This is a genomic window from Pseudomonas caricapapayae (genome assembly GCF_001400735.1).
GTDB classification, from domain to species: domain Bacteria; phylum Pseudomonadota; class Gammaproteobacteria; order Pseudomonadales; family Pseudomonadaceae; genus Aquipseudomonas; species Aquipseudomonas caricapapayae.
Genome location: NZ_LJPW01000038.1, coordinates 1 through 115,343, shown reverse-complemented (window position 1 = coordinate 115,343; position 115,343 = coordinate 1). Strand labels below are relative to the sequence as shown.

The 115,343-nt window shown below is 58.3% G+C and carries 95 protein-coding genes, 7 pseudogenes and 2 riboswitches (1 of these 104 running past the window's edge); of the genes and pseudogenes, 53 read left to right on the top strand and 49 right to left on the bottom strand.

Going from position 1 to position 115,343, the window contains the following annotated elements:
- From ALO80_RS04920 to ALO80_RS04855, 15 genes and pseudogenes are all read left to right on the top strand, one after another.
- Positions 1–12,576, top strand: the 3' portion of a protein-coding gene (locus tag ALO80_RS04920) for a hemagglutinin repeat-containing protein (protein ID WP_083493144.1). The gene continues 5,904 nt to the left of window position 1, outside the view; only the last 12,576 of its 18,480 coding nucleotides appear in the window; its start codon lies beyond the left edge, outside the window; it ends in the stop codon at positions 12,574–12,576.
- Positions 12,573–13,046 (top strand): hypothetical protein, encoded by a 474-nt coding sequence (locus tag ALO80_RS04915; RefSeq protein ID WP_162839038.1) that lies wholly within the window; start codon positions 12,573–12,575, stop codon positions 13,044–13,046. Before ALO80_RS04920 ends, ALO80_RS04915 begins: the two co-directional genes overlap by 4 nt.
- Before the next feature lie 1,141 nt (positions 13,047–14,187).
- Positions 14,188–14,424: a hypothetical protein gene (locus ALO80_RS30470; protein WP_144434202.1), complete on the top strand. Its 237-nt coding sequence runs from the start codon at positions 14,188–14,190 to the stop codon at positions 14,422–14,424.
- A 184-nt stretch (positions 14,425–14,608) separates the two neighbouring features.
- A complete protein-coding gene (locus tag ALO80_RS04905; RefSeq protein ID WP_055008152.1) occupies positions 14,609–14,989 on the top strand; it encodes a hypothetical protein in 381 nt (126 codons plus the stop codon).
- Between the two features lie 218 nt (positions 14,990–15,207).
- Positions 15,208–15,567 (top strand): annotated as a pseudogene (gene tnpB / locus ALO80_RS31895) (IS66 family insertion sequence element accessory protein TnpB).
- A gap of 85 nt (positions 15,568–15,652) precedes the next feature.
- Positions 15,653–15,853: pseudogene (locus ALO80_RS29020) on the top strand (transposase domain-containing protein); the annotation flags it as partial.
- A gap of 367 nt (positions 15,854–16,220) precedes the next feature.
- The gene (locus ALO80_RS04895; protein WP_083493141.1) at positions 16,221–17,132 is read left to right on the top strand and encodes a LysR family transcriptional regulator; all 912 of its coding nucleotides are present in this window, start codon (positions 16,221–16,223) and stop codon (positions 17,130–17,132) included.
- A 278-nt stretch (positions 17,133–17,410) separates the two neighbouring features.
- Positions 17,411–18,439, top strand: coding sequence for a beta/alpha barrel domain-containing protein (locus tag ALO80_RS04890; protein WP_054987109.1), 1,029 nt, complete (start codon positions 17,411–17,413; stop codon positions 18,437–18,439).
- Positions 18,436–19,626 (top strand): isocitrate/isopropylmalate dehydrogenase family protein, encoded by a 1,191-nt coding sequence (locus ALO80_RS04885; protein ID WP_055008150.1) that lies wholly within the window; start codon positions 18,436–18,438, stop codon positions 19,624–19,626. Before ALO80_RS04890 ends, ALO80_RS04885 begins: the two co-directional genes overlap by 4 nt.
- Positions 19,610–20,323 (top strand): RraA family protein, encoded by a 714-nt coding sequence (locus tag ALO80_RS04880; protein WP_054987111.1) that lies wholly within the window; start codon positions 19,610–19,612, stop codon positions 20,321–20,323. The genes ALO80_RS04885 and ALO80_RS04880 overlap by 17 nt, the downstream gene beginning before the upstream one ends.
- Positions 20,320–20,883, top strand: a complete 564-nt coding sequence (locus ALO80_RS04875) for a flavin reductase family protein (RefSeq protein ID WP_223813527.1) — start codon at positions 20,320–20,322, stop codon at positions 20,881–20,883. The genes ALO80_RS04880 and ALO80_RS04875 overlap by 4 nt, the downstream gene beginning before the upstream one ends.
- A gap of 32 nt (positions 20,884–20,915) precedes the next feature.
- The gene (locus ALO80_RS04870) at positions 20,916–21,278 is read left to right on the top strand and encodes an antibiotic biosynthesis monooxygenase (RefSeq protein WP_054987112.1); all 363 of its coding nucleotides are present in this window, start codon (positions 20,916–20,918) and stop codon (positions 21,276–21,278) included.
- 79 nt (positions 21,279–21,357) lie between these two features.
- The gene (locus ALO80_RS04865) at positions 21,358–22,329 is read left to right on the top strand and encodes an NAD(P)H-dependent flavin oxidoreductase (protein WP_055008149.1); all 972 of its coding nucleotides are present in this window, start codon (positions 21,358–21,360) and stop codon (positions 22,327–22,329) included.
- 72 nt (positions 22,330–22,401) lie between these two features.
- On the top strand, positions 22,402–23,181 hold the full coding sequence (locus tag ALO80_RS04860) for a hypothetical protein (RefSeq protein WP_055008148.1): 780 nt from the start codon (positions 22,402–22,404) through the stop codon (positions 23,179–23,181).
- Positions 23,178–24,035 carry a DUF6282 family protein gene (locus tag ALO80_RS04855; RefSeq protein ID WP_054987115.1) on the top strand — a complete coding sequence of 286 codons (858 nt, stop codon included), beginning with the start codon at positions 23,178–23,180 and terminating at the stop codon, positions 24,033–24,035. The genes ALO80_RS04860 and ALO80_RS04855 overlap by 4 nt, the downstream gene beginning before the upstream one ends.
- Before the next feature lie 52 nt (positions 24,036–24,087).
- Here the strand turns inward: ALO80_RS04855 and ALO80_RS04850 are convergent, their stop codons facing one another.
- From ALO80_RS04850 to ALO80_RS04840, 3 genes and pseudogenes are all read right to left on the bottom strand, one after another.
- Positions 24,088–25,266: an LLM class flavin-dependent oxidoreductase gene (locus ALO80_RS04850; protein ID WP_055008147.1), complete on the bottom strand. Its 1,179-nt coding sequence runs from the start codon at positions 25,264–25,266 to the stop codon at positions 24,088–24,090.
- Positions 25,267–25,357: 91 nt separating this feature from the next.
- Positions 25,358–26,326 (bottom strand): annotated as a pseudogene (locus ALO80_RS04845) (LLM class oxidoreductase); the annotation flags it as partial.
- Positions 26,323–27,888 carry an MFS transporter gene (locus ALO80_RS04840; RefSeq protein WP_055008146.1) on the bottom strand — a complete coding sequence of 522 codons (1,566 nt, stop codon included), beginning with the start codon at positions 27,886–27,888 and terminating at the stop codon, positions 26,323–26,325. The pseudogene ALO80_RS04845 and the gene ALO80_RS04840, both read right to left, overlap by 4 nt.
- A gap of 158 nt (positions 27,889–28,046) precedes the next feature.
- Here ALO80_RS04840 and ALO80_RS04835 point away from each other — a divergent pair, with 158 nt between their 5' ends.
- Both ALO80_RS04835 and ALO80_RS04830 read left to right on the top strand, forming a co-directional pair.
- Positions 28,047–28,943, top strand: coding sequence for a LysR substrate-binding domain-containing protein (locus ALO80_RS04835; RefSeq protein WP_055008145.1), 897 nt, complete (start codon positions 28,047–28,049; stop codon positions 28,941–28,943).
- A gap of 42 nt (positions 28,944–28,985) precedes the next feature.
- Positions 28,986–29,630 carry a glutathione S-transferase N-terminal domain-containing protein gene (locus ALO80_RS04830; RefSeq protein WP_055008144.1) on the top strand — a complete coding sequence of 215 codons (645 nt, stop codon included), beginning with the start codon at positions 28,986–28,988 and terminating at the stop codon, positions 29,628–29,630.
- Positions 29,631–29,995: 365 nt separating this feature from the next.
- Here ALO80_RS04830 and ALO80_RS29015 read toward each other — a convergent pair whose 3' ends face one another.
- The 3 genes and pseudogenes from ALO80_RS29015 to ALO80_RS04820 form a co-directional block, all read right to left on the bottom strand.
- Complete coding sequence (locus ALO80_RS29015; RefSeq protein ID WP_223813526.1) at positions 29,996–30,169, bottom strand: hypothetical protein; 174 nt, start codon at positions 30,167–30,169, stop codon at positions 29,996–29,998.
- A gap of 11 nt (positions 30,170–30,180) precedes the next feature.
- Positions 30,181–30,762: pseudogene (locus ALO80_RS04825) on the bottom strand (pectate lyase family protein); the annotation flags it as partial.
- A gap of 267 nt (positions 30,763–31,029) precedes the next feature.
- Positions 31,030–32,334 carry a GAF domain-containing hybrid sensor histidine kinase/response regulator gene (locus ALO80_RS04820; RefSeq protein ID WP_055008142.1) on the bottom strand — a complete coding sequence of 435 codons (1,305 nt, stop codon included), beginning with the start codon at positions 32,332–32,334 and terminating at the stop codon, positions 31,030–31,032.
- Between the two features lie 441 nt (positions 32,335–32,775).
- Here ALO80_RS04820 and ALO80_RS04815 point away from each other — a divergent pair, with 441 nt between their 5' ends.
- From ALO80_RS04815 to ALO80_RS04780, 8 genes are all read left to right on the top strand, one after another.
- A complete protein-coding gene (locus tag ALO80_RS04815) occupies positions 32,776–34,383 on the top strand; it encodes a M10 family metallopeptidase (protein ID WP_055008141.1) in 1,608 nt (535 codons plus the stop codon).
- Between the two features lie 307 nt (positions 34,384–34,690).
- The gene (locus ALO80_RS04810) at positions 34,691–36,094 is read left to right on the top strand and encodes an amidase (RefSeq protein WP_055008140.1); all 1,404 of its coding nucleotides are present in this window, start codon (positions 34,691–34,693) and stop codon (positions 36,092–36,094) included.
- Between the two features lie 80 nt (positions 36,095–36,174).
- Positions 36,175–36,933, top strand: a complete 759-nt coding sequence (locus tag ALO80_RS04805) for a DeoR/GlpR family DNA-binding transcription regulator (protein WP_055008139.1) — start codon at positions 36,175–36,177, stop codon at positions 36,931–36,933.
- Positions 36,911–38,191, top strand: coding sequence for a M20 family metallo-hydrolase (locus ALO80_RS04800; RefSeq protein ID WP_055008138.1), 1,281 nt, complete (start codon positions 36,911–36,913; stop codon positions 38,189–38,191). The genes ALO80_RS04805 and ALO80_RS04800 overlap by 23 nt, the downstream gene beginning before the upstream one ends.
- A gap of 9 nt (positions 38,192–38,200) precedes the next feature.
- Positions 38,201–39,154, top strand: coding sequence for an aminoglycoside phosphotransferase family protein (locus ALO80_RS04795; RefSeq protein ID WP_055008137.1), 954 nt, complete (start codon positions 38,201–38,203; stop codon positions 39,152–39,154).
- Positions 39,151–40,086 carry a choline kinase family protein gene (locus ALO80_RS04790; RefSeq protein ID WP_055008136.1) on the top strand — a complete coding sequence of 312 codons (936 nt, stop codon included), beginning with the start codon at positions 39,151–39,153 and terminating at the stop codon, positions 40,084–40,086. Before ALO80_RS04795 ends, ALO80_RS04790 begins: the two co-directional genes overlap by 4 nt.
- Before the next feature lie 137 nt (positions 40,087–40,223).
- Positions 40,224–40,484 (top strand): hypothetical protein, encoded by a 261-nt coding sequence (locus ALO80_RS04785; protein ID WP_055008135.1) that lies wholly within the window; start codon positions 40,224–40,226, stop codon positions 40,482–40,484.
- Entirely contained in the window at positions 40,481–42,010 is a 1,530-nt protein-coding gene (locus ALO80_RS04780; RefSeq protein WP_055008134.1) for a sodium:solute symporter family protein, read from the top strand. The genes ALO80_RS04785 and ALO80_RS04780 overlap by 4 nt, the downstream gene beginning before the upstream one ends.
- On the opposite strand, the pseudogene ALO80_RS04775 reads toward ALO80_RS04780, so the two are convergent.
- Together ALO80_RS04775 and ALO80_RS04770 are read right to left on the bottom strand one after the other, a co-directional pair.
- Positions 42,008–42,358 (bottom strand): annotated as a pseudogene (locus ALO80_RS04775) (LysR family transcriptional regulator); the annotation flags it as partial. The gene ALO80_RS04780 and the pseudogene ALO80_RS04775 overlap by 3 nt on opposite strands.
- Before the next feature lie 16 nt (positions 42,359–42,374).
- Positions 42,375–43,094, bottom strand: coding sequence for a pirin family protein (locus ALO80_RS04770; RefSeq protein WP_055008133.1), 720 nt, complete (start codon positions 43,092–43,094; stop codon positions 42,375–42,377).
- A gap of 112 nt (positions 43,095–43,206) precedes the next feature.
- Here ALO80_RS04770 and ALO80_RS04765 point away from each other — a divergent pair, with 112 nt between their 5' ends.
- Positions 43,207–44,118: a LysR family transcriptional regulator gene (locus ALO80_RS04765; RefSeq protein WP_055008132.1), complete on the top strand. Its 912-nt coding sequence runs from the start codon at positions 43,207–43,209 to the stop codon at positions 44,116–44,118.
- Between the two features lie 30 nt (positions 44,119–44,148).
- On the opposite strand, the gene ALO80_RS04760 is transcribed toward ALO80_RS04765, so the two are convergent.
- From ALO80_RS04760 to ALO80_RS04730, 7 genes are all read right to left on the bottom strand, one after another.
- Positions 44,149–44,598, bottom strand: a complete 450-nt coding sequence (locus ALO80_RS04760) for a helix-turn-helix domain-containing protein (protein ID WP_055008131.1) — start codon at positions 44,596–44,598, stop codon at positions 44,149–44,151.
- 281 nt (positions 44,599–44,879) lie between these two features.
- On the bottom strand, positions 44,880–45,503 hold the full coding sequence (locus ALO80_RS04755; RefSeq protein WP_054988247.1) for a PqiC family protein: 624 nt from the start codon (positions 45,501–45,503) through the stop codon (positions 44,880–44,882).
- Positions 45,500–47,179: a PqiB family protein gene (locus ALO80_RS04750; RefSeq protein ID WP_055008130.1), complete on the bottom strand. Its 1,680-nt coding sequence runs from the start codon at positions 47,177–47,179 to the stop codon at positions 45,500–45,502. Before ALO80_RS04750 ends, ALO80_RS04755 begins: the two co-directional genes overlap by 4 nt.
- Entirely contained in the window at positions 47,172–47,786 is a 615-nt protein-coding gene (locus ALO80_RS04745) for a paraquat-inducible protein A (protein ID WP_054988249.1), read from the bottom strand. Before ALO80_RS04745 ends, ALO80_RS04750 begins: the two co-directional genes overlap by 8 nt.
- Positions 47,783–48,412 carry a paraquat-inducible protein A gene (locus tag ALO80_RS04740; protein WP_055008129.1) on the bottom strand — a complete coding sequence of 210 codons (630 nt, stop codon included), beginning with the start codon at positions 48,410–48,412 and terminating at the stop codon, positions 47,783–47,785. Before ALO80_RS04740 ends, ALO80_RS04745 begins: the two co-directional genes overlap by 4 nt.
- A 260-nt stretch (positions 48,413–48,672) precedes the next feature.
- Positions 48,673–48,972: a protealysin inhibitor emfourin gene (locus ALO80_RS04735; protein WP_054988251.1), complete on the bottom strand. Its 300-nt coding sequence runs from the start codon at positions 48,970–48,972 to the stop codon at positions 48,673–48,675.
- Positions 48,973–49,003: 31 nt separating this feature from the next.
- Positions 49,004–50,074, bottom strand: coding sequence for a M4 family metallopeptidase (locus ALO80_RS04730; protein ID WP_055008128.1), 1,071 nt, complete (start codon positions 50,072–50,074; stop codon positions 49,004–49,006).
- A 268-nt stretch (positions 50,075–50,342) separates the two neighbouring features.
- On the opposite strand from ALO80_RS04730, the gene ALO80_RS04725 reads away from it, so the two are divergent.
- Positions 50,343–50,693, top strand: a complete 351-nt coding sequence (locus ALO80_RS04725; protein WP_055008127.1) for a hypothetical protein — start codon at positions 50,343–50,345, stop codon at positions 50,691–50,693.
- 95 nt (positions 50,694–50,788) lie between these two features.
- On the opposite strand, the gene ALO80_RS04720 is transcribed toward ALO80_RS04725, so the two are convergent.
- Entirely contained in the window at positions 50,789–51,106 is a 318-nt protein-coding gene (locus ALO80_RS04720) for a DUF883 family protein (protein ID WP_003400563.1), read from the bottom strand.
- Positions 51,107–51,259: 153 nt separating this feature from the next.
- On the opposite strand from ALO80_RS04720, the gene ALO80_RS04715 reads away from it, so the two are divergent.
- The 3 genes from ALO80_RS04715 (at position 51,260) to ALO80_RS04705 (ending at position 53,652) form a co-directional block, all read left to right on the top strand.
- Positions 51,260–51,514 (top strand): hypothetical protein, encoded by a 255-nt coding sequence (locus ALO80_RS04715; RefSeq protein ID WP_054988254.1) that lies wholly within the window; start codon positions 51,260–51,262, stop codon positions 51,512–51,514.
- A gap of 103 nt (positions 51,515–51,617) precedes the next feature.
- On the top strand, positions 51,618–52,979 hold the full coding sequence (locus ALO80_RS04710) for an MATE family efflux transporter (protein WP_055008126.1): 1,362 nt from the start codon (positions 51,618–51,620) through the stop codon (positions 52,977–52,979).
- Positions 52,980–53,001: 22 nt separating this feature from the next.
- Positions 53,002–53,652 (top strand): TetR/AcrR family transcriptional regulator, encoded by a 651-nt coding sequence (locus tag ALO80_RS04705; protein ID WP_055007105.1) that lies wholly within the window; start codon positions 53,002–53,004, stop codon positions 53,650–53,652.
- 16 nt (positions 53,653–53,668) lie between these two features.
- Here ALO80_RS04705 and ALO80_RS04700 read toward each other — a convergent pair whose 3' ends face one another.
- Both ALO80_RS04700 and ALO80_RS04695 read right to left on the bottom strand, forming a co-directional pair.
- Entirely contained in the window at positions 53,669–56,410 is a 2,742-nt protein-coding gene (locus ALO80_RS04700) for a beta-glucosidase (protein WP_055008125.1), read from the bottom strand.
- Positions 56,407–56,649 carry a hypothetical protein gene (locus ALO80_RS04695; RefSeq protein WP_055008124.1) on the bottom strand — a complete coding sequence of 81 codons (243 nt, stop codon included), beginning with the start codon at positions 56,647–56,649 and terminating at the stop codon, positions 56,407–56,409. Before ALO80_RS04695 ends, ALO80_RS04700 begins: the two co-directional genes overlap by 4 nt.
- Before the next feature lie 569 nt (positions 56,650–57,218).
- Between ALO80_RS04695 and ALO80_RS32260 the strand changes: the two are divergent.
- Positions 57,219–57,533, top strand: a pseudogene (locus ALO80_RS32260) (hypothetical protein); the annotation flags it as partial.
- A 37-nt stretch (positions 57,534–57,570) separates the two neighbouring features.
- Here ALO80_RS32260 and ALO80_RS04690 read toward each other — a convergent pair.
- On the bottom strand, positions 57,571–58,452 hold the full coding sequence (locus ALO80_RS04690; RefSeq protein WP_055008123.1) for a glycoside hydrolase family protein: 882 nt from the start codon (positions 58,450–58,452) through the stop codon (positions 57,571–57,573).
- Positions 58,453–58,578: 126 nt separating this feature from the next.
- Complete coding sequence (locus ALO80_RS04685) at positions 58,579–59,058, bottom strand: LEA type 2 family protein (protein ID WP_054988259.1); 480 nt, start codon at positions 59,056–59,058, stop codon at positions 58,579–58,581.
- Positions 59,059–59,232: 174 nt separating this feature from the next.
- Between ALO80_RS04685 and ALO80_RS04680 the strand changes: the two are divergent.
- Positions 59,233–60,441: pseudogene (locus ALO80_RS04680) on the top strand (acetyl-CoA C-acyltransferase).
- 90 nt (positions 60,442–60,531) lie between these two features.
- Positions 60,532–61,305, top strand: coding sequence for an enoyl-CoA hydratase (locus ALO80_RS04675; protein ID WP_055008122.1), 774 nt, complete (start codon positions 60,532–60,534; stop codon positions 61,303–61,305).
- Here ALO80_RS04675 and ALO80_RS04670 read toward each other — a convergent pair.
- Positions 61,245–62,888 carry a type VI secretion system Vgr family protein gene (locus ALO80_RS04670; protein ID WP_055008121.1) on the bottom strand — a complete coding sequence of 548 codons (1,644 nt, stop codon included), beginning with the start codon at positions 62,886–62,888 and terminating at the stop codon, positions 61,245–61,247. The two genes, ALO80_RS04675 and ALO80_RS04670, sit on opposite strands and share 61 nt — an antisense overlap.
- Positions 62,889–63,214: 326 nt before the next feature.
- Between ALO80_RS04670 and ALO80_RS04665 the strand changes: the two genes are divergently transcribed.
- Complete coding sequence (locus ALO80_RS04665) at positions 63,215–63,919, top strand: YebC/PmpR family DNA-binding transcriptional regulator (RefSeq protein ID WP_054988263.1); 705 nt, start codon at positions 63,215–63,217, stop codon at positions 63,917–63,919.
- Between the two features lie 20 nt (positions 63,920–63,939).
- Here ALO80_RS04665 and ALO80_RS04660 read toward each other — a convergent pair whose 3' ends face one another.
- Both ALO80_RS04660 and ALO80_RS04655 read right to left on the bottom strand, forming a co-directional pair.
- The gene (locus tag ALO80_RS04660; protein ID WP_055008120.1) at positions 63,940–65,244 is read right to left on the bottom strand and encodes a leucine-rich repeat-containing protein kinase family protein; all 1,305 of its coding nucleotides are present in this window, start codon (positions 65,242–65,244) and stop codon (positions 63,940–63,942) included.
- A gap of 79 nt (positions 65,245–65,323) precedes the next feature.
- Entirely contained in the window at positions 65,324–65,869 is a 546-nt protein-coding gene (locus ALO80_RS04655; RefSeq protein WP_055007110.1) for a TetR/AcrR family transcriptional regulator, read from the bottom strand.
- A 106-nt stretch (positions 65,870–65,975) separates the two neighbouring features.
- Between ALO80_RS04655 and ALO80_RS04650 the strand changes: the two genes are divergently transcribed.
- A complete protein-coding gene (locus tag ALO80_RS04650) occupies positions 65,976–67,205 on the top strand; it encodes an MFS transporter (protein WP_055008119.1) in 1,230 nt (409 codons plus the stop codon).
- Positions 67,206–67,241: 36 nt separating this feature from the next.
- On the opposite strand, the gene ALO80_RS04645 is transcribed toward ALO80_RS04650, so the two are convergent.
- The 3 genes from ALO80_RS04645 to ALO80_RS04635 form a co-directional block, all read right to left on the bottom strand.
- Positions 67,242–68,378, bottom strand: coding sequence for a M14 family metallopeptidase (locus ALO80_RS04645; RefSeq protein ID WP_055008118.1), 1,137 nt, complete (start codon positions 68,376–68,378; stop codon positions 67,242–67,244).
- A 101-nt stretch (positions 68,379–68,479) separates the two neighbouring features.
- Positions 68,480–69,013: a sigma factor-like helix-turn-helix DNA-binding protein gene (locus ALO80_RS04640; protein ID WP_055008117.1), complete on the bottom strand. Its 534-nt coding sequence runs from the start codon at positions 69,011–69,013 to the stop codon at positions 68,480–68,482.
- Between the two features lie 493 nt (positions 69,014–69,506).
- Positions 69,507–69,974: an Lrp/AsnC family transcriptional regulator gene (locus ALO80_RS04635; RefSeq protein ID WP_002553253.1), complete on the bottom strand. Its 468-nt coding sequence runs from the start codon at positions 69,972–69,974 to the stop codon at positions 69,507–69,509.
- 173 nt (positions 69,975–70,147) lie between these two features.
- Between ALO80_RS04635 and ALO80_RS04630 the strand changes: the two genes are divergently transcribed.
- On the top strand, positions 70,148–73,630 hold the full coding sequence (locus tag ALO80_RS04630) for an indolepyruvate ferredoxin oxidoreductase family protein (protein WP_055008116.1): 3,483 nt from the start codon (positions 70,148–70,150) through the stop codon (positions 73,628–73,630).
- A 73-nt stretch (positions 73,631–73,703) separates the two neighbouring features.
- On the opposite strand, the gene cobM is transcribed toward ALO80_RS04630, so the two are convergent.
- From cobM to ALO80_RS04610, 4 genes are read right to left on the bottom strand one after another with little or no spacing between them, the layout of a single operon-like run.
- Complete coding sequence (cobM, locus tag ALO80_RS04625; RefSeq protein WP_055008115.1) at positions 73,704–74,453, bottom strand: precorrin-4 C(11)-methyltransferase; 750 nt, start codon at positions 74,451–74,453, stop codon at positions 73,704–73,706.
- A 32-nt stretch (positions 74,454–74,485) separates the two neighbouring features.
- Positions 74,486–74,935 (bottom strand): cobalamin biosynthesis protein, encoded by a 450-nt coding sequence (locus ALO80_RS04620; RefSeq protein WP_055008114.1) that lies wholly within the window; start codon positions 74,933–74,935, stop codon positions 74,486–74,488.
- The gene (locus tag ALO80_RS04615; protein ID WP_054988273.1) at positions 74,913–75,635 is read right to left on the bottom strand and encodes a CbtA family protein; all 723 of its coding nucleotides are present in this window, start codon (positions 75,633–75,635) and stop codon (positions 74,913–74,915) included. Before ALO80_RS04615 ends, ALO80_RS04620 begins: the two co-directional genes overlap by 23 nt.
- Positions 75,636–75,645: 10 nt before the next feature.
- Positions 75,646–75,831: a CbtB domain-containing protein gene (locus tag ALO80_RS04610; protein WP_054988274.1), complete on the bottom strand. Its 186-nt coding sequence runs from the start codon at positions 75,829–75,831 to the stop codon at positions 75,646–75,648.
- A gap of 96 nt (positions 75,832–75,927) precedes the next feature.
- A riboswitch (cobalamin riboswitch) is annotated at positions 75,928–76,145 on the bottom strand.
- A 58-nt stretch (positions 76,146–76,203) separates the two neighbouring features.
- Positions 76,204–76,423: riboswitch (cobalamin riboswitch) on the top strand.
- 110 nt (positions 76,424–76,533) lie between these two features.
- On the opposite strand from ALO80_RS04610, the gene cobW reads away from it, so the two are divergent.
- From cobW to ALO80_RS04590, 4 genes are read left to right on the top strand one after another with little or no spacing between them, the layout of a single operon-like run.
- Positions 76,534–77,598, top strand: a complete 1,065-nt coding sequence (gene cobW, locus ALO80_RS04605) for a cobalamin biosynthesis protein CobW (RefSeq protein WP_055008113.1) — start codon at positions 76,534–76,536, stop codon at positions 77,596–77,598.
- 3 nt (positions 77,599–77,601) lie between these two features.
- The gene (gene cobN, locus ALO80_RS04600; protein ID WP_055008112.1) at positions 77,602–81,366 is read left to right on the top strand and encodes a cobaltochelatase subunit CobN; all 3,765 of its coding nucleotides are present in this window, start codon (positions 77,602–77,604) and stop codon (positions 81,364–81,366) included.
- On the top strand, positions 81,366–82,394 hold the full coding sequence (locus ALO80_RS04595; protein ID WP_055008111.1) for an ATP-binding protein: 1,029 nt from the start codon (positions 81,366–81,368) through the stop codon (positions 82,392–82,394). Before cobN ends, ALO80_RS04595 begins: the two co-directional genes overlap by 1 nt.
- 53 nt (positions 82,395–82,447) lie before the next feature.
- Positions 82,448–83,059: a vWA domain-containing protein gene (locus ALO80_RS04590; protein WP_055008159.1), complete on the top strand. Its 612-nt coding sequence runs from the start codon at positions 82,448–82,450 to the stop codon at positions 83,057–83,059.
- A gap of 83 nt (positions 83,060–83,142) precedes the next feature.
- On the opposite strand, the gene ALO80_RS04585 is transcribed toward ALO80_RS04590, so the two are convergent.
- On the bottom strand, positions 83,143–83,409 hold the full coding sequence (locus tag ALO80_RS04585; RefSeq protein ID WP_003315350.1) for a hypothetical protein: 267 nt from the start codon (positions 83,407–83,409) through the stop codon (positions 83,143–83,145).
- 328 nt (positions 83,410–83,737) lie between these two features.
- On the opposite strand from ALO80_RS04585, the gene ALO80_RS04580 reads away from it, so the two are divergent.
- Entirely contained in the window at positions 83,738–85,063 is a 1,326-nt protein-coding gene (locus tag ALO80_RS04580; RefSeq protein WP_055008110.1) for a sigma-54 dependent transcriptional regulator, read from the top strand.
- Here the strand turns inward: ALO80_RS04580 and ALO80_RS04575 are convergent.
- A complete protein-coding gene (locus tag ALO80_RS04575; protein WP_055008109.1) occupies positions 85,040–85,585 on the bottom strand; it encodes an AAA family ATPase in 546 nt (181 codons plus the stop codon). The genes ALO80_RS04580 and ALO80_RS04575 overlap by 24 nt on opposite strands.
- On the bottom strand, positions 85,582–86,145 hold the full coding sequence (gene pnuC / locus ALO80_RS04570) for a nicotinamide riboside transporter PnuC (protein WP_055008108.1): 564 nt from the start codon (positions 86,143–86,145) through the stop codon (positions 85,582–85,584). The genes ALO80_RS04575 and pnuC overlap by 4 nt, the downstream gene beginning before the upstream one ends.
- Before the next feature lie 251 nt (positions 86,146–86,396).
- Here pnuC and ALO80_RS04565 point away from each other — a divergent pair, with 251 nt between their 5' ends.
- Both ALO80_RS04565 and ALO80_RS04560 read left to right on the top strand, forming a co-directional pair.
- Positions 86,397–87,227 (top strand): undecaprenyl-diphosphate phosphatase, encoded by an 831-nt coding sequence (locus tag ALO80_RS04565; RefSeq protein WP_055008107.1) that lies wholly within the window; start codon positions 86,397–86,399, stop codon positions 87,225–87,227.
- Positions 87,224–87,658: a DUF1294 domain-containing protein gene (locus tag ALO80_RS04560; RefSeq protein ID WP_055008106.1), complete on the top strand. Its 435-nt coding sequence runs from the start codon at positions 87,224–87,226 to the stop codon at positions 87,656–87,658. Before ALO80_RS04565 ends, ALO80_RS04560 begins: the two co-directional genes overlap by 4 nt.
- Here ALO80_RS04560 and ALO80_RS04555 read toward each other — a convergent pair.
- Complete coding sequence (locus ALO80_RS04555) at positions 87,653–88,009, bottom strand: MmcQ/YjbR family DNA-binding protein (protein WP_162491660.1); 357 nt, start codon at positions 88,007–88,009, stop codon at positions 87,653–87,655. The genes ALO80_RS04560 and ALO80_RS04555 overlap by 6 nt on opposite strands.
- Positions 88,010–88,147: 138 nt before the next feature.
- On the opposite strand from ALO80_RS04555, the gene pcaD reads away from it, so the two are divergent.
- The 4 genes from pcaD to ALO80_RS04535 all read left to right on the top strand — a co-directional run bounded on the left by pcaD (position 88,148) and on the right by ALO80_RS04535 (position 92,062).
- Entirely contained in the window at positions 88,148–88,939 is a 792-nt protein-coding gene (gene pcaD / locus ALO80_RS04550) for a 3-oxoadipate enol-lactonase (protein ID WP_055008104.1), read from the top strand.
- A 79-nt stretch (positions 88,940–89,018) separates the two neighbouring features.
- The gene (locus ALO80_RS04545) at positions 89,019–89,978 is read left to right on the top strand and encodes a LysR substrate-binding domain-containing protein (protein WP_055008103.1); all 960 of its coding nucleotides are present in this window, start codon (positions 89,019–89,021) and stop codon (positions 89,976–89,978) included.
- Between the two features lie 74 nt (positions 89,979–90,052).
- On the top strand, positions 90,053–90,661 hold the full coding sequence (locus ALO80_RS04540; protein WP_055008102.1) for an FMN-dependent NADH-azoreductase: 609 nt from the start codon (positions 90,053–90,055) through the stop codon (positions 90,659–90,661).
- A gap of 360 nt (positions 90,662–91,021) precedes the next feature.
- On the top strand, positions 91,022–92,062 hold the full coding sequence (locus tag ALO80_RS04535; protein WP_055008158.1) for an alpha/beta hydrolase family protein: 1,041 nt from the start codon (positions 91,022–91,024) through the stop codon (positions 92,060–92,062).
- Positions 92,063–92,069: 7 nt separating this feature from the next.
- Here the strand turns inward: ALO80_RS04535 and ALO80_RS04530 are convergent, their stop codons facing one another.
- The 10 genes from ALO80_RS04530 to glgA form a co-directional block, all read right to left on the bottom strand.
- The gene (locus tag ALO80_RS04530) at positions 92,070–92,723 is read right to left on the bottom strand and encodes a glycosyltransferase (protein ID WP_054988287.1); all 654 of its coding nucleotides are present in this window, start codon (positions 92,721–92,723) and stop codon (positions 92,070–92,072) included.
- Positions 92,692–93,318 (bottom strand): class I SAM-dependent methyltransferase, encoded by a 627-nt coding sequence (locus ALO80_RS04525; RefSeq protein WP_055008101.1) that lies wholly within the window; start codon positions 93,316–93,318, stop codon positions 92,692–92,694. The genes ALO80_RS04530 and ALO80_RS04525 overlap by 32 nt, the downstream gene beginning before the upstream one ends.
- Positions 93,315–94,088: a PIG-L deacetylase family protein gene (locus ALO80_RS04520; RefSeq protein ID WP_055008100.1), complete on the bottom strand. Its 774-nt coding sequence runs from the start codon at positions 94,086–94,088 to the stop codon at positions 93,315–93,317. Before ALO80_RS04520 ends, ALO80_RS04525 begins: the two co-directional genes overlap by 4 nt.
- A 12-nt stretch (positions 94,089–94,100) precedes the next feature.
- Positions 94,101–95,114, bottom strand: a complete 1,014-nt coding sequence (locus ALO80_RS04515) for an acyl-CoA dehydrogenase family protein (RefSeq protein WP_055008099.1) — start codon at positions 95,112–95,114, stop codon at positions 94,101–94,103.
- Positions 95,111–97,294, bottom strand: coding sequence for a glycogen debranching protein GlgX (gene glgX / locus ALO80_RS04510; protein ID WP_055007129.1), 2,184 nt, complete (start codon positions 97,292–97,294; stop codon positions 95,111–95,113). Before glgX ends, ALO80_RS04515 begins: the two co-directional genes overlap by 4 nt.
- A gap of 159 nt (positions 97,295–97,453) precedes the next feature.
- On the bottom strand, positions 97,454–97,852 hold the full coding sequence (locus tag ALO80_RS04505) for a DUF2934 domain-containing protein (RefSeq protein ID WP_054988292.1): 399 nt from the start codon (positions 97,850–97,852) through the stop codon (positions 97,454–97,456).
- 17 nt (positions 97,853–97,869) lie between these two features.
- Positions 97,870–100,653, bottom strand: a complete 2,784-nt coding sequence (locus ALO80_RS04500; protein ID WP_055008098.1) for a malto-oligosyltrehalose synthase — start codon at positions 100,651–100,653, stop codon at positions 97,870–97,872.
- The gene (gene malQ / locus ALO80_RS04495) at positions 100,650–102,728 is read right to left on the bottom strand and encodes a 4-alpha-glucanotransferase (RefSeq protein ID WP_055008097.1); all 2,079 of its coding nucleotides are present in this window, start codon (positions 102,726–102,728) and stop codon (positions 100,650–100,652) included. The genes ALO80_RS04500 and malQ overlap by 4 nt, the downstream gene beginning before the upstream one ends.
- Positions 102,718–104,532, bottom strand: a complete 1,815-nt coding sequence (treZ, locus tag ALO80_RS04490) for a malto-oligosyltrehalose trehalohydrolase (protein ID WP_055008096.1) — start codon at positions 104,530–104,532, stop codon at positions 102,718–102,720. The genes malQ and treZ overlap by 11 nt, the downstream gene beginning before the upstream one ends.
- Positions 104,533–104,547: 15 nt before the next feature.
- On the bottom strand, positions 104,548–106,146 hold the full coding sequence (glgA, locus tag ALO80_RS04485; protein WP_055008095.1) for a glycogen synthase GlgA: 1,599 nt from the start codon (positions 106,144–106,146) through the stop codon (positions 104,548–104,550).
- Positions 106,147–106,763: 617 nt separating this feature from the next.
- Between glgA and ALO80_RS04480 the strand changes: the two genes are divergently transcribed.
- Positions 106,764–107,255: a GNAT family N-acetyltransferase gene (locus tag ALO80_RS04480; protein WP_055008157.1), complete on the top strand. Its 492-nt coding sequence runs from the start codon at positions 106,764–106,766 to the stop codon at positions 107,253–107,255.
- A 165-nt stretch (positions 107,256–107,420) separates the two neighbouring features.
- On the opposite strand, the gene ALO80_RS31540 is transcribed toward ALO80_RS04480, so the two are convergent.
- The gene (locus tag ALO80_RS31540) at positions 107,421–107,594 is read right to left on the bottom strand and encodes a DUF6026 family protein (RefSeq protein WP_061447442.1); all 174 of its coding nucleotides are present in this window, start codon (positions 107,592–107,594) and stop codon (positions 107,421–107,423) included.
- A gap of 314 nt (positions 107,595–107,908) precedes the next feature.
- Between ALO80_RS31540 and gnd the strand changes: the two genes are divergently transcribed.
- From gnd to ALO80_RS04460, 4 genes are read left to right on the top strand one after another with little or no spacing between them, the layout of a single operon-like run.
- A complete protein-coding gene (gene gnd / locus ALO80_RS04475; protein ID WP_054988298.1) occupies positions 107,909–108,883 on the top strand; it encodes a phosphogluconate dehydrogenase (NAD(+)-dependent, decarboxylating) in 975 nt (324 codons plus the stop codon).
- Positions 108,883–110,415 (top strand): glucose-6-phosphate dehydrogenase, encoded by a 1,533-nt coding sequence (gene zwf, locus ALO80_RS04470; RefSeq protein WP_055008094.1) that lies wholly within the window; start codon positions 108,883–108,885, stop codon positions 110,413–110,415. The genes gnd and zwf overlap by 1 nt, the downstream gene beginning before the upstream one ends.
- The gene (locus ALO80_RS04465) at positions 110,408–111,217 is read left to right on the top strand and encodes a Cof-type HAD-IIB family hydrolase (protein ID WP_055008093.1); all 810 of its coding nucleotides are present in this window, start codon (positions 110,408–110,410) and stop codon (positions 111,215–111,217) included. Before zwf ends, ALO80_RS04465 begins: the two co-directional genes overlap by 8 nt.
- Before the next feature lie 54 nt (positions 111,218–111,271).
- Entirely contained in the window at positions 111,272–113,089 is a 1,818-nt protein-coding gene (locus ALO80_RS04460; RefSeq protein ID WP_055008092.1) for a glycoside hydrolase family 15 protein, read from the top strand.
- Here the strand turns inward: ALO80_RS04460 and alkB are convergent, their stop codons facing one another.
- The 3 genes from alkB to ALO80_RS04445 are packed head-to-tail and all read right to left on the bottom strand — an operon-like array spanning position 113,090 to position 114,301.
- Positions 113,090–113,776: a DNA oxidative demethylase AlkB gene (alkB, locus tag ALO80_RS04455; RefSeq protein WP_055008091.1), complete on the bottom strand. Its 687-nt coding sequence runs from the start codon at positions 113,774–113,776 to the stop codon at positions 113,090–113,092.
- 22 nt (positions 113,777–113,798) lie between these two features.
- Complete coding sequence (locus ALO80_RS04450; RefSeq protein WP_082427628.1) at positions 113,799–113,981, bottom strand: hypothetical protein; 183 nt, start codon at positions 113,979–113,981, stop codon at positions 113,799–113,801.
- 14 nt (positions 113,982–113,995) lie between these two features.
- A complete protein-coding gene (locus ALO80_RS04445) occupies positions 113,996–114,301 on the bottom strand; it encodes a DUF1883 domain-containing protein (protein WP_054988304.1) in 306 nt (101 codons plus the stop codon).
- A 167-nt stretch (positions 114,302–114,468) separates the two neighbouring features.
- Here ALO80_RS04445 and ALO80_RS04440 point away from each other — a divergent pair, with 167 nt between their 5' ends.
- On the top strand, positions 114,469–114,819 hold the full coding sequence (locus ALO80_RS04440) for a hypothetical protein (RefSeq protein ID WP_002553291.1): 351 nt from the start codon (positions 114,469–114,471) through the stop codon (positions 114,817–114,819).
- A gap of 55 nt (positions 114,820–114,874) precedes the next feature.
- Here the strand turns inward: ALO80_RS04440 and ALO80_RS04435 are convergent, their stop codons facing one another.
- Entirely contained in the window at positions 114,875–115,156 is a 282-nt protein-coding gene (locus ALO80_RS04435; RefSeq protein ID WP_054988313.1) for a hypothetical protein, read from the bottom strand.
- Between the last annotated feature and the right edge of the window lie 187 nt (positions 115,157–115,343).

Sequence of the window (115,343 nt, the reverse complement as noted above, 5' to 3'; positions counted from 1 at the left end):
ACCAACGACGGCCGACTGTACAGCAACAGCGATGTCAGTCTCGATTTGAGCAACGGCGCGCTGAACAACGACAGCGGTCTGATTACCGCACCGGGTCAGTTGCTGCTGAAAAATCTTAATGCAGTCAGCAACCGCAATGGCGAAATCTCCAGCGCCAACGGTTTTACTCTGGCCGCAGCTTCGCTGGACAACACCGGCGGTTCGGTGCTTGGCGATAAAGCGCTGGTCGTGCGTGTCGACCAGCTGTTGACCAACCTGCGTGGCCTGGTTTCCGCCAAGGGAATCGATCTGGCTGCTGGCGAGCTGAACAACGACAGTGGCAGCGTGAGTAGCGATGCTGATCTGCTGCTGACTATCGCCGACAAACTTTCGAACCAGAACGGCGAGCTGACCAGCGCCGGTAACACCACCCTCAACGCGCTGAGCCTGGGCAATGCCAACGGCCAGGTCATGGCCGACCGGTTTCTGAAGCTGGCGATTACCGATGCCATCGACAATCAGGCAGGGACATTGGGCGCAGGGAAGGGTGCCAACATTAGTGCGGCGAGTCTGGACAACCGGCAAGCCGGTGCACTGGTCACGGATGGTCAACTGGACCTCACGCTGACCGGCGCACTGGACAATCGCGCCAGTGGCAGCCTGCAAGCCAAAGGCCCGATGAACCTGACCAGCCAGGCGCTGGATAACCGTGGCGGCCGTGTCACCGCGCAGAACCTGTTGATGATACGCAGTGCCAGCCTGGACAACCGCGGCGGTGCGATTCGCGCCGAGAAAGGCCTGCAACTGTTCGTCGATGCACTCGACAATAGCCAGACCGGCTTGAGCACTGCCTCAAAAGGTCTGATCAACAGTAACGCGGGCCTTGAGCTGGTTGGCACGCGTCTGGACAACCAGAACGGTCTGCTCAACGCCGCTGGCCTGATGCAGTTGCAGGTCGACAGCGTTCTCAACGGCAACGGTCGTATCGCCAGTCAGGCTGACATGGTTGCCAACGTCGCCAGTCTGACCCAACAGGGCGGCGAGCTGGTTGCGCAGGGCACGCTGACCCTGACCGGCAAAACCCTCGACAACCGGTCGGGTGGCCTGGTGGGTTCCACAAAAGCGCTGAAAATCGATGTGGATGACATCGACAACAAGGCCGGTGAACTGTCCAGCCAGATCGGCGTGGACATTATCGCCAAAACGCTCGACAACAGTGATGGCGGCAAAGTCCTGGCAGGTACAGCGCTGGGCCTGACCGTGACGCGGGTGATCAACCTCAACAAGGGCTTGCTGTTTGGTAACACCCTGCGTCTCGACGGTACGCGGCTGGAGAACGCAGGCGGTACGCTGGCCAGCCAGCAGGACCTGAACATCAGTCTGTCCGATGAACTCGATAACAGCGGCGGCCTGCTCAGCAGTGAGTCGGCCATGACCGTCAGCGCGGCGTCCCTGCAAAACGCTGCCGGCAGCCTGTCCAGTGCTGATGCCTTGAAAGTCACCACCACTGGCGCGTTGAGCAACCAGGCGGGTGCCATTACGACTGATGCGGCGCTGACGCTGAGCAGCGCAAGTCTGGACAACAGCCAGGCCGGCAAACTGTCTGGCAAGGGCGCTACGCAGGTCACCACCGGTACGTTTGACAACAGTCAGGGTGGTCGCCTGACCAGCAGCGACACGCTGCAATTGACCGCAGGCAAGGTCATCAACCAGAACGCCGGGCGCATTGCCAGTGCGCTGGCTTTGACCGCCAGCGTCACCCGCCTCGATCAGCAAGCTGGCGAATTGTTCAGCAACACGTCGCTGAGCCTGGACCTCAACAAAGGCCAGTTGAATAATCAGGGCGGTTTGATCAACGCTCCTGGCGTATTGCTGCTGAAGAACCTTGACGGCGTCGCCAACCAGAACGGCGAAATCTCCAGCGCACAGGCGTTCAGCCTGAACGCCGGCAGCCTCGATAACAGCGGTGGCAAACTGCTCAGCAGTCAGGCCCTGACGCTGGTGGTGAACAAAGCCCTGAGCAACCTCAAAGGTAATATTTCCGGCGCTGCGCTGAGCATCAACAGCGACAGCCTGGATAACACCGAAGGCATGATCAGCAGCCGCGCAGACCTGGACGTAACGGTAAACACCGCCCTGACCAACGCCAAGGGCACGCTGATTGGCGACGGCAATGTGAATCTGAGCGCTGCAACGGCAGACAATAGCCTCGGGCAACTGGCGAGCAAGCAAAACCTAGACGCGCGGATCGGCAACCTTCAACAGCAGAACGGCCAGATGCTTGCCCAGGGCACATTGACCTTGCGCGGCGAGGCGCTGGATAACCGTCAGAACGGTTTCATCGGCGCGACCAAAGCCCTTGCTATCAGTGTCACCAGCATCGACAACCGCGGCGGTGAACTGTCCAGCCAGGACATGATGACCCTGACCAGCCAGCAACTGAACAACAGTGATAAAGGGCGGGTTCTGGCGCAGAAAGCGCTGAATCTGAACATCGCACAGACCACTAACCGTACTAACGGTTTGCTTTCCAGCCAGGCGGGCCTGACGCTGATCGGCAGCACGCTGGACAACACCGGCGGCGCACTGAGCGCCCTCAAGGCGCTGGGTATCGACCTGTCGGCAGCGCTCGATAACAGCCAGGGCCTGATCAGCGGTGAAGACATCCTGACAGTGAAGGCCGGCAGCCTGACCAACACCGCAGGCAGTGTTTCCAGTGCTGGAACACTGACCCTCGACAGCGCCGGTGCAATCGGCAATCAGGGCGGCAAGCTGGTGACCGATGGTGCGCTCGACCTCAAAAGCGCCAGCCTCGATAACCGTCAGCTCGGCAACATCAGCGGTAAAGGTTTGCTGACCCTGAGAACCGGTGATTTCGACAACAGCCAGAACGGTCGCGTTAGTAGCAGCGATCGACTGGAACTGACCAGCGCGCAATTGAACAACAGCAGCGGTGGCAGCATCGGCAGCAGCCAGGCACTGACCGCCAGCGTCAGCCGTCTCAGTCAGCAGGGCGGCAGGTTGTTCAGCAATACGTCCTTGAGCCTGGACCTGAACAATGGCCAGCTGGACAATCAGGGCGGTTTGATCAACGCGCCAGGCGCACTGGTGCTGAACAACGTCAATGAAGTTCTGAACCAGAACGGCGAAATCTCCAGCGCCCAGGCGTTCACTGTCAACGCTCAACAACTCAATAACAACGGCGGCAAATTGCTCAGCAATCAGGTGCTGACCCTGCGCATCGCCCGAGCACTGAACAACGTAAAAGGCATGATCGCCGCCGCTGGCGTCGACGTTGTCGTCAACACCCTCGATAACACGAGCGGTACACTGACCAGCCGCAACAACCTGGGCCTGACGGTCACCGGGCTGCTGACCAACCGTGACAACGGCCTGATCAATGCAACCCAGGCGCTCAAGGTGGGCGCGGCCAGCCTCGACAACCAGAACGGTCAGGTGCTGGGCGGCACCAGCCTGATCCTCGACGCAGCATCGATCAACAACACGGCAAAAGGGCTGATCAACAGCGCCGGCACCCTGAACCTGACGGCGGGCAGCCTGGATGCCGGCAACGGCGGCGAAGTGTCGGCAGCACGCGACATGACCCTGGTTCTCAACGCCCTGTCGCTCAATGGCGGACGCCTGATGAGTGATGCCGGGCTGTCCATCGACATGGCGGGCAACGACCTCGACAACCGTAGTGGCTTGATTACCGCTGATGGTTCGCTGAGCCTCAGCCGCCTGCGTGACCTGAACAACCAGTCTGGCGAAGTCTCCAGTGCACAGAGCTTTACCCTAAGCGGCCGCACGCTCGATAACACCAGCGGTAAACTGATCAGCAGTAATGTGCTGACGGTCAGCGCTACCGGTTTGCTCAATCAGAATGGCCTGATTTCCGGCTGGCAGGGCCTGAACGTCGCCGGTAACCGTCTCGACAACCGCAACAGCGGCACATTGTCCAGCCGCAGTGGCAACCTTGTGGCGAACCTGACCGGCGAGCTGCTCAACGGCGGCAATGGCGCGCTGGTCAGCCAGAACGCCATGAACGTAAGCGCTGACAGCCTCGACAACCGCGGCGGCATCCTGTCCAGCGGCACGGGCCAGACCCTGAACGTAGCGGGCCTGCTGAACAATAGCCAGAGCGGTCTGATCGACAGCGGCGCAGGGCTGGTCGTCAAAGCCAATGCCCTGAGCAACGCGGCCGGCAACCTGACGGCTCAGCAGGATTTGAGCTTTGAAGGCAGCAGCCTCGACAACAGCGCCGGCAACCTGAGCAGCAGGGGCGCAATGACCCTGGACCTGCTGGAAAGCCTGACCAACACCAGCGGCAAGCTGGCCAGTGGTGGCACCTTGCTTTTGCGGCGTAGTGCCGCGATCAACAACCAGGCCGTGCAACTGATCAGTCAGAGCCTGATGACCCTCAACACATCGGGGCAACTGGACAACCGTAACCGCGGCACCGTCGCGGCCAACAATACACTGGCAGTCGTCGCAAGCGGCAGCGTCCTCAACGACGCCGATGGCCTGATCTACAGCCAGAACGCCGATGCGCGAGTACAGGCAGCCAGCCTGTCCAACGTGCGCGGCACGGTACAGAGCGTCGGTGCTCTTCGCGTTGATGCCGCCAGCACCGTCGACAACCAGAACGGCCGGATCATCGCACAGAGCGGTGACCTGAACCTGAGCGCTGCCAACCTCTACAGCCAGGGCGGCGTGCTTTCCAGCCTGCAAGGGGCGTTTACAGCGAATGTAATCGGCGTCCTGAAAAACGGCTACGACACCAATCGCCAGGGCGGTGTCATCCAGGCACAGCGCCTCAACCTGACAGCGCTGGGCGGCTTCGACAACTACGGCGGACGAGTCTCGGCGCGCGCTGGTGAAGCGCTGATCACTACCCCCGGCTTCGACAACCGCAACGGCGGGCTGTACGCCAAAGGTCTGGTGCGGGTCACCGGTGTCAACTTCGACAACAGCGGCGACAACGACGGCCAGATTGCGGGCGGCCAGGTCGAACTGAACCTGAGCGGCGCACTGAACAACCGTCTGGGCATCATCGAAAGTGACAGTACCCTGGCCATCACGGCTGCCAGTCTGGACAACCAGACCGGGCAACTGCGTGCGCTGGGCGGTGGCGGTGCGACAAACTTTCAAATCGGCAACCTGTTCGACAACCGCAACGGTACGCTGGAGAGCGCCAACAGCGACCTGATTCTCAATGCTGGTGGGTTTCTGAATGGTGGCGGGTCGCTGTTGCATACGGGTAATGGCACGTTTGATATTTCTACAGCCAACCTGACCAATGCTGGCGGCAGCATTGTCACTCGTGGTGGATTGACACTGAGTGCCGATAGCTGGACTAACAGCAGCGTGATTCAGGCCGGGCGCCTCACCGTCAACGTCAATAACCTCAGCCAAACCGCTAGCGGCCAGTTGCTAGCATCGACCAGCCTTGTCGGTAACGGTGGAAATTGGAATAACGATGGACTGATCGCCAGTGACGGCTCGCTAAGTTTCAACCTTGGCGGTACATACGGCGGCAATGGACGTCTCAGCAGTCTCGGAACGCTCGGGCTGAGTGCTGCGCAAGTGAACCTTAACGCCGCTTCGACTATCGCTGGCGGTGGTGACACTTCGGTTTCGGTGGCGGGGCAGTTGAGCAATATAGGTCGCCTGACCTCGGCGACCAACCTTACCGTCAATGCGGGGAGCATCAACAACCAGGGCACGCTGGGCAGCGGTCAAGCGCTGACTGTGACCACCGGCTCGCTGGTCAATGATCGCGGGCTGGTCTTCAGCGGCAACAACATGAGCCTGCGGGTCGGTTCGCTGAACAACAGTTATGCCAATATCTACAGTCTGGGCAATCTTTCGGTTGACCGTAACGGGCAAGGCGCTCTGGCCGACAGCATCGTCAACAGTTCGGCGTCGATTCAAAGCGACGGCAGCATGAGCCTGGCGGCGAGCACGATACAGAACATCCGAGCGATTTTGACTACCAGCAACGGCGGTATCTACACCGCCATGATTGTAGAGGGTGCGTGCAACCGGGAATTCTACAACAACGACTGCAGCGGCAAGGCAACTCATACCTGGGACATCACCCAGCGTGAAAAACTGGAAGTGACCGCTGCCAGTGCAGCGTCCGGCATTATCGCTGGCGGTAATCTGAACATAAACGGCGGCGATCTGTTCAACCAGAGCAGCACCATCGTCACCAGCGGCAACCTCACCGCTACGCTGAACAATCTGAACAACACCGGCGTAGAGGCCAGCGATACCGAAACAATGCGTTCGTTCCGCAGCGCTCGTACCAGCAATGCCGGTTCCTGGACCAATGCCGCTCGCGACTTCACTGAGCAGTACTGGTTTACCAGCAGCGGTTATGACGCCAACAACATTGGCGGCCTTGAGGCGGCGATGGCTAAATTCATCGCCACTACCGAAACCGAAATGCCTGAGTTCCGCAAGGTTACCCAGTTGTCCAATGGCGATCAGAGCTATGCCGCCGTTATCCAGGCCGGCGGTGCGGTCAACGTCAACGCAAGTAACAACATCGGCAACAATGTCGTACGCGCTGGCTACAGCTACGTGAGCGGCGGTTCGCGCACTGACACCAATGCTCCGGGCAGCCAATTCTCCACCCGTATTACCGTCAATCAGCAATTGCCACCAGACCTGGCCCAGCAGCAAGTCAATCCTTTAAGCCTGCCAGGCTTCAGCCTGCCGACCGGCCAGAACGGCCTGTTCCGCCTGAGTGGCCAGACCGGCACCGCAGCCACTGTCGCTCAACCTGTCGGCCTGCCGCAAAGCTGGACAATGGGCAGCGCGGCGGTCTCCGTCGCGCAGCGCGAGCAAACCGTTTCTGATGCGCAGGCAAGCACCATCCAGATCGGCTCGGTTGGCCAGATAGCCAACGCCACCCGCCAGCTCGCTTCGGTCACACGGCAAAGCGCAGGCGTTAGCGCCAATGCAACTGCTTTTGATACCAGCGCTCCAGGTGCCGCACCTATTGGTGGGCTAGTGCTGCCAGGCCATAACTCTGATGCCGCAGGTGTCACCAGCGTCGACAGCGTCACCGGCATTGCGACGGGCAATCAGGGCAGCGGTGCGTTGCTGCCTGTCCAGAGCACAGGCTCGACATCGGGTGTTCCGGCTATCACCGCAATCTCTTCCGGTAACTCGGCCGCTGAAAACGCTGGACTGGTGCAGGGCATTCAAGTCAACAAAGCCGGCCAGGTTGTAAATGGTACGCAAGGTAGCTTGGTCAGCGTTTTCAATCAGGCTACGACCGGTGCCCAGTCGGGCGCGACTGCTGCAGTCACCCAAGTGGTTGTAAGTGCCCAAGGCGGAACGGTCATTGCACCAGTTCGCAGCTCTGTGGCTGCTCTGGTCAGTCCTGTCACTGCTGCTGTTCTAAACCCTGTCACAACCACGCCTGCTTCAACCGCCAGCACTCAGCCCGCTACAGTCGCGCAGGCCAGCGCTATTACGCCAGCCGTTTCGGCGGCAGCGCAAACGATTACCAGGGTAGAAGGGCTGCCAAGCAGCAGTTTCATCTCCAAACCGCAGAAATACCTGATCGAAACCAACCCGGTCCTCACCGAGCTCAAGCAATTCATGAGTTCGGATTACCTGCTCGCAGGTCTGGGTTACGACCCGGAAGTCAGCGCCAAGCGTCTGGGCGATGGTTTGTATGAGCAGCGCCTTGTGCAGCAGGCCGTCGTGGCCCGAACCGGCCAGGCGTTCATCGACGGCCAGACCTCCAACGAGGCCCAGTTCAAGTACCTGATGAACAACGCCATCGCCAGCAAACAGCAGTTGAACCTGGCTGTGGGCGTCTCGCTGAGTTCACAGCAAGTCGCAGCACTGACCCACGACATCGTCTGGCTCGAAGAGCACGAAGTGAATGGCGAAAAAGTGCTGGTGCCAGTGCTGTACCTGGCTCAGGCCGACAATCGCCTTGGCCCGACCGGAGCGTTGATTGCGGGTAACGATGTCTCGCTGATTGCTGGCCAGAACCTGGACAACGTGGGCACCTTGCGAGCGGCCAACAACCTGTCGGCTGCCGCTGGAAATGACTTGGTCAACTCCGGCCTGATAGAAGCTGGCAACCGTCTGGACTTGCTGGCAGGTAACGACCTGATCAACAAGGCGGGCGGCATCATCAGTGGTCGTGACGTGACACTGACCGCGCTGCGCGGCGACGTCATCAACGAGCGCACGGTGACCAGCCATCAAAGCGCCTCAGGCGACGCGACCTGGCGTCAAGACTTCGCTGACAGTGCGGCACGTATCGAAGCGGCCAATGACATGAGCCTGCAAGCGGGGCGGGACGTGAAAAACACCGGCAGCGTGTTGCAGGCCGGACGTGATTTGAGCATCTCAGCGGGCCGTGACGTCGCTATCGACTCGGCGCAAGCCGAGGACGGCCAGACACGCGGTGCGAACTCCAGTAACTCGAGCATCACGCAACTGAGCTCTACGGTCAGCGCCGGCCGCGACCTGACGGCCCAGGCAGGCCGCGACATCAACGTCATCGCCAGCAGCATCGACGCCAAGCGCGACATCGCCATGGCCGCGACGGAAAACCTGACCCTGTCCTCGGCGGCTGACGAGGAGCATTCCTACGGCAAAAGCAAGAAGGTAACCGAACAGGAAGATCACGTCAGCCAGGTGTCTGCGGAGCTGAAAGCGGGCGGCAGTGTGGCTTTGCAGGCTGGGCAGAATCTCGACATTATCGCCAGCCGCATCAATGCAGGCAGCAACATTGCGCTTGATGCTGCGCAAGATTTGACCATTGCATCAGCTCAGGACGAAAGCTCGTACTTCTATGCCAAAAAGAGCAAAGGTTCTTTCGGACGCAGTAGCAGCAAACAGCAGGAAAGCTACGACAGCACCAACGTTGCGTCGGTAATCAATGCAGGGCAAGACCTCACCATCAATACCACCAAAGCTGCTGACGGCAGCGTCAGCATCAACGGTGGGCATGATGTCAGTGTTATTGGCAGCCAGCTGTCGGCAGGCAATGACCTGATTCTCGGTGCCACCAATGACATCACTGTGCTTTCGGGTGTCGATGAGCAGGGTGCTTATAGCAAGAAAAGTAAATCCGGCGCTTTTGGCCTGTCCAAAAGCGGAAAAAGCGAGCTGAAGACCAGCTCTACTCAAGTCGCCAGTGAAATGAGTGCCGGCAACGACGTGGTAGTGGCCTCAGGCAAGGACATCACGCTGCGCGCCAGCAACATTGATGCAGGCAATGATGTGGACCTCAGAGCCGGGCTGGTGGATAAAACCGGCGACATCAATCTGCTCTCTGCCAACGACGAAGCCTCTAGCCAGAGCGATGAGTACAAGAATAAAACCGGTCTTTCAGCTTCTGGCGGATTTCTGTCCATCTCGTCAGCTAGAGAAGCTGGCGGCCAAGCGCAGAGCAGCACCAGCGTAGGGAGCCAGATCAATGCTGCAGGCGATGTAAGCCTGCAGACCGAGCGCGACATCAACATTGTCGGTAGCAGCGTCAACGCAGGCGCGAACGTCAGTTTGAACGCGGGTCAGGATGTCAACATTCTGGCCGCACAGAGCACCCAGTCCAATCAGGACTGGGAGAAGAACAGGCAGTCGGGTATCGGCGTGTCCTCTAACGCCAATGGCGTGACCTTCTTTGCAGGCGTTGATCGCAGCAAGGAGAAGAACCGCCTTGAGCAACACAGCGCTGCCGCCAGCCAGGTACGCGCAGGCGAAGATCTTGCAGTCAATGCCGAGCGCGACATCAATCAGATAGGTTCTGACCTGCAGGCGCTCAATGACATCAATCTGACTGCAGGGCGCAACATCAAGATTGATGCTGCGCGTGAATCTCAGACGGTCGAGCAACAGCGCGAAAACTCGCGTAATGGTCTGAGTGCGAGCATCGATCACAACTATGGCAGCACCAAGGACGCCATCAGCGGCGCAGGCAAGGGCGAGGACGCCACGAGCAAGGGATCGAGCACACTCAAGGCAGTAGACAGTACCTCGCAGTTCCTGTCCGGCCCGACGGGCGATGGCAAGTTTGGTAACAGCAAGCAGGGCACCAGCCAGCAAGTGGTCGAAACGACCAACCGCGCCTCGACGCTGGACGCAGGCAACAACCTGAACATCTCTGCGAGCAACGATGTTCAAATCAGTGGTGGCCAATTGCAGGCAGGCCGCGATATCAACATCAAAGGCCGGGACGTTACGCTTGATGCCGCCAAAGGCAGCTACAGCCAGGAAACCAGCGAGCAGAAAAGCTGGAGTGGCATTCATGGCAGCAGCAGTGGCGGGTTCAAACTCGGCGTGGGCGGCAGCGGTGGTGTTGCGAATGCTGATCAGAGCCAAGGGTCCTCTACCGTAACCGTGCTGCAAGCAGGCCGTGACGTCAACCTCAAGGCCAGCAATGACCTCAACCTGATTGGCACGCAGGCTCAGGCAGAGCGAAACATCAATCTGAATGCCGGCAACACCCTCAACATCAAGGCAGCCCAGAACGACAGCTCCACCGAGAACACTCGTAAAAATGGCGGCGGGGAAGCCGGTATCGCCATCGGTCCGGGAGGCATCGGTGTTTACGCCAGCGTCAATATCGGCAAAGGCGACCTGGAACGCGAAGGCAAACAACAGCAGGAAGCGTACCTGTACGCCGGTAATCACCTTGGTTTCACCAGCGGTCAGGACACCAACATTGCCGGTGCCACACTGCGCGGCAACGACGTGGTCGGACGCGTAGGCCGCGACCTCAACGTCACCTCCCTGCCGGATACCGGCAAGGCACAAGGTAAGGAATTCGACCTCAGCGCGACCGTAGTGGTCGGTTTTGGCGGCAGCGTCAGTGGCTCGGTCGGGTACGGCCAGACCAACGGCTCCAAGAACTGGATCGAGGAACAGACCCGCATCACGGCCAAAGACAAGGTCGACATCCGCACCGAGAACCACACCCAGCTCGACGGCGCGTTGATTGCCTCCGACAGCGGCAACCTCAAGCTGGACACCAACACGCTGGGCTACAGCGACATTGCAGGCAAGGATAAAGAGCACGGTTACTACCTGAACGTTGGTGGCTCGTACGGCACTGGCAGCAGCACTACGCAGGATTCAAGTCAGGTAGGCAAGGGCGACAATCAGAAAAACGGCTGGAGCGTCGAGGGCTGGAACTACAACACAGACCGCGAGCAGATCGTTCGAGGCACCGTCGGCGCAGGCGATGTAGTGGTGCGCAGCGATACGGGTGTCAAGGACTCGACGGCAGGCTTGAATCGTGATGTCGACAAGGCATACGAGATCACGCGTGATGATGAGCATCGGACTGATGTGTATGTGACCAAGAGTTCGTTGGAGGCAGCCAGCCAGCCGGTAGTCACTGCTACTCAGTGGGCAAACCAACTCCTGACTTACAACGAAACTGCCAGGCAAAACTATGAAGAGGCTTCCCGTGGTCTGACCCGTGCTGTCAACAAGATCGAGAGCACTCTGGGCCGCAAGATGGATGCGAGTGCTGCCAGTCTGATGGGGGCTGATTTTGCTGAAAACACCTTGGACTCGTTGCTTCAGGGTGGGATGACGCGCAGTCAGGCGATGAAGACAATGGCCGACCCTGCGTTTCAGGAAACGGTCGTGGCCGAAATTGCGCGTCTGGCCGGGATCGACCTGACATCGGTCGAAGTTCTTGATCAGACGCTTCAGACGGACAACAAGGCTAACAGCTCAGGATCAATTGAGTTACCTGCCACTCCTGTCAATGCGAGCAATGCAGAAAAGCTTACTGCTGCTCAAGAAACGCTACGATCGATGGCTTCGATCAACCAATACATCCAGGAGCATCCAGATCAGCAGGAGGCTGTGAGTGTGTTGGTGGCAATGGCTCAGGGACCGAAAGGTCTGGTGCAACTAGCGGTTTTCAACGCGGTTTCCGAGACGCCTTTGGGTCAGAATATTGGACAAAGGCTGGCTGAGTACGGTGAGGTCCTGGGAGAGCAGGTTGCCAATGCCATGGAAGGCGAGAAGATTAACAAGGATGACAACACCGGTGCCTACCTGATCGGTGGCGGAGTGCTTACAGCGGGCATCTTGACTGGTATGCTAGTAAGCGGTAAATCTGTAGCCAAGTCTAGGACTATCTCAGCCGAGATGAAGGCTGATCCTTATCACCCGGACTGGAAGAACTATACCGGGACTGATAGGGGTGTTGGAGCGGATGTTGTTAAAGGTGGTGGTGAGGCGAAAGGCGGTGCTGGAAAAGCTGCGGAATCACCCTCCGGACCTCGTAACGCAAAGGATCTTGCAGGTGGGCCACTTGAGCATGCGACTCAGGTGAGCGGGCGCTTCAAAAACGATGGCGGGCCATCCAACGGAACTGTCTACAGGGCAGATAATCAAGGTAATATCACAAGCTATGCCGTATATGATTCAGAGGGGTTGATCGTTAAACGAGTAGGTGTAACTGGCGCAGCCCATGCAAATGTGCCTACTCCACATGTAATAGAATACGGAAGAAATACATTGCCCGATGGAACTGTTAGAGTTCAATCGCCTTCGACTAAATCCGCACCACGTCCCGCCAACTTGGATGAGATACCATGATAAAATTTAATACACTTTCTCCTTTCGTTGGGTTGGCGCGATATGAGGCCTGGAAGGATGGGTGGGTTGATAAAGATAAGATTGACGAATTCTCATACATAAGCAATGTATGCAATCCTGAGGATTTATTATTGTCATGCAAACTTCTATTTCCTGATTTTGTTGTTGTTCAAGAGGGGGTTTTCTTAGAAGGGAAATATGATGCTGATATTTTTGTTTCTTGGTTGAAGCACTTTAATGGTGATCTTCAAGCAACAGAGAAAATGTTAAATCACACTCATTTATACGATGTGTTCGATTCATGCTCAGGTGATATCGATGATCGTATATTTGAACAATTGGCAAACGTGCTTGCACTGTCTTGGAGGCTTGTCCTAAAAGATAAGTTTCCAGAAAGAAAATTTTCTGTAGACATTTCAATTACAGACCAGGATTATGGGCCGATAGTTACTTTTTATCAATTGTCTTAAGTTTGATGATTACGCATCAGGTGTAGTTGGCGAGAGCCTGTTATTTTTTGTAAGCGAAAATAAACTATCTGTTTATTGGCGGCTGAGTTTTTTCACTGATTTCAATGGGGCGCAGGTGGCGTCTCTAGTGTTCGAGGAATGGGCAGGCGATCGCCGTTTTTATGAGCGATTAATTGATGGTGAGGATGTGGAGGTTGGGGTTTTTAAAAGATATAAATTACTTATGGATGAAGAGGCTAAATGAATCATGCTGGATTTCCGTCTGTTTTTGGTTCGGTAGTCAATGTGACTCAATCGGGTTTTATCGAGAGTGGATTAATGAATGGCATCCCAAATCAACGTCCGCCCAAGGTGAAGTGATTATCTAGGGTTTGTCTGAAAAGTCAGCCCGCAAGCATCTTTCGATGCAGGCCAGTGTGACCATGTCCACGCACCCCACTAACTGGTCCTACTGAAAACTGGAAAACCTTTGTTAATGCTGAAAAACAGATTCACCTGGAAGCAGGTCCCGGGCAGCGTGTAGACCAAGTTATCTTATCAATGATAACTCTATCTGGTAATAAAAAATTCACGAGCTCTATGACGCTCACAACCGATGAGACTCTATCGGCAGGGCAAAAATATCTCGGTCCCGAGTACGGGGAAATCGGTAAGCCAGGCTCTGGGGCGTTTCACAGCGCTGGCGGCACCAAGGAGTTCCGTATCGACTCAGGATCTATATCAGGAGCACACGCTCCGGGAGTTCCGCATTTACATTTCGGTGTTAAAGACACTGTGACTGGAAAATATATTTCTAATAATCATGTTCCCTGTGCGGACTAGGATAGGGATATGTCTATCGCTCGGAAGGGTATTGTTGTCACTGGCGAATATTCTGGCTGGGAAGTTATTGTTGTGGACGACCGTGATGGCGACACTGGCGGGTATTATCTTTACTTGAAGAAAAGTGATGTGAAGGGTTTGACTACTGGTTCGAGGATGAGACAGGGCTTCAGGCTCAGCTAGCTGATTTTGAGGTAGAGTGGATAGCTTAGTAAGTTAATTAGCATGGCTGTTATTTTGCCGTCGGTGCAAAGGAGGGCCAGCGAGTAATCTGAATCCGACGAGTGCTATAACAGACGCTGAGGCTGGAACCAGTGGATTGGCAAAGATAGGTTCTTTGAAGGGAGAGCCTGAGCTGCCACCAAAAAATGCAAGTCCGGACATGATTCGATCAATTGAGCGTCAAAATGAAGCTTCGAAGGGACTTGCTCAAGCTGGATATGATGTTGAGCAGTTGGCAAATTCTGGGAAAAAAGGAGCCAACCCTGATTTGCGGATTAATGGTGAACTAGCTGATTTTTCTCGCCAATCACCAATAGCCCAATTTCAGTGCTGAAAACAATAAGCGGTAAAGTTGAGACTCAGACTAGCAATATTGTTGTGAATTTGGCTGACTCTCCATTGATCTTTGAGCAGATAGAAAGCGCACTGCGCTCGAATCCTGTCGAAGGCTTGAAAAAGCTTTATTTGATGAAGGGCGGGGAGTTTAGGGTGATAGGGGCTGTGAAGTGACAATTACAATGAATCTTGAGATTGAAGTTGGAATTTCTTTTAAAGAAATTGCTTCAGTACTCTCAGTGATGGGGGCTGAGCACGCAATTGAAAATGGTTATCTAACAGGTAACTTTAAATATTCAGGTGTTTATTTTGTATTTCGTTGCTTTAGTAGTCCTGAGGACGTTGCTGCTGAAGGGGTTAATGTTGATTGGGAAGCAGGTATGAGTGGAGCGTTTCATTGTCCTATAAAATATTTGCTGGAGAGTTCTGAGGATATTAAGTCTTTCCTTACGAAGCTGTCGATAGAAACGGATTTTAAATTTGTTCTTTCTTTTCAGTATGAAAGCTTGTATGTGATCCGTGATGAGTTTGGTATTGGTTTTCTGAGAAGCATGGTTGATTAGTTGGTGCAAAAGATCTCACAACAAAACCTTCAGAGGTTGGACCCTTAAACCGACTCAGCGAGAAGTAGATATTGAGTCATACCTTGCTAAAACTGAGTATTCACCGTACTGCGGACTTACATGTTGATGGGATGTAAGCGCTCCATGAACCCCACATTCAAAGCCGCTGCTTGATCCCGGATGCTGTGCTCCCGATTTCTTTCTGGAGCCCGCCAACCATGATGCGTCCCGATGCAAAAGTCGAAAAAGTGTATCTGTACCCCAAGCCCGTCGACTTCCGAAAATTCATCGACGGTCTGGCAGCCTTGGTCGAGTTGGACATCAAGGTCGCGGTGTTCGACCCCGTGCTTTTCGTCTTCCTCAACGAGCCACGCAACCGCGTGAAGATCTTGTACTAGGAGCGCAACGGCTTCTGCCTTTGGCTCAAGCGCCTGGAGTCTGAGCGCTTCAAAACATTGCCCGATGTGACCGACGAAGCAATTGTCCTGACTGTCCAGCAGCTCAATTGGATGCTCGACGGCTTTGACCTTTGGCGTAACCGTCCCCATCAGGTTTTGACGCCGCGATTCATGGCCTGATTCGGTATAATCCCGGGCATGAATTTCGTGCCCGACAACCTTCCTGATGATCCTGAATTACTCAAGCAGATGCTTGCGAAGATGAAAGAACTGGCTGTTTAGCGACACGCCCAAGGGCGCGACGGCCAGTGCTCAACTGTATAGCCTGGTCGAGACTGCCAAAGCCAACGGCCAAGAGCCTTATGCGTGGCTGCGCCACGCACTGGAACGCCTGCCGGCGGCCTCATCAGTTGAAGACTACGAAGCGCTGCTACTGTGGAACTGCTCGCCGGTATCACCTGGCTAAGCGCACCGCCCATCATGAAGCTGGTGGGGTTTGTGGAGCGCTTACGGTACAGCTGGATTAGACCGCACCAATTCAACAACGGACTGGCCCCAGCTCAGGCCGAGAAAAAACCTAACTTCGTGTCCGGGATCAGTTGACCACTACAGTCACCCTAGCGAAGCCTTCACTCCGGACACCCCCGTCTCAAATCATCCGAACCCCGCTCCGCAATCCCGGCTTGCACTTCGCCTAGACTACCGAACGGCACGAGCCCGTTCTTCGGGCCCGAGGAAGTTGTCAGCATTATCCTTGTATACGTCTGCTAACACTCAGTGATGAAACATTACAATACGCCTATTCGCATAAATCGTATAAGGATATAGCGTTAATGACAATGACTCCATCGGATGGATCGGCTTCCCTTGACGTTAATAATCTGTTTAAAAAGCCCAGGGTCTGTTTTGATTGGGAGGACTTGCGGTACTTCGTGATGTTTTCCACTATCAGGTCGCTGAGTGGCGCTGCGAGGGTGCTGGGTGTGGAACATGCGACCGTCTCGCGCCGTATCGCTTCATTGGAAAAGTCCCTTAATGTAAAGCTTGTTGATCGGCGCAAGCGGCTTTATGAACTGACCGATGAAGGACAGCGTCTGGCGGTTATCGGGCGCCAGATCGAGGCGCAGACTCAGGCGGTTGGCCGCCTCGCCATCGCGGCTCAGGTGGTGCCAAGTGTGGAAGTGACCATCAGCGCACCACCGTCGGTGGCGGTCGAGAAGCTGGTGCCGCAACTGGGGGCGTTTCGTGCCATGCACCCTGGCATTGTGCTGCGCTTGTTGGGGGATCATCAGTATTCGTCGTTATCCAGTTGCCAGTCTGACTTGTGCATACGGTTTTCCAGGCCGATTGAAAGTGGCATCGTCGCACGACGTATCGGGACCGCCTCATTTTCATTTTATTGCTCACATTTTTATCTGGAGGAGCGGCACCCGGAGCACTATGAGTTTATTGCCTACGACAATGAACTGATGAGCGACAGTCAGAACGGTTGGCTTAGGAATATTGTCGGTGAACGCCCCTTCGTGCTGGAAGCCAAAACAGTAGAACTGCAAATTCGCGCCGCGGAAACCGGTGTGGGTATTGCCTTGCTTCCAAGTTTTGCGGTAGGTGCGAACTCTCGTCTGTGCCGGGTAGAGCTTTCGGCACCGCTGGAGGTTGATGTCTGGCTGGGCGTGCATGAAGACTTGCGCGCGGTGGCTTCAATTCAGGCCGCGATGAATTATATAGAAAGCTGTTATCGCTAGTCGGGCCGGTGACAGAAATCGTTATTTCGGCACACACATGAGGTGACGGTGAAAAAATTCCCATCCCCTGACTAAATATCAACAATTTACAACGCGGTCGATTTTGACGAGGATCAATGTCGAGTTAAGAAGTTAATGATTCGAAACTCCGAGACGTTCAGGTGTCGGCTCGGCAATGTTTGATAGGTGTGGCGCTGTTGTACAACTACAAGAATAAAGGCAGTGGCAAGATCATCTCAAGCACCCTGTTTACACCCTAAGGACAGCCGGAGATTCTCATGGCCGACATAAAAATTCTCGACGTTACATTGCGTGACGGTGGTTATCGAAACAACTTCAATTTTACGGAAGATCAGGCCCGGGTTATGACTTCGGGCCTGGCGGACGCAGGTGTCGACCTCTGTGAAATTGGTTACTGCAAAGGATCGTTTGCGCCGAAGGGAGAGCACGGGCTGACCAGTGATGTGGGCGCACGCTTCATTGAGAAAATCATAAAGGCAGCCGATGGACGCATCGAACTGGCGGTTATGGTTCACCCTAAAAACATCACGGCAGACGACTTTGCCATGCTCAAGGAGCAGGGTGTTTCAATGATTCGTGTCTGTCTGCGACGCGACCAGCTGGATGAGGGCCTGGCGACTTTGTCACTGGCCCGCGATCACGGCTTCAGTGTCAGCGCCAATGTGACGCATGTGACATCGCAGACGCCGGGAGCGGTGCTTGATACGGCCGTTCGTGCCGAAGGTGCCGGCGCGGACATCATCTGTTGTGCGGACTCCAACGGTCATATGTTGCCAACCGATGTACATCGGCTGTTCAGTCGCCTTGCTAGCCGCTTGCTGGTGCCATTGGGGTTTCACGCCCATAACAATCTGTCTTTGGCACTGGCGAATGCATCGGCGGCTATCGAAGCCGGTGCTGAGTATATCGACACGTCCATATGTGGCATGGGCAAGGGAGCAGGCAACCTGCACTTGAGTATGTTCGTTGCGTATCTGGAACGTATCGGCATCCGTCACGGATACGATCTGGTAAAGGTGATTGAACTGTCGGAAGCCACGGCCAGTTCGGTCCCGCAGAACAATATGCCCAGCCCGCTGATGGATATCATTCTGGGCACCTACAACTTCCCCTACGACAGTAATCGGCGGGTGCGAGATACCCTTGAACGGTTTCAACTGACCTCCGAGTACCGAGCGCTCGAGGTCATGCATCAGCAGGACAAGGTGGCGCGTCTTGCTCCGCGAGCGGTATTGTCGAATGCCTTCAATGAACTGGCGAGCAGCGTAAAGGGGGTGGCGCTATGACCCGTCAGATGCCCCGCAAGCGTATAGGTATTCTGCCCGGTGACGGGATCGGCATTGAAGTCATGGCGGCAGCGCTTCCGGTGATCGCTGCGTTGGACCTGCCGTTCGATTTGATAACCGCAGATATCGGTTGGGAATGCTGGAAACGCGACGGTGAAACCGTTCCTGCCCGAACCTGGGAAATCATAGCGAACTGTGATGCGACATTGCTGGGCGCAATAACCAGCAAGCCGCTGGCAGAGGCGGAGGCAGAATTGCCACTGGCGCTTCAGGGCCAGAACCGCCGCTATGTCAGTCCGGTCATTCAGCTCAGGCAGAACCTTGATCTGTACGCGAATGTACGTCCGGTAACAGACATGACCGGCGAAAACAGATTTCGCTTTGTCGTGATCAGAGAAAACACCGAAGGCCTTTATGCAGGGCTGGATTTCGGGCGTATTCCAGATGCACTGCTGCCGCTGCTCGAAGAGCGAGAAGCGCTTGGCGCGTCCTGGCAGCGAGAAGGGCAGGACGATGCGACAGTCACATTGCGCCTGCAAACGCGAAGCGGCTTGACGCGTATTTTTGAGTACGCATTCGAATATGCCCGCCAGAACGCCTTCACCTCAGTGACCTTTGTCGACAAGCCGATGGTCCTGCGCCACAGCAGTGCTTACGCACGGGGTATTTTTGAGGAAATCGCACAGCGTTATCCCGACATAACCGCTGCCATCGAAAATGTCGATGCAGTTGCCTTGTGGATGGTGCAGCGTCCCGAGCGTTTCGGGGTGATTGTTGCCGAAAACATGTTCGGCGATATTCTTTCCGATCTCGGCGCGGGCGTCATGGGTGGCCTGGGGTTCGCGCCCAGTGGCAACTTCGGCAATTCAGGGGCCTATTTCGAGCCTGTACACGGCAGTGCGCCGGCCCATGCGGGGCTGAACAAGGCCAACCCCGGAGCCATGTTCATGGCCATTGCGCTGATGCTCGAGCATTTGGGGTATGCCGCGCAGGCGGCGTGTATTACCCGCGCTGTCAGCCTGGTTTCACAATCGCCCATACGTACTTATGACCTTGGTGGTTCCCACACGACCGAGCAGGTGGGCGAAGCGATTGTCCGCCAATGCATCGAGTTGCAGGCCGGCTCTTTCGGGTATCACACCGGACAGGCTTCGGTTCAGGGAGAACGCCATGTCAGCGCACTTTGAAGCCGTATCAGTGACGCGAGCCGTACTGGAGGCCTGTGAACATCTGGACACCGCCTCGCTGTCGGATGCTCTGGACAGCCTCGGCATCGACGGCGGGTTGCCGGGTATCGTTTCGCAGGTGCCGGGTACGCGTTGTGTCGGTGTCGCATTTACCGTGCAGTACGAAGCTGTCGATGCGTCAGCAGGGTTCAAGGGGGCTGCCAACTACATTGATCAGGTGCCTCCCGGCGCGGTGATTGTGTCCTCCAACGTAGGGCGCCAGGATTGCACTGTCTGGGGCGATATCATGACCCATTTCGCCCTGGCCAACGGCATCAAAGGCACCGTTATCGATGGCATGGCGCGTGATATCGATACTGTGATCAGGTGCCGCTATCCGTTGTTCAGTCGCGGGCGGTTCATGCAGTCAGCCAAGAATCGCGCGCAACTCAAGGCCGTTCAGGTGCCAGTCGTCATTGAGGGTATTACGGTCCGCCCCGGTGACCTGCTGGTCTGCGATGGCAGCGGCTGCGTGGTCGTTCCACAACAACTGGCAGCCGAGGTTATACGTCGTGCCCAAGCGGTGGAGCAGACGGAGCGCAAGATTATCGAGGCCATAGCTGCAGGCTCGACTCTGGAGAATGCTCGCAGTACCTACCGTTACGACCAACCCTGGCTGACTGACGCTGAAAAAGTCAGCGTGGGAGAGCGGTCATGACTCAGGCATCGCGATTGACCGTAGATGCAAATGTGTCAGAGCCCCACGCTCGACAGCGTGCATGTGAGTCTCCGGACATTGATATCGGTGCGTTCAAGAAAGCAATGCGCCGCCTGACGTCCACCGTCACCCTTGTTGCCACCGAGCATGAGGGCACGCCGTACGGTATGGCAGCCACGGCTGTCAGTTCGGTATGCAGCGATCCGCCGTCCATTCTGGTTTGCATCAATCACAGCGCCAGCGTTTACCTGCCTTTGCTTGAGAGCGGAAAGTTCTCGGTCAACCTGCTGCACACCAGTCAGGCAGAGCTGGTCAGCGTATTTGGCGGAGCGGTCAACGGCCCGGCGCGGTTCGACAGCGGAGACTGGCAGCAGGATAGGGGCGTTCCGTATCTGCGTACGGCCCAGGCGACGCTGTTCTGCTCGGTGGCTCAACGAATGACCTGCGGCACTCACGAAATCATCATCGCTCTGGTCGAGAAAACAACGGCGGCCGAGGCGATCTCGCCGCTGCTCTGGCAAGACGGTAAACCGGCGGCTTCAGCACCGCTTTTCGCTTGACTACTTCTTCTTCTGACTGAACGGAACTGATTATGAAAATGGAATTGTTCGACGCTCAATCCGTCACCGATGACAAGGCGGTCTATCTGATCAATGTAGTGCAGGTAAACGAGGGTGCCCAGGATCTGGCCATTGAGATTCTTGAAGAGACGGTCAGTTACGTCGCGCGGACCTACAGTGCTTTCAAATGGAGCCGGTTGATGAAAAGCACGGACGGCAAGACCGTCATCAATCAGGCGCAATGGAGTGACCGCAGTCAGTTCGAGTCGCTTTTTATCGACCAGGAGTTTCTGTCGCGGTATTCCCGTTTAAAGGAAACCGGCACCTGGGAATATCACCTCTACAACGTCGCCGAGTACATCACCCCTGAACTCGCATTACAGAAAGCGGGTTGATCCATCCACTGCAGAGGAAGGCGGCGCACAGGCCGCTTTCGTCTGACATTCACTCGGATTTGCACAGGGGTTATGCGCGATGGCCATGATCAATACAGCACTGACTTCGCTTCTCGGAATTGAACACCCTCTGATGCTGGCCCCGATGGGCGGCGCCTCAGGAGGGCGTCTGGCGGCTGCCGTATCCCGGGCGGGGGGGCTCGGTCTGGTGGGGGCCAGTTACGGCGACCCGCAATGGATGGCGCACGAGCTGGAGATGATGCAGGACGTGCAGCAGCCCTGGGGTGTGGGTCTGGTGATGTTTACCGTGGCGAAGCACTTCGAATTGCTTCACCTGGCGCTTGAGTATCGCCCATCCGTGGTGGCGTTATCGTTTGGTGATGTGCGTCCTTTTGTCCGGCCCATTCAACAGGCCAATGTCAAAGTCATCGTCCAGGTTCATGACGTCGATCAAGCGCTTTACGCGCTGGACGCCGGTGCCGATGCGCTGATCGTGCAAGGGGCCGAGGCGGGCGGTCACAGCTTGCGACGCGCTTCATTGCCGCTGTTTCCGGCAGTTCGCGACGCGGTCGGGAAGGATGTTGTGCTTGTCGGTGCCGGCGGGATTGCCGACGGACGGGGCATGGCTGCCGCGCTGGCGCTGGGTATGGACGGCGTGATGATGGGCACACGTTTTCTGGCTTCGCAGGAGGCGCTTCCTTCCGAGCGGGTAAAGCAGCGCCTGTTAAAGGCGGTAGCGAAAGATACGGTGCGCACCCGGATCTTCGATCAGGTGCGCGGCATCGACTGGCCCGAGGGCTACAGCGGGCGGGTGATCGGCAATGAATTTTCCGCCAGTTGGGTGGGCAAGGAGCAGGCATTTGCGGCATCGGCGGGTCAATTGCGCCTGGACTATGAAGCGGCCATGGCGGCCGATGATGTGAGTATCCGGGCCATTTGGGCGGGCGAAGTGGCGGATCTGATCAAGGATGTATTGCCCGCGCAGCTCATCGTCGAGTCGACCCTGCGCGAGTGTGCCGCCAGTGTCGAATGCCTTCGCACAACCCGCTGACCCATCAGGATGAACCAACGACCGGACCCGCTTTAAACAGCGGGTCTTGTCATTTTTGCAGGAGCAAACGCCATGAGCCATTGCATCACCTGCCAGACCTTTGGTGTCGGGCAATCAAGCGTATTCATTCTTTCGCCGGTAATGCCGGTCTGGGATGCGGGTGGGTTCGCTCAGCCGCTGATCGAGCATTTCACGGCAGCCGGTTATCAGGTCACAGTTTTTGATTCACTGTCCCTGCCAGTGGTGTCCGGTGAAAGCTTTGACGGATTTACCCAGCGCTGGATCTGCGCGCTCGAGCCGTGGGGCGTGCCGGACGTGCTCGTCGGAGTGGCCTTGGGCGGCGCGCTGGTGCAGGCGCTCGCAGGTACTTCGTGGCTGAGGTCGACGCCTGCCTTGTTGTTGCTTTCTTCACCCGCCAAAGCCGACAGGTTGCTTGATTCCAGGCTCGGGCGTATGGCGGATCTGGCAGAAGAAGGGCATGTCGAGCATGCCAGGTACTTGCTGGACAATCTGGTATTGCCAGAAGGCCAGGTGCAGGAAGCACTGGAACTGCTTTGCACTGAGAGTGACGCCATACTCTCGACACAAGGGCAACGTCTGACACTGGGGTTCCGGCTGCTGGGCGGTCTGGACATCAGTGAGTGCCTGCTCGATTACCCAGGGCGAGTGCTGAGCGTGTTTGGCGAAAAGTCCCAATTGGTGGGTGCGAACCATGTGCCGCGCACCAAGGGCCGAAAACAGCGTTCACTGTGCGTGCCTGATGGCGGGATGCGTCCGCTGGCTGATGACCTGGGTCGGGTACTGGAGAGCATCGATACCTTTCTGTTAACCAGTCGCGAGTGCGTGCAATGAGTCAGGTCGAGGAAGCAGGCTTTATTGATGTGCACTACCACGCCAATCCTGACGCGTTCGTTCGCCGTCATGGCGCGATTGAGGCGGGCAGGCGCTATGCAGCGGTACAGGGCCGGGTGGTGCTGAAAAATCACCTGGGGTGCACCGCGGCTCAGGCGTGGGAAGCACGCGATCAGGGCTTTGCGGTCAGCGGTTCAGTGGTGCTGAACGAGATTGCTGGCGGCATTGACTACCGTGTAGTGGAGCGCAGCCTGTGTTTGCGGGGTGATGAACCCGGGCGTTTCATCGTTCACTTTCCAACCGTTACGGGCAGGACCCATACCAGTACGCTGGCGCGCAATTTGAGCCATCCGCTGTTGCAGGAAAAGCCCATCAAGCCTGCCCGAGTGACAGCGCAGAACGGACGCCTTACGCCTCAGGCGCTGGATATTCTCAAGATGGCGCGTGATTATCCGCTGGTCATATCGACAGGGCATGCCGATGCCGACGAAGTCAGGGCGCTGATCGACGAGGCCGTGCGGATCGGTGTGCCGAGGTTGATGCTCAATCAGCCAGCCAACCCGTTGACCGGCCTGAAAGCAGCCGAACTTGCGGTCATCGGTAATGAACCATCCGTCTACATCGAGCAGACGGCGCTGACTTACTTGTTGGGCTATCAGGATGAGCAGGATTTCAGCGATGTACTGAGCCGTGTGCCCAATGTGGTCTACAGCTCGGACCTGGGTCAGACCAGCCAGATCGATGTGCACGAGTGGTTGTCGATGAGCGGGCAGTGGTTCGACGCATTCGGTCTGAGCAGCGAACGCCGTGCCCACATCACCCTTTGCAATCCGCAACGGATGCTGGCCATTTAAGTCGTCCGGGTAAAGGACTCCCAGGATACGGCGTTCAGGGAGTCCTTTCGCATCAGGCTACTTCGGCGGCGACACCCGACGTGATTGCCTCGACATTCAACGCTTCGCGCAGGCCCGCCTGTTCCATCAGCGGCAGTGTCTCCCGCACAAAATCCTTTATGCCTTCATGGTAATCAAGCCATGTCAGGGCTATGCCGTCGATTCCCCAGTCAGCGTATTTCTTGAACAGTTCGACGATCTGCTCCGGTGTGCCTACCAGAGGTACGCCTGCAAACCCCGCCTTGAAATGAAAGCGGAAACGCACCGCGTCTTCCAGAGTGAAAATACCGGTCTGAATCCCCAACTCGCCCGTGATGATATCGCAGCCCTCATCGTCACCCATTTCAGTGGCGTAATAGTCCAGGTAAGCGTCCGCTTGTTCCTGAGTGTCTTTCTGCACGACGTAGCCATAACACCAGATTTTTATGTCGCGCCCGAACTCCTGCCTTGCCAGGTCCTTGTAGGAAGCAATCTGTTGCCGGACGGCTTCTTCACCGTCGAGGTGTTTGATGATCAGAAACGCGGCGTCACAATGCTCGGCGCAGAACCGTTTGCCGCGTGGTGAGCCGCCTGCGTTGATCAGGTAGGGAGTGTTGAGTGGCTGAGGCTGCGAGATAGCGTCGCAGATGGTGAAGTACTCGCCTTTGAAATCGAACGGTGTTTGCTGCTCCCAGGCATTTTTGGCAATGTGCAGCCATTCTTCTGCGTAGTCATAGCGTTTGTCGTGCTCCATCATGTGGCCGCTGAACATGCGCATTTCAGCCCCGTACCAGCCGCACAGGATGTTCAGCCCGAAGCGCCCGCCGCTGATGTGGTCGATGGTCACCGCCTGCTTGGCTGCAAACAGGGGGTGCACGGTGGGCAGATGCGAGGTGGTGAAGACTGCGATCTGGTTGGTCAGGGCTGCAATTCCGGCAGCCCAGGTGTAGGTTTCGAAACAAACGCCGCCTGTGTTGTTGGTGCCGCCGAAACCTTTCCAGCGGCCCACGGGTATGAATGCTTCGAATCCTGCATCGTCGGCTACCCGGGCGATTTCCAGATTACCTGCCCAATCGTCTCCACGCAGGCGTTCCGGCGCATTGGTGACGGTGCAGCCGCCTTCGGTATTGGTGGAGAAAACCCCCAGCTGTATCCTGTTGCGACTGCTGCGCATCGGGTTGGTCTTTATCGGATAAGATTTTTCAGCGCGCATGATGACCTCCCAGGTCGGTTTTGATGTCGTTCTTCCTTGCTGAATCCTGTGCCGACAGCGGCCGTGCAGACGAAATGTTCGTTGAGGCATGATCATTCCGTCGGGTCGGGAAATACGGCAGCACATACTCCTCCAGCTCCTGCAACACTTCAGTGGCCGGGCGTTTCAGTGGTTTCAGGTTAAGCGCAACATGCGAAACCCCCTGTTCCCGTTGACGCTGCCACAGATCGATGAGGGCGTTTCGTCCAGTACTGATTCCACGGCCGACTTTCATGGGCGCGTCCTTGTTGTCGTCAAGATCAAAGAACGTCGCATAGCCGTAGGGCTTGAACCGTTTCTGCTGATTGGCATCGCGCCAATGACTGATCACCTCTGGCAGGGTGTTGAAGCCGCTCTGGTGCCATATCCAGCCGTCCATATGATTGGCCAGCCATTTGACGTCCTGCTGACAGCGGCCAATGGCGAGCATCGGCAACCGTCCGAAAAAAGGTTTCGGCAGTAGATCCATTGCGCCATTGAGATGCCCGTAATAGCGCGACGAGAATGCTGGAAATGAGCGCTCGGTCACCGCGTGCAACATCTCGATACCTTCTCTGAAGCGCTCTGCACGCGTGTCGAAATTCTCACCGAAGGCGGGGTACTCACCGGGCCTGTCGCCCGTCGACAAGCCCAGCAGGAAACGCCCCTCCAGCAACACATCCACGCTGCAGGCCTGTTTGGCGACCATCATTGGATTGCGCAGCGTCAGTACGATGCCGGCGGTCCCGATGCAGATTTGTGTGGTCACTGCGGACAGCAGTGCTGCATATACAAAGGGATCGAATATCTGACCTGCGTCGCCAAATCCGGGGTCAAGAAGCGGTACATCCCGGAGCCAGAGTGCAGCGAAGCCGGCTTTGTCTGCCTGCCTTGCGAGGGCCACGTGGTCTTTCATGGTGGGCGCTACGGCATCAGGATAACCTTCCAGTGGCGCAATCAGACCGAACGTGAGATGGCCCGGTGTGAACACTTTTGCGAAGGCCGGGTGCCGGTTCGTGTCGGGTAGTTCATAGGCTTTCACTTGGTTTCACCCGCCAGATCAAGGGTGTCGGACGGCTCCACTGGCGTCTCCTCATGAGCGCGCACGCGACCGAGCAGGACAAAGACAGCCACTGCCGTGAGTACGGTGGCGGCGCTGAGAATGAACAGCAGATTGCGGAACGCGATGGCGTACTGCTGGTGCAGCAGCTCAGCCTGGCCGGGCAAAAGGCTGATCGCGTTGTGCAGATCGCCCAATGCGGCGCGGTTGGCCGCATCGGTCACTGTTTCAGGTGCGACAGCCTTCAATGCGTCGAACAGGCCCCACTGAATGAACGTGGCGAGCAGTGCACCTGCGAACGCAATGGCAATGCCGTCGGCGGAAACGCGCACGGCATTGAAGATGCCGGTAGCCATGCCGGCGCGTTCCTTTTCGACCACGCTGATCGCCATGCCGTCCATCAGCCCCCACGGCAGGCCGATACCGACACCGATCAGCGCCATCGGCAGCAAAGCGGTTCTGATTGCGCCGCTGTCCAGTGCCAGTGCAAGCCACAACAGCCCGACGGCTACCAGCAGCAGCCCGACGCCGGACAACAGCCCGGACGTGAAACGACGCGCCAGTTGCGCGGCAAGCATCGGCACGACCAGCAAGGGCGCAGCGAGGGCGGTCATCATCTGCCCGGTTTCCAGCGCGCTGAGGCCGTCGATACCAATAAAGCGCGCTGGCAACATGATGATCAGTACGACAAAGAAAAATGCGGGGCTGGCCGCAAGAATCTGTACGCCGACAAAGCGCGCGCTCCTGAACAGTGACAGATCAAGCATCGGCCTGGTCACGCGCTGTTCCACTGCGATGAATATCCAGAACAGCAGCAGTGAACCCAGGAGGCCGCCCATGACCAGCGGATGGGTCCAGCCGTCTTCAGGGGCGAGCAGGATCGCGTAAGTGAACAGGGTCAGTGCCGCAGTAAAACTGATAGCGCCCGGCCAATCCATCCCTGTGGCATCGGGATCTCTGGATTCCGTGGCGCTGAACAGCACCAGGAAAAAACCTGCGACGCCGATAAGGGCAGTCGCGTGGAATGACCATTTCCAGCCGGCCGAGTCAACCAGCGAGCCCGCTGCAAGAGGACCGAACGCCAGGCCTATGCCGAACGTGGTGCCCAGCAGGCTGAATACTCTGGTGCGCTCAGCCCCATGAAAGGTCTGGGCCAGCGATGACATTGCTCCAGCGAATGCTGCTGCGCCGCCCAGGCCCTGAATCAGTCGAAGTACGTCGATCTGGACGACGGATGAGGCCACTGGGATGGCGAAGGTGGACAGCACGAATATCGCCAGCCCGATCAGCCAAACGCGCTTTCTGCCGTAGATATCCGTCAGGCTTCCTGCGGCCATCATGGCGCTGCCGTAAGTCAGGATGTAGGCGTTGATGACCCATGTCAGCTCGACGGCTGATCCACCCAACGCCTTGTTTATCGAGGGCAACACCACTGCAGGCCCCGTGAAGCAGAGTGGAATCAAAATGCCTGTCAGGCAGGCGGCAAACAGCTGCCCCCACCGTCTGGTAGAGGATGAGGCTTGAACCTGGCTTACTGAAGTCATGAGCAATTTCCCTGTGAAGCGTGCGCAGGCTTGGATGAATTGCACGCGTTTATCCAAGGGCAATCGCCCTGCCGGGAGATTAGGGGTTGCGTATGCAAACAAAAACAGGCTTATGTTCCGAACGTATAGGACAAGGCTGTCCTTAATAGGAGTGTGTATTGGAATCGCTCGGTAGCATTTCGGTGTTTGTTCTGGTGGCGGAAACACGGAGTTTTACCCAGGCAGGCAAGCGGCTGGGTATTTCATCGTCGGGGGTCGGCAAGAGTATCGGTCGCCTGGAAGAGAGCCTGGGTGTCAGGCTCTTTCATCGCAGTACGCGCAGTATCGCGCTGACTCTGGAAGGTTCGATATTTCTTGAACGCTGTCGACGTGTTCTGTCCGAACTTGAAACGGCAGAAATGGAGTTGAGCAACGCCAGAGATATGCCCAGAGGCAGGTTACGCATCAGCCTGCCATTGGTCAGCGGGCTGGTCATGCCGGTGATCATCGACTTCATGCGTACCTATCCCGAGATCGAGCTGGACATCGATTTCTCGGACCGCATGGTCGATATCATCGACGAGGGTTTTGATATCGTTTTGCGCACGGGAGACCCCGGCGACTCTGGCCTCATGTCGAAGCGTATGGGGGGATTTCAACTGACGATTGTCGGTGCGCCGGACTATTTTGACCGGCACGGCATACCTGAACATCCTGCGGACTTGAGTCGACATGCCTGCCTGTTGCACAGGTTTCCCTCTTCGGGCAAATTCGAGCACTGGCCGCTACGCCGGGAGGCAGGTGCCGATGATCTCGATTTACCTGAGGTGATGGTGTGTAACACGACTGAAATCCTTGTCGATGTCGCGCGTGCAGGGTTAGGAATTGCCTGCCTGCCGGACTTCATGATTTCATCGGCCATTCGCAGTGGCGAGTTAGTGCCGATACTGACCGACTACACGGTACATACAGGGAGTTTCAGGTTGCTCTGGCCATCCAGCAAGCACCTTTCGCTGCGCCTGCGAGTATTCATTGACTTTATGCACGCCCATCTGTTTGCTCCCCCGGCAGTGTGACTGTGCTGATCGAGCATTCAGCACCTGACTAGGAGCATTGGCATGTACACGCTTTTTGGCGTCGAGCGTTCGGGTTCCGCAGCCATCGAGATAGCGCTTTGGCGCTGCTCGGTTGCTTTTACCTTGTTCAGAGCCTGCGGATGGGAGGAGGGGCCTGGCAAGGAAGCGTTGAGACGGGTCAATCCACTGTTGCAGGTGCCTACGCTGGTACTGACCGATGGCTCGGTACTGACGGAAAGCGCTGCGATCCTGATTCATCTGGGGCTGGAGCACCCCGAGTCCGGACTTCTACCCGGCAACCCTGCACTGCGTGCTCAAGCCCTTCGCGCACTGGTGTATATCACTGCCAACTGTTATGCCCCTATAGGGATCATCGATTACCCGCAACGCTGGCTGTCGGACTCTGACGAAACGCTCGATGCGGTACTTGAATCCGGAACCCGCGCAAGGCTGTACGAAAACTGGGAGACTTTCGCCGACCTGTTTGGTCGCGCAGACCTGTGGCGTTGCGATGATCCCGGTGCCGTGGAAATTCTGGCCTCTGTCGTAACGAGATGGAGCGGCACACGCGAGCATCTGCACGCAACCCGGCCTGACTTTCATGCGTTGCTGTTACAGGTCGACGCCCAGCCGGTGGTCAGTGCGGTACTGCGTCGTCACTGGGGCTCCAGATGCCTGGAAACATGATTGAAAGAGGCCGGAAATAAAAGGACCGAACGTCAGCTGTTCGGCCCTTTTGAAAGGGGTGACGTCAGGGTGGGATTGAACCACCGCCTCCCAGTTGTCTGAGTATCCTAACCGCTAGACGACTGACGTCATAAACAACCAAGTAAACCGTTGCCGGAAAGCCCCGTAGTTGCTTTGTTCATGGCTCTATTCTGCCGGGTTGCAGGCCCTTCGTATGCTGTCAGAAATGTCAGTTTTAAGACGTTTCAGGCTTATCGGAAGCATTGCCTATACCACTATCAGGCGCATGCCTGCGCTGCAACCCCGGCCGGTCATCGCCTGTTTTCAACTTGCCTGACCTTCGCCCGTCGACTTTTGTACAAAACCTATTTCAGCGGTCCCAGCACCTTGCGATAGTGTTCCTCGCCACTGCGGGTCTGTAGCGTGAGCCCGATTTCCAGCCCGTCGGGATTGTCTTCCTTATGGCTATCGAGGGACTGCCAGCCGCCGACTGTTTTCCAGATCCTTATGTTTATCTCGACGACGTGATCGAGTACCACTATCCCTCTGCGCTGCCGATCACCAGCGATCCGCTATCACGGTAGACGCTGCCGTCATAATCGGCTGCAACTTTGCTGCAACCACTGATGCCGCTGATATCGAACACATGACGCTCAGCGAAGATTCTGGAACTTTTGCCCACGCCCTGGGCATACATAAACGGGTAGACCTTATAGCGGGTACTTCCGGTGTGATAATTATTGTAAAGATGAACCTGGCCAAAACGTACACGGGGCCCGCGAGAGGAAATGTTCTCGAATAACGAGCGGTAGATAGTGACTTTCAGTTTACCGTCATCGGTCGTTTTAGTGTCGTTGGAACCGATCAGGTTATTCTTTTCATGGTTGCGGAAAATGGAATAAGAGATGGTGACATGATTGATCCATACATTGCTGGCACCCTCGGCCGTCAGGCCGTCGTTTTCCTTGGCGTAGAAAAAAACCTCCCTTATCTCGGCACTGCTGGAGGTGCCGACAATCGTGGTTTTGCCGGGAATGCCCAGACGGGCGCGCTGCTTCATGTCCGAGGTCTTGGTGTATGACTTGCCCTCGCTGACATCAATCAGCCCGGTCACTTTGATGATCCGGCCATTCTCACAGCAAACATCCTGTTGCCAAGGCAGGAGCGCAAACAGAATGTTTGCTGTCGATTGAATATAGTCACGAATCGGCAAGCGGGATTGCCGTGTGTGTATTTTTTTGTAAAAAAGAAAGAATGCTGTTTGTTTTTTAAAGACAGTTATTGGTTATTAAGTGCAACGGTATTGTGATGATGAAGAGGCTGTAATTCATGCGCTGAATGAGCATGCCGCAGCCTGCTATTCATGTAATGAATATCAAGGCTGCGGGGTGTGAAGGGGTTAAGCCGTTACGTTGATCGGCCCCAGTATTCTCAGATAGAGATGCACGGTCGTTCCGCTTCCCGGCAGTGTCTCGACGCGCGCTCCTCCGCCTGCATTGACCGCAAACTCCTGCACCTGGACGAGCCCTAGACCGGCACCCGGATCGGAACTTCGGGTGGTGAAGAAGGGCTCGAATATCTGTTCCTTGAGTTCGGCTGCCATGCCAGGGCCATCATCCGTCACGCTGAGTACCAGATAATCGCCTTCCGGCAGTCGAGGATCTTCCTTGACGGATTCCAGTCGAGTGGCGATATGCACGTTGCCTGGCCCGGACATCGCGTCACGGGCATTGGTCAGGAGGTTCAATACCGCTGCATGCAGCTGCGCTTCTGCGCACAGGACGCCCCAGCCTGGGGCGGAAAGGTCAAACGACAGCTCCAGTTTGTCGCCCGCCGAGCGCAGTAACAGGTCGCGGGCTGCATCGATCCGTTCGCTGACATCGATGCAGATCAGGTCGGGTCCGTCCTGACGAACGCTGTTCAGCAGGCGGGTAACCAGTTGACGACCGTGATCCACAGCCCGCAGGCCGGTATCGCTTAGCGTTTCGACATCGGTCGGGCGGCGCGAACGCATGCGGATAAGTTGCAGGCTGGCGCTCAGCGCCTGAAGCAGGTTATTGAAGTCATGCGCGATGCTCGCGGTGAGCATTCCCAATGACGACACCCGTTGTGACTGGCGCAGGTTGCGCTCCATCGCCAGGCTTTGACTCTGCGCGCTTTCGAGTCCCAGAGCCAGCTCTGCAGCATGCTGGTCACGCTGCTCTGTCAGCAGACGATACTGCATCAAGGCTGCAGTCTGGCGCGCCAGTGCCAGCAGTGCGAGACGCTGTTGTTCGGTCAGCACACGCGGCCAGATGTCGATCACGCACACGGTGCCCAGCGCATGGCCTGAGTCGGTGCGAATCGGCGCGCCCGCATAAAACCTTATGTAGGGAGGCCCCAGCACCAGCGGACTTTCCTTGAAGCGAGGATCGGTGGTTGCATCTTCCACCACCAGCACATCGGAGGGTTGCAGGATGGCATGGGCGCAGAATGCAAGATCGCGGTGGGTTTCTTTTACGTCCAGGCCGATGCAGGCCTTGAACCACTGGCGCTCTCGGTCAACCAGCGAGACCAGAGCGATAGGCGCGTCGCACAGCGTGGTGGCGAGCAGCACGATGTCGTCGAAGTCTTGCTCGGGCGCGCTGTCCAGTATCTTGAGGTGCTCAAGGGAGAGGACTCGTTCTTCCTCATTGGCGGGAAATGGCGCAGGGTGGTGGGTCATGTGGGCGCACCGCGATCAGATGAAATTAAGGTCTTATGATGCCTATGATTTGTAGATGGCAGCAAGGTATACACCGCATAAATCAGCACGGCCCGAGCAAGCCCTGACGCTCTGTCAGCGGCGGTAGCAACGGCCTGCCGGCCATCGAGGCTGAATACCGGTGCCCGTTGTCGCCAGGGTAATCACTCTCAACACGCATGACCGGGGTTTGAAGTGATGTACCTCGGCGCGTTGTTAAATGATGGGCGTCATAAACTTTAAAGTGGCGGCTTAATAAAAAAGTTGCTGTCGTCAATCGTGCGCAACGGTATACGTGCGCAATCTAATTGTAACTTATTGTGTCCATATTTTACCCGTTGTGTAATAGACTGCCGTCGGTTTTTGCCTTGGCAAAGATCATTGGCTAATCACTAACGTCTGTATTCTTCAGGAGCAACGCCGATGCCTGGCCCAAATGATTCAAGCCCTGCCGAACTTTTGCCCGAGGGGTCGCCCGATGACAGAGTCACCAGTCTGTTATGGGGGCCGTTCTGGTTAGGCGATACGACCGGTACTCATCTGACTTACAGCTTTCATACCGCTGACTCCGTCTACGCCACTGACTACAGTCGCTCTCAGGAGCCCAGCGATGCTTATTCGCTGACTGATGCCCAGGCGGCGGCCGCCAGAAGTGCGCTGGATGCATGGAGTGCAGTGGCAGATATAAAGTTCACCGAGGTTCAGGACACCGCCGACAATGTCGGAGACATCCGTTTCGGTGGTTTCAAGAGTCTGAATGGCACTGAGTTTGGCCAGGCTTACGCGCCAGGTACGCTGGGCCGGTCCGGCGATGTCTGGATCGGGCCGAAAGTCAATGCGGCCGACCCTGCCAAAGGGACGGATGATTACCTCACGTTCATGCACGAGACGGGTCATGCACTGGGCTTGAAGCATTCGTTCGAAGCCACTCAATACAACGACGTGCTGCTCGATGCCAAGTTCGAAGATGCCCGTTACACCATTATGAGCTACACCAATAATTACAGCTTCAAACCCACCACGCCGATGTTGCTCGATGTGGCCGCGATGCAGTTCATCTATGGTGCCAACACGAGTTATCACACCGAAAACAACGTCTACAAATGGGCACCCGATCAGTCGGTATTCGAAACCATCTGGGACGCGGGCGGTAAAGACACGATTGATGCCAGCAATCAGGCGTCGTTTGTCAAGATCAACCTCAACGAGGGTGAGTTCAGCACCATCGGCAAGGCTTTCCTTGATTACAACGAGAATCCGGACGCCCCGACGCTGATGAATTCGGGACTGGCGATTGCCTATGGTGCGCACATTGAAAACGCCATCGGTTCTGCTTTCAATGACACATTGATCGGCAACGACCTGGATAACGTGCTCGATGGTCGCGGCGGTATGGATACCCTGATCGGCGGGCTTGGCAACGATACTTATGTTATCGATCAGGCCGACGAACTGGCACTGGTTCAGGAAAAGGCCGATCAAGGCACTGATACGCTGAAGATCACCTACAACAACACCTCCGCTGTAGCAGAGGTCATCAACCTCAATGCCGGACCGTTGGCGAACTTTGAGAATGTCCACGTCAAGGGTGAGGGCGCTTTCACGTTGCTGGGCAATGATCGTAACAACACGCTGACCGGCAATGACGCAGACAATGTTCTCTTCGGCGGTGCAGGCAACGACAAGCTGGTGGGTGGTCTGGGTGCCGATATCATGACCGGCGGCACCGGTGCTGATCGTTTCGTGTTTAATAACCTGGCGGAACTGGGCAAAGGCCACGCCAGCGACGTGATCACCGATTTCAGCAGCCAGCAGGGCGACAAATTGAGCTTCCTCAAAATGGACGCCAACGTGGACACCAAGGCCCTCGATGCTTTCAGCTTCATTGGCAGCGGCGAGTTCACCGGGGCTGGCCAACTGCGCTTCGCCGACCACGTATTGTCGGGCAACGTCAATGGCGACCTGCATGCAGACTTTGAAATCCAGTTGGTCGGTGTGACCGAGTTTCATGCTCACGATCTGGCCGTCTGATCGCTGACCTGAAGTACGCTTGCAATGTCAGAACCGCGCCACGGACAGGCGCTGTTCTATCTGATTATTCATTGTCCTTTTTTCTTCTTCCGGCTGTTTCAAGTGCGCACCGCAATTGGGCGAGTGGCGACTTTTGCCGTTTTTTAGCACCGCGACGGTGCTGTTACAAAATTTAAAACCACAAATTCAATATATCCAACAAAACCCACTTGACTCATCATTACCTGCTGAATGTAATGCCCCGACGGTTGTTTATGTCGAGCATTGCGCAGAGGTATTAACATTGATCGAGCCCAAGCCATCATCCATGCCTACTGTGATCGAAGCCGCCGCGCTCGTTCGCAAGGGCTGCATGACGTCGATACGCTTGACTGAGTTGTGTCTGGCAGCGATTGAAACCCACAATCCCACACTCAATGCATTTGGTGACGTCTACGCCGAAGTCGCGCTCGAACAAGCATGGAGCATGACGGCCGAACTGCAGCGTGGTCAGGTACGTGGCCCGTTGCACGGCATACCTTTCGGTATCAAGGATCTTTTTTCGACGGCAGGTCTGCGCACCACACGGGGTTCGTTGACGGCTCTGGATTCGGTCCCGGTACAGGACGCGCCGATCATCCGTCGCCTCAAGGACGCTGGCGCGATCATTCTGGGCAAAACGGCGACTACCGAATTCGGCTGGACGGGTGCAAGTACGTCGCGGGTGTTTGGTAACGGGCGTAATCCCTGGGACCCGACACTCACCAGTGGCGGTTCCAGTTCAGGCTCGGCGATCGCTGTGGCCGCGCGGATGGTGCCCGCCACATTGGGTTCCGACGGGGGCGGCTCGGTGCGCATTCCCGGCTCGTTCTGTGGCGCGTTTGCCCTCAAGGGCACATTGGGACGTATCCCGACCTGGCCTTGGTCGGCCACCGAAATGCTCAGTCACGCCGGGCCGATCACCCGAACCGTGCGTGACAGCGCGTTGCTGTTCGATATCCTGTCAGGGCCCGATCCGCTGGATCACCAGGCGCTGCCAGCCCCTGGCGAGTCTTTTCTGGCGCGTTGCGACCAGCCACTCGATCCGTTGCGTATCGGCTTCTGTCCGACCTTGTTCGACACACCGGTCGATCCACAAATTGCCGCAGCGGTTGACGCTGCTGTGGGCAATATCGCCCGGTCTCTGCCCGTCACGGTCAGTACACTCAAGTCGGATTGGCAGGACCCACTGGCGACGTTCGAAACCTTATGGGTCGCCGGGCGCGGTATTGCCTACGGCAAAGCGCTTGCGCAGCAGATGGAGCAACTCGATCCGGGCTTTGCCGACCTGATCAGGCGTTCTGCTCAGTACAGCTTGAGTGATTATCTACAGGCACTCCAGCAGCGCGCAGCCTTTGCCAACCAGGTTCATGCGCTGTTCGAAGATTACGATCTGCTGATCATGCCGACGCTGCCGATCCTGCCGTTTGCTGCCGACGATGTGGCGCCTGCCGGTTACACCGGACAGGACGGCGCTGTGCCGTGGGCGCGCTGGACGCCGTTCACTTACCCTTTCAACATCACCGGCAACCCGGCAGCCAGTCTGCCCTGCGGATGGAGCGCTGGCGGGCTGCCCATTGGTCTGCAAGTGGTGGGGCCACGCTATGCCGATGCCCTGGTGCTGCAATTCTGTGCCGCTGTAGAGGCCATCGCGCCGTGGGATCAACATTTGCCACCGATTCTGGGGCAGTAAGTATGTCGCTCTTGCTTGCGGATCAACGGCCAACGGGCCCGGACACTGGAGTCGTTACTTTGCAACGGAATGTCACCCCTATGCTCAACCAGCCGCGTCTGGACGAAATCATGCGCCTGCTCGGCCAGCAACAGCGGGTCAAGGCGTCGGACCTTGCGCAATTGTTGTTCGTGTCCGAAGAGACTATCCGTCGCGACTTCAAGCATCTGGAAGAAGAGGGCCGTTTAAGAAGAATTCACGGCGGCGCGATTCTGCCCAGATCCAGCGAAGAATTGCCTTTACAGGAACGCAGCAGGCTCAAGCCCCGCGCCAAGGCGGGTATCGCTACACGCGCTGCGCAACTGGTCAGCGAGGGCATGGCGATCTTTCTCGACACCGGCACTTCGACCCTGGCACTGGCCCAGCAACTGACACGGTTCAATCAGTTGAAGATCATCACCAACTCGCTGGACATCGCTCAGTTGATATCGCACCAGAGCGATAATCAGGTGCTGGTTGCGCCCGGCGATGTGCGGCGTACCGACAACGCCTTGATCGGGCCGCACACGCTGGAGTTCGCCCGACAGTTCCATTACGACATTGCATTCATGGGCATCGGCGGCATAGACCTGGACCTCGGACTGATGGACTACCAGGAACCCGAGGCCATGTTGCGCAGGACGCTGGTCAGGCACTGCACGCGCAGCGTTGTGCTGGCCGACGACGGCAAATTCGGTCATCGCACCTTTATCAATACCCTGCCGTTTGCCGCGATCACGACCCTGGTCACCAATCGCACGTTAGCCGACGAGTTTGTGACACGCCTGGAGAAAGATCATGTCGATACCCTCTACCCCTGAGCTGATCGAACCGGGTGCAGTCGATCTGGCAGCGTTCGAAGCCCTGTTTCGGCAAAGCTCGGCCATTGGTGCGACGCCCGCGGGCGGCCTGCACCGGTTGGCGGCATCGGCCGAAGACGGTCGGGTGCGCGACCTGTTTCGGGACTGGCTGAACGAGCATGGGTTTGAAGTGCGCGTCGATGCGATTGGCAACATGTTCGGTCTCATGACGTTTGATCCCGACGCGCCGTATGTGCTGTGTGGCTCACACCTGGACAGCCAGCCGAGCGCAGGGCGTTTCGACGGCGTATACGGTGTGCTTGCCGGTGCTGTGGCGGTGTCCGGTCTGACGCGGCAACTGCGTGAGCGCGACGAAACCCCGTGCTGCAATCTGGCGGTCGTCAACTGGACCAACGAGGAGGGCGCACGCTTTCAGCCCAGCCTGATCGGCAGCGGCGTATTCACCGGCGCTCTGGCGCTGGACACTGCCTGGGAAAGCCGTGACGGGGATGGCGTCCGTTTGAAGGATGCGCTGCAGGCCATCGGCTATCTGGGTAGCGATCACGTCGATTTGAATATCGCCGGGTATGTCGAAATTCATGTCGAGCAGGGCGCTGGCCTGGAAAGCAGCCAGACGGCGATCGGTGTGGTGCGGGAAACCTGGGCCGCGCTCAAACGACGGGTCCGCTTCGACGGCGAGCAGAACCACACCGGCCCCACGCCGATGGCCGCTCGCCGGGATGCGTTGCTGGCTGCCGCACACACCATCACGGCGGTGCGCGAAGAGGCCGGACAACACGGCCTGCAGATGCACAGCTCGGTAGGGCGTATCGAGGTTTACCCCAATTCACCTAATGTAGTGCCGTCGCGGGTGTCGCTGCTGATCGAGTACCGATCCCGCGATGTCGATCTGCTCAGTGCTGCGGCAGGGCGCCTGGATTCCACGATGCACGCTATCGCTGACAGAACCCTGACCGGGTTTGAAGTGGAAAGCAGCGTGTTGCGCCCGCCTGCAAGGCTGCATGAAGGGTTTGCGGCACTGGCGCACTCGGTAGGCGTCGAGCTGGGTTTGTCGACCGCCGACAGCCAGACCGTCGCCGGCCACGATGCAATCAGCATGAACCGTCACTACCCGGTGTGTCTGCTGTTCATCCCCAGCAGCAATGGCGTTTCCCATAACGAGGCCGAATACACCAGCGATCAGGACATGCGCAACGGTTTGCGCATGCTGACTGGTTTGCTGTATCGGGCTTGCAGCTCATCCCATTCGTTTCGTTGAGGGCCGACCATGTCCTATGCCGACGACTTGACCGCACGCCTGCTCGGCGCACTGGCAAACTGCGGGTTCGACGCCGACGCTGACACTGCTGTCGTCACTCAGGGTGTTGCATCGCCCTCCAGGCTGTCGACCGAGTGGACGGGGTTTCGGGTAAACGCTGCACAGGGCGGTGCATACGCAAAGGTGCTGCATGCCGACATGGCGCAACTGATCGATATCGAGTGTGCGGCGCAGGCCAGCGAATATGCAGGCCGCACGAGTGCTGCGCCGCGCTTGCTGGGCACCGACAAGGCCAATGGCGTGCTGATCTTCGAGGACCTGGGTGTGAACTGGCGTGCTGCCCGGCTCGATGACCTGCTTGCGCCGGGCCGGCTTCAGGAGCTATGGGCGCTGAAGCGACAGGTCCATGCCGGTCCTGCGCCTGATTTTGTGCGCTCGCCGATGGCGGATATCGAGCGGCTTCGCGCGCTGTGCGAACGTGACAATGTTGCACTGCCAGCCGAACATCAGTGGATCGACCGTTGCGTCGACATGGTCTGGCAGGCGTTACAGTTCCGCCCTGTGCAGGCAGTTCCGGTGCATGGCGATGGCGTGGCCAGCAACGTCATGGTGTCAAGTGAAGGCCGGTTGCGCCTTGTGGATTTTGACTATGGCGGCTGCACGGACCCGTGGTATGACGTTGCGATCACCCTGAATGAACTTTATTCGTTCGAAAGCCAGTGGCGCGAAGGGATCAGCGCGTGGGCCGGGCAGTGCCTGGAAGTCGATTATGCCGTCTGCAGGCTGTATGCACTGATCAACGACTGGTATTGGACATTGTGGGGGCTCTGGGCGGGTACGACGTCCTCACGGCCACTGGAGTTTTCCAAAGTCGGGCAATGGACATTGCTGCGTTGTCGGCAGTGCGTTCAGGACCCGCGGCTGGAAGGCTGGATGCGTCAGGTTCAGGAGGGTAGAGCATGAAAACGTTAGGGCAGTCCGTGAGTACCCAGGAGCAACAGCTGGAAGCCGCAGTGCGCAGTATCGACAGCTGGCGGGGACGACGCGTCGGCTACGAGCCGGTCAGCGGCGGTATCTCCAACACCAACTGGCGGGTCGAGGTCGAGGGTGCCGATACGGCTTATTTTTTCAAGGTGCCGGGTGCCGGTACAGAAATGTTCATCGACCGCCACACCGCTCACGAAGCCAGCGTGAAGGCCGCGCAAACCGGCTATGGCGCGCCGGTGTTTGCGTTTCTCGAAGCATTCGGTGTCGAAGTGTTCGAGTTCATGGAGGGCTGGCGCGCATCGTCCAATCATGACTTCCTGCAGTGCGACATACGTCACGGTGCCTTGCACGGACTCAAGGCGTTCAATGATCAGCCGCTGCTGAAACAGACCAAGACAGTGTTCGACATGATTGCCGAACACCAGAGCCAGGTGGCCGAACTACAGGGCGTCAAGCCTCTGGACGATGATTGGCTGTGCTTGCAATATCAGCGTGCGAAAGCTGCTTTGCAAGCCTCCGGAATTGATTTGGCGCCGTGCATGAACGACACGCTGGCCGGCAATTTCATGCTCAACGCGGATCGTCAGATTCGCCTGGTGGATTTCGAATACGCCTCCAATAACGATCGCCATTACGAACTGGCGCTGTGGTTCGGCGAGATGTTTTTCAGCGACGACATGGAGCTGGCGCTGCTCGAGGATTACTTCGGTCAGGTCAGTGTGCAAACCCTCGCGCGGATCAAACTCAACAAGGCACTGGCAGATATCAAATGGTCGACCTGGGCGATGGTCCAGCATGCGGTGTCGCAACTGGACTTCGATTTCTACAAGTACGGCACCTGGAAGCATATGCGCGCGCGCAGCATCATCAATGACTCGCACTGGGAGACCTGGTTGCGGCAGGCATGAACCGTCTTTTCCAGTCATACCTGTAACAAGCACTGCCACTAATAAGAAAGTAGCGGGTGACCGCGTGTTCCTTTTACTGCTTGAGTTTTATCCGATCACTTATCCATAGCCCGATCCTGAAATTCAAGGAGCACTCCATGAGTAACGTTCCGTCCTCTGAACATCCCGGCCGCCTGAAAAATCGGGTGTTCGCCCTGTACTTCTTCGCGCTGTTGATGATGGCGCTGTTTCCACCGTTTTATCTCAAGGTCAGCGGCAGCACGGTTGTGGTGCTCGGTATTCCATTGCCGATCTTCTACTGGATTCTGATCGCCGTGCTCATGGGGCTGGGCCTGTGGATGCTTTATATGGTCGAGTCTCTGCTGGGTGAAATTCCACAAGAGGGGGACGGGTTATGATCAGCACGGCCACGGTTTCGGACCTGTACATTACATTCGGCCTGATCGGCGTGTTCCTGGCGGGCATGATCGCAGTGCTGTATGCAACCAATCGCAAGAGCGAAAGTTTTTCCGACTACGCGGTGGGCGGCCGTTCCTACGGTCCCTGGTTTATCGCCATGTGCTACACCAATTCCTGGTGGCCGGGCGCTACCTTCACGGCATTCTTTGCCCTCTCTGTCGGTGGCGCACTGGGCTTTTATGGCATGGTCTACGCCACGCTCGGGGTAACGGCCATGTACCTGATGGCCAATCGTGCCTGGACCTGGGGCAAGCGTTTCAACCTGACCACCCAGCCGGATTTGCTGGGCATGCGTTTCAACAGCCCGGTAGTCAAACGCATCGCATCGATCATTGGCATCATCTCGGTATTCCCCTGGGTGGTGATGGGTATTCAGGCCCTTGCAACCCTCTTTCAGTTCGCCAGCTTTGGCCGCTGGGGCGTCACCACCTGCCTGCTGGTCGGGGTGGCAGTGATCCTGATCCGCCAATACTGGACGGTGAGCATGGGCATGCGCGGCCTGATCATGACTGATATGTATCAGGGGCTGATCGCCTATGTGCTGTGCGCCGCGCTGTGCATCTTCCTGCTGTTCGGCGCTCAGGCATCGTTCGCCAATCTGTCACATTTGCCCGCCAGCATGCTGGTGATTCCAGGCGGACCTGGCAGTACCTATGGGCCGATGTATATGTTCAGCCTGATCTTTACCGGCGTGATCGGCTCGATGTGCTGGCCCATGAGCTTTCAGCGTATCTACACCGCCAGCGGGGTGCGCTCGGTGAAGAAGGGCACGCTGCTGACCATCCTGCTGGTAGGTGGTTTTTACGGCATTCTGATGCTGTTCGCCGCCGCGATCAGCCAGGACCCGAACGTGGCCGCGCATCCGCAGCACGGCTGGTTTCTGTCATTGTTCGACATTGGCGGGCCGTGGTTGCTCGGGGTGGCAATCATGATCGTTCTGGCGGCCAGTATCGGCCATGTCGACGGCTGTGTTCAGGTGTGCGGCACGCAGTTTGCCAATGACCTGGCGACGTGGAGCAAGCCGCGTACCGATCGCGAGAAGACCGTTCTTGCCAAAGCGGGGATGGTGATTTTCATTGCGGCGGCGTCATTGCTGGCTTACCTGACCTTCGACTATGCCCGCCTGCAATTGCTGGCGCAGATTTCCTACCAGGGCATCATCCAGTTGGCCGTGCCGCTGTTTTTCGGGGTCTTCAGTCGGCGTGGCAACAAGCAAGGCGCGATCGCCGGCATGCTGGTGGGGATTGTGATCGCCATCGTGCTGACCACGATCTACCCGGATGACATTCCTGCACTGGGCTCGTTGACCAGTGGCATCGTCGGTCTGATCTTCAATGCGGGCATTTTTGTGGTGTGTGCCATTGTGATCAAACCGAGTGCGGAAGAAGTCAGACGCGTCGACGAGTTGTTCGCCATGGCGACACCAGCGCGTCGCAGCGCCGGCCCTGCTGTGGCGATGGGCTGAAGCCGCATCCAGGCGAATATCGGGGTAGGTTTGCAGGGAAGGTGTGATGAGCGACGGCAGCACCAGTCTGGCTGCACTCACGGGAACGTTCAGTCTCAGCGTTCCTGATCGGCGATCACGAAAATCGTTGACCACATCCAGGGCCGATTCCACTTCGCCAAGCGCAGGCACGATGCGCTCCATCAGTTAGGCACCCGCCTCGGTCGGTGCCACGCTGCGGGTGGTGCGGTTGAGCAACCGCACCCCAAGCCGTCCTTCCATGCGGCGAATGGCATCGCCGAGGCTAGAGGCGGATTTGCCATTGATCCGCGCGGCTTCCCGAAATCCGCCGGCGTTGACCACCGCCATCAATGCCGTTGGGCAATCAGAGCCTGCCTTGCTCGCGCAGCAGTGCGCCAATCCGCTCTATTTCCAGTTCGCCCTGAGCAAGCGCGGCTTTACTGGTGTGCACTGAGTAATAGCCTGTGACCAGGTCGTGCGGGTGCTTGACTGCTGATCCCAGCACAAAATGGGTGTCGCCTTTTGCGACAAAATCGATAGGGCGATCCGACTCCTCGAAAACGGCCAGTTCGCCAGCGCTGATCGGGCCGCCTGCGTCCAGGTGGCCGCTGTTGATCGCCAGCCAGCCGACCGTATGACCCGCAGGCGGCGTGTAGCGCCAGTGCTCGCCATCTTTAAGCTGGACGGCCAGATAGTTCATGCCCTCAGGTGCCGGCAAGCTGCTTCTTGCCGCGCCATAACGACCGAGCAGCACCTTCGCCGGACCTTGTTGCGTCACCTGCGAGGCGGCCAGATAAACGCTTTGCGCGGGGCCGTTTTCTTGCGCTGCGGGCAAGGCTATCCATAACTGAAAGCCTGTAATCGGAGCATCGCTTACCGGCTGGGCGTCATGCCACACGCCATTGCCTGCGCTCATCCATTCCACACCGCCGTCTGGCAATATGCCGGATTGGTCAAGAAATACGAAGGGCTTCAACAGTTGTCCCAGATCGCCTGGACTCATAAGGCGAGTAATCGGGCCTCTGCTTTTGCCGGTAGTGCGGCGGATGATGGCGCGTGGCTGGATGCTGACAATGGTGTTCATAGCGTTGTCCTCTGGGCTTCGATGCCTGAGCGCAAAGAATAAGCCTCTCTGGATTGCTTGATTAGTCGGTATAGTTGGTTTGGACTAATCCATAAATAGAAGGAATTCGACCGTGGCGCTCGATCTCAATGATGTCGCCCTGTTTGTGCAGGTTGTGCGCAGCGACAGCTTTGCGCAGGCGGCGAGGCATTTGGGGATGCCCTCCAATACGGTCAGTCGACGGATCCAGCAGTTGGAAACACACCTAGGCACTCGATTATTGCAGCGTTCGACACGCAAGCTGGTTCTTACTCAGGCGGGGGAGGACTTCTACGAACGCTGTGTGGGCGCTGTCGATGGTTTGATGGACGCCGGCGAGCAAATTATTTCAGGTCTTGAGGAGCCTGGCGGTCGGCTGCGTATCGCCGCGATGGCAGATTTTTTCGATTTTTTCTCGATGGAGTGGCTGGCCGATTTTCTTGCCCGGTATCCACGGGTGCAGGTGGAGTTCGTGCTCAGCGATGACCGCGCCGACCTGATCGCAGACCGGCTGGACATAGCGTTTCGCGGCGGGCCCTTGCAGGATTCGGGCTACGTAGGGCGTCAACTGATCGAAGAAGGACATGACTGCATGGTTGCCAGTCCGTCTTACATCGCCACGCACGGTATGCCGGATTCGCTGCACAGTCTGCACGGGCATTACTGTGTGAGCACGGCGTACCCTGGCGGGAGCACTGTCTGGCGACTGCGCGGGCCGGACGCGAAAATGCATGAGGTGCAGATTGCCAGCCGATTCAATGCCAACACCGCGCAGGCATTGCGTAAAGCTACCCTGGCAGGGCTTGGCATCGCGCTGTTGCCGGCGATTCTGATCCGCTCGGATCTTCGCGACGGGCGACTGGTCCCGGTGCTGGAAGAATACCAACGCACCAGTCACGGCCTGCATGTTCTCTATCCCAGCCGGCAACATTTACCGTTGGCGGTATCGGCATTCATGGACTTGGTGATGGATAAACTCAGGGACAAGACGTTTCCGGCGCAATGAGTCGCTCTGGCTGAGCGACGCATGCCGGCGTTACTTCAATCCGGAGGTCATGTAGATCAGCCGGACAGTCGCAATGGTAATTGCCTCTGCGTCGTTCTTGATATTTTCCAGCTGATCGCTGTCCACATTGCTGACGCCTGCATTCGATTCAATCAGGCGGGTGAAGTGGTAGAGGTTCTGAGTCACGTCGTGCAGGTTGCCATGCAGGCGTGCAACCACACGGTTCAAAGGGGCGCAGGCCGGGCTGTCCGCAGCTGTTGACGAGGGGGCATTTCGTGCAGTGCTGAGGCCGGTCACCACATAGGCCACATCCACGCCTGCGTTCGAGATGCTCGACAGGTAGTCCGCCCGGGGGGAGCGCACACCGTTTTCGTAATTGCCCTGAGCGTTGGTTTCTACGCCGCCTATCGCGCCCAGTGCGCTTTGCGACAGCTTGAGGCGCAGCCGTTCCTTTTTGAGCCGTGGTCCGATCCCTGTCATCCGTTTGTCCTCGATAGGCTGTCCACGAAAAGCTTGGGGCTTGTCGCAACAATCAGGGTTAACAAGCGTTTCTGGCATTCGCCGGTAAGACCCTCCCGCGTGCCCGAGACGTTGCGTATTCAGGGCGATCAGGTACTAACGTGCCAGACAGGCGGAAGAGTGTACGTATGAATCACACAGGGTGATACATTTTTGTACTGAATTGAACGATTTCGAGCAGCGCTTCGTGAGAGGGATTTCAGCTGTGACAGGGAGGTCTTTTCGCAGACCTCCCGATCGTCTTACAGGCAGCGAGAAGCTGTCCGGGCTGTCCAGCTCGCGGCGGTGGCGGCGATCTTGTCAGCTAACCGGGACACGGCTTTCTGGTGGGCAATAATCAGGTTTTCCATGCCTTCACCCGCCTGCTCGCGGATCACACTGCTGCACGTCAGGCTCTGTCGCTTGCTGCCAGCGGTGGCACCTGCATCGCGAAGACCCAGTGTCCATACCACGTCAATCAGCGCGTAATTGCCAGGCATCGACTCGAAGCGCCGCACATCCGTACGGATCGACAACACGGGTTGATCGCTGTTTTTCGGCAGGCCGGCCATGTCGCGGCTGCCGAAACGACGTTCAAGTTGCGGGGTCAGCGCATCGTGAAACTCGTCACCCAGCGGTGATCCCCAGCGCTCGGTGTCCAGGATCGCCAGGCTGCCGTTACCCTGACGAACCACCAGCGGCGGCTGATCGACCTGCACCGGCATGATGACCGGCAGCATCTCGAACTGGAACGGCATGGGGCTGGCCGCTGCAGGACTGGTCGCGGCCATCGGCGCGATCAGGGTGTAATAGTGGGTCTGCGTCGATGTGCAGGCACCCAGGCCCAGTGCTGCGGCGAGTACCACCAGTTTCAGGCGCAAGGTCATTGTTTTGGCTCCAGATCGATGGCTCGGGATGAGGACGGGGCGTTGAACGAGCGTGGAGCAGCATCGCCCGTGCGGCCGCGAATCAGCGATTCAGGATGACGGCTGAGGAAGTCAGTCAGTACCCTGACCGAACGCGCGGTACGTTGTACTTCATCCAGTGCCTGACCCAGCTGTTGACGCGCAGGTGAATCTTCAGCGAACGAGTCGTTGGCAGTGCCCAGGGTTTTCTCGGCCTGTTGCAAGGTGCCACGCATCTGCGGCAGGACGCTGCTGTTGACCTGTTTGAGGGTTTTCTGCAGCTCGCTCAGCGTACCGTTGAGGTTGCCGGCCAGTTGGTCGATTGGCAACTTGCTGAGCTTCTCGACAAACGCCTGCAGTTGTTCTTGCAGCTTGTCGAAGCTGCCGGGCACTGTCGGAATTTCCAGCGGCCGAGCCTTGGCGTTGAATGCTACTTTAGGTGCCTTCGGATCGAACTCCATGGCGATGTACAACTGCCCGGTCAGCAGATTGCCGTTGCGTACCTGGGCCCGAAGTCCGTTCGCAACAAATGCGCCCAATACCCTGGCAGACTGCTCCTCGTCATCACCTGTACCCCCGAGCTCCTTGAGTTTGGTCTCGGCGGCTCCCAGACGCTTGGGATAGATCACCGCGCCAACGATGCCGGGGAAAGTCTTGGTAGCCGGATCGTAGTCCAGGTCAACCGACACGACCTTGCCGATATTGACGCCCAGAAAGTCCACCGCAGCATTTACGGTCAGGCCGCGAAGCGATTGATTGAAACGCATGCGAATGTAGCGTGGCTCGCCATCGGGAGGTGCCATCGCTGTGGTCTGGTCATCGAATATCTTGAATTCGGCGTTCTCGTCGGCCAGTTTCGCATCAGGGCTCCAGTTGGGTTCGCGGAAAGCGATGCCGCCGGAGATGATCGAGGTCAGGGACTGGGTATTGACCTTCACTCCCGACGCGCCGACCGTGATGTCCACACCGCTGGCGTTCCAGAAGCGTGTGTCGGTCGTGATGTATTGATCGTTCGGCGCATTGATGAAGATCTGAATGTCGACCCCGCGACCGTCCTTGGAAAGCTCGTAGCCAACCACCTGACCGACCTGAATGCGTCGGTAGTAGATAGGCGAGCCAATATCCAGCGAGCCCAGATCATCGGTATGCAGCTTGAAGCGCTTGCCTTTTTCACCGAACGTGACGGGGGGCGGCGTTTCCAGACCGGTGAAGCTGGTTTTGGTCTCCTCGGAACTGCCAGCGTCGGCACCGATGAAAGCACCTGACAGCAGAGTGTCTACGCCCGATACGCCGTGCGCGCCAATCCGCGGTCGCACGACCCAGAACTGACTGTCGATTCTCGTGAACGGCGTGGCGCTGGTGTTCAGATCGATGCTGGCCAGGACATGCGTACGGTCTTCACTGAGGGTGATATCCGTGACCATGCCGATGATCACGTTTTTGTATTTGACCTGCGTCTTGTTGGCTTCAAGGCCTTCTGCGGTCAGGAAACTCACGGTGATTTTCGGGCCGATGTTCATCCAGTCATGCAAGGCCATGGAAACACCGATGACCGCTGCAATGATCGGCACCAGCCAGATCAGCGAGACGCGCAGGCGACGACGTTTGACTTCAGGGCGTGGCACTGAAGCAGGTGGGGGGAGGGTACTGTCAGACATCTTCAACCTCTGCGTCCCAGATAAGCCGGGGATCGAAACTCATGGCGGCGAACATCGTCATCACCACTACCAAGCCAAAAAACAGAATACCGATCCGCGGCTCGATGGTGCTGAGCTCGCGAAACTGAACCAGAGACGCCACCAGCGCCACAACCAGCACATCGAGCATCGACCAGTAGCCGATCAGTTCGATGAAGCGGTAAAGACGTGCGCGCTCGCGCATCGCCCAGGTGCTGCGGCGCTGACAGGTGATCAGCAGCATGCCCAGTACCAGGAACTTGATACAGGGCACCAGAACGCTGGCGACGAAAATCAGGATGGCAATGTCCCAGGAACCGCTTTCGAAGAACTCCAGTACACCACTCATGATGGTGCTTTCGCTGCGGTTGCCCAGCAGGTTGGTGTACATCACCGGCAGCACATTGGCTGGAATGTAGAAAATCAGTGCGGCGATCAGATACGCCCAGGTGCGGCTGATACTGTTGGGCTTGCGCCTGTGCACCGGTGAATCACAGCGCGGGCAATGAGCGGTGCCCTCCTGGCAGGCATAACCACAGGTATGGCACAGACAGAGCTTGTGTTCGTGGGCGAAAGGGATGCCGTTCATTGCGGCTGTACTCTCAGTTCATCCCACAACCGGCGGATGTCCTTGTTGGCTATCAGCAGAATCAGCACCATCAACATGGCCATCGCCCAGAGCCCTACACCGGGATGTACATCGAGCATGCCGGACAGCTTGATGATCGCCACCAGAATGCCGAGCATGCACACTTCGAGCATGCTCCAGGGCCGCAGGTGTTCCAGGGCGCGCATGCAGGTTCTGAAGCCGGGCGCGATGATGCCCCTGTGCGCGTGCACCAGCACCCAGAAGAGCAGGGCGATCTGCAGGAGAGGTGCAAAGATGATCGACAGACCGGCGACCAGCGCAATGATTGTGATCCGTCCCTGAGCCAGCGCTTCAACCGATTGCCAGAGCGTGACCTCGTTGGTCAGCCCCTTCATGCTGATGCTGATCACGGGGAAAATATTGGCGAATATAAAGAGCATGGCTGCGGCGATGGTCAGCGCCAGTAATTGCTCGATGGTCATTCGGTGGCCGCGACCCAGCAGCGCCTCGCAACGAAGACAGAATGCTGCTTCACCGGGCTTTAGCGGTTGCGCTTCGTACAGCGAGTCGCAATGCTCGCAGATGATCAGGCCAGGAGAGTCTTCAGTTGGATGCACAGTGCTCATCGACGCCATTGATGCAGAGGTAAGGGGTGAGAACGCGAAGCACGAAAAGATACCTCGTTAACGGCAATGTGAAGCGTTTTTTTTGTACTGGCCACGCAACATACCGGTACAAATCATTGACCGCACCGGCAGTGGGTGGTTCACATGTCATAGAGCCATTATTCCATGCGGAAACCATGAGGGCGAATTTGTCGGCACCGATGCCTTCAACAGGCCGTTAAAAGGTATCGGCGCCTCCAGGTTGTTCGGGCAGGCCTGTCTCAGAGCTTGCCGGGCTTCACGCGCTGCTTGAGAAACCCGAGCAACTGGCGGGCGGACGCTGGTACGTTATGTTCGTCGAACGTCAGGCAGATTTCCCTGGCCTCATCCTCGATGGTGATCTCGTATTGATTCAGATCCCGCGCGTCTTCATTAAACGCGCTGGCGGACTGGTTCAGGCCGCTATCACTTACCAGCCGCTGCAATTGCTCTGCTTCCGGCTGTTCAAGGGTTGCCGTATCGACTTCACAGCGTTTGACAGCGCCCGCAAAACCGCCGGATTGCACTAGACAGACCTTCATTTCAAGCACCTTTGTGGTGGTTACGCCTCGGCTACACCTTGACCCCGACTTCTTTCCAGGCTGCCTGCACGGCTTTTTTGGCTTTGGGGCCGAAGCGCGGGTCCGAAGCGATTTTTATGCTGGCTCTGGCGCAATCGACGAATTGGCTGTCAGAGGCCAGCTCCAGCATCGTTTCATACCAGATTCTGCCCGCCACTTCCCAGGCATTTCCGCCGAGCGCCTTGGCGGCCAGCACGAATGCCCGGTTGGGAATGCCCGAGTTGATATGTACGCCGCCGCGATCCTTGGCACCGGTGTACAGGTCGGCCATCGTTGCCGGTTGCGGGTCGTCGCCCAGGTCAGGGTCGTTGGAATAGGCGGTGCCGGGTTTTTCCATATCGCGAATTCCGCGTCGCGTCGGCGCAGGCACCAGCAATTCCTTACCCACCACCCAGTCCGACTCGGCGGCGCTGGTGCCTTGTTTCCATTGACGAACCAGCATGCCGAAGACATCGGCGAAATGCTCGTTCAAAGCTCCCGACTGTCCTCGGTAATCCAGATTGGAGGTGAAGCTCTGTACGCCGTGCGTCAGTTCATGGCCTATTACTTCAAGGCTGCCGGTGAAGCGCTTGAAGACCAGGTCATCACCGTCACCGTAGGCCATCTGGCTGCCATTCCAATACGCATTGCTCAGCGGCACATGGTCACCATTGAAGTCCACCTCGGCAACATGCACGGTCGATACCAGCGACATACCGCTGTCGTCCAGCGAATTGCGCTCGAACAGCTCTGCGTAGAAGTCGTAGACATCGCCAGAACCATCGTAGGCTTCATCGGTTGCCTCGTCGCCAGTCGGCGCCTGACCCTCTTTGCGAGCGACAGCGCCTGGAAGGTCGTCAGTACCTTTGGCATCGTGGATCATTCGGTGCTTTCGGCCGTCGGGCGATTTGATTGCGTGCATGGACGGCATGCTTCGAGCGGACAGACGAGACGCGAGGAACGCGGAACTGCTCGTCAGGTTGGCGATGGCCCGGGTGCTGACCAGGGTCTTTGGAGATTGCGCCATACGCTCGAGCATGTAAGGCGGAATGAAGCAATGTAGTGGGTTTCGGTCGTCGCACATGATGAACTCCTGTTCTAATGCACCGATGGCGGCAAGCCACCGATCAACATGGTCGCAGGCGTTTGACACTTCATGTCACGTTAATGTGCGAAGAAATATCCGATTACATGACCAGTGATGGCGAGAAAATATAACTGATTGTTGCGAAAACCCTGTGTGGCCAGCGCTTCAGGGCATTTGAGCAGGCATGCGACACCTCGACACACTCCGTCAACGGACCTCGGGGGAATGATAGACTCGCGCCACTTCAGACGAGGAGCAAACCTACGTGCGCAAGACGGTAATGATAATAGTGGTACTGGCGCTGGCTGGATGCGATGCAGGCAGTTCGCGTGCGCCCGGCAGGGAAAAAGCCCAGGATGCGGCTGTTACTGCTCCGGTCTCCACGCCACAATGGTTCATTCAGATGAATTCGCGCGAGGCGGTCAGCGATACCAGCGCCTGGTTGCTCGAACGCAGCTACGCGCCGGTGATCGTGGACGTTGACGGTAAGCAGCAAGTATTGATCGGGCCTTATGAGAGCCAGGCGCAGGCCGAGGAACAGCGCGTGGCGCTGCAAGCCAAAGTCACGAAGTCTCACCGGTTTGCGGAGCCTTCGGTCGTGCAGCACGCCCGGTAAGCGTGACTTCAGGGATACACCATCTTTACAGAGTCAGTGCATCAAGCCTCGCGAGTCTGTAAAAAGACCCGCGATGCCTTTTTAGCGGCAGTCGATCAACGGCGGCCCAGTAGCAGGCCTACGACCAGCCCGAAGCCCGCAGAAATAGCCACGGTCTGCCAAGGGTGACCACCAATGTAAGTCTCGGTCGCTTCGACAACCGGTTTGGTGCGGTCGCGTACGCTAGCCATCGAGTCCAGTGCCTGCTTCAACTTGACGCTCAGTTGCGCACGCAGCGTCTCCGCTTCTTCGCCAACCAGCGCAGCACTTTCCTTGAGCAGTTTGTCGGATTCTTCGATCAGTGCCTGCAGGTCACTGAATGCCTGATCCTTGATTTGATCGGCAGCTTGTTGAGCAGGGGTCTTACGAGCCATGGGTTTCTTCCTTTCAAGTGATGGCAACAGTGATCAATGGAGTCTCATGCATCCTGAAAAGTTGCAATTGCTTGAGCGACCTGACGCAAGACTCTGCAAGGAATGCCTCCAGGGGGTGTAAGATGCAGCCGTTTTTAGCCGTAGGTGACTGTGATGAGTTTCAATCTGGCCAATCGGCCGCTCCCCGAACGTACCGCACTCGAAGACGAAAAATCCCGCCTGTTCGACCTCTGGCAGAGCAATCTTGGCAAGGCCAAGGGTGAGGCTGCACGCTTGATGGGCGAGCGCGCCAAGCGCAAGGGCAAGTGGTCCGAATGGGTACGCTCCGAGCTGGACACAATGAGCCCGCCGGAATACGCCAACATGGTTCGCAGTGAAGTGAATCGTCTGGTCGCGGCGAGCAAGTAGCCAGCAACAGCGCCTGGGACACAGATCAAGGATTCCCCGTTCCTTATGCACATGCGTGGGAACGTCTTGCATGCAAGGCTGATCAGGCCTTTTGAGAACATTGATGGCCCAAGCCAGTGCAAGATTTACCCAAGGCAGCGTAGCGCGCCACATTGTTCTTACCGCCAGTGCCAGTGCCTTGAGCCTGTTCGCGATTTTCCTCGTCGACATTCTGACACTGGTCTACGTATCGATGCTGCGTGACCCGGTGCTGCTGGCAGCGGTGGGCATCGCCAAGGTACTGATTTTTTTCAACAGTGCGCTGGCAACCGGTCTGATCATCGCAGCGACTTCAGTGCTGTCGGAACGCATCGGCCATCGCGCAGCGAAGTCAATACCGCGGCTGACGGGTAGCTTGATGCTGATGGTTCTTATGGTCTGCGGTCTGGCGGCTGCCGTGCAGTTGGCGCTGGTGGTCCCGATTACTCACTGGCTGGGTGCCGAGGCGGCCACTTACGAGGCAGCACGCAGTTTCATCTGGTTGACACTGCCCTTTACCGTGCTGCAGGCGGTGATGCAGATGTCGGCGCAGATGCTCAGAACCACCGGTGATAACCGCCGGGCGCTGGCGGTTGTGCTGTCGGCTGCCGCCACGCTGGCGGTCGCGGACCCGTTATTCATCTTTGTACTGGACCTGGGGCTGAAGGGGGCCGGCGTTGCGTTCGCCGTTTCGGCCTTTGTTTCAGCCTGCATCGGCGTGTATTGGGTTCGCTGCCGCGTGGGCATGGTCTTCACACGCAATCTGAAGCTGTTGCGCCTGCACGTCTGGCGCACCTTCAGGCTTGCGCTTCCCGCAATGGCGGCAAATCTGGCCACACCTGTCGGTTTGGCTTATCTTGTGGCCTCGCTTTCGGCATTCGGTACCTCCGCTTTGGCCGCCATGACGGTGCTGGACCGGGTCCTGCAGTTTTCCTATTGCGCTTTTTTTGCCCTGCCGGGTGCGCTTGCGCCGGTGCTTGGCCAGAATATCGGTGCGAACCGGGATGATCGCGTGCGCTCTGCGGTTGTCTTCACCCGCAAACTGGTGGTTTGTTACGGGCTGGCTGTCTGGCTGATGCTGGTGCTGTGCGGCGGCATGATTGCCGATCTCTACCAGTTGGGGGGCGATGCCCGCGCTGTGTTCCTGGCCTTTTGCGTATGGGGCGGCGGACTCTGGGTGTTGATTGGTCTGGATTTCGTCGCCATCGCCGTGTTCATCACCATGAACAGGTCGTGGTGGGTGGCGGTATTTGCCTGGCTCAGGGCAACGGCGGGTACGGTGCCCTTTGTATTTGCCGGCATTCACTGGTTCGGCAGCAGCGGCGCGTTGCCCGGCATGTTTGCTGGCAATGCGCTCATCGCACTGATCTCCATCACCACGGCTTCGCTGACGGCGAAGCGGTTTTTCACCAGCAGGGCTCCGGTCACGAGCATCGGGGCGCATTGAATCAAGGCGTTATCAGGTTTTTATGGTCATCGAAGAATCAGGGAATGAGTCCGAAGAAACAGCCGCGCCCAAACGCCGTCGTGCGCCCAAGGGCGACATGCGCAGAAAGGCCTTGCTGGATGCCGCCACGGTTGTTTTCGCCAGAGACGGCTATTCGAGTGCGTCAATGCGCGAGGTTGCATTGCTGGCCGGCATCACCACCGTCGGGTTGCTGCACCATTTTCCCAACAAGGAAGCCTTGCTCGCTGCGTTGCTGGAGCGCAGGGATCAGCGAGTCACGTCACGGTTTCAGGATCTGGTTACCGAACCGACGCTTGAAGGGTTTCTGAAATTCCTCAAGCTGAGCATGAGCTTCAGTATCGAAAATGCCGACGAATGTCAGGCGGCGTTACTGATGAACACTGAAAGCCTGTCGAAGTCGCATCCCGCATGGACGTGGCACCACGAGCGATTCCAGCTGACTCACGAGCATGCTCGGGGTCATCTGCAGGCGTTGGTCGACGCGGGCGAGGTGCGCACCGATATCAATGTCAAAGCCCTGGCCCAGGAAATTTTCTCGGTCATGGACGGTTTGCAGATTCAGTGGCTGCGTAGCCCGCAAGACGTCGATGTCATGGCGGTTTTCGATATCTACGTGCAGCGCCTGGGAAGGGATATCAAGGCTCATCCCTGAGCCTTGACGAGGTGCATCAGTAAGTCTGTGTCGCGCTGACCTGTACTGCCTTGCGCAGTGGCAGCGGCAGCGGGTTGCTGTCGCGAGTGGTCAGTTTTTCGGGGTACAGCGTGATCAGCGTCCTGTTCAGCGTCAGGTTCTCCGAGTTTGCACCCACGAGAATCTTGAACTTCCCGGCGTCAACGTCCCAGCTCGCGGTCTTGTCGACGTAGTAGGCCAGCGAACGCGAGTCTATCGGTACGCTGACAGTCTTGCTCTCTCCGGGCTGCAGGTACACCTTGGTGAAGCCCTTGAGTTCCTTCTCCGGACGGTCCACGGCAGGATTGACCGGCTGCACATACAGTTGTGCAACTTCGAAGCCTGCCTTGTCGCCGGTGTTGGTCACGGTAAATTTGACATCGATCGTCGAGCCTGGCGTGAGCACATTGGTCGACAGTTTCAGGTCGCTGTAGCTGAACGTGGTGTAGGAAAGGCCATAACCGAAGGGATAAAGCGGCTTGGCGTGCTTTTTGTCATACCCGCGATAACCCATGTACATGCCTTCGCTGTAGGTCATTTCAGTCAGGGCATTGTCACCGTGATAGGCGGCAGGGTCCGGGTAAGAGGCATAGCTGGGGTTATCCTCGATCTTCTTGTCGATCGTGACCGGCAGCTTGCCCGACGGGTTGACCTTGCCATAAAGGATCTCGGCCAGCGCCTGACCGCCTTGCTGGCCTGGGAACCAGGCTTGCAGCGTCGCGCCGACCTTGTTCGCCCAAGGCTGCATGTTGGCTACGCCACCGCCGTGCATGACGACGATGGTATTAGGATTGGCCTTGGCGACGAAGCTGATCAGTTCGGCCTGTTGATCAGGCAGATCGAAGCCGTGGTCAGAGCCTTCGCCTTCGTTTTCAGACGTGGTCCCTGTAGCCACCACGACGGCATCGTATTTCGACAGGTCCTTTGGCGGACGCAACGAAGCCCAGCTCATCTGCACGCCGGTCAGGCCGCCCAGCACCGGGATGAAGTTGCCCTGTATACGCTGGTATTCGAGCTTCACGTTATACGTCTTGCCAGCCGACAATGACGCGGTTTTCCCCGACGTTGTCAGCGCATTCACGACGTCACCAGAGTAAGGCACGCCGTCGCTCTGCAGCACCAGTTCATCGTTGACCCAGAGCTTGTACGGGCCGTCTGCCCGCACTTTGAATACCTGTGCGCCCGAGACTGTCGGCTTGATGGTCGTGGTGAACCGTGCCGAGAATGCGCCGGCTGTCGGGCTGAAGCCGGACACCGCCGTGCTGCCTGCGTTGGTGGCGTTGGTGCCGGTGGCCCAGTTGAGGTTCAAGCCTGGCTCGACGCGCGTCAGCACCGGGTCGCCGGAAAAGCTGGTGTTGGAGAAGTATTCGGCTTTCACCCCGGCATTACTGATCCCGTTGTCGCCGGTTGCCGGCTGATACCACACCGAGCTGGTCGGATTCAGGCTCATCTCCGAGAGGTAGGTCACATCGGCGCTGCTGGCTGCCAGTTGCTGCAGGCCGCTCAGTTCGGTCACATAGCTGTTGGGCGGCGAGTTGGCGGTGCCGAAAGGTGATGCCGGTACATCATGCGCCCAGTTGCCGATCACGGCGATCTTTGCCGAGCGTGCCAGCGGCAGCAATGGCTTGCCCGCAGCGGTGTTCTCGTTGCGCAGCAAGACGATGGATTCGCGCGCCGTATTCAGCGCCGCGCGCATGCCGTACTCGGGGTGGTCCAGGGTCTTGGCGGTGTTGAGGTTTTCCTGGAGGTCATAGCTGACAATCGCGCGCAGGTTGCGTTTGACCTTGTCGTCGATCACGTTCTGGGTCAGTTGCCCGCTCCACAGGTAAGGCAGGAGTTTGGCTTCGGTGAACTGAAGGCCTGAGGGCATGTCGATGTCGGTACCGGCCCACGCGCCCTTGAACGCATCGTGGATGGCGTTGAAGTCACTGATGACCATGCCCTGATAGCCCCATTCGCCCTTGAGCACTTCAGTGATCAGATGATGGTTTTCACAGGCGTAGTCGCCGTTGACCTTGTTGAAACCACACATGATCGAGGCCACGTTGGCGTTCTTGACCATCGATTCGAAGCCTGGCAGGTACAGCTCGCGCAGGGTGCGCTCATCAACCTTGACGTCGACTGCCTGGCGGTTGGCTTCCTGCTCGTTGGCCAGATAATGCTTGCCACTGGCCTGGATACCCTGCGCCTGGATGGCGTTGACGATCGCAGGTGCCAGCACTGCACCGAGGAACGGGTCCTCACCGCTGACGTACTCGGCCGAACGACCGTTGTAAGGCGTGCGATACAGGTTGGCACCTGGCGAGAGCATCTGTTGACCGCCGGAGATTCGTGTCTCGTAAGCGATGGCCAGGCCGAACTCCTTGGCCCGGTTGATGCTCCAGGTCGCCGCCAGCGCGGACTGCGACGGGTACTGAGCGCCAAACGTGGCGTTGTTGACGTGCACGCCCATGGACGAGTCATACGCCACGGTGCCCTTGATACCCCACTTGAGCAGGGAAGGGATCATGTGGCCGTCGTTGACGCGGGTGAAGTTGATCTTTTCCGACTGATTCATGTTGTCGAGAATCGAGCTGACGCGCGCTTCGACTTCATTGCCGGTCGCCGGGGTAACGGCAGCCAGCGCAAGGTTGGCCTGCATGACGCTGAACGTCAGCAGGCTCAAGCCCAATGTCTGTTTGAAGGCTGACAAGGCAAGTGTCCTTCTGGTCGATGTAATCGGTTGATAGAGGCTGTTCATGGGCGTTGCGCCTGTACCGGGGCGTCGTCGGTGTCTACTGGAGCATCGAGCAGGGAGGACGAGCTCTGCTGTCTGGCTGGGCTGATCTTGTCGGCACCCGACAACTGATCGCGTCTGGCTTCAACCTGCACTCGACTCTGTTGATCGGACCCTGTGGTGGTGGCGGTAGACGTTGAGTCCGCTGCCAGCGTGGACACACTGTGCGCACACAAAAGTACTGCACTGAAAACAGACAGCATGGTTCTAGTCATCGATTGAATCTCGATTAATGGTTTGCAGGAGGAAACAGGCGGCTGTGGCAATGACACATCGCTTGGCTGAACACTCAGTCCGGCGCGAGCGTAAAAAGTTCACCGACCGATAAAGTATTACCAAGACTGTTTTTATTAAATGATGTCATTTGGCTATGTATGATTTTTTGTGAAAGTCAGTCGGCGAATTCAGTGATTTTTTCAGAGTTAATGGCTAATTATTGTTATATTTCAGCAATAAAATTTCATGGTTTACAGTAATATTGACTTTTAATTGCTTTTTTCTAAACCTAACTGTTATTAGGTTTAAGGTTCTGTTAAGCTTTTGATCCTGCCATTACTGCACACATTAAAAGCGGATGAGTGAGCGGTAAAGTACATCCGTCCATCACTATTGAGTGGCGATTCAGTTGTTTTCTTAATGCGCCTGAAGCGCAAATTTTAATAAAAAAGATCAACTCTCTTTTGCCAAAGAATAGAGCGTTCGGCGTGTTGCCTCTTTCAGGGTTTAAACGCTTATTGTTGATGTCGGCAAGAACGATAATGGTGTTCCGCGGGTGTGTTGTTCAGGCTTCATTACGTTAAAGGCAAATGCGGTGAGTGACGAAAATCCGCGCGTTGATCTTGCTGTCTTGAGCATCGTCAAGCGCCTGTGCGTGAGCAAGCCCCAAAAGCTGACTTTCGGGCAGATCTACAGGGAGCTGGTGCGTGCCCACTCCCGAGCCCCTGCAATCCATGTGTGTGTCACGACAGTCGACACTCTGGTCAGGGAGGGCCTTCTGATCTCGGCAAAAGTTCTGGAAGCCGATCAGTCATTTCCCTATACGCAGCACATCATCAGTGGCCTGACCGAGATCGGCGCGGCTTCGCTTGCGGGTTGCGAAGATGCCTTGAGCAAGCCTCGCGGGATCACTCGCTGTGCGGCAGCGAGAGGTAGTACTGACCCAGCTCGGTCAGTTGACCTTCGCTGTTCAACAGGCTGGAAAAGTGCGGGTCGGGGTTCATCCGGCCAGTGAACCAGGCATACCTGAATACATCTGCGCGCTGCTCGAGCGTGGCGACCATATCGGCCATCTGCTGTTTCTGCTTTTCGACTGAGTCAATCTGCATTCCGTCATCCAGCGCGTGCCAATTCGCGAACTCGGTGACCCAGAAGGGTTTTCCGTACTTCGACAGTCTGTCGAGCATTCCTGACAAACCATAGTCGTACCAGTGAAACGCCAGATAATCGATGCGCGGATCCCGACCCTGGTTCATGGCCCGGTACGCTGTGTAGAAGGCATCGAGCCACACCACCGGGTCGCCGTAGCCCGGCATGGTCCCCCAATTCATCGCCGGGCCCACCAGTTTTACTCCGGTCTGAGCCGCGATCTGTTCCAGCCTGGGCCAGAAGCTGGCCGCTGCCTCCGGCGTCAGGTTGGCCTGGTCGAGCAAATTGGGTTCATTGATGGCCAGCAGGTAGTGAATGGAGGGATGGGCCAACAGGTATTGTTTCAACTGGCCGTCGTCGAGGTTGTCGTTCCACACCATCGGGATGAAATCCACGCTGTACGTCGAGGCGTAATCGTAGGACGCCAGGCGGTCGTGAGCCTTGGGGCTCCAGTTGTACCACCAGCTCACGCCTGACGACAAAGCGCTCAGGTCGGCAGGCAGGGCGACGTCATAGGCGATGCCGCGTTTGGCACTTTTTTCGGCCGCGCATGCCGGCGCACTGGACAGACCGAGCGTGAATGCGAAAAGGATGAGAGCGGGCAGGTGACGGAATCGTGCTGGCAGCGTTTGCAGAGTCATTGGCAGATCTTCCTTGAGCATGAAAGGGGCGCAGAGCGTGTCTTCAGGGCTAGCAGCAAACATGCCACCGGTGTCGACCGTTCATGTTTGCCGCGCCTGCCCGTTGCTTCAGGCCGTCAGTCAGGTTTACCAGGGATCGCCCTCGGCCTGGCGCAGATCCAGGGTGCCGCTGTCACTGAAACGCAGCGTGCCGAACAGGCCGCCCGCCAGCTTGCCGCGTAAGGTGTAAGGCAGATTATCCAGGCGCTGGCTCTGGGACAGTCCCAGCGCCTGACGCAAAGCGGCAAACGCCGACACGCTGACCGGCACCACCAGCACCGCCTCGGAGAAACGTCCGACGGTGCCTTTCTGGTTGCTCACCCCAGAAGCCAGCAGTCTGCCGTTCACGTCCAGATCCAGCGCCACGCCGGTGTAGTTGATCTCGGTTTCGTTCGGGTTCTGCACGCGCAGAGTGACCGCCATACGCAGTTCAAGTCCTTGCCCGGGAACCGGTTCGATGCCGACGACATTGATCGTAAGCGGGTCTCGGTGGGGGATTAGCGCACACGCGCTCAGACTGAGGATAAGCAGACATGAGAGCAGGGCGCGGATCGGGCGTAGCGACATTCGTGTGCTCCAGCGTCGGGTTCAGTCAACTTCAGACCTCACCCGCTGTGAGAGATTCGCCTGGTCGGGCGCAATGCCGGGATACCCGCTAATCTGCCTGTTTCAACCATTGCGTCGGCAGTGCCGCAGGTTGATGATTCGACCGATCCAATAAAAACAAGACTGGAGAAAGCCATGCCCATCGAAAGGACCCCCCTTCATCAAGACCCCGTAGTCATTGTCAGCGCTGCACGCACGCCTATGGGCGGTTTTCAGGGCGAATTGCAAAGCCTCGCTGCAACAGAACTGGGCTCGATCGCCATTCGCGCTGCCGTTGAACGCGCAGGTATAGAGCCCGCCGAGGTGCAACATGTTCTGTTTGGCTGCGTACTGCCAGCCGGTCTCGGTCAGGCGCCCGCCAGGCAGGCGGCGCTGGGTGCCGGGCTGGGCAATGCGACGCTGTGCAGCACCGTAAACAAGATGTGCGGTTCCGGCATGCAGACTGTGATCATGGCCCATGATCTGTTGATGGCAGACAGCACCGCCGTGGTGGTGGCCGGAGGCATGGAGAGCATGTCCAATGCGCCTTATCTGCTGGATCGCGCACGTAGCGGTTATCGCATGGGGCACGGCAAGGTGCTGGACCATATGTTTCTTGACGGTCTTGAGGATGCCTATGAGCCGGGTCGGCTGATGGGCACCTTTGCCGAGGACTGTGCCGGGGCCAACGGCTTCAGTCGCGAGGCGCAGGATGCGTTCGCCCTCGCATCACTGGCCCGCGCGCAGCAGGCCATCACTGACGGCCATTTCGATGCGGAAGTCGTTCCTGTTCAGGTCAAGGTGGGTAAAGAGACCAGGCAAGTCACTCACGATGAACAGCCGCCCAAGGCGCGTCCGGAGAAGATTCCGATGCTCAAACCCGCTTTTCGCGAAGGGGGTACGGTGACGGCGGCTAACGCCAGTTCAATCTCTGATGGCGCAGCAGCGCTGCTGTTGATGCGCCAGTCCGAAGCGCAGCGGCGAGGGCTTCGGCCATTGGCGGTGTTACATGCCCATGCGGCATTCGCCGACCAGCCTGGCCTGTTTCCGACAGCACCGATAGGAGCGATTTAGCGTCTGCTGGGCAAGACGGGCTGGGCGCTCGATGACATTGATCTGTTCGAAATCAACGAGGCGTTTGCAGTCGTGCCACTGGTGGCAATGAGCGAGCTGGGCCTTGCCCACGAAAAGGTCAATGTCAATGGCGGGGCCTGCGCGCTGGGGCACCCGATAGGCGCTTCGGGCGCGCGGATTATCGTGACGCTGTTGGCGGCCCTGAAACTCAGAAACCTCAAGCGTGGGCTGGCGGCTATCTGTATCGGTGGCGGCGAGGCTACCGCCGTTGCTGTTGAAATTATTATTTAGCAATTAAATCAATAGTTTGAATTATTAAATTAATGTCAGTTCTGTAGTAAATGGTTGTGTTTTGATTTTTTTATAAAAGGATATTTATCAATGTCTTACGAGACAATTATCATTGAAATTATAGGTTCGGTCGGTGTGGTCAGGCTGAATCGTCCCAAGGCACTGAACGCATTGAATGCTCAGCTGATTGACGAGTTGAACCATGCGCTCGATCAGTTCGAGTCGGACAGCGACATCGGCTGCATCGTGCTGACAGGCTCGGAAAAAGCCTTCGCTGCCGGCGCGGATATCAAAGAGATGGTCGACCTGTCCTATCCGCAGATTTACCTTGACGATCTGTTTCGCGAAAGTGACCGGGTCGCTGCGCGGCGCAGACCTGTCGTGGCTGCCGTAGCCGGTTTTGCGCTGGGTGGCGGGTGTGAGCTTGCATTGATGTGCGACTTCATTCTGGCTGCGGAAAACGCCCGGTTCGGGCAGCCGGAGATCAATCTCGGTGTATTGCCGGGGATGGGCGGTACGCAGCGTCTGACCCGAGCTGTCGGCAAGGCCAAAGCCATGGAAATGTGCCTGACCGGCCGACTGATCGATGCTCACGAAGCAGAGCGCGCCGGTCTGGTTGCACGCGTGCTGCCGCTTGATCAATTGCTGCCGGAAGCACTGGCGGTAGCGGCTGTTATCGCCGGTAAGTCTCTGCCGGTCGCGATGATGGTCAAGGAAAGCGTCAACCGCGCTTTCGAAGTCAGTCTGGCCGAAGGCATCCGGTTCGAGCGCAGGGTTTTTCATGCCGCATTCGCCAGCCACGATCAGAAGGAGGGCATGAACGCGTTTATCGACAAGCGCCAGCCTGATTTCAAGGACTGCTGATCTATGTGACCCACAATCAGGATTCGCCGAGCATCGACGTGCAACTGCGCAGCTTGCCCGCCCACAATCGCACCGCCATGAGCGGTGACATGCAGGTGCTGCCCGCTCGACAGTCGAATGCACTCGACCGACGAGGCAGTGACACCGTCAGGCCCCGGATGGCCAATCGAAAGGCGTTCTCCAGACAGAAGCACTGCGCAGATCACGGGGCGTTCGGGGTTGTTGTCGAAACAGCGGATCAGCACACGTGTGCCGGGTGGTAACGCCTGGATCCCCGCGCAGGCGACCTCGGCCATTGGCCAACGCTGCACGGGGTCATCCGCCGGGGCTTGAACTTGCCAGTCGAACCGGACCGCTCGATACCCGTGCAGGCCCGGACAAGCCTCGCTATGTTGCAGCGTGGCACCAAGATCGCCTGTGACGGAGGGGCGAGGATGTTTGAGCGAGGGGCGGAACGGCATCGCCCACGGTATGACCCTGAAGCTGTTGCAATAGCCATTGCCCTGTAGCTGTGCAGCCGCGGGTGACGATCGCTGCGCGCCGACAAGAATGCGCAGGATTGTCAGCGCATCGCGAGGGGCGATACCCCTGAGAACCTGTAACTGCCTGCCTGCGTGACCGATTTCGCTCAGTAGCCATTGATCATTGAGCAATGGCTCTGGGTGATCGAGCACCTGAATCACTTCGCCACAGTGCAAGGCGGGCTCGCTGCTTCGTCCTCTGACATCGCGTCGTTCGCAGCGCAGTCGCTCAAGTGCGCGAATACCGCGCTGGCGGTGCAGTGTGTCTTTCTGATCGATCGCGCCACCAGGGCTTGGTGGCCGGAATGCCTGATTGGCCGCCGCCGTCAGGTTGGTCCCTTGGCGTGGTGACGAAGGACGGTAGGCTGGTTGCAAGGGGTGAGCAGTTTGTCTTGACGCGTGCGGCAGCGACAGAGCTTCGGTCAGGTGCAGGAGCGGCTCTCGCGAGGCACCTGACGGTTCCTGATGCTTGAAGCGGACGGGTACTGGCTGTGCCGGAAAGCTTGCAGGGTCGTCCGAGAACACCAGCCGATGACCGCACGGGCGATGCTCGAAACGAAAATGAATGCCTTCCTCCTCGCACAGGCGCTGCAACAGGTGCAGATCGCTTTCGTCGTACTGAATATGCAGCGGCCTGGCAGGATACAGACCGTTCATGTGCTCGAACCGGTAGGCGCTCGCTCCGATGCCGTGCGCTTCAAGCAACCGCACAATCAGTTGAGGAATCGCGATGTCCTGATAAGTGCGGCGTTGCGGCTGCCGCGCCAGCCTGCGCAGCTCAGGCATCAGGATCAGATGGTAAAGGCTCACATGAGCGCCGCGGTGAAGTCGGGCTGCATGGCAGATACGGCCATGCCTGCCGGTTCGAGGCCCGCCGAAGCTTATAAACGCTTCGCGATGCAACAGGCTTCGAACGTCCAGTTGTGGATCGCTGCCGATCACCCAGATGTCGAAGCGATACAGGTCGTTGAGGGCTTCGTGGCCGATGAAGCTGATGATATGCATGTCCGGCTGGCAGTCGGTTATCTCCAGCATGATGGGCACTTGCAGGTCCTTGCGCATCTGCGGGCTCTCTACCGTGAAAATCAGGGGCGCGCAGGTTACGGAATACCTTGCCCTAAAAGCATTGCTGCAAGGTTTTTCGGAAAAAGACTACAAGCCATGATGGAAAACGGATGATTGCCGTCAGCCCGATTGGCAGCCATCTTGGCGAGTTGGTTCGGTCAATATGTCGGTCGGGGGTTTCATCTGCCGTGATCGCGTATAAAATGCGCCGCGCCGGACAGGGTATTTTGCCGGTGACCCTTTTTCAGCGCCTTGCCAGCGCCGCGTTCTGTCAGTCGTGCAGGCGCAGGCGGCGAGGTGCCTAGCGAATCAAGAGAGCAGACATGGGCGCACAGTGGAAGGTCAAGCATAAAGAAGCGGCAGCCAACGCCAAGGGACGTACGTTTGGCAAGCTGTCCAAGGAGATCATGATCGCCGCACGCGCTGGCGCAGACCCGGACATGAACTCGCGTCTGCGGCTGGTGGTCGAGCAGGCCAAGAAAGCTTCGATGCCGCGCGAAACCCTGGAGCGTGCCATCAAGAAAGGCGCGGGCCTGCTGGGCGAGAGCGTCAACTTCGAGCGTCTGACCTACGAAGGCTTTGCACCGCACCGCGTACCGGTGATTGTCGAATGCCTGACCGACAATATCAATCGCACGGTCTCGGAAATCCGCGTGCTGTTCCGCAAGGGACAGTTGGGCGCTGCGGGCTCGGTATCCTGGGACTTCCTGTATCAAGGCATGATCGAGGCCGTCCCGGCTTCACCCGATGCTGATCCGGAGCTGGCGGCAATCGAAGCCGGTGCCCAGGATTTCGAGCCAGCCGAAGAGGGCGCGACGCTGTTCCTGACCGAATCCACAGATATGGATGCGGTGTGCAAGGCGCTTCCCGAATTCGGTTTCACCGTACAGTCCGCGCAACTGGGCTATCGCCCTAAAAGCACCGTGGATGGCCTGACCGATGAGCAGATGGCCGAAGTCGAAGCGTTTCTCGAAGCCATCGACAACCATGACGACGTGCAGAACGTATACGTGGGTCTGGCAGGCTGATCGCTGTGCAGTGGAGCGCTTTACGCGCTCCATGCTTTTATGTGCAGAAGAATCTCTGCCAGCGACGGTCGTTGCTGGCAATCCGGCTGCACGCAGCTCACCTGCAGTGCCTGTAGACCCGCCATGACGTTCTGATCCTGCGGATCTGCCTCGCAACGCTCCAGCAATTCCCCCAACAAGATACCGAATGCCCGCGTTTCGATGCGCTCCAGCGCCTTTCCCGTCCCGGCTGACGGGTGAAAGGACGCCGCACCGAAGTCGCTCAGCAGGCAATTGCCATCCTCCTGCACAAGAATGTTGTGCCCATACAGGTCGCCGTGCGTGATCCCGCGGGCGTGAAGATGCGCGGTGACCGATGCGATGCCTGCAGCGAGGCGCAGCAGTACCGGCAAGGAAAAGCGTGTGCCGTTGGCGTAGACATCGCGGCTACAGGATTCCAGGCTCGGCGGTCCGGCAAGATTGCCGAAATCGGGGGCTATCAGCGCCATGACCAGGCCGCGTTGCCGCTCGGGATGCCCGCTGATTTGTCCAAGAACCTCGATCAGCTGTGTGTGCTGGCCAGCGGCTATGCAGGCGGCCATTTCATTGAGCGGTGAGCCATCACTGGTGACATTGCCCTTGTACAGCTTGACCGCAACCCGTCGTTCATCGTTGGCGTTGTGCCAGAGCGCCTGCTGGATGATCCCGGAAGCGCCTTCGCCAAGGCACTGACCCATGCTGAGCCGGTCCCACGGGATCTCACGGATCGGTGCCGCCGTGCGTTCAGGGCACAGCGGATTGTCGGCGTAGGCGAGCCATGCCAGGGCCGGCAGGCTCAGCAGCCAGTCCGGCAGCTCGGTCAGGCGATTGGCGGCGATGCGGATCAGCTCCAGCCTGTGACAACCGGCGAGAGTCGTGGGAAGGGCATGCAACCGGTTGCCGGCAAGCATCAGTTTTTGCAGATCCGGACGACGGCCCAGCTCATCGGGCAGGGACTCTATGCGGTTATCGGTCAGGATCAGCCAGCGCAGGCGCGGTGGCAGTGCGGCAGCACTGACGTGCGCTATGCGATTGGCCTTGAAGCCGACGATCCGCAGTTGCTGGCACTGGCCAATGCCTTCCGGCAAGTGGGTGAACGCGTTGTCCGACGCGAACAGCACGCGCAGACGGGTAAGGCGACACAGGTCGTCAGGCAGCGAGGTCAACGCGTTGCCGCTGAGGTTCAATACTTCCAGGGTGTCCGCGAGGTCGAATATCTCGACCGGGAATTCGCTCAGGCCACAGGAGAGGTCAAGCCGTTTGATGCCTGCCAGTTTGCCGGCGCGCAGATCTGCAAGGGTGTGCATGAATAGGTTCGGTCATTGATATCGGACAAGGCGCGCATCATAGCGGGAGTTTCAGCCGCTGACTGCTGTAAACCTTGTCTCAGGTCAGGCAGCGCTCTACCCATTGGCGCACGCGCTCAGGCGTTGGCGCGGATTCGGAATACAGAATCCGGTAAATCATGGGGGCAACAACGGCATCGATCAGGTCGTCGGCAGTCGGAGATATTTCTCCGCGAGCGGTCGCACGATCAATCATGACCTGCAATTGCTCGCGTACCATTGTCGCGCACTTGCCCACACAACCGGAGGTGCTGGCGACCACATCGCGCATCAGGGCTCGACCCGGCGCTGAAGACATTTCGTCCAGATACATTTCGCTCCAGATCAGCAGGTCCTGGTGCAGGCTGCCTTGATCTATCGGCGCATCAGGGCGCAGATGCTCGATGGCGGCGTCTGCCAGCAGCGTGGTCAGATCACCCCAGCGGCGATAAATGGTTGACGGTGTAACGCCCGCTCGGGTTGCGATCATTGGCACGCTGATTGCCGAGCGATCATGCTCCTGCAACAAATCGCGGACAGCGCGATGAATGGATTCCTGCACGCGGGCACTGCGGCCTCCGGTGCGTACTGCTTCTTTGATAGCCATACGGCGGACCTTAACACAAAGTATTTGCTTTAAGCGCTGTCGCGTCGCACACTCCGCAAAAGCTAATTCATGGCTTTAACGGTTTGTACGGGCGGAGCACCTATTCATGTCCCTATCTTCACAAGGTTCGACATCACCAGGCGTGATGCCTGATGGCCAAGTACGCAGCCATCTCGGGTTTCTGGCGTTCACGACGCTGTGTTTTTTTGCCGCGTCCAGCACGCCCACACCGCTTTATCACCTGTATCAGGAGGCCTGGGGATTCTCTTCCGGCATGCTCACGCTGATTTTTGCAGTGTATGCATTTAGCCTGCTGGCTGCCTTGCTGATTGGCGGTTCGTTGTCTGACTACATAGGGCGGCGCCCGGTGATTTTCGGTGCCTTGCTGCTGCAGATCGTCTCGATGCTGCTGTTCATTGTTGCCCGCGATGTTACATGGCTGATCGCTGCACGTCTGTTGCAGGGATTTGCCACCGGGCTTGCCGCCAGCGCATTGGGGGCTGCATTGCTGGACAGCGATTCAGTCAAAGGTCCGCTGATCAACAGTATTTCACCGATGCTCGGTATGGCAGTGGGTGCGCTGGGGAGCGCGTTTCTGGTGCAGTTCGCGCCGCTGCCACTGGTGCTGGGTTACTGTTTCCTGCTGGCCGCTTTCGTGTTTCAGGCGATTTACCTCGGCCGAGTCGCGGAATCCGTCAGTCGCCAGCCGGGCGTATGGCAATCGCTCAAGCCTTCGTTACATGTGCCACAGCAGTCACGGCGTATGTTATGGCTGGTACTGCCGGTGGACATTGCGGCATGGGCGCTGGGTGGGTTTTTCCTGTCGTTGAGCCCGTCCTTGCTGGCGGCGGCGACCGGCTCGACCTCACCTCTCAATGGCGGCCTGGCGGTCGCCGCGTTGACCCTAAGTGGCGCGCTGGCGATCCTCAGTCTGCGTCAGCGCGAGCCGGTTCTGGGGTTATGGGTAGGCGCATGTTTTTTGCCGCTCGGTGTGGCAGTGATTCTGCTGGCGGTGAACCTGGGCATGCTGTGGCTGTTTTTCATTGGTGCCGTAGTGGCTGGCATCGGTTTCGGATCAAGCTTTCTGGGCGCGTTGCGCATGCTGATGCCCACGGCGCATGCCCACGAACGAGGAGGGCTGATGTCGGCTTTTCTGGTACTCAGCTATCTGGCGTTCTGCATACCGGCACTGGTTGCCGGGTTCTTTGCGCACACGGCGGGCCTGGTGGCGACCAGCAATGTCTATGGCGCGGTGGTGATCACGCTGTCATTGATCGCGTTGGCGGGATTGATCGTGCGTCGTGCAGTTGGCAGAAGCGAAAACGCCCACGCATAAGTGGGCATTTTTGCTTGCAGACAAGGGCCAGGGCCTTCAGCGCAGGTCTTCCACCATCTCGGCCAGCACGGTCAGCACATCCACGGCCAGTTGCGCGGAGCGTTTGCCTGACCAGCCTGTCACCGGGTCCGGCGCATCATCGTGGTCCTTGAAGGGCATCTCCAGCGTCAGTGCCAGGCATTTGTAACGCTCGCCGACGGCGTTTGCCGCCAGGTTCATATTGGCCTGGCCGGGGGCACTGCGCGGGTAACCGTAGACAGTCTGGAAGTTCTCGCTGACGTCGCACAGACGGCTGCGGAAGCGCTCTTCAAGCTGGCGTTGATGCGCTGTATAGCCGGGATTGCCTTCGCACGCGGCGGTGAATACGTATGGGATTTCCTCGTCACCGTGTACATCGAGGAACATGTCCACGCCGTACTTTTCCATCTGCTGCCTGATGAAAAAGACTTCCGGGCTCTGCTCTTCGGTGCTGTCCTGCCATGCGCGGTTGAGATCCTTGCCGTTGGCGTTGGTGCGCAAGTGGCCGTGAAAGGCTCCATCCGGGTTGACGTTCGGCACCAGATACAGGTCTGCGCGGGCCAGTAACTGCTGCAACACAACATCGTCTACTTGTCCCAGGCGTTCAATGACCCCTTCCATGAACCATTCGGCCATGTGTTCGCCGGGGTGCTGCTGGGCAATCATCCATATCTTGCGCTTGCCCTCTGCACCGTCACCCTTGCGCAGCAACTGGATATCACGCCCCTCGACGCTTTTGCCGACAGTCAGCACGTGTGCTCCGGCCTTTTCCTGAGCCTGTTCGATCAGCCAGTCGTGGCGTTCGCGGCTGTAGGGTTCGAAATAGGCAAACCAGACTTGCGGTTGATCAGGGGCAAGACTGAAGTCGAGTGCCTTGCCGTCAAAGGCGGACGGCACCCGAAACCAGTTCTGATGGTCATAGGACGCTACGGCGTTGTAGCCGGTCCAGGCACTGTTGAAGGTTGACTGGCTGGCATTGGTCAGGCTGAAGCCATAGGTCTGGCCGACATTCAGGCCGTCTACCTTGAAATGAAACCACTGGAAATGCGCGCTTTGTGTGTCGGCTTCGATTGCCAGGCTGATACGAGCCGGGTCGCTGGAGTCGATAACCCGAATGTTGCCGCTGTCGAAGTCTGAATTGATCGTGAGAGCCAAGATAGGTGCCTGTGTACGTAGATGCCTTTTCAGGGCGCTACTGTACACCCATCGACAGAGTGCCTTGCGACGTAAACTTCATCACAACGGTCATGTGTCTGTCAGGAAATTGCCTCGGCGGTGACCATCAAACTACAGATGAAAGCGGTCAGGAGGCACCAGACCAGATAAGCCCGACGCTTGCGTCGATGCCAGCCGGACGCACCGAGCAGCGCTGCAGGTGCCTGCAATTGGCGCCACATGCGCTCGCTGTTCTGGAACGCCGAGAGGTGCGCTGCATCGGCGTCCAGCCAATGGCGAAATTCGATGCGTTCGCTGGCCGTGGCAGCGGGGCTCTGCAAATGTACATACCAGCGGCTGGCCTGGTCCTGAATGGCGCGGCTGTCATCGGTGCCTTGCAGATAGGCCTTGCCCAATGCGCGAAGCATCGCACGTTCGACCCGGGCGATATCGACATCCATGAAGCGGGCGATGTCGGCGTACGTCAGACCGTCAAGTCGACTGAGCAGGAATATCTGCCGTGTACGGCGCGAGAGCTTGCCCAGCCTGTGGCCGAGCTCGATTGCCTGCAGCGTGGGTTGCGGCTCAGGCAGGCGGGCGGGGAGGTGCAGCAAAGACGAGAGCTGATTACTCATGATGTATCGCTCGCTGATCTTCCATGGAGGTTCTTCCTTGCAATGACAGGTATCGTCCGTGACAAGAATAGACTATTGAATACGAGAATCATTCTCAAGTGAAAAGTTGCAGCAATTACTTTTTATCTGCCGCGATCGGCCGTTTTCGTTGCAAAAACATGACCATCGTCAGGGTTGCTTTGCTATGATCCGCGCCATTGCTACACACCTGCGCAGTACCCCGACTTCATTAGCCTGAAGCAGCGAAACCAAAAGAAAGAACCAAAAAAAGACCCGGCAAAAAGCCGGGTCAAAAACCGTGATTAGCCTGATGAGGAGATAATCAGGAAGCCGACCTAAGGCTTCCGGGTTATCCAGCGGATCTCGCGACCCGCTGATGCAATAATAATCATTATCATTTGCAAGTCAAATGTTTTTATTGCCCTCATCGACACCGATAATCCGCCAGCGCCTGCTCGGCGGATTTTCTCCTTCATTATAAATCCGACCGTCTCTAGTCCAGCGGCAACTCCGTGGTGCGCTTCACCGTGCTCATGGCGATGTTCGAATGCGCCTCGTGCACATGAGGCAATTGCAGCAAGTGATCGCGCAGGAAGCGCTCATAGCTGGCGATGTCCTGGGCAACCACCTTGAGCATGAAATCCATTCCTCCTGCCATCGTGTAGCACTCCAGCACCTCGGGGTGACCGATGATTGCCTCTTCGAACTCGGCCAGATAACGCCGGCCATGACCTGACAGCTTGACCTCGACGAACACCGTCATGCTCAGACCGAGTTTCTGAGTGCTGAGCAACGCGACCGTGCGTTCGATTACCCCATCTTCCTGAAGCCTGTGGATGCGACGCCAGCAGGGCGATTGCGACAGTTCGACCCGCTCGGCGATTTCTGCCGCAGACAGGCTGGCGTCATGTTGCAACAGACGAAGAATCTTGCGATCGATAGGGCTCAATTTAGGCTGCATGAATTGACCTTGTTTTTTGTTCTTGTTGAAAAAAGCATGCTCAGTATCAGCAGATTTGCACGCATTTAGAAAGAAAAAGCCTCTTGGCTGCTGGCAGTCTAGTGGCAAGGCTGCCGGGCTGGACCGTCCCGGTGCAAAGACCTGACCACTATAAGAACAAGAGAGGTATCTGCATGTCTCTGGCTGATATTCGTCTGGATGATAAATACCGGCTTGCCACCGGCAATCTGTACCTGACCGGCACCCAGGCACTGACCCGCCTGCCGATGCTGCAAAAGCAGCGTGATGAAGCCTGCGGCCTGAATACGGCCGGGTTCATTTCCGGCTACCGCGGCTCGCCGCTGGGCAATCTGGACAAAAGCCTTTGGGATGCCAAGGACTATCTGCAGCAAAACGCCATTCATTTTCAGCCGGGCATCAACGAAGAGCTGGCGGCTACGGCAGTCTGGGGCAGCCAACAGGTCAACCTGTTCCCGCAGGGCAAATACGATGGCGTATTCGCCCTCTGGTACGGCAAGGGGCCGGGTGTAGACCGTTGCGGCGATGTCTTCAAGCACGGCAACTCGGCGGGCGTTGCTGCCAATGGCGGTGTGCTGATCCTTGCGGGCGATGACCACGGCTGCAAATCATCCACCATTGCGCATCAGAGCGAGCACGCGTTTATCGCTTCGATGATTCCAGTGCTCAACCCCAGCAACGTTCAGGAAATTCTCGACTACGGCATCATCGGTTGGGAATTGTCGCGCTACAGCGGTTGCTGGGTGGCAATGAAAACCATCGCCGAGAACGTCGATTCTTCTGCCGTGGTCGAGGTCGACCCGTTGCGGGTCGAAACACGTATCCCCGAAGATTTCGTGCTGCCGGAGGGCGGCTTGCACATTCGTTGGCCGGATCCGCCACTGGCTCAGGAAGCGCGGCTCAATACCTACAAGATCTATGCGGCCAGGGCCTTCGCCCGCGCCAATCAGCTCAACAAGGTCGTCATTGACTCTGCGCAGCCGCGGCTGGGGATCATCACTACCGGCAAGTCCTATCTGGACGTGCGTCAGGCGCTCGAAGAGCTGGGGATTGACCAGGACCTGTGCGACAAAGTCGGCATACGCGTGCTCAAGGTCGGGATGAGCTGGCCGTTGGAGCCTGTGTCGGTGCACGACTTTGCCGAAGGGCTGGACGAGATACTGGTGGTCGAGGAAAAACGCAGTGTCATCGAAGACCAACTGACTGGTCAGCTTTACAACTGGCCGGTTGATCGCCGCCCGGTGGTGGTCGGAGAATTCGATGAACAGGGCCGCTCATTACTGCCGAATCTTGGCGAGCTGACACCAGCAATGATTGCCAGGGTTATCGCCAAGCGTCTCGCGCCGTTCTACAGCAGTCCGCAGATCGAGGCCCGTCTGCAGTTTCTCAGCGACAAGGAGCAAGCGCTCCAGGCGCCGCTGTTTACCACCCAGCGCACCCCGCATTTCTGTTCCGGTTGCCCGCACAATACCTCCACGCGTGTTCCCGAAGGCAGTCGCGCGCTGGCCGGGATCGGCTGCCATTACATGACCATCTGGATGGATCGCGAAACCGACACTTTCACTCAGATGGGCGGTGAAGGCGTGACCTGGATCGGTCAGGCACCGTTCACCGAAACACCGCACGTCTTTCAAAACCTGGGCGACGGCACGTACTTTCACTCCGGGCATCTGGCACTGCGTGCGGCCGTGGCTTCAAAGGTCAACATCACCTACAAGATCCTCTATAACGATGCCGTGGCCATGACCGGCGGCCAGCCGATCGACGGCGTGCTGCGTGTCGATCAACTGAGCCGTCAGGTGTTCAATGAGGGCGTACAGCGTATCGCACTGGTCTCGGACGAGCCGGAAAAATACCCTAGCCGGGAGGATTTTGCGCCGATTACCACCTTCCATCATCGGCGCGAGCTGGACAGCGTGCAGCGTGAGCTGCGTGAGTTCAAAGGTGTGTCGGTCATCATCTATGACCAGACCTGCGCGACGGAAAAACGCCGCCGTCGCAAGCGTGGCACGATGCCGGATCTGGAAAAACGGGCGCTGATCAACCCGGCCGTGTGTGAAGGCTGTGGCGATTGCGGGGTCAAATCCGGTTGCCTGTCCGTATTGCCGAAGGAAACGCCCCAAGGCCGCAAGCGCGAAATCGACCAGAGCGCCTGCAACAAGGATTTCAGTTGCGTCGAGGGTTTCTGCCCGAGCTTCGTGACGGTGCATGGCGGCAAACTGCGTAAGCCTGCACTGCCCACGCAGGTCGAGGCGTTCGCTCGTCTGCCCGAGCCCACACTGCCGTTGCTGAACCGGCCGTTCAACATTCTGCTGCCGGGTGTCGGCGGAACGGGTGTGACCACCGTCGGTGCGATGCTGGGTTATGCCGCGAACCTGGAAGGCAAGGGCTGTAGCGTGCTGGATCAGGCCGGTCTGGCACAGAAATTCGGTCCGGTGGTCAGCCATATTCGCATTGCAGCGCGCCAGGAGGACTTGTTCGCGGTGCGCATCGCGGCCGGAGAGGCTCACCTGTTGCTGGGCTGTGACCTTCTGGTGGCGGCAGGCCCGGATGCTATCGCCAAGCTCGACAGCAAGATTTCTCATGCAGTGGTCAACAGCCAGCAAACGCCCACTGCCGAATTCACCCGCAATCCGGATGCGGTGTTTCCGGCCGAGGCCATGAAGCAGACCATCATCGATGCGGTCGGGGCCGGAAAAACTCACTTCGTCGAAGCCACATCGCTGGCCACCCGATTGATGGGCGACAGTATTGCCAGCAACCTGTTCATGCTCGGCTATGCATTTCAACTGGGGCTGATTCCATTGACCTCGGCGGCCATCGAAAAGGCTATCGAACTCAATGGGGTGGCAGTCAATCTCAACCAGCAGGCTTTTCTCTGGGGGCGTCGTGCCGCCCATGACCCTGCGGCGGTCGAAGCTTTCGTCAATCCGCAGCAGAAGGTCAGCGAACCGCAGCCAATGGACCTTGATCAGCGCGTGCAGAGCAATGTCGAAACCTTGAAGCAGTATCAGAGCAGCGCCTACGCCAAGCGTTATCTGGAACTGGTTCAGCGTGTGCGCGATACCGAATCACGCGTGTTCCCTGGTCAGCAGCCATCGCTGTCCGAGGCAGTGGCGTTCAACTACTTCAAATTGCTGGCCTACAAGGACGAATATGAAGTGGCTCGGCTGTACAGCAACGGCGAATTTGCTCGCCAGCTGGACGCACAGTTTGAAGGTGATTATCGGCTGGAATTTCACCTGGCACCGTCTTGGCTGGCCAAGCGCGATCCGCATGACGGCCTGCCGCACAAACGCAGTTTCGGGCCGTGGATGCTGCGCGCCTTCGATGTACTGGCTAAATTCAAGTTCCTCCGTGGCACGGTACTCGATCCCTTTGGCCGCAGCCTTGAGCGTCGGCAGGAGAGGGCCTTGATTGATAGCTATGTCAGTGACATAGAGCTGATTCTTCAGCACCTGCAAGCACAGAACCGCCACACCGCCCTGAGCCTGGCACGTCTGCCGGAACGCATTCGTGGTTATGGCTATATCAAGGAAAGCGCCATGAAAGCAGCTGCGTTACAGGCCGATATTCTACGCAAGAGTCTGGAAAGCGGCGAAGTGGCTGCGCCGAAGCTCTACGAAGCAGCTGCTTGAGGACGCCTGACGGACGGACCGCCCGGGTCTTTGCCGCATCCTGCGGGCAGAGTCCGAGGCGGGGGAGCGAGCGTTATCCAGGCCTGAACAGATGGGCATGCCCGGCGCGGTACAGCGAGGATTCGCTGAACGTATCGTCGGCAAGCACGCGTCCGACCAGAATCAGTGCAGTGCGGCGGAAGCCTCTGGCCTGCACTTTTTCGTGAATATCCGCCAGTGTCCCCAGCACCCAGTCCTGATCCGGCCAACTGGCGCGGTGCACGACGGCAATCGGGCAATCGAGTCCATAATGGGGGGCAAGCTCTTCGACAATCCGCTGCAGGTTGTTCACGCCGAGATGAATTGCCATGGTCGCCCGGTGGCGGGCCAGACTGGCCAGCTCCTCGCCGTCGGGCATCGACGTCTTGTCGGCGTAGCGGGTCAGAATCACGCTTTGCGAAACATCCGGCAGGGTCAGCTCGACGCCCAGCAAGGCGGCACAGGCAGCGGTCGCAGTCACGCCGGGAATGATTTCGAATGGAATGTCCAGTTCGCGCAGATGGCGGATTTGTTCGCCGATGGCGCCATACAGGCTCGGGTCGCCGGAGTGCACGCGAGCAACGTCCTGGCCCTGCGCATGCGCAGCCTTGATCAGCTCAATGATCTGTTCAAGATGCATTTCTGCACTGTTGGCCACCTGCACGGCCTGATTGCCCTCCAGCACGGCCAGCGGCACGAGCGAGCCTGCGTAGATAATGATCGGGCAGGTACGAATCAGGCGTTGCCCCTTGACGGTGATCAGCTCGGGATCGCCAGGGCCTGCGCCGATGAAGTAGACAGTCAATGTGTTCTCCGGGGTGAATGAGCGCGGGGCGATTATCCACCGTGGGCGGGGCTGATTGCCAAGGCAAATGTTGCGTGAGCGCTTTTCTGCCGCTCGATCAGCAACGTGGCGGTGCCGTCTCCCGACTGCGCAGCCAGCGCCAGTGCCGAACCCTCGGCCACACCATGACAGCCCGTCGTCTGAAAGACCTGCGCAGAACGATGGGTGAGATGCAGTTCCCACGCCACCAGTTGCGTGGCGTTGAAACACACCAGCGGTACGCCCAATTGCTGGACCAATTCAAGCAGGCCCGGTTCCTTGTCTTTCAGATCGATAGACGCCAGCGCGGTGACGCTGGCAATGTCCAGGCCAATGGCTCGAAGACTGCGCTCGATCAGCTCGCGCAATGCTGCTGCCGAACAACCGCGTCGACAGCCCAACCCGGCGACCAGGGCTGCGCCGGGGTCAATCCGCAGTGAATCAGGCCTGGTGCAGGTCGGCATTGCTGCTGTGATCATCGTTTCTGCGGAACAACCAGGCACTGATCAGCCCCATCGCGACCCAGAACAGCGCGTTGGTAAGTAACGAGGCAAGCATGAACTGCGACTCCAGAGCCTCGGGGGCCAGGCTTTCATGGGCCAGCGGCTGTGGCGCGCCGATAACATGAGGCACCACCAGAATCGCCACACCCAGCGCTTTCAGCAGCCAGTTCTGACCGAATACCAGCAAGGCCAGCCCGGTGGCAGTGGACGCAGCGGTGCCGATCCACCACAGCTGGCGCTGGCTCAGCTCGGCGGCGGCTGTGCCTGGTAACTCAGGTGGCAGGCCGAGGGTGGGTGCCAGCACAAATACAGCGAAACCGGCCAGCCCCCACCATACGCCTTGCACGGTGCGACGCGGCGCGCGCAAGGTGTACAGCCCGGCGAGCATCAGGGCAAAGCCCACCGCGACCACCAGATTGCCGCCCGTAGTGGAGAGCACACGTTGCCAGCCGTTTTCAGGTTCCCAGGCCGCCTCTTCATGCGCATGACTGTGCTCGGCGGTCGCGCCTTCGGCATGCTCATGCACCTGTTCGGCAAACGCGTTTTCGTAAGTTTCGGCCTGCTGAATCAGCGGCACCACCCACAGGCTTTGCAGCAGAGTCAGCAACAGGGCCGCAAGCAGGCCTGTGAACCCGGCAGTTTGTGCGATTCGCTTGAACATTGTGTAACCCTTAATGGCAAGGAAAGGCAGCGCTGTGACGGGTGTCATGTGCCGCATTGTGCACGGCAGCGATGTGCGAGAATCCGGCGAAATAGACCAGGCAGGCACCCAGCAATGTGGCGCTGATAGCGGCTGTCAGGCGTTGAGTGCGCGTGGAACTGGTCGTGGCGGGGTGGCTGCTGCTGATGGTCGACATGGCGATCCCTCTTGGTGATTGGCAAGTGGGCCACGCGCAAAGGAACCTGCCGACAGATGCCGGAGGTTTCAACTGCGCCCGCCCACCGCGGGTTTGTCATTGCAACAATGTCGGGCCGGTCTCCGGGCTCGCGAGGGGACTGAACGTCAGTATGTTCAAGCCCTGCAAGGTCACCTTCCCATGCCGCGGCACAGTGGATCAGACCTTCTCTCGCTTACCGTTGCGGGGGCAGCACCGGACTTGCTCGACAATAGGGCGAGCACACCGGTTTCCCGTTTCACCCCGTGAGGGGCACCCGAAACAAGGCGTACAGGAGAGCATGCGCGGCGGGGGATCGTCAATCTGAACGATTGACCTGTCTGCGGTCACTGCGTAGCCTTGCCGGTTCGAGGTTCTCCCTGCGTAATGCGTTACAAATGGAGCTAAGACGGGAATGCGGTATACGCCGCAGCTGCCCCCGCAACTGTAAACGGTCAGGTTCATTGCACAGCCACTGCTGCGGCGGGAAGGCGCAATGAATGCGTGTCGACAGGTCTTTAATGATCTGCAAGCCGCCGTGAGCCAGGAGACCTGCCTCGAACCGGACCCAGGGTCTGCGAATTCTCACTACAACCGGGCGGGGTGATCCGGTGGCGATCCGATCCGTGTGCCAGGCATGCGGTTCTCGTCCTGTTTGCCCGCCGCACTGCCAAAGGGCATCTGATGAAAACACTGGCCAAGCTTCCCGTCACCATCGTCACCGGCTTTCTCGGCTCGGGCAAGACTACCCTGCTGCGGCACATGCTCGACAACGCCGAGGGGCGGCGCATTGCGGTCATCGTCAATGAGTTCGGCGAATTGGGCATCGACGGCGAGATCCTCAAGCAGTGCACGATCGGTTGCACCGAAGAAGAAGCCAACGGCCGGGTTTACGAGCTGGCCAACGGCTGCCTGTGCTGCACGGTTCAGGAAGAGTTCTTTCCGGTCATGCGCGAACTGGTTGCTCGTCGTGGAGACCTGGACCACATCCTCATCGAAACTTCGGGGCTGGCATTGCCCAAGCCGTTGGTTCAAGCCTTCCAGTGGCCGGAAATTCGCAACGCCTGCACGGTCGATGCGGTGATCACTGTGGTCGACAGCCCGGCGGTACTGGCCGGTACGTTTGCTGCATTCCCGGATCAGGTCGATGCGCAACGCAAGCTCGACCCGAATCTGGACCACGAGTCGCCTCTGCACGAGTTGTTCGCCGATCAGTTGGCCAGCGCCGATCTGGTCATCCTCAATAAAGCCGACATGATCGATGCCGAAGGGCTGGCTGCGGTGCGTGCCGAAGTTGCCGAAGAACTGCCGCCCGCTGTCAAGGTGATCGAAGCGAGCAGCGGCCGTCTGCCAATCAGCGTGCTGCTGGGTGTCGGTGCCGAGTCCGAGCTGCACATCGACGGTCGCAAAACCCACCATGATCACCACGACGATGACGATCATGATGACCACGATCACGACGCGTTCGATTCAATTTCCCTGAAGCTGCCGCAGGCGGATGAAAAAGTCCTGCTTGGTGCGCTGAATCAACTGGTCGTGCAGCATGGCATTCTGCGGGTGAAAGGCTTCGCGGCCATTCCCGGCAAGCCAATGCGCCTGCTGATTCAGGGCGTCGGTACGCGTTTCGACAAGCATTTCGACCGCGCCTGGCGTGCCGACGAAGAACGCGCCACGCACCTGGTGCTGATTGGCCAGGAACTGGACGCCGCGGCCCTGCAGGCGCAGCTCAACGCTGCGATTGTCGGCTGACCCATGCATTTACTGAGAACCCAGCCCGGCGGTTTCGTACCCGACGACAGCATTGCCGATCTGGGCCAGACCCCGGCCGAGCTGGTGATTCTCTGTAGCGGCGATTCCAGCCTGGCGCTGCTGGCCGAAGCTGCCCGGCAGCTCCCCGAAGACTACCCCAGCCTGCGTCTGGCCAATCCGATGCAGGTCCAGAATCATGCCTCGGTCGACCTGTACGTCGATGAAGTGTTGCGTCACGCCAGAGTCATTCTGATTTCCCTGCATGGCGGTATCGGATACTGGCGTTACGGCGTCGAGCGGCTGATGGAACTGGCGGCATGCGGTGTTCAGGTGATCCTGGTGCCGGGTGATGACCGCCCTGATCCCGAATTGAGCGACCTGAGCACCGTACCTGCCGTAGAGCGCGACCGGCTCTGGCAGTTTTTGCGTCAGGGCGGTTTGCAGAATGCGCTGCAACTGTACAACTGCATGGCCAGACGCTGGCTGGACCGCGATTATTCCTGGGTCGAGCCCGCACCGTTGCCGCGCACGGCTATCTACCACCCTCGACGCGCAAGTGCGCGGCTTGCCGACTGGCAGGCAGACTGGATTGCCGAGCAGCCGGTGGTGGCGCTGCTGTTTTATCGCTCGCACCTGCAGGCGGCCAACACCAGTTTTATCGACGAGTTCTGCGTCCGCTTACAGGCACACGGCATCAACCCGTTGCCCATTGCCGTGGCCAGCCTCAAGGAACCCTGCTGCTTCACCCAGGTGGAGGACTGGCTGGACGAGGCTGACACCGAGCTGATTCTCAACACGACCGGCTTTGCCCAGTCGAGTCCGGAAGCGCCGCATCTGCGTCCGTTTCGACGCAATGTGCCGGTGATCCAGGCCATTTGCGCGCAGGACAACGAGCCTGCCTGGCAAGCCAGCGAACAGGGCCTTGGTGCCCGCGATCTGGCGATGCACATTGCCTTGCCCGAGCTTGACGGGCGGATCATCAGTCGGCCGATCAGTTTCAAGGACCTGGCCTGGCGCAGTGAGCGCAGCCAGTCGGACGTGGTCTGCTACCGCGCTCAACCGGACAGGATGGACTTTGTCGCGCAACTGGCGCGGCGCTGGATCGAGCTGGCGCGACTGCCCAATGCCAGCAAGCGCGTGGCACTGATCCTGGCCAATTACCCGACTCGCGATGGACGGATCGGCAACGGTGTGGGGCTCGATACGCCTGCGGCGGCGCTGAACATCCTGAGTGCCATGCAGGCCGAGGGCTATCCGCTGGCAGAACTGCCGGACAGCGGCACCGAACTGATCCGCCAATTGCTGGGCGGCGTGACCAATGACCTGGACAGCATCGACCAGCGTCCGTGTCAGCAAAGCATGGCGCTGGAGGAATACCTGGCGGCGTTCAACGAGCTGCCGCAGGAGAATCGGGATGCGGTAAATGCCCGCTGGGGCACGCCGGATGCCGACCCGATGTTTCGCAGTGGCAGGATGATGATTGCCGGGCTGCGCTTTGGCCTGACTTTCGTCGGCATTCAACCGGCGCGTGGCTATCAGGTTGACCCCAGCGCGGTGTATCACGATCCGGATCTGGTTCCGCCCCATGGTTATCTGGCGTTCTACTTCTGGCTGCGCAAGGCCTACGGCGCGCATGCCGTGGTGCACGTCGGCAAGCACGGCAACCTCGAATGGCTGCCGGGCAAAGGCGTGGGGTTGTCGCGAACCTGCTGGCCGGACGCCGTACTGGGCCCGATGCCGAACATCTATCCCTTCATCGTCAACGATCCGGGCGAAGGCGCACAGGCCAAGCGGCGCACCCAGGCAGTCATCATCGATCACCTGATGCCGCCGCTGACCCGTGCCGAAACCTACGGCCCGTTGCGTAATCTGGAACTGCTCGCCGACGAATTCTACGAAGCGCAATTGCTTGATCCGCGCCGCGCGCGCGAGCTGCAGCGTGACATCCTTGAACTGGTTCGTGAAACCCGTATCGACCGCGAGCTGGCGCTGGGCGAGAACCTCGACAGCGACGCCGATGCGGCGCTCTGGCTGCCACGTCTGGACACCTACCTGTGCGATCTGAAGGAATCGCAGATTCGCGACGGTTTGCATATCTTCGGTCAGTCGCCGCAAGGTCGCCTGCGCACCGACACCTTGCTGGCGCTGCTGCGTATCCCGCGCGGTGACGGGCGCGGTGCGCAGTCAAGCCTTTTAAGGGCCTTGAGCAAAGCGTTCGACCTGGGTTTCGATCCACTGGATTGCGAGCTGGCCGAGCCCTGGACCGGTGAGCGTCCTGCAGCGTTGCGGGCGGTCAGCAGCGACCCCTGGCGCAGTGCCGGTGATGCACGTGAGCGCCTGGAGCTTTACGCCGCCGCCCTCATCGAGCGCGTGACACAGGGTGATACGTTGCACGACCTGCCGGCTCACGATGATCTGACATTGATCATCGACAGCCTTCGCGAAGTGGTCGCGCCGCGTCTGGATGCCTGCGGCCCTGGAGAAATGCAGGGCATGCTCGATGCACTGAGTGGGCGCTTCGTTCCGGCAGGCCCCAGCGGCGCACCCAGCCGGGGCCGTCTGGACGTGCTGCCCACCGGTCGCAATTTCTTTACTGTGGATGTCCGAAATCTGCCGACCACCACGGCCTGGCGTATCGGTTTTCAGTCCGCCAGTCTGTTGCTCGAAAGGCACCTTCAGGATCATGGCGACCACCTGCGCCAGTTGGGCCTGTCGGTCTGGGGCACTGCGACCATGCGCACCGGCGGTGACGACATCGCTCAGGCGATGGCGTTGATGGGCGTGCGCCCGGTCTGGGCAACGGGCAGCCAGCGAGTCGATGATTTCGAGATTCTGCCGATCAGTCTGCTCGACCGCCCACGAGTGGACGTGACATTGCGGGTGTCGGGTTTTTTCCGCGATGCTTTCGCCAACCTCATCAAGCTGTTCGATGCCGCGGTACAGGCTGTCGCCGCACTCGACGAGCCGGACGACATGAACCCGCTGGCGGCCAGGGTACGCGAAGAGCGACAGGGCTTCGTCGCAGACGGGCTGAGTGAAGACGAAGCGGCGCGTCAGGCCGGCTGGCGGATCTTCGGTGGCAAACCCGGTGCCTATGGCGCTGGCGTTCAAGGTGCGATCGATGGCCGCCTGTGGCAGAGTCGCGATGACCTTGCCGAGGTTTACCTGAACTGGGGCGGCTACGCCTATGGCGCAGCCGATGAAGGTACGCCGGCTCGGCAGCGTTTTGCCCAGCGGCTGTCTCAGGTGCAGGCGGTGCTGCAGAATCAGGACAATCGCGAGCACGATTTGCTCGACTCAAACGATTATTACCAGTTCCAGGGCGGCATGCTCGCGGCTTCGGAAACCCTCAGCGGACAGAAGACTGCAAGTTATCATGGCGATCACAGCCAGCCGGACCTGCCGAAAATACGCACCCTCAAGGAAGAGCTGAACCGGGTAATACGCTCGCGTGCGGCGAATCCGAAATGGATCGAAGGGGTCAGGCGTCATGGTTACAAAGGTGCTTTCGAGATGGCAGCGACTGTGGATTTCCTGTTCGCGTTCGATGCGACCACCGAGCTGATCGATGATCACCAGTACGCGCTGCTCGCCGACGCCTATCTGCTCGACCCGGCGACTCGCGATTTCATCGCCCGGCACAACCCCGATGCTCTGCGCGACATGACCGAGCGCATGCTCGAAGCCCAGCAACGCGGCCTCTGGCAGGAGCCTGGCGAGTACCGGCAGGCGCTGGAAGACCTGCTCCTGGACATAGAAGAGAACTGATGACCTTGTCTGATCCAACCACTACCGAAACGCCCCACTTTCCGCTGGCCGCCGTAGTCGGTGCCGATGACCTGAAACTGGCGTTGTGTCTGACGGCCATCGATCCGCGCATCGGCGGCGTATTGATCGAAGGGCCTCGGGGCATGGCCAAGTCGACACTGGCGCGCGGGCTGGCCGATGTGCTGGCCAGTGGTCAGTTCGTCACCCTGCCGCTGGGCGCTACCGAAGAGCGTCTGGTCGGCACACTGGACCTGGACGCTGCGCTTGCCGAGGGCCGGGCACAGTTCTCGCCCGGCGTACTCGCCAAGGCTGATGGTGGTGTGCTGTATGTCGATGAGGTCAATCTGCTTGCCGACCACCTGGTCGACCTGTTGCTTGATGTCGCGGCCAGCGGCGTCAATCTGGTCGAGCGCGATGGTATCTCCCATCGTCATTCAGCGCGCTTTGTACTGATCGGCACCATGAACCCGGAAGAGGGCGAGTTGCGCCCGCAACTGCTTGATCGTTTCGGCTTGAACGTGGCACTGAGTGGCCAGACCCTGCCGGCCGAGCGGAGTCAGATCATCCGTCGTCGTCTGGATTTCGACAGCGACCCGGTCGGGTTCTGCCAGCAATGGCACGTGCAACAGGATGCATTGAAGCGTCGCTGCGAGCAGGCGCGTCAGTTATTGCCGGGCATTGAACTGGATGACCATTCGTTGGCGATGATTACCGAGCGCTGTTTCGCGGCGGGTGTCGACGGTATGCGTGCCGATCTGGTCTGGCTGCGTGCCGCGCGGGCTCATGCGGCGTGGCGTGGTGCCGGCCGGATTGAAGAGCAGGATATCGAAGCGGTCGCTGAATTTGCCTTGCGTCACCGACGTCGCGAGCCCGCTCCGCCGCCACAAAACCCGGAAGCGCCGCCGCCCGGATCTTCAGGCAGGCAAGACGGGCCTGAAAGCGGGCAGGGCAGTTGGGGCGAACTGCCCGCCCAGACAGTTACTACCGGATCACGTCGCGAAGTGCCGAGCTGGCCAAAAAAGTCCTAGGCATCCGCCCTCGTGTCGCACAGGGGGCGGATGCCATTCCTCGTCCTGGCCGACTGGCCTCCGGCAGGCAAGGAGCCCTGCGTGCTGGCGTCGATGGCCCGGTGCAATGGTCGGCCACGCTGTTGCGCGGTCAGCCGAAAAGCCGCAAGGATCTGGTTCGCAAGCCGCGCAGCAGCCGCCCCGGCGAGTTATTGCTGGTGATTGTCGACGCTTCGGCTTCGACGCGACGTCATCAGGCGTTGAGCCAGGCAAAGGGCCTGCTTTCTCAGGTGTTCGATGATGCCTATCGACGCCGGGCGCGGCTGGCCCTGTTGACTGCCAGCGGCAATACGCCACGCTGGCAACACCAGGGCCTCAAAGCCTCATCGGCATTGACCCCATGGCTGGATGCTCTGGGAGCTGGCGGGGGTACGCCGCTGTCAGCGGCGCTGGAACAGGCAGGCGAATGGCTGGTGCAACGACAAAAACGTTATCCGGCCGAACAACAACGGGTACTGGTACTGACCGATGGCAGGATCAAGCAGTTGCCTATGCTGCCGGCATTCAATTGCGCCAGTTTGCTGATCGATATGGAGAAAGGCCCTATCCGCCTGGGCAAGGCGCGGGAACTGGCGTCAAGCCTGGGGGCTGATTACCGACATATCGATGAGCTGAAAGCGCTTTGAACCCCGGCGTCCGAAACGGCGTGCCAATACCAGACATCGGCACGCCAGTTAGCTGCAGTGCACAAGCAGCTTTCGACTCTACATCAGGCAGGCATGGTCCACGGCTCGAGGTCGTAGCCCTCGTTGCTGATTTCTGCGCGAGCCTGTTCAAGGGCACTGGCCAGTTGCCGCTTGTCTGAATAGGTGCTGCTCGGAATCTGCTTGCGACCAATGCGGTTGCTGGTGCGGTCGATCACCGTCAGGCTCAGTTCGCCGTTACCGTCCTGTGGTGCCCAGGCAACACACTGGAAGGGTTCAAAAGCGTGTCCAGCGATCAGAAGTGCATCGTTGAAGCGCAGTGGGGCGTTCATGGTTTTTTCCTCAAGTGCCCATATCAATTCAGTCACGTCGGCGGGCTAACCGTCCGGCTGGTTACTTGTGTTGATGAACGATAAGGGGACCGGAGTCACACCGTTCAAGGAAAAAATTTGCAGATTTTTTAAAGGCGCGCTTGCATGCCTTTTCAAATGAACGTCGTTCGGTGGTCAATACATTAAAGTGACATCGGGTTATGAGCGTTAGACCCAAACGGTACAACGCCGTGTCAAAAAGTTGCTAGGGTGATAGTTGGGCTCGCCAACATGCTGTTTATAAAAAGCTTTTAAAATCCAACTCTACGCCGGGCGCCAAGGAAACTTCATGCATGGATCGGCCCCAACGCGACGCCTGTTGATCATCGACGGCGGTGATGACTGTCATCCTCTGATCCCCGTTTTGAGCGATGCCGGATGGACGGTACACACGGGCACCTTGGGCTCTCCCTTCGGTTCTGATCATGACGTCGGCCTGGTTCACTTGACGCCGGGTCATTTCGAACAACTGCCAAGGCTTCAGGAGCTAGTGAGCCATAGCCAAATGCACTGGGTGGCAGTGCTGTCATCCGGCGATCTGCAGCGCGATAAAATCGGCGATTTCGTTTGTCAGTGGTTTTTCGATTTTCACACCCTTCCTGTCGACATAAACCGGCTGCATATCACGCTGGACAAAGCGCTTGCGGCCAGACGTTCCAGCGTTCATGGGGCGACAGCGCTTTCTCATGCCGAGCCCGAACTGCTCGGCGACAGTCGACCGGTACGTGAGTTGCGCAGGCTATTGAGCAGGCTGGCACCTATCGACTCACCGGTATTGATTCGTGGCGAGCGTGGCACAGGCAAAGAGTTGATTGCGCGCAGCCTGCACGCCCAGTCCCAGCGACGTGACAAACCCTTCGTTGTAGTCGACTGCGGAGCGTTCACAGGGCAGATGCTGCATGCCGAGCTGTTTGGCTATGAGCGCCACGCTTTTGAAGGCGCGGAGGAACGAAGGGTCGGCCTGCTTGAGGCTGCAGACGGTGGCACGCTGCTGCTTGACGAAGTCGGTGATTTGCCGCTGGAAACCCAGGCGTGTCTACTGCGTTTTCTGGAGGAACGGCAGATCGAGCGCTTGGGCGGCAGTGAATCGATTGCAGTGGATGTGCGGGTGCTGGCAGCGACCCGCGAGGACCTTGAAACGGCTGTTCGTAAAAAGCGCTTTCGTGAGGACTTGTATTATCAGCTCAATGTACTGCAGGTCGGCGTAGCGCCATTACGCGAGCGTCATGGCGATCTGGCGTTGCTGGCTAACCATTTCGCCCATTTATATAGCCAGGAAACCGGCAGGCGGGCGCGCAGTTTCAGTCAGGATGCGCTGGTCGCGCTGGGCAAACACGACTGGCCGGGTAATGTGCGGGAGCTGGCAGGGCGGGTACGGCGAGGGCTGGTGCTGGCCGAGGGCAGACAAATAGAAGCGGCAAACCTGGGCTTGCTGGGCGAAGAGGACAATGCTGGCAGCATGGGCACGCTGGAGGAGTATAAATCGCGTGCAGAACGCCAGGCATTGTGTGACGTACTGACCCGCCACAGTGACAATTTGAGTGTGGCTGCCAGGGTGCTGGGCATTTCGCGGCCGACTTTTTATCGCTTGTTACACAAGCACCAGATCCGCTGAGTCCCCGAGCAGTTGCGAAACAGCCGCCATTGCCTGTTCGCGGCGTTGCGACCAGTCACCGCCCAGTGTCAGGTATGTTTGCCGGTGACGCTCCAGCCACTCGCGGCTGGTATCGAAGAAGGCCTGGCGTTCGCACAACTGCGGCTGGCAGCGTTGCCCGTCGCCGATCCAGTCCACGCCCACGGGCGACAGCAGCAGGTGCAGGTCGTAGGAGCGGCTCAGCAATTGCTGTTCGATCCACGGCGGGCAATCGCCGAACAGGGTGTGGCTCCAGAGCATGTTGCTCAACAGATGCGTATCGAGTATCAGCAAGTGCGGCTCGGCGGCGCGCGCGGAGTCTTCCCAGGCCATTTGGCCTTTGGCGATGTCCGGGATATCGCCATAAACGGTATCGCGCCCTTGCTGATCGATGAAATGCCGCACGTATTCCCCGACCAGCACACCGCCAAACCGGTTCTGTATTTCGGCTGACAGCCAGCTCTTGCCGCTGGACTCGGGGCCGGTCAGGACCAGGACCTTCATCGCGCCAGCGCCAGATCGGCACGCCATTCGCGCCAGCCCTGCACAGCCAGGAGGGTAAACAGCCCGTACAGCGCAGCGGTCAGGTACAGCGCTTTGTAGATGAACAGACCGACAAAAATCACATCCAGCAGGATCCACAGCGGCCAGCACTGAACACGCTTCTGTGCCATCCAGACCTGTGCCACCAGACTGAACCCTGTCAGTGCAGCGTCCAGCCAGGGTTGTGCGGCGTCAGTGAAATGCGCCATGCCTGCGCCCAGCGCTAGGCTGATGAGTGCGCCCACCGACAATCCCTTGAGCACCGAATTTCGCTGTAGCGTGGTAACGGCTTTGACCGGCAGGCCGTCGCCATGCCGGGTCCACTGCAGCCAGCCATACACCTGCAAACCTGCATAGACGACCTGCAGCAGCATGTCCGAATACAGCTTCACGTCGAAAAATATCCAGATATAAATCACCACCATCACCAGCCCGATTGGCCAGCACCAGGGATTCTGCTTCACTGTCAGCCAGACCGCGATAACGCCAATGGCGGCAGCGAAGAGTTCAAGCCCGGACATGGCGGCTCCTTGGTAAGTGGTCAGGGAAGGGAGGGGTTGGCGATTGTATGCGCTTCTGTGTGCGGCGGGGAGCTTGCGTTGCGTCAGTTGTACGGCAACAGGCTTTATGCGTGCAGGTCTGCTAGCATTCCGCGCCGCGCCGTTGCGCGACTTTCTTCAAGCTTTGTTCAGGCCTGCAACGGCATAGTGGCAAGCATTTTTGATACGACAACATTAACAGCGAGCCTGCGGCATCGCTTCATGGGGGAATGATGGATCTTTGGACCGCTGCTCAGGCATTGATATTGGGTATTGTGGAAGGGCTGACGGAGTTCTTGCCGATCTCCAGTACAGGGCATCAGATCATCGTCGCCGACCTGATCGATTTTGGCGGCGAGCGCGCCATGGCCTTCAATATCATCATCCAGCTCGGCGCGATTCTGGCGGTGGTCTGGGAGTTTCGGCGCAAGATTCTCGACGTGGTCACGGGCTTGCCGAAGCAACGGCAGGCGCAGCGTTTCACCGTCAATCTGCTGATTGCTTTCATGCCTGCCGTGGTGCTGGGTGTGATTTTTGCGGACATGATTCACCACTACCTGTTCAACGCCATTACGGTGGCAACGGCGCTGGTTGTCGGTGGTGTGATCATGCTCTGGGCCGAGCGTCGCCAGCACACCGTACGCACCGAAACCGTCGATGACATGACATGGAGCGATGCGCTCAAGGTCGGGATGGTGCAGTGTCTTGCGATGATCCCCGGCACATCGCGCTCCGGCTCTACCATCATTGGCGGTCTGCTGTTTGGCCTGTCGCGCAAGGCGGCGACTGAGTTTTCGTTCTTCCTGGCCATGCCGACCATGGTGGGTGCTGCCGTGTATTCAGGCTACAAGTACCGTGACATGTTTCGTCCGGACGACGTTGCGGTCTTTGCCATCGGTTTCATTACCTCGTTCATCTTCGCGATGATCGCGGTGCGTGCGCTGCTCAAATTCATCGCCACTCACAGCTATGCGGTGTTCGCCTGGTATCGCATCGCCTTCGGCCTGCTGATCCTGGCAACCTGGCAGTTCGGCTGGATCGACTGGGCATCGGCCAAGGCATGACACTCGTCCGCGAGCCGCAACGGCAGGCCAGTCGGGGCCGGGCACCGGTCCGGCAATTACGTCTGAAGGTCGTGATGTTCCTGCTGGTGTGCGCGCTGCCGGTGTTTGGCTCGGTGTCCCTGTGGGTCAGGCAGGCTAAGTTGATCCTGGCGATTGCCTTGACGGTGATGAGCCTGCTGGCGTTTGTGATGTATCGACACGACAAGCGCCAGGCGGAAAACGGCGGTCAGCGCACACCGGAGAATGTCCTCCACGTCACCGAACTGCTGGGTGGTTGGCCCGGGGCGCTGCTGGCGCAGCAGGTGTTTCGGCACAAGACCCGCAAAGTGTCGTTTCAGATTGTGTTCTGGATGATCGTGCTGGTGCATCAGGCGCTGTGGATAGACTGGCTGTTTCTGGGCAAGCGTCTGTTGCAACTGATGCCTTTATAGCTTCAAGCCGATCTGCTGCCGTTTCGGCAACTTGCCAACCACCAACTGGTGGGAACGGGTCAGCAGATCGCGCACTTCATCGTCGCTCAGCGTGTGCAGATCTGCGACGCTGATCCAGTGCGCGCGAGCCAGGTAAGGTGCAGGGCGTATGCCTGGCCGGTCCACGTAACCCAGAAACAGCTCTGGATGAACCTTGAACGAGAGGTCCTGGCCGGTCAGGTCCATGACCGCAAACATCTTCTTTTCGGCGACGGAAAACACGCGCACGCCGCCCCATTTGTAGTCCTCACGGGTGCCCGGCAAGCTCAGGCAGAATCTGGCAATGTCTTCTTTGTGCAGGGTATTGCGGATGTTCTTGCTCACGGAATGCTCCTTTCGGTCCGGCGTCAACGGTAAGCTGTTCGATAGCCGCACGGATATTCGGTCAGCGGATTGTATGCTGCTGCGACACTCATTAGTGTGCAGGTTTGCCTTATTCCGGAGTCTCGAATGTCTGCCGTGCAACTCGCCGATGGTGAACTGAACTACCTGCTTGAAGGGCCGGCTGGTGCGCCCGTGCTGGTGCTGTCCAACTCGTTGGGCACCGATCTGCATATGTGGGACAACCAGGTTCCATCCTTCACGGATCACTTTCAGGTATTGCGTTACGACACGCGTGGTCATGGTAAATCGCTGGTCAGTGACGGGACTTACAGCATTGAGCAGAACGGTCGCGATGTGCTGGCGTTACTGGATGCGCTGCACATGGACCAGGTTTTTTTCTGTGGCCTGTCCATGGGGGGGCTGATCGGCCAATGGCTGGCGATCAATGCACCACAGCGCTTGCACAAGGTCGTGCTGTGCAACACGGCAGCCAGGATCGGTAACCCCGATGTCTGGAACCCTCGCATCGAAACCGTTCTGCGTGACGGGCAATCAGCCATGGCTGCGTTGCGCGAGGCGTCTGTTGCGCGCTGGTTCACGCGTTCATTCGCTGAGGCCGAGCCAGCTACGGTCGACACCGTCGTCGGCATGTTGGCAGGCACGTCACCACAGGGTTACGCCGCCAACTGTGCGGCTGTGCGTGATGCGGATTTCCGTGAGCAGATTGCCGCTATCAAATTGCCGGTATTGGTGGTGTGCGGTACTGAGGATGCGGTAACGACCCCGGCGGACGGTCGCTTCATGGTCGAGCGCATTCAGGGTTCGCAGATGATCGAACTGCATGCGGCTCATCTGTCCAGTGTCGAGGCCGGGGAAGCATTCACGGCGCCGGTGCTGGCGTTTCTGACTGCCGAGTGATCCGCCAGCCTCTGAAAGCCGGTCTTGAGACGCTTGTCATGGCATTGCATACTCTCGGCTCTTGAAGCGAGGTGGCCGGGTGTTTGATCTCAACGATCTGTTTTATTTCGTCCAGGTGGTCGAATGCCTTGGCTTCGCGCCCGCAAGCCGCAAGTTGGGGATTCCCAAGTCAAAGCTGAGCCGCCGCATTGCCGGGCTCGAGGAGCGTCTGGGCGTGCGGCTGATTCACCGTTCGACCCGGACGTTCGCCGTGACCGAGAGTGGACGCGATTACTATGCTCACTGCGTGGCAATGCTGGTCGAAGCCGAAGCTGCCGAAGAGGCTATTCTGCGTTCCAAATCCGAGCCGCAGGGCAGGGTGGCGATCAGCTGTCCTCCAGCACTGGCGGCAATGGGCTTCAACGAGACCATTGCCCGGTTCGCGGCCGAGCACCCGAAGGTTCAGGTCCAGGTGGAAAGTACCAACCGCCGCGTTGACCCGTTGACGGAGAACATCGATATCGCCTTGCGCGTACGCTTCCCGCCGCTGGAAGACGACGGGCTGGTGGTCAAGCTGCTCGGGCACAGTGCTCAACGTCTGGTCGCACGCCCGGATCTGGCTGCCAGGCTGTCCGCTACGCCTGCACTCGAGGCGTTATCAACGCTGCCCAGCCTCGACACCCCCTCTCCAAACCATGAACACCGCTGGCTGCTGGAAACGGTCTCCGGCCATTACGCTGAAATTCGCCACACGCCCAGATTGATTAGCTCGGACCTGGACATGATGCTGCAGGCCGCTTTGCAAGGGGTTGGAGTGGCCCAACTGCCGGAGCTGATTGTCCGCGAAGCGTTGCAGGACGGGCGTCTGGTCGAACTGTTCAGCCAGCACCGGCCAAAATGCGGCATCGTACACGCCGTGTTTGCTTCGCGCCGTGGGCTGCTTCCCGCGGTCAGAGGGCTGCTGGATGTGTTCGAGACCTCCTTCAAAGAGCTGAGCTTGAGCCCCGACTCACTCTATTGTTCTCTTAATAGAACGAACAGTCGCATTCAAGACCACTAATCATCTATTGCAATCAAGGATAGGATGCTCGCCACTTCATCGCTCAGTGGCGATTTTCTTTAAGGAGCTACGTTATGAATTTATTGCACCTCGATTCCAGCATCCTCGGCGATCATTCCGCTTCGCGTCAATTGACCCATGAAGTCGTTCAGGCCTTTCAAAGCTCGCATGCCGACAGCCAGGTGACCTACCGCGATCTCGCCAGTGAAGCCTTGGGGCATTTGTCTGCTGCCAGCCTCGCCGCAGCGGGTACCCCGGTGGAGGCACGTGATGCTGCCCAGCAGCAGGAAGTCGTCGGCAACGAAGCCACCTTGCAACAGTTTCTCGATTCCGACGTGCTGGTGATCGGCGCGCCGATGTACAACTTCACCATTCCGTCCCAGCTCAAAGCCTGGTTCGACCGGATTCTGGTCGCTGGCCGTACGTTCCGTTATTCCGCAGCAGGCCCTGAAGGCCTGTGTGGCGGCAAGAAGGTTATTATCGTTTCCACGTCCGGTGGCTTGCATGTCGGCCAGCCAACCGGCGCTGGCCACGAAGAATTGCTCAAGACGTTGTTCGCCTTTATCGGCATCACCGATCTGCAATTCGTTCGCGCCCACGGCCTGGCTTACGGAGAAGAGCCTCGTGCCAACGCCATGACAGCGGCGCAAGAACATATCGAAAGTGAGCTGTTTGCTGCCTGATCGATAAGGCGCTGCATAAAACTCCACACCCCGTGCAGCGGTTTGCACCGGTTGTGGAGTTTTTTTGTGCCCCGCATAAATGCGTGCGGACATGAACGTATTCGACCTTGACAGCTTCCTTACAGGTAATCGGGCTTTACAGGGATTAAGCTGTCCTTTCGCCGCACCGGAATTCCAGGTGTTGCGGGGCTTTTCGCCATGACCGAAAAGAACACGCGGTTTGTGGCCCGGCTTGTGCACTATTTCTGTTTTGAACACTCTCATCTGAGTGGAAGCGGGGCGCTGGAGCACGATGCTCGACACAAGCGCTTAATGGACTGTCCGGACGAGTTTCCGGATTTGCAAAGGTTGGGCCTTGCCATGGTACGTCTTTGTGCAGTGATGCTGGTTTGCTTGCTCGACAGCCTGATTGCAGTGCATGCACAAGCTGATGATGCCTGGAGCGCGGGCTATCACGAGTTGAGTTTCCCCGACCCGCTGGATTCGCAGCCGGTGCAGGCCATCGCTTTTTACCCGTCGACCGGCAGCGATCAGTGGAGCACCCTCCACGGCTATCGTGTCGAGGCCAGTGAAGATGCGCCGATTGCAATGGGCCGTTTCCCTTTACTGCTGCTGTCGCATGGCAATACCGGCACACCCCTGGCGTTGCACGATCTGGCCACGTCACTGGCGCGTCAGGGTTTTGTAGTCGTTGCCGTGGTTCATCCCGGCGACAATGATCGCGACCACAGCCGGCTGGGCAGCCTGAGTAATCTGTATGGCCGCCCCTTGCAGATCTCCGAAGCGATCAGCACGGCCTTGCTTGACCCTCTGCTCGCGCCTTATCTCAATGCTCGTCAGGTGGGTGTGATCGGCTACTCGGCCGGTGGCGAAACCGCGCTGATTCTGGCCGGTGCGCAGCCTGACCTGCAGCGCCTTCGCCAATATTGCCTCGAACGCCCGACAGACCGCGATGCCTGCAAGACGCAGGGAGAGCTGGTCGCCGACCGGGATGACCTTCATGCCCAGGCCGATCCACGGGTCGGTGCGCTGATGTTGATGGCACCGTTGAGCTTGATGTTCGGCCGTCACACATTGGGTGACGTGCACGTACCGGTGCTGATGTACGCGGGGGATGACGACCAGTTATTGGCGATCGACCGAAATGCCGAAGCGCTGGCGCGCAAACTGCCGCAGGCACCGGATTATAAATTGCTGGCGGGAGCAGGGCACTTTGTCTTCATGGCACCGTGCAGTGACGAGCAGCGCTCGACTGCACCTTTATTGTGCAATGACCCTGACGGAGTGGACCGCGAAGACATCCACCGTACCCTGAGTGCAGAAGCCGTGCGATTCTTCAGTGCTGCGCTCAATTCTGCCGACACCGACCACTCGGGCATGCAGACAGCCCATCATGAATAAGAGCCATTCAGGCGTTCAGCGAACTCAGAAAGTCACCAAAACCGCCTCTGGCCTTGGAGTCCAGGCGGGTACTGGTGGTGACTCTGGGGCGACAACTCCAGGCGATTCGCGCACCGATCAATTCCAACTGCCGGACCAGGTGCACATCTTCGTGGCAGGTCAGTGCCGGAAACCCGCCTGCGCTGATATAGGCAATTGAACTGACGCCCAGATTGGCACCGTGAATGTGCCGATGGCCGTCACGTTGCTGATAATGCTGAAGGTAAGCCGCCTGCGCGGCGACGGAAATATCCTTGTTCCAGTCGCCGGGCATGACCGTCCCGCACACTGCATCGGCGTCCAGCGCCAGCTGCTCGGCGAGCCAGTCGTTTGCCACCGTGCTGTCGCCGTCGGTACATGCCAGCCATCGAGCGCCTCTGTCGAGGAGAAAAGCCGCCCCTTCGGCACGTGCCTGTCCGACATTGCGAGCCGAAACCTCGAGAACCATCACGCCATGAGCGCGCGCGATCTCTGCCGAGCGGTCGGTACAACTGTCGAGAACCACCAGTACTTCCACCCGCTCGCCCTTGAGGTCGGGGTGCGCGGCCGCCTGCTTTATCGTTTCGAGGCACAAATCGAGTAGCTGCTCTTCATTGTGCACCGGGATCAGAATGCCGATCATCGGAGAATTCCTGTTCTGCTACGGAGGTTCCATCACGACTCCACAGGTCCAGCAGAAAATCCTGTTCGTGATGACTGAAAAGCCGGTACATGTTCAAGTGTTCGGCAAGGATGTCGTGTACGGCCTGCGCGTTCAGCGGGCAGCCCTCGATATCGGGACGCCAGTGACAGGCGAGCAGCTGGCCATCGGGTGTGAGTGCCGAAAGCGCGCATTCGATAAGACTCCGCAGATCGTCGCCGTCCAGGTAGTAACCCAGCTCGCTGAGTACGATCAGATCGAATTTTCCCTGCGGCCATTGCTGCGGCAAGCGCGCCTGCCGCACCTGCGCGTGAGGCACGCCTGCAAGACGCTGGCGGGCCAGATCAACCGCCAGGCTGGACGTGTCGCAGCACACCAGAGCGTCACACCGTTCGGCAAGATCGGCACTGAGTTCGCCGTTGGCACAACCTGGTTCGAATACCGAGCGATAGCGCTCGCGGGGCAGGGCGGCAAGTGTCAGCGCACGCTTGCGCCGCTCGTACCAACGCTGCTTGAACGCCCACGGATCATCGCTGTTGCGAAACAGCTCATTGAAATAACTGTCGTCAACGCTCACGTGAATACCACTTCAAACGGTTGCAGCAGCCGTTCCAGAACGGCTGCGGGCAGAATAGGCGCAAGCCCGATGGCCGGATCACCCTGCAACTGACTGGCGAACGCCTGAGCGGCATTGCGCTTACGTGCAAGGGTCAGCGGGTCCAGCAACAATTTGCGTGCGCGGTCCCATGGCAGACGCTCGTCTTCAGGGGCAGCCCAATGCCAGGCCCAGATCGGCACTTCGTGAAGCTGCGCCCCGGTAGTTGCGCAGGCCTTTGCACTGGCGCGGCCGACGGCTTCATGATCACCGTGGCCATCTTCTGCCCACGTGGCAAATACCACGTCGGCAGGCCCGAGATGCTGTTCAAGAAACGCCACCAGCCATTCCTCTGATCCGGCAACGGCACCATCCTGCAAGCCGCAACGCAGCCACTCAAGGCGTGCGCGAGGGATCTCGAGCCGGTCCAGAGCTTCGGCGCTCTCCTGGGGGCGGGTTTCAGCTAATCTATCGACGGGCCACAGCGTGGAGCCCGGGTGGCTGGCAGTGCCGTCGGTAACCGAGATCAGCAGCAGGTTGCGTTCCAGCTGCGCCAGCTGGCTCATCAGGCCGCCGCAGGCCAGCACTTCGTCATCGGGGTGCGGAGCGATGATGACCGCCCTGCAATTGGTCGGCACCAGCAGGTCTGCGGTAATCGCGGGCACGCTGCGCAGCCTGGCGGAAGCGTTCCACGTAGCCAGAGGCGTACCCTGACCCGACTCGTCTTCGCTCACTACAAAGCCTTCACTCATAGGGGGGCGCTCTCACAGTGACCACGTCCGTGCAGGAGGTAGCCGTTTACCCGTCAATTGACCCAATGCAGCAAGGTCCTGTTCGGCATGACTCTGGCGCAGAAAGACCGGCAGGTCGGTAATCAATCGGGCAAAGTGGGGGTCTTTGCAATAAGGACCGGCACCGACAGCGCGGCCTACATGTTGAATCACCAGCTCGGCGGCTTGCTCTACATAAGCGCGACAGCGTCTGGCAAGCACTTCGGCATTTTCAGTCGGTGCCTGGTCCAGATGAGCCGCGGCCGCGCGCAGTACGTCGATCGCGGCCTGCAGCGATACATCCACCGCACCCAGGTGCGCAAGGGCGTGCGGCTCTTCGCGTTTGCCGACCTGTGCCAGCAAGCGCTGAGCGATCGAGCGCGAGGCGCCGTACCAGCAGGCCGCGATGCCAATGCCGCCCTGCCAGAAACCGGGGCGTTCCAGGTAGCCACCGGGCGCTCCGACAATCTGGGCGGTGGCGCGCTCGAACATCACGTCGATACTGCCGGTGGCACCCATGCCCACTGCGCGCCAGCCATCGCCGGTCATATGCACGCCGGGTTGATCTAGGCGTACTGCGACCAGTTGCTGGCGTTGTTCCTCGTCCCATGCGGTGATCAATGCATGGCTCAGCGCCGTAGCACCGGAGCACCATGCCTTGCGGCCGTTCAGGCGAAGCGAATCGCCGGAACCGCTGATACTCACCCGTGCCTGTGGTGGCTCTGCCGCCCACATGCCCCAGGTGCTGAATTGTTCGGGTGGCGGGGCACCCAGCTCCGCCATGATCGCCAAGGCGTCGGTGTGCCCCTCGTATAACTTGCACAACCCCAGATCGTGGCCTGCAACGCAGGCCAGCGCCCGCCAGCGCTCAAGTGTCTGACCGCTGGCAGGCAGGGGAAGTTGATCCAGACCCTCGTTGACCAATGCCTGCAAGCACTCGCCCAGCGCACGCGTATCGGCATAACCGTGCTTGCGCCAGTCGAGGAACTCACTCAAGGCATCAATCATTGCTGGTCTTCACGCTTCAGTTCGAACAACAGCAGCGAACGGGGGGTGACGGTATATTCCGAGCCAAATGCAAAGTGTTCCTTGCTGCGCGCATCATCCTGATTTGTGTCGATCAGGCATTCGTAATGAGTACCTTCAGGCACTTCCGGCAGCTTGAAATTGACACCGTCGTGGTGCGCGTTGACAACCAGCAGCAGCGTAGCGTCGGCACCTGGACGACGGATACCGGTTTCCTGCGCGCGGCCATCCATCAGCATGCCCAGGCAACGGCCATTGGCATCGTGCCATTGCTCGACACTCATCTCGTTGCCATCCGGAGCAAGCCAGGTAACGTCCTTGACGCCGATTTCTTCGTTGTAATCACCTACGAGAAAGCGACTGCGACGCAGAATCGGGTAAGTCTGACGCAGCTTGATCACGCGGGTCACGAATTTGAGCAACGCTGCGCCGTCCTCGTCCAGATCCCAGTTGATCCAGCCAATTTCACTGTCCTGGCAGTAGGCATTGTTGTTGCCATGCTGAGTACGTGCGAACTCGTCACCGGCCACGATCATCGGCGTGCCTTGTGCCAGCAGCAATGTGGCGAAGAAATTACGCATCTGACGCAGACGAAGGCTGTTGATTTCCGGATCTTCGGTCGGGCCTTCGACGCCGTGGTTCCAGGACAGGTTGTTATTGCTGCCGTCCTGATTGTTTTCGTCGTTGGCCTCGTTGTGCTTGTCGTTGTACGACACCAGGTCGTGCAGCGTGAAACCGTCATGCGCAGTAATGAAGTTCACCGACGCCTGTGGACGGCGGCCGCGCTGGTTGAACATGTTGCCCGAGGCAGTCATGCGAGCAGCGAAGTCTGCCAACTGACCTTCGTCGCCTTTCCAGAATGCCCGTACGGTGTCACGGAACTTGTCGTTCCACTCCATCCAGCCCGGTGGGAAGCCACCGACCTGATAGCCGCCCGGGCCACAATCCCAAGGCTCTGCAACCAGTTTCACCTGACGCAGCACCGGATCCTGACGGCAGGCCACCAGGAAGCTGTGGCGTTCGTCAAACCCGTCATGGTAGCGGCCGAGAATAGTTGCCAGGTCGAAGCGGAAGCCGTCGACGTGCATTTCCGAAGCCCAGTAACGCAGGGAGTCAGTGACCATCTGCAGTACGCATGGATGGCTCAGGTCGAGGGTGTTGCCGGTGCCCGAGTCGTTGATGTAGTAGCGCTTGTCGTCCGGCATCAGCCTGTAATAGGAGGCATTGTCGATACCGCGCATGGACAGGGTAGGGCCCAGCTCGTTGCCTTCGGCAGTGTGGTTGTAGACCACATCGAGGATGACCTCCAGCCCGGCATGATGCAGGTGCGCAACCATTTCCTTGAATTCGGCAATCTTGCCGCTTGCCAGGTAACGCGGGTCTGGAGCGAAAAACGCAATGCTGTTGTAGCCCCAGTAGTTGGTCATGCCTTTTTGCAGCAGGTGTTGATCGTTGACGAACGCATGAATCGGCAGCAGCTCGACAGAGGTCACGCCCAGCTTGCGAATGTGATCGACTACCGGAGCTGATCCGAGACCGGCAAACGTACCGCGCAGTTCCTCCGCAACCTCAGGGTGGCGCATGGTGATGCCGCGCACATGGGTTTCATAGAAAATCGTCTTGTCCCACGGCGTGCCAACGCGTTGATCACGGCCCCAGGTGTAAGCTTCGTCGATCACTTTGCTTTTTGGTACGAACGGCGCACTGTCGCGCTCGTCGAAGCTCAGGTCGCCGTCAGGGTGACCGATGGTGTAACCGAACAATGCCTCCGACCACTTCAGTTCGCCAACCAGCTGCTTGGCATAGGGGTCGATCAGCAGCTTGTTGTGATTGAAGCGGTGACCGTTCTTCGGGTCGTAAGGACCGTAAACGCGGTAACCGTAGATCAGCCCCGGGTGGGCGTCCGGCAAATAGCCGTGGTACGTCTCGTCGGTGTATTCCGGAAGTTCGATGCGTTCAAGTTCTATTTCACCGGTCGAGTCGAACAGGCACAGTTCTACCTTGGTCGCATTGGCCGAAAACAGTGCGAAGTTGACACCCAGGCCATCCCAGCTGGCACCGAGCGGAAAGGGAAGTCCTTCACGAATGCGAGACGGGGTATTGCCTGGATTGTCTTGCTGGGCCGACTTGTCTTCTGCCGGTGTAGTGGACTTCGTATTCATGATGACTTCCTGACGTCGAATGATTTTCTGAGCGGCCAAGACCGCTATCGAAGCCGTAAAGACTTCAATATTGACGATTAAAGTATGGGGGTGTAGCAGGCCTCATCTCCGATCAGAGCGAGACCTGCAACAATTGACCGGTGCCCGGCCAGAAGAGTTTCAAGAATTCGACGGCTTGCGTGGCTTCTTGGCAGCAGGTTTGGCTGGGGCATCAGTTGACGTGGCGGCGGCAGGCTTTGCCTTGGGTGCAGGCTTCGGTGCGGCCTTGGCTGCTGGCTTGGGCTTCGCTTCGGTCGCCGGTTTTGCAGCAGGTTTGGCCGCTGGCGCTGCCTTGGCGGCAGGCTTGGCTGCGCTCTTGGCAGGAGCCTTGGCGCTGTCTACTTCGGGCAGCTTGGGCTTGCTCGATTTACGCACACTGGACTTGTTCGGTGCCAGGGCTTCGGCTTCTGCAAGTTTGCGTGCCATTTCCCAGTGACGCTCGTCGTGTCCGGAAGGCTTACCTTCCGATTCCCAGATTTGGTAGGCAAAATCGCGAATTCTTTTTTCGTCGGCACTCATCTTGAGACTCCCAGCTATTACATAGTTTGAATAAGCATATTGACGGAAAATCTTTCAAGCGCTGCACTGAGCGGTATCTCCCGATCGTTCGTTACGGCAACGTCGGAAAAGAGTCCTTTCCAGTCAGATCCGGAGTCGGCAAACGGCAGAATAATCCGCGTGTCGCTCCAATGGGCAGCATTAATCAATGGAGTTTGCGCAGTACCTAATAGTTCACTGCTTGTGCGTGGGACTACGATGATAGCGCGCACTCCTTGCGTTTCCCGGGCAAAAGCCATCACGTGTTCAGCGTGGCTACCCTTTATTTCCAATGGTTGATAACGGCCCTCACTGAACAGCGTTGGATACGTGGCCCGCAGGTTCAATACCTTCGCGATCAGCGCCTGTTTGATGCGACCGTCCTGCCAGTGATCGAGCAGTTCGGCAGCGCTGGCTTCTTCTGCCAGCGCTTTTTGCCGAGCTGCGTAATCAACCGGTCGCCGGTTGTCCGGATCCACTAGGCTGAAATCCCAGAACTCGGTGCCCTGATACAAATCGGGAACACCGGGCACGGTCAAGCGTAGCAAGGTTTGCGCCAGACTGTTGAGCGCTCCGGCGGTCGCAATGCGATTGGCCGTCGCGCTCAGGGACTGACGCAACGCGACTGCTTCCGGAGCCAGCAGCAAGCGTTCGAGAAACTCCCTGCAGGCAGTTTCGTAGGGCTGGTTCGGTGCGCTCCAGCTACTTTGCAGTTTGGCTTCGCGAAGGGCCTTTTCCTGCCACTGCACCATACGTTGGGCGTATGCCTTGTGGGCGTCTTCGCCCTCAAGATCAAGTGGCCAGCTACCCAGTAGCGCTTGATAGAGCATCAGTTCGTCGCCCGCGCTGATGGCCGGTTCGTCCCCCTTGAGGGGCATCGCCAACTGTCTCCAGCGCTCTACCTGTTCGGCATACCACGGGGCACATTCGCTCAGCACTGCAAGGCGTGTGCGTGTATCCTCGCCACGCTTGTGGTCATGCGTCGCCGTAGTCAGCAGGTTATCGGGAAACTTCTCCAGACGCTCCAGGCAGACCTGGTGAAAGTCTTCGACCGGCGCACTGAAATGCTGCGGGTGGAATCCCACGTCGTTGCGCGACAGCAGCACTGCTGACCGGTAGAACGAGGTGTCTTCAACCGACTTGGCGGCGACCGGAGAGGTGAGTTGCTGAAAGCGTACGCACGCATTCTTGTAGAGCTCGCGCAACGGTCCGCGCGGGAGTTTTCGCCACGATTCACCTCCCAGCCAGCGCGCCAGGTAATCCAGTACCGGCCAGTCGCCTTCGTTCAGGGTCAAGCGAGCCCCCTCCATTGCCTGCTGGAAATAACGGTCATCTTCCGCTGACCGGCCGCACACCGAAATGTAGGTACGGTAGATAGGAAAATTGACCACCAGCGCCAGCAAGGCCCGGCGAATTGCACCCAGTGTGAGGTCACGGCTCATCAGGTCGCTGCGTGCAACCTGCAGCAACGACTGCGCCACGTTCTCGAAATCGCCCGCCAGCGTGCCATGCAGGACCAGATCCCGGGCAACCAGCACTTCCTGGTCGAAGTCTGCGGTACGCTCTGTCAGGCGACTCCACAGCTCTCCCAGCGGCTCTTTGCCCTTGGGGTCGTGTTGCAGCAGCGAAACCTGATTCATGAACTCGTAGCCGGTCGTGCCGTCTACGCTCCAGTCTTCACGCAGCGGCTCGTCGGGACCCAGAATCTTCTCGACGAAAATGGGCAGATGATCAATTTGTGCCTCCGCAGGGCGTAGCTTGAGCAGGCTTTTGACCCGGCGATGCAACTTGCGGCCGTAGCCACGTGGATTGGCCAGCCCGTCGATATGGTCGATACGCAGCCCGTCTACCAGCCCGTCGGCAATCAGCTGGAATATCTTGCCGTGGGTGGCTTCGAATACCTGCGGTCGTTCTACACGCAGGCCACCCAGTTCGTTGATATCGAAAAAACGCCGCCAATTGATGTCGTCACCGGCCGTACGCCAGCTGGCCAGTCGATAGTGCTGACGTTCCAGTAACTGATGCAGACGCTGAAAGCCTTCCGGCGTGCTGGAGTCGAAGTGCGCGAGGATCTGTTCGATGCCTTTGAGCACCTGTGTATCCTTTGCCAGTTCGGCCAGCTCGGTTCTGACCTGACGCGCGCGCTCATAAGCTTGCGGGTACTGAGCCAGCGCCGTAAAACGCTGGCTCATTTCGTTCAGTTGCGGGTGTTGCGCTGCCTGCAGTAACGAATCGTAGGTTAACGGACAGATCGGGAAATGATGCTGGTAATGCTCGATATAAAAACAGCCGTGCCCAGCGTCAAAGCGCAGCGGGATTTCTCCTGCCTGCAGGACGGTGCCGTAGTCGCTGCTCAGAAATGGCAGCAACAACTGACCTTCCAGTAGCGGGTCCGGCGAATTCCACTGAATGTCGAAAAACTCCGCATATGGGCTGCGACGGCCCCATTCCAGCAAGTCCAGCCACCATGGGTTGTCTGCACCCCCCACAGCCATGTGGTTGGAGACGATATCGAGGATCAACCCCATGCCGTGTTCGCGCAGGGCGGACACCAGGCGCAGCAGGGCCGGCTCGCCGCCCAGCTCGGGGTTGATGACAGTAGGATCGACTACGTCGTAGCCGTGCATCGAGCCGGCCCTTGCCTTGAGCAGCGGCGACGCATACACGTGGCTGATACCGAGGCTGGCGAAGTAGGGCACCAGGGGCACTGCGTCGTCGAGTGTAAAGTCTTTATGAAATTGCAGGCGCTGGGTGGCGCGCAGGGGCTGGATTGGACGGGTCATTGATCGCGCTCCGCAGCTTGCAGCCGGGATTGAGAGAGCAATTCCAGTCTTCGAGCAGCATTCGGGTTATCAAGCAAGGAGGCCGCATCGCCGGGAAGACGTCTGCGCCAGTTGGGGTGGCTGTCAATGGTGCCGGGCAGGTTGGCCTGCTCCTCGACACCCAGCGCATCTTCCATTGGCAACAACACCAGTGGAGCGCGCGTATGGCCCAGATAGCGAACGCTTGCATCGATAATCTGGTCCGGATCTTCGCTGTCGGACGGCAGACTGTCGATGTTCTGACTCAAGGCACGACGCAGGCTTTCATATTCCCGCACGCGCTCTTCTCGCCACTGGGATTCGTGCTGTTCATCGATGTGACCGAGCCGCGCGTTCCACTCGATATCCAGTTCGCTGAGCCAGCCTGCCAGAGTAGGCAAATCGTGCGTGCTGGTGGTGGCCAGGGCTTGATCCGACCAGTCGAGAATCGGTTTGAACTGGCCGTTATTTTGCTCGAACAGCAGTACGCGCATGCCCAGAATGGCACGGGCGCTGAGCTTGTCGCTGAGGCCTTCGGGTACGGTGCCAAGGTCTTCACCGAGCACAATTGCCTTATGCCGCCAGGATTCCAGGCTCAACAGGCGAAGCATGTCATCCAACGGGAAATTCAGGTAAGCACCCTCGCTGGGCGGTGATCCCTGCGGAATAACCCACAACCGTTGCAGCCCCATGACGTGGTCGATTCGCAGGCCACCGGCATGGGCGAAGTTGGCGCGCAGCATTTCAATGAAGGCGCGAAACCCGTTACGTTTGAGACCATCCGGCGAAAATGCAGAAATTCCCCAACTCTGTCCTGCTCGGTTGAGAATGTCGGGTGGTGCACCTACGGTTAAAGCCGACAACAGCTCGTCCTGACGACTCCACGCCTGACTGCCGGCACCATCGGCACCGACTGCCAGATCGGCAATCAGGCCGATGCGCATGCCGCTGCTGCGCGCTGCAACCTGCGCGCGCTCCAGACCGCGAGCAATAAGCCATTGCGCGAACGCATGAAAACCAATGTGTTCGCTATGTGTTTTGGCGAATGCTGCCACCGCTTCACTGCGAGGGTCTTTGAATTCTGTCGGCCAGTCATGCCAGTTGTTGCCAATGCCCAGCGTATCGGACTCGGCACACAGCGCTTCGAAGCGGCAATGATTTTCCAGCGCTTCGCCACCGCTGTGGCGAAAGCTGTTGAAATCTTCGTGCAAGGGGTGATCACCTGCACTGAACACCTCATACAGTTTGTGCAATGCTTTCCACTTGGCATTGGCGGCGGCCGGCCAGTCGATCAACGACTGCGTTTCGAGCCGTTTCATTTCCTCGCCAACGCGGGCATCCTCGACAGCCTGACGCCAGGCACCCTCACCGAGGATGGCACCCGGTGACGCATAAAGGCTGTTCAGAAAAAGCCGGCTGGACGGTGAATAGGGGCTATAACGGTGCGGGTCATTGGCAAACATGGCGTGGATAGGGCTGATGCCCAAGGCATCGGCTCCCCGCTCGCCCGCAGCGCGTACGACCTTCTCCAGTGCTTCGGTGTCGCCAAAACCTCCGTCACCGTCGCGACGCAGACTGTAAAGCTGAGCGGTCAGCCCCCAGCCGCGTGGCGTGTTGGTTTCGCTGGCCATTGCCATGCTGAAACAGGTTTTCGGTGCGACGGCAATGGTCAGGTGTTGTCCGGCAATTTCCAGCTGCTGATAGCCGGGCGGTGCCAGTGCCGGAAGCTCTGCATGGGCTGTCAGCTTTGCACCCAGTGAAGACCCGTCTTCAAGGTGCAGGATGAACGGGGTTTGCGGTTCAAACCACTCGGACAGGTCCAGGTTACTGTCCGTATCGACCGTCAGCAGCGGCGGGGCGCTCGCGCCGTGACTGGCGCTTTGCAGACGTAGAAGGCTGGCGTCTATGGCCTCGCCGTTTTCAGCAGGGTAGCCCAGCGCTTCAAGGACTTTACGCAGCACATCAGGGCTGACGGTCTGCGGCCGAGCGTTTGCATCGACCCAGTGCACCGATAGCCCTGCCTCGGTCGCAAGCCTCTCCAGTTGCTCATTGTTCATCCTGTTCCTCCAGAACATCACTTGCTGTCAGGCTGACAATGGCCGTGTAAGGATTGAGGATGGCTGGCGAGGAAAGTTCGGAGGATTTTAAGGCGTTGGAGAATATCTGCCGGCCCTTTTGTGGCGGCAGGATATTCACGGCGTGCTGGCTGAGATTCAGGTCGATACGCAGCTCGCTGTCATCACCAAGGGTCCAGCGCGCACTGAACGCCTTGTCGCCGAGGATATCGGTTTTATGGAAACGCGCACCGGGCAGGCGCGGCATGATCTCCTGGTGTCGCAAGGCCAGCAACTGCGTGTAGAAGTCGAACCAGCTGCGGTGGTCCAGACCTTTGTCGGTCTCCAGATCCATTGCCGAAAAAGCCGGACGCGACGCCTCGAACGTTTTAACGTCGTTGGGATCGGGAATGTGCTCGCGCTTCTCCGCATCGGCAAATGCTGCGAAGTCGGCAAACTCCTTGCGGCGTCCTTCACGTACCGCGTCGGCCAGTTCGCCATGGTGACTGGTAAAGAACAGAAATGGTTCGCTGGCCGCCCACTCATCGCCCATGAACATCAGCGGGATCATCGGTGAAAGCAGCAGCAGGGCAGTTGCGGCTCTGAGCGCCGCAGGGTCGCACAGTTGCGGCAGACGTTCACCCAGCGCACGATTGCCGATCTGATCGTGGTTCTGCAAAAACAGCACGAAGGCCGAAGGCGGAAGATGCGCACTGGGCTCGCCTCGCGCATGCCCGTGACGCGTCTTTTCGCCCTGATAGACAAAACCCTCACTGAGCAGGCGAGCAAGCTTTTGCGTGGGTTCCTGAGCAAAGTCGGAATAATAGGCGTCGGTTTCGCCGGTCAGCAGCACGTGCAGCGTGTTGTGTCCGTCATCATCCCATTGCGCATCGAAACCTTTTTCAAGAAGACCGGCCTGGTTGAACTCGTTTTCAAGGTTCAGCCAGACATGTCTGCCCGGCTCGATGCGCCCGCGCACACGGGTGGCGAACTCTGGCAGGAATGTCTCGTCGCGAATGGCGTGTACGGCGTCCATACGCAGGCCATCAACGCGGTATTCAAGTAACCACATCAAAGCGTTGTCGACGAAAAAGTCGCGTACCGGCGGGCGTCGAAAGTCGATGGCATCGCCCCAGGGAGTGTGCAGGTCACTGCGGAAAAACTCCTTGGCGTAACTTCCCAAGTAGTTGCCGTCGGGGCCGAAGTGGTTGTAGACGACATCCAGTATCACCATCAGACCCAGACCGTGAGCGGTATCGATCAGGTGTTTGAGCTGCTCCGGTGTGCCGTATGAAGATTGCGGAGCGTAGTGAAGAACGCCGTCATAGCCCCAATTGCGATCACCGGGGAACTGTGCCAATGGCATCAGTTCAATGGCGGTGATGCCCATTTCGGCAAGGCGCGGGAGATGTTTTTCTACCGCTGCGTAGCCACCCATCGCACCTACGTGCAGTTCATAGATCACAGCCTCGTGCCACGGTCGACCGTTCCACGAAGTGTTTTGCCATGAATAAGCCTGAGGGTCGACTACGATGCTGTGCGAGTGAACGTCACCGGCCTGCGCACGAGATGCAGGGTCAGGCACGTCCAGCTCGTGATTAATCCTGAAGCGGTAGCGAGTGCCCGCTCCGCAGCGGGCCTCGATTACGAACCAGCCTTCCGGCTGGGGCAGCATGGCCAGTGACTGACCATCCTGCAGTTCGACGTTGACGTAGGAGGCATCCGGTGCCCAGAGGGCAAAACGGGTGTGTTCAGGGTCCAACAAAACGGCGCCGTGGCGCCAGTTATCGTCTGTACGCAGTGGCATCCATTGATCCTTAACCTAGTAGTTACTGGAAATGCTCACATTTTTCTTCAACAGGTCACGATAGAGATCTGCGTAGGGCTCCACCGCCTGATGCCAGTTGAAAGGAGCCGCCATTGCACGGCAGCGCATGGCGTTGAGCAGCTCCGGATGGGCAAAGACCTGAAAGGTGCGATTCAGGGCTTCGGTATAGCTTTCAACGGTTGATTCATTGAACAGAAAGCCGGTGACGCCGTCCTCGATCGTGTCCGCCAGGCCACCCGTGTTCCGCGCGACAGGCAGAGAGCCGAAGCGTTGTGCATACATCTGGCTAAGGCCGCAGGGTTCGTAGCGTGATGGCATCAATAGAAAATCGCTGCCAGCAAACATGCGTCGCGCGTCGGTTTCATTGAAACCGATACGCACCCCGATACGTCCGGGGAAGCGTGCGGCCAGCTCGCGCATGGCATCTTCTTCCTCGGGCTCGCCGCGTCCGATGATTGCGATCTGTCCGCCATTGTTGACGATGTGTTCGGCAACGCCGATCGTCAGATCCAGGCCTTTTTGATACACAAGACGTGAGACCACCGCATACAGAGGCCCGGCCGAGGCATCCAGCTCAAAAAGCTCACGCACGTAGTCGGCATTGATTTCCTTGCGCGTCCACTCGTTGGGTGCGAAGTGGCAAATCAGGTGTTCGTCGGTGGCTGCATCCCAGCTCTCGTCGATTCCATTGGGTATGCCGCTTAGTTGGCCTTTGTCAGCCTTGCTTTGCAGAAAACCTTCCAGACCGCAGCCAAACTCGGGTGTGGTGATCTCCTGAGCATAGGTGGCGCTGACGGTCGTGATGTGGCTCGCAAAGGCCATGCCCGCCTTGATGAAGGACAGCTGGCCGTAAAACTCCATGCCTTCAGGGGTGATGGCTTCATCCGGAATGCCCAGTTCGCGGCTCGACGCCGTACTTACCGTCCCTTGATAGGCCAGATTGTGAATCGTGAAGATGCTTGGCGTGGACTGACCGCGCCAGCGCATATAGGCAGGTGCCAGACCCGCGGGCCAGTCGTGGGCATGAACGAGTTCGGGGCACCATTGGCTCTTTACTTCACCCGCCGCGAATTCGGCAGCCGCCAGGCCCAGGCGGGCAAAACGGATGTGGTTATCGGACCAGTCGCGACCGGTGCTGTCGGCGTAAGGCGTACCTTCACGCTCGTAAAGCTCAGGACAGATCAGCACATAAATCACGAGGCCGTCTTTCATGTCCATACGACCGACCTTGCAGGGGGGCAACGCAGCATGCCCGCCCAGCTGGCTGATGATATGGATCGGATTGCCGCTATTGATTACTTGCGGATAACCTGGAATCAGAACCCGGACGTCGTGCAGATGGCGCATGGCTCGCGGCAATGCGGCAGATACGTCGCCCAGGCCACCGGTTTTCACCAGGTCGGCCAGTTCCGAGGTCACGAACAGCACTTTGCGCCTGTGGACCTGAGACATGGTCGGTGTTGGCTGAACGGTCGAGGTTGGCAATTGCAACAAAGGAACGCTCTTGGTAGAGAAGACTGGCAGATGAGTCAGCTCGCCGACAGGCTGGTTAAAACTCTCTCCCTTCTGGGTTTTGACAGCGGCGCTAATCATCGATTTTTCCCCTTAAAACAGTCTTGGTGCATCACTTGATTTTTATTGGCCATTTCCTATGGCCGGGTACACATACGTGCACTACGCAAGATCGATACCCGTTTGGACCATGCGTAGTGACAAAGCGGTGTGATGTCGCCTTAACCGGATGTCAGCCAATAGCATAGATGCTCTAATCACATGACCCGGCGGTTTTGGAGAAGTTTCGACTTTTTTCTGCGCGAATGTCTGGCATGGGCTCTGACGCCGCACTGTTCGGCATCCTGCAAGGGCCGGGATGTCAGTCGTTGAGCTTTTTAACGACGTGATTGGCAGTAGGGATCGCGCATGACCGGTCGTCGGATCGTTCGACAATCAAGGTCAGACGCTTCGTTTTCATCAAAAAATACGGGTGCGCAGAAGTCCGGATGAGCGCCATCGGTGCGTCACGCCTTTTCCGGGTGCGTCTGGCGGTCAATCTCTGGGCGTGGCGGGAAAATTCCTACATCCGTACTGGAACATTTTGGAGCGGGGCAGGATAGAATCGGGCCAGACGCTCCAGTCTTGATACTGGCCCGAACGAATTAGCTTTGACTGATTTCACTGAATCACGCTGCGTTGAATTGACGAGGATGGAAATGGAAGCCCCAGAGGTACTGGTACTGCAAGCGAGTTACACAAACCCTGTGCACGCTGATGCGATCGGATTTGTCCTGAACGAATATTCGATGGATGTCATGGGTACAGGTCAGCCACTGTCGAGCGACACTCGTCAGCAATTGGCAATAGAGTTGGCCAAACGCCCATATGCGTTCAGCGTACTGGCGTTCATTTCCGGAGAGCCAGTGGGGCTGGTCAACTGCTTCGAGGGGGTTTCGACCTTTGCCTGTCGCCCGTTGGTCAATATTCATGATGTAGCAGTCGTCTCGCAGTACCGGGGTCTTGGCATCAGCCACAAGATGCTGCTCAAGGTGGAAGAGATTGCCCGCCAGCGGGGCTGCTGCAAGCTGACGCTTGAGGTGCTTGAAGGCAACCGGGTTGCGCAAGGTGCCTACCGGAAGCTCGGTTTTGACAATTATCAGTTGAGCCCTGAAATGGGGCGTGCCATGTTCTGGCAGAAAACGTTATAGATGATTGACTCGGCAGTCTTAGCCTTCTTCGGACCAGAACATCGGGCGGGGAAGGAGCAGTGGGAAGTAGGGCGGGAGCAGTCGGGAAGGTCAGGCGTCAAGCGGGCAAGCCAGAATGAATATCGGGCTTGCCTCGGAGTGTGTTGATAAACGGTTAAACGGCGGTCAGGCTTGAAGCATCTTGCTTGGTGCAGACAGCTGGGATTGCTGCAGTATCGAACTCAAATGAGCGACCTTTTTCTGCAGCTGCTCGCGCTCTTCTTTCAATGCGCGCAATTCGTCGCGACGGATCGTGACATAAAGGGTTTGTGGTGCAAGTGCTGGTAGTACAGTGCCCATTGCTCACCTCGCAAATGGCGGATTCAACCTCAGAAAGGTCCGTGGCAATGACTTTCAATCCATGAGCGCCGCTGCTTACCCTCTCTATCGGCACCGATTTTGATTTCTTTTGCATGATTTTGGAACTTTTTTATTTTTAATTGTCGCGAATGTTTATTAATCGCGACAAAATGCACCACAGGAGGGCGTTGACGCCTTCATCTTCTCGCAAGGGAACCGACGTTCCGCCTCGCTTGACTAATCAGCATGCTCGCAACCTGTCGATGCGCTGGACGGCAGGCGAGGCACCTTTTTACGATTTAAGGAGCACCTTCATGCAACTTGGGATTATTGGACTGGGCCGCATGGGCGGCAACATTGCACGTCGTTTGATGTTGAATGGTCATACGACGGTTGTGTATGACCGTGATGAGGCATCACGCAACGCCCTGGCCAATGACGGTTCGGTTGCTGTCGCAGACCTGAAGGAGCTGGTGGGTGCGCTGGAGAAGCCACGTGCTGTCTGGGTCATGCTCCCGGCAGGCGCGCCGACCGAGGAAACCATCCAGACCCTCAGCCAGTTGCTTGACGCCGATGACGTGATCATCGACGGTGGCAATACCTTCTACAAGGACGACATTCGGCGCGCTCAGGAGCTTACCGAAAAAGGCCTGCATTATGTCGACGTTGGTACGTCAGGCGGTGTCTGGGGGCTTGAGCGCGGCTACTGCATGATGATCGGCGGAGAGGCTGCTGTCGTAGAGCGCCTTGACCCGCTGTTTGCAACACTCGCACCGGGCCTTGGCTCGATCGAGCGCACCAGAGGCCGGACTTCGACCGATGATCGCGCCGAGCGTGGTTACATCCACTCCGGCCCTGCGGGCTCTGGTCATTTCGTGAAGATGATCCATAACGGTATCGAGTACGGAATGATGCAGGCCTTCGCTGAAGGCTTTGATCTTCTCAAGCAGAAAAACTCCGAGCATCTGCCGGCTGAACAGCGTTTCGACCTGAATACCGCCGATATTGCCGAGGTCTGGCGGCGCGGCAGTGTGGTGTCGTCCTGGCTGCTCGATCTGACCGCCGATGCACTGGCGACAGACCCACAACTGGATGCATTTTCCGGCTCGGTTGCCGACAGTGGCGAGGGCCGCTGGACCATCGAGGCTGCCATCGAGCAGGCTGTACCGGTTCCTGTGCTGTCCAGTGCGCTGTTTGCGCGCTTCCGCTCTCGTCAGGCAAGCTCGTACGCAGACAAGATGCTGTCTGCCATGCGCTTCGGATTTGGTGGCCACAAGGAACCTAAATAATGGGCCTGTCGCGTGGCAGCGCCGAGCAAAAGACCGAGATAGCTCCGCCTACGACCCTGTTTCTGTTCGGTGCCCATGGTGATCTGGTCAAGCGTTTGCTGATGCCGGCACTTTACAACCTGTCACGCGACGGCCTTGTAGATGAAGGGCTGCATATCGTCGGCGTCGATCACAATGCGATCAGCAACGCCGACTTTGCGAAAAAGCTCGAGAATTTCATTCGTGACGAAGCGGCCGGCAAGGTTGCCGGTGGCGGCAAGGACCCGCTCGATCCTGTGCTGTGGAGCAAGCTGGCCGAGCGGATCAGCTATGTGCAGGGCGACTTCCTCGATGACTCGACCTATCAGGATATCGCCACCAGGATCGAGAGCACCGGTACGGCGAATGCGGTGTTCTATCTGGCCACGGCACCGCGCTTTTTCCGCGAAGTGGCACAGCGTCTGGGCTCATCAGGTTTACTGCAGGAAACCGAAGGCGGCTTTCGTCGCGTGGTCATCGAGAAACCGTTTGGTTCGGATCTGGCCAGCGCGGTCGAACTCAATAGCTGCCTCCTGAAGGTCATGAGCGAGAAGCAGATCTACCGGATCGACCACTATCTGGGCAAGGAAACGGTACAGAACATTCTGGTCAGCCGGTTTTCCAATGGCCTGTTCGAATCGTTCTGGAACAATCATTACATCGATCATGTTCAGATCACGGCTGCAGAGACCGTAGGTGTTGAAACCCGTGGCAGTTTTTACGAGCACACCGGTGCACTGCGCGACATGGTGCCCAACCACCTCTTCCAGTTGCTGGCGATGGTTGCGATGGAGCCCCCGGCTGCGTTTGGTGCCGATGCCGTTCGCGGCGAGAAAGCCAAGGTAGTCGGTGCCATCCGGCCCTGGAGCCAGGAGGAAGCCCTGGCAAACTCGGTCCGGGGTCAGTACGCGAAAGGCGTGATGGGTGACAAGGAGGTTGTCGGCTATCGTCAGGAAGAGCGCGTAGAGCCCGACAGCGCCACCGAGACGTATGTTGCGCTCAAGGTCATGGTCGATAACTGGCGTTGGGTGGGCGTGCCGTTTTACCTGCGCACCGGTAAGCGCATGAGTGCTCGCAGCACAGAAATCGCCATCTGCTTCAAGCCTGCGCCCTATGCGCAGTTTCGTGATACGGAAGTCGACCGGCTGAAGCCCAACTATCTGAGAATTCAGATCCAGCCCAACGAAGGCATGTGGTTCGATCTGTTTGCCAAGCGTCCTGGTCCGGAACTGAAAATGGAAGATATCGCGCTGGGCTTCGCCTACAAGGATTTCTTCGAGATGCAACCCTCCACGGGGTACGAAACCCTTATTTACGACTGCCTGACCGGTGATCAGACCCTGTTTCAGCGTGCCGACAACATCGAGAACGGTTGGCGTGCCGTTCAGCCGTTCCTTGATGCATGGGCGGCGCAGCCGGAAGTGCAGTTGTACGACGCTGGCAAGGACGGCCCCGAGGCGGGTGAAGAACTGCTGAGTCGTGATGGCCGCGAATGGAGAGAATTGAATGTCTGAACTGCCCGTACAGCTCTTGCTGTCCGACATCGACGGCACGGTGCTGCGCCGCGACCATAGCCTGAGTCAGGCCAATATCGACGCAATCAGGCATCTGCGCGAGGCTGGCATTCACTTCACACTGGCCAGCAGTCGCCCACCCAGAGCCATGCGTCAGGTAATCGATGCGCTCCAGGTGGATCTGCCCACTGTGGCGTTCAATGGCGGCACGATCACCCACCCCGACGGCAGTCTGCTTGTAGCTCATCGCATTGATCAGCAAGCCGTCAGGGTCTGTCTTGAGCTGTTCACTGGCCAGGATGTTGCCATCTGGGTATTTGCCGACGATCAATGGCTGCTGCTCGATCCTGATGCCGACTATGTCGATCATGAGCGTGACGCGCTGGGTTACGATTATGTTCAGGTCGAGAGTTTCGAGCCCTATCTTGATCGTGTCGACAAGATTGTTGCAGCGAGTGCCGATTTCGAGCTGCTCAAAGCTCTGGAAGTACAGCTCAACCCGATGATCGAAGGGTTGGCTCTGGCCGCTCGCTCGCAAAAGTACTACCTGGATGTGACCGCGCTGGAGGCCAACAAGGGCGCGGCGCTGGTTGCGCTGGCTCAATATCTGAAAATCGAACTGCCTCGCACAGCGGCGATAGGCGATGGCGGCAACGATGTGGCGATGTTTCACAAGGCCGGCTTGTCGATTGCAATGGGGCAGGGTGAGCAGACAGTCAAGGGACAGGCTGATCATGTTACAGATAGCAATGAGCAGGACGGCGTCGCCGTCGCTATCAGGCGTTACATTCTGCCGGCCTGAGCCTGATAGCGCAGGGAACGTATGTTAACGAATCATCACTACGGGCATTTCTGAATGGCTGCACTGATCGAAGACTACGCATTGCTGGGCAACTGTCAGACAGCGGCACTTGTCGCCAAAGATGGTTCGCTGGACTGGTTGTGTTTCCCCCGCTTCGACTCGACCGCCTGTTTCGCCGCATTGCTGGGCAGCGATGACCAGGGGCGCTGGAAGATTGCGCCGACTGCCGAGGTCACCGCTGTCGAGCGCCGTTACCGCAATGGCACACTGATTCTCGAAACCGTTTTCGAAACGCGTGACGGTCGTGCCATGCTCATCGACTTCATGCCCATGAAGACGGCTGGCCACGTGGTGCGGATTGTTGTCGGGCTGTCCGGGCAGGTCGAGTTCGGCGTCGACCTTGCCATTCGCTTCGACTACGGCAGCAGCGTGCCTTGGGTCGAGCGCAAGGATGCCCATACCCTGACCGCCGTGGCGGGGCCGGAGATGCTGGTTTTGCGCAGCCCCGTGGCCTTGCATCCTCAGGATCATCACACTGCCAGCCGTTTTCATGTTGCTGAAGGCGAGCGCAAGGTATTTACGCTGGCGTATCAGGCGTCTTTCGAACCGTTGTGCGAGCCGATCGATGCTGACCAGGCGCTGGAGGTCACGGCTGCCTACTGGCGGGAGTTTTCTGACCGCTGCCCTGACGTCGGGCCGTGGACGGCGCAGGTAAAGCGCTCGCTGATTACGTTGAAAGCCATGACCTATGCTCCTACCGGAGGCATTGTTGCCGCGGTAACCACTTCATTGCCCGAGCAATTGGGTGGTGAGCGTAATTGGGACTACCGCTATTGCTGGCTGCGCGACGCCACCATGACCCTGCTGGCGTTCATGAATCTGGGGTATTTCGAGGAGGCAACTGCCTGGCGAGACTGGTTGTTGCGCTCGGTTGCCGGTAACCCGGAGCAAATACAGATCATGTATGGCGTAGGCGGTGAGCGACGTTTGCAGGAGTATGAGCTGCCGTGGCTCAGCGGCTACGAGAACTCGCTGCCGGTCCGTGTTGGCAACGGCGCGGCTACTCAGGTGCAACTGGATGTCTATGGCGAGGTCGCCGATGCCATGATCCAGGCGCTCAGAGGCGGTATGCCGCAGCACCCGCGCAGCGTCGCAATCTCCAAGGTGGTCATGCCCTATCTGGAAAAGATATGGCACCTGCCGGATGCCGGTATCTGGGAAATTCGCTCCGAACCGCGCCACTTCACCCATTCAAAAGTCATGGCATGGGTGGCTTTCGACCGTAACGCTACCCAGATCGCTCAGGCTGCCCAGGATGATGAAGACCGTGCGCTGGCGAGGCATTACCGGAGCGTGGCTGACGCGATCCATGCCGATGTCTGCCTTAACGGTTTTGATCCTGATCTTGGCAGCTTCGTGCAGACGTACGGCTCGAAAGAGGTCGACGCCAGCCTGCTGCAGATTGTGTTGACCGGTTTTCTCGCACCGGAAGACCCTCGCGTTGTCGGAACTGTCGCGCAGATCGAGCGTACGCTGATGCAGGACGGCCTGTTGCTGCGTTACGACAATGAGCGCAGTGTCGATGGCGTTGCGGGGCACGAAGGAACGTTTCTGGTGTGTTCGTTCTGGCTGGCTGACGCCTATGTGCTTCTGGGGCGCGCCGATGACGCTGCAAGGCTGTTCAAGCGTCTGTGTGACTTGTGCAATGACGTAGGCCTGCTGGCAGAGCAGTACGATCCGCAGGGTGGGCGCATGCTGGGCAATTTTCCTCAAGCGTTCAGCCATATCGGCATCATCAATACTGCATTGAATCTGCATCGAGCCGTTTGTCCTGCGCTGGCGCGGACGTCGGGCGAGCTTGAGAGGGCATGATCAGCCGTCGCGGCCAGCCTTGCGAAACGTCAGGTTGATCCGTTGCTCGCCCAGCAGCGGATGCCCGGCCTGTTTGATCGGCAGAATGCCATGGAAGCGCAGCCTGTCCTCACCACCCCAGACCACGACATCGCCATGAAACAGTGAGATACGCTGAGTCTTGTCGCTGCGCAGCAGGCCGCCAAACTGGAAGATGGCCGGTATACCCAATGAAACCGACACCACTGGCCAGCGATGGTCGTACTCGTTTCGGTCCTGATGCAAGGACATCCTTGCTCCGGGGATGTAGCGATTGATCAGGCAGGCGTCAGGTATGAAGCCGGCATAGCCTGCTGCGAGCGCAGCATCCTGCGCCAGTTGCATGAATGCGTCCGGCATCGCTGGCCACGCTTGTCCTGTCTGCGGGTCAGTCTCAATGTAACGGTAGCCGTGACGGTCGGTTATCCAGCCCAGTTGCCCGCAGCTGCTCAGCGCTGCAGACATGTTCAAGCCACTGGGTGTCTGCATGTGCCGGAACGGTGAGAGTGTCAGCGTGTGTTCAAGGGCAGGCAGCAATTGTGGCATTGCCGGCAGCGCGAACCCCCTGAACAGCCATGACCCGGGCCCGATGCGCTCGTCGCTTGGAGGCTGGGCCGTCTGATCGGCAAACAGATCCAGATTGGCGGGTGTGTCACCTTTGCGTTGCATGATCGGTCAGCTCCGGCACGTCTCAGAGAGCCTTGCTGACCTTGACATCGGTAATCTCATCGTCGCTCTGGCCATGCATTTTTTTCAAGGCGGCTTCGGCTTCCTCGATGGAGGCAGATTGCAGTTGAGCAAACTCGAAGCGGCGTTCACCGTTGAGCTTGTAGCTGACAGCAAACTTGGTGGTGCGTGGGGCTGGATTGTTCACGGTGACTCCTTGCATCATCCCAGGCGTGAGGTCGAGCGCCGGACGATCTTGATCTTGTGGGTGAAAGGTGGTTTGCGTCCGGCGTTGGTGTCTGCCTTGCGTCCGGCGGTATCGATGGTGATGTTCCAGAAACCGGTGCTCGGGGCAGCGATCTTGGCGGGAAAGGTGTCAAATGCACCGCCATGATAGGTGTGCCGACCACCATTTTTGAAGCTGCGGAAGTTCGCATCGTTCATCAGACGGATATTGCAGGTCTGAGAGCACTCGATGACGACCAGGTCGTCCTCATTGAGATGCTCACGCTGGTGTACGAATTTCATGACAGGCTCCGAAATGGGGGTTTTTCTGAAAAATCAAAACGATAGCATGTGAGGCAGTGAATTTGATGTTCGTGGGCACTAATTTGCCGTGTTTCCCGTAAAAATTGCCCAAGTCGGGATTTAATTGCGCGCAGGCTTGTCGTAGGACCTTTATTTGGAGGCTTTGTATGAAACTGGCTGTAGTAGTCCTGGCTCTGGCAATGACTGGCTGTGCCACCGTGAATGACATAGAGCATACGCCGCCCACCATGAACGTGATGTCAGGCAAGAATCCCAAGGAATACGCCGATTGCTTCGTTGGCAAGATCGCCAGCAGTCGCAAGCCGCCTCTGATCGAGCCTCGTCACGACGGCTTGCGGGTTATCGTGGCGCAAAAGCTCAGCAAGTCGCCGGCGGCAGTCGTCGATGTCGAGAGCCGCTCGGGTGGAAGTACGATCAAGGTTTATGAGCGACTTTCCAATGTGCCCATCCGCTTCAGGGATGTTCAGAACGCTGCCGAGGCGTGCATTTCAGGGTGATGGTTCAGCCAGGATCAGCTGGCCCTGTCCGTTGCGGACAGGGCGGCATACCTGATTACTTGCAAACCACCAGTACGCTACGACTTTTGTAATTGCCCACGTCTACACCCAGCGTCTTTTCGCTTTCGGCAGGCTGCGGCGTACCGTCCGTACCGACGATTTCGTATCCCGTGCCCGCGCAGGATGCGTCCGCCTTTTCGTAGCAGCTTGCCCAGGACATCGCCTCGCCGGAGCAGTCGATGCTCAAGCCCTGTTTGCCATTTTTCAAATAGGTGTTGGAGGCGGTTGCGCAGCCCGCAAGGCTCAGCACAGCAATAATGGACAGGATTCTGATCATGTTTTTCGCTTCGAGATAAGGCCAGGGAATTAACAAATGCGAGCGTTGGACTGGCAAAGGGTGCCATCGTTCCGCCATGTTTTTCATCATAAATTGTGCTTTGCTCGCGTGCCACTGCGGCGCTTGCCGTCAACCGGGGCATAAATGCTTCTGCCGTCGAAAACAGACACGCAGGGCCGGCCCTGCG

Excerpts from the sequence above, each read along its gene's own strand:
- ALO80_RS04915 (WP_162839038.1), top strand. The coding sequence starts at position 12,573 with ATGATAAAATTTAATACACTTTCTCCTTTCGTTGGGTTGGCGCGATAT.
- ALO80_RS04905 (WP_055008152.1), top strand. The coding sequence starts at position 14,609 with ATGAATCTTGAGATTGAAGTTGGAATTTCTTTTAAAGAAATTGCTTCA.
- ALO80_RS04895 (WP_083493141.1), top strand. The coding sequence starts at position 16,221 with ATGACAATGACTCCATCGGATGGATCGGCTTCCCTTGACGTTAATAAT.
- ALO80_RS04890 (WP_054987109.1), top strand. The coding sequence starts at position 17,411 with ATGGCCGACATAAAAATTCTCGACGTTACATTGCGTGACGGTGGTTAT.
- ALO80_RS04885 (WP_055008150.1), top strand. The coding sequence starts at position 18,436 with ATGACCCGTCAGATGCCCCGCAAGCGTATAGGTATTCTGCCCGGTGAC.
- ALO80_RS04880 (WP_054987111.1), top strand. The coding sequence starts at position 19,610 with ATGTCAGCGCACTTTGAAGCCGTATCAGTGACGCGAGCCGTACTGGAG.
- ALO80_RS04875 (WP_223813527.1), top strand. The coding sequence starts at position 20,320 with ATGACTCAGGCATCGCGATTGACCGTAGATGCAAATGTGTCAGAGCCC.
- ALO80_RS04870 (WP_054987112.1), top strand. The coding sequence starts at position 20,916 with ATGAAAATGGAATTGTTCGACGCTCAATCCGTCACCGATGACAAGGCG.
- ALO80_RS04865 (WP_055008149.1), top strand. The coding sequence starts at position 21,358 with ATGGCCATGATCAATACAGCACTGACTTCGCTTCTCGGAATTGAACAC.
- ALO80_RS04860 (WP_055008148.1), top strand. The coding sequence starts at position 22,402 with ATGAGCCATTGCATCACCTGCCAGACCTTTGGTGTCGGGCAATCAAGC.
- ALO80_RS04855 (WP_054987115.1), top strand. The coding sequence starts at position 23,178 with ATGAGTCAGGTCGAGGAAGCAGGCTTTATTGATGTGCACTACCACGCC.
- ALO80_RS04850 (WP_055008147.1), bottom strand. The coding sequence starts at position 25,266 with ATGCGCGCTGAAAAATCTTATCCGATAAAGACCAACCCGATGCGCAGC.
- ALO80_RS04840 (WP_055008146.1), bottom strand. The coding sequence starts at position 27,888 with ATGACTTCAGTAAGCCAGGTTCAAGCCTCATCCTCTACCAGACGGTGG.
- ALO80_RS04830 (WP_055008144.1), top strand. The coding sequence starts at position 28,986 with ATGTACACGCTTTTTGGCGTCGAGCGTTCGGGTTCCGCAGCCATCGAG.
- ALO80_RS04820 (WP_055008142.1), bottom strand. The coding sequence starts at position 32,334 with ATGACCCACCACCCTGCGCCATTTCCCGCCAATGAGGAAGAACGAGTC.
- ALO80_RS04815 (WP_055008141.1), top strand. The coding sequence starts at position 32,776 with ATGCCTGGCCCAAATGATTCAAGCCCTGCCGAACTTTTGCCCGAGGGG.
- ALO80_RS04810 (WP_055008140.1), top strand. The coding sequence starts at position 34,691 with ATGCCTACTGTGATCGAAGCCGCCGCGCTCGTTCGCAAGGGCTGCATG.
- ALO80_RS04805 (WP_055008139.1), top strand. The coding sequence starts at position 36,175 with ATGCTCAACCAGCCGCGTCTGGACGAAATCATGCGCCTGCTCGGCCAG.
- ALO80_RS04800 (WP_055008138.1), top strand. The coding sequence starts at position 36,911 with ATGTCGATACCCTCTACCCCTGAGCTGATCGAACCGGGTGCAGTCGAT.
- ALO80_RS04795 (WP_055008137.1), top strand. The coding sequence starts at position 38,201 with ATGTCCTATGCCGACGACTTGACCGCACGCCTGCTCGGCGCACTGGCA.
- ALO80_RS04790 (WP_055008136.1), top strand. The coding sequence starts at position 39,151 with ATGAAAACGTTAGGGCAGTCCGTGAGTACCCAGGAGCAACAGCTGGAA.
- ALO80_RS04785 (WP_055008135.1), top strand. The coding sequence starts at position 40,224 with ATGAGTAACGTTCCGTCCTCTGAACATCCCGGCCGCCTGAAAAATCGG.
- ALO80_RS04780 (WP_055008134.1), top strand. The coding sequence starts at position 40,481 with ATGATCAGCACGGCCACGGTTTCGGACCTGTACATTACATTCGGCCTG.
- ALO80_RS04770 (WP_055008133.1), bottom strand. The coding sequence starts at position 43,094 with ATGAACACCATTGTCAGCATCCAGCCACGCGCCATCATCCGCCGCACT.
- ALO80_RS04760 (WP_055008131.1), bottom strand. The coding sequence starts at position 44,598 with ATGACAGGGATCGGACCACGGCTCAAAAAGGAACGGCTGCGCCTCAAG.
- ALO80_RS04755 (WP_054988247.1), bottom strand. The coding sequence starts at position 45,503 with ATGACCTTGCGCCTGAAACTGGTGGTACTCGCCGCAGCACTGGGCCTG.
- ALO80_RS04750 (WP_055008130.1), bottom strand. The coding sequence starts at position 47,179 with ATGTCTGACAGTACCCTCCCCCCACCTGCTTCAGTGCCACGCCCTGAA.
- ALO80_RS04745 (WP_054988249.1), bottom strand. The coding sequence starts at position 47,786 with ATGAACGGCATCCCTTTCGCCCACGAACACAAGCTCTGTCTGTGCCAT.
- ALO80_RS04740 (WP_055008129.1), bottom strand. The coding sequence starts at position 48,412 with ATGAGCACTGTGCATCCAACTGAAGACTCTCCTGGCCTGATCATCTGC.
- ALO80_RS04735 (WP_054988251.1), bottom strand. The coding sequence starts at position 48,972 with ATGAAGGTCTGTCTAGTGCAATCCGGCGGTTTTGCGGGCGCTGTCAAA.
- ALO80_RS04730 (WP_055008128.1), bottom strand. The coding sequence starts at position 50,074 with ATGTGCGACGACCGAAACCCACTACATTGCTTCATTCCGCCTTACATG.
- ALO80_RS04720 (WP_003400563.1), bottom strand. The coding sequence starts at position 51,106 with ATGGCTCGTAAGACCCCTGCTCAACAAGCTGCCGATCAAATCAAGGAT.
- ALO80_RS04715 (WP_054988254.1), top strand. The coding sequence starts at position 51,260 with ATGAGTTTCAATCTGGCCAATCGGCCGCTCCCCGAACGTACCGCACTC.
- ALO80_RS04710 (WP_055008126.1), top strand. The coding sequence starts at position 51,618 with ATGGCCCAAGCCAGTGCAAGATTTACCCAAGGCAGCGTAGCGCGCCAC.
- ALO80_RS04705 (WP_055007105.1), top strand. The coding sequence starts at position 53,002 with ATGGTCATCGAAGAATCAGGGAATGAGTCCGAAGAAACAGCCGCGCCC.
- ALO80_RS04700 (WP_055008125.1), bottom strand. The coding sequence starts at position 56,410 with ATGAACAGCCTCTATCAACCGATTACATCGACCAGAAGGACACTTGCC.
- ALO80_RS04695 (WP_055008124.1), bottom strand. The coding sequence starts at position 56,649 with ATGCTGTCTGTTTTCAGTGCAGTACTTTTGTGTGCGCACAGTGTGTCC.
- ALO80_RS04690 (WP_055008123.1), bottom strand. The coding sequence starts at position 58,452 with ATGACTCTGCAAACGCTGCCAGCACGATTCCGTCACCTGCCCGCTCTC.
- ALO80_RS04685 (WP_054988259.1), bottom strand. The coding sequence starts at position 59,058 with ATGTCGCTACGCCCGATCCGCGCCCTGCTCTCATGTCTGCTTATCCTC.
- ALO80_RS04675 (WP_055008122.1), top strand. The coding sequence starts at position 60,532 with ATGTCTTACGAGACAATTATCATTGAAATTATAGGTTCGGTCGGTGTG.
- ALO80_RS04670 (WP_055008121.1), bottom strand. The coding sequence starts at position 62,888 with ATGCGCAAGGACCTGCAAGTGCCCATCATGCTGGAGATAACCGACTGC.
- ALO80_RS04665 (WP_054988263.1), top strand. The coding sequence starts at position 63,215 with ATGGGCGCACAGTGGAAGGTCAAGCATAAAGAAGCGGCAGCCAACGCC.
- ALO80_RS04660 (WP_055008120.1), bottom strand. The coding sequence starts at position 65,244 with ATGCACACCCTTGCAGATCTGCGCGCCGGCAAACTGGCAGGCATCAAA.
- ALO80_RS04655 (WP_055007110.1), bottom strand. The coding sequence starts at position 65,869 with ATGGCTATCAAAGAAGCAGTACGCACCGGAGGCCGCAGTGCCCGCGTG.
- ALO80_RS04650 (WP_055008119.1), top strand. The coding sequence starts at position 65,976 with ATGTCCCTATCTTCACAAGGTTCGACATCACCAGGCGTGATGCCTGAT.
- ALO80_RS04640 (WP_055008117.1), bottom strand. The coding sequence starts at position 69,013 with ATGAGTAATCAGCTCTCGTCTTTGCTGCACCTCCCCGCCCGCCTGCCT.
- ALO80_RS04635 (WP_002553253.1), bottom strand. The coding sequence starts at position 69,974 with ATGCAGCCTAAATTGAGCCCTATCGATCGCAAGATTCTTCGTCTGTTG.
- ALO80_RS04630 (WP_055008116.1), top strand. The coding sequence starts at position 70,148 with ATGTCTCTGGCTGATATTCGTCTGGATGATAAATACCGGCTTGCCACC.
- ALO80_RS04620 (WP_055008114.1), bottom strand. The coding sequence starts at position 74,935 with ATGCCGACCTGCACCAGGCCTGATTCACTGCGGATTGACCCCGGCGCA.
- ALO80_RS04615 (WP_054988273.1), bottom strand. The coding sequence starts at position 75,635 with ATGTTCAAGCGAATCGCACAAACTGCCGGGTTCACAGGCCTGCTTGCG.
- ALO80_RS04610 (WP_054988274.1), bottom strand. The coding sequence starts at position 75,831 with ATGTCGACCATCAGCAGCAGCCACCCCGCCACGACCAGTTCCACGCGC.
- cobW (WP_055008113.1), top strand. The coding sequence starts at position 76,534 with ATGAAAACACTGGCCAAGCTTCCCGTCACCATCGTCACCGGCTTTCTC.
- cobN (WP_055008112.1), top strand. The coding sequence starts at position 77,602 with ATGCATTTACTGAGAACCCAGCCCGGCGGTTTCGTACCCGACGACAGC.
- ALO80_RS04595 (WP_055008111.1), top strand. The coding sequence starts at position 81,366 with ATGACCTTGTCTGATCCAACCACTACCGAAACGCCCCACTTTCCGCTG.
- ALO80_RS04585 (WP_003315350.1), bottom strand. The coding sequence starts at position 83,409 with ATGAACGCCCCACTGCGCTTCAACGATGCACTTCTGATCGCTGGACAC.
- ALO80_RS04580 (WP_055008110.1), top strand. The coding sequence starts at position 83,738 with ATGCATGGATCGGCCCCAACGCGACGCCTGTTGATCATCGACGGCGGT.
- ALO80_RS04575 (WP_055008109.1), bottom strand. The coding sequence starts at position 85,585 with ATGAAGGTCCTGGTCCTGACCGGCCCCGAGTCCAGCGGCAAGAGCTGG.
- pnuC (WP_055008108.1), bottom strand. The coding sequence starts at position 86,145 with ATGTCCGGGCTTGAACTCTTCGCTGCCGCCATTGGCGTTATCGCGGTC.
- ALO80_RS04565 (WP_055008107.1), top strand. The coding sequence starts at position 86,397 with ATGGATCTTTGGACCGCTGCTCAGGCATTGATATTGGGTATTGTGGAA.
- ALO80_RS04560 (WP_055008106.1), top strand. The coding sequence starts at position 87,224 with ATGACACTCGTCCGCGAGCCGCAACGGCAGGCCAGTCGGGGCCGGGCA.
- pcaD (WP_055008104.1), top strand. The coding sequence starts at position 88,148 with ATGTCTGCCGTGCAACTCGCCGATGGTGAACTGAACTACCTGCTTGAA.
- ALO80_RS04540 (WP_055008102.1), top strand. The coding sequence starts at position 90,053 with ATGAATTTATTGCACCTCGATTCCAGCATCCTCGGCGATCATTCCGCT.
- ALO80_RS04535 (WP_055008158.1), top strand. The coding sequence starts at position 91,022 with ATGGTACGTCTTTGTGCAGTGATGCTGGTTTGCTTGCTCGACAGCCTG.
- ALO80_RS04530 (WP_054988287.1), bottom strand. The coding sequence starts at position 92,723 with ATGATCGGCATTCTGATCCCGGTGCACAATGAAGAGCAGCTACTCGAT.
- ALO80_RS04520 (WP_055008100.1), bottom strand. The coding sequence starts at position 94,088 with ATGAGTGAAGGCTTTGTAGTGAGCGAAGACGAGTCGGGTCAGGGTACG.
- ALO80_RS04515 (WP_055008099.1), bottom strand. The coding sequence starts at position 95,114 with ATGATTGATGCCTTGAGTGAGTTCCTCGACTGGCGCAAGCACGGTTAT.
- glgX (WP_055007129.1), bottom strand. The coding sequence starts at position 97,294 with ATGAATACGAAGTCCACTACACCGGCAGAAGACAAGTCGGCCCAGCAA.
- ALO80_RS04505 (WP_054988292.1), bottom strand. The coding sequence starts at position 97,852 with ATGAGTGCCGACGAAAAAAGAATTCGCGATTTTGCCTACCAAATCTGG.
- ALO80_RS04500 (WP_055008098.1), bottom strand. The coding sequence starts at position 100,653 with ATGACCCGTCCAATCCAGCCCCTGCGCGCCACCCAGCGCCTGCAATTT.
- malQ (WP_055008097.1), bottom strand. The coding sequence starts at position 102,728 with ATGAACAATGAGCAACTGGAGAGGCTTGCGACCGAGGCAGGGCTATCG.
- treZ (WP_055008096.1), bottom strand. The coding sequence starts at position 104,532 with ATGCCACTGCGTACAGACGATAACTGGCGCCACGGCGCCGTTTTGTTG.
- glgA (WP_055008095.1), bottom strand. The coding sequence starts at position 106,146 with ATGATTAGCGCCGCTGTCAAAACCCAGAAGGGAGAGAGTTTTAACCAG.
- ALO80_RS04480 (WP_055008157.1), top strand. The coding sequence starts at position 106,764 with ATGGAAGCCCCAGAGGTACTGGTACTGCAAGCGAGTTACACAAACCCT.
- ALO80_RS31540 (WP_061447442.1), bottom strand. The coding sequence starts at position 107,594 with ATGGGCACTGTACTACCAGCACTTGCACCACAAACCCTTTATGTCACG.
- gnd (WP_054988298.1), top strand. The coding sequence starts at position 107,909 with ATGCAACTTGGGATTATTGGACTGGGCCGCATGGGCGGCAACATTGCA.
- zwf (WP_055008094.1), top strand. The coding sequence starts at position 108,883 with ATGGGCCTGTCGCGTGGCAGCGCCGAGCAAAAGACCGAGATAGCTCCG.
- ALO80_RS04465 (WP_055008093.1), top strand. The coding sequence starts at position 110,408 with ATGTCTGAACTGCCCGTACAGCTCTTGCTGTCCGACATCGACGGCACG.
- ALO80_RS04460 (WP_055008092.1), top strand. The coding sequence starts at position 111,272 with ATGGCTGCACTGATCGAAGACTACGCATTGCTGGGCAACTGTCAGACA.
- alkB (WP_055008091.1), bottom strand. The coding sequence starts at position 113,776 with ATGCAACGCAAAGGTGACACACCCGCCAATCTGGATCTGTTTGCCGAT.
- ALO80_RS04445 (WP_054988304.1), bottom strand. The coding sequence starts at position 114,301 with ATGAAATTCGTACACCAGCGTGAGCATCTCAATGAGGACGACCTGGTC.
- ALO80_RS04440 (WP_002553291.1), top strand. The coding sequence starts at position 114,469 with ATGAAACTGGCTGTAGTAGTCCTGGCTCTGGCAATGACTGGCTGTGCC.
- ALO80_RS04435 (WP_054988313.1), bottom strand. The coding sequence starts at position 115,156 with ATGATCAGAATCCTGTCCATTATTGCTGTGCTGAGCCTTGCGGGCTGC.